Source organism: Glaciecola sp. MF2-115 (assembly GCF_047250385.1).
Classification (GTDB): Bacteria; Pseudomonadota; Gammaproteobacteria; order Enterobacterales; family Alteromonadaceae; genus Glaciecola.
Genome location: NZ_JBLBVM010000039.1, coordinates 1 through 85001, shown reverse-complemented (window position 1 = coordinate 85001; position 85001 = coordinate 1). Strand labels below are relative to the sequence as shown.

Annotated in this window: 76 protein-coding genes and 1 pseudogene; 49 read left to right on the top strand and 28 right to left on the bottom strand. The window is 40.8% G+C overall.

All coding sequences use genetic code 11. The annotated features are described in order from the left end of the window. Nucleotides 1-263 precede the first annotated feature (263 nt). The 3 genes from tyrA to ACKLNX_RS03690 form a co-directional block, all read right to left on the bottom strand. A complete protein-coding gene (gene tyrA / locus ACKLNX_RS03700; RefSeq protein ID WP_412971262.1) occupies nucleotides 264-1403 on the bottom strand; it encodes a bifunctional chorismate mutase/prephenate dehydrogenase in 1140 nt (379 codons plus the stop codon). Continuing rightward, entirely contained in the window at nucleotides 1404-2492 is a 1089-nt protein-coding gene (locus tag ACKLNX_RS03695; protein WP_411695398.1) for a 3-deoxy-7-phosphoheptulonate synthase, read from the bottom strand. It lies immediately after the preceding gene. Between the two features lie 294 nt (nucleotides 2493-2786). Further along, nucleotides 2787-4325 (bottom strand): AbgT family transporter, encoded by a 1539-nt coding sequence (locus ACKLNX_RS03690; protein ID WP_412971261.1) that lies wholly within the window; start codon nucleotides 4323-4325, stop codon nucleotides 2787-2789. Nucleotides 4326-4570: 245 nt separating this feature from the next. On the opposite strand from ACKLNX_RS03690, the gene ACKLNX_RS03685 reads away from it, so the two are divergent. Further along, on the top strand, nucleotides 4571-5077 hold the full coding sequence (locus tag ACKLNX_RS03685; RefSeq protein WP_412971260.1) for a hypothetical protein: 507 nt from the start codon (nucleotides 4571-4573) through the stop codon (nucleotides 5075-5077). Between the two features lie 432 nt (nucleotides 5078-5509). On the opposite strand, the gene rplS is transcribed toward ACKLNX_RS03685, so the two are convergent. From rplS to ffh, 5 genes are all read right to left on the bottom strand, one after another. Next, on the bottom strand, nucleotides 5510-5869 hold the full coding sequence (rplS, locus tag ACKLNX_RS03680) for a 50S ribosomal protein L19 (RefSeq protein WP_311359806.1): 360 nt from the start codon (nucleotides 5867-5869) through the stop codon (nucleotides 5510-5512). Nucleotides 5870-5911: 42 nt separating this feature from the next. Beyond that, the gene (trmD, locus tag ACKLNX_RS03675) at nucleotides 5912-6655 is read right to left on the bottom strand and encodes a tRNA (guanosine(37)-N1)-methyltransferase TrmD (protein ID WP_411695401.1); all 744 of its coding nucleotides are present in this window, start codon (nucleotides 6653-6655) and stop codon (nucleotides 5912-5914) included. After that, nucleotides 6655-7185, bottom strand: a complete 531-nt coding sequence (rimM, locus tag ACKLNX_RS03670) for a ribosome maturation factor RimM (protein WP_412971259.1) — start codon at nucleotides 7183-7185, stop codon at nucleotides 6655-6657. The genes trmD and rimM overlap by 1 nt, the downstream gene beginning before the upstream one ends. A 32-nt stretch (nucleotides 7186-7217) precedes the next feature. Continuing rightward, a complete protein-coding gene (rpsP, locus tag ACKLNX_RS03665; RefSeq protein WP_411695403.1) occupies nucleotides 7218-7466 on the bottom strand; it encodes a 30S ribosomal protein S16 in 249 nt (82 codons plus the stop codon). 312 nt (nucleotides 7467-7778) lie between these two features. Beyond that, nucleotides 7779-9173 carry a signal recognition particle protein gene (ffh, locus tag ACKLNX_RS03660; protein WP_412971258.1) on the bottom strand — a complete coding sequence of 465 codons (1395 nt, stop codon included), beginning with the start codon at nucleotides 9171-9173 and terminating at the stop codon, nucleotides 7779-7781. Between the two features lie 106 nt (nucleotides 9174-9279). Here ffh and ACKLNX_RS03655 point away from each other — a divergent pair, with 106 nt between their 5' ends. Together ACKLNX_RS03655 and ACKLNX_RS03650 are read left to right on the top strand one after the other, a co-directional pair. Further along, nucleotides 9280-10080 (top strand): inner membrane protein YpjD, encoded by an 801-nt coding sequence (locus tag ACKLNX_RS03655; RefSeq protein ID WP_411695405.1) that lies wholly within the window; start codon nucleotides 9280-9282, stop codon nucleotides 10078-10080. Nucleotides 10081-10206: 126 nt separating this feature from the next. Further along, entirely contained in the window at nucleotides 10207-11499 is a 1293-nt protein-coding gene (locus tag ACKLNX_RS03650; protein WP_411695406.1) for an HlyC/CorC family transporter, read from the top strand. Here the strand turns inward: ACKLNX_RS03650 and ACKLNX_RS03645 are convergent. Together ACKLNX_RS03645 and sixA are read right to left on the bottom strand one after the other, a co-directional pair. Continuing rightward, on the bottom strand, nucleotides 11488-11694 hold the full coding sequence (locus ACKLNX_RS03645; protein ID WP_411695407.1) for a hypothetical protein: 207 nt from the start codon (nucleotides 11692-11694) through the stop codon (nucleotides 11488-11490). The genes ACKLNX_RS03650 and ACKLNX_RS03645 overlap by 12 nt on opposite strands. 118 nt (nucleotides 11695-11812) lie before the next feature. Further along, on the bottom strand, nucleotides 11813-12301 hold the full coding sequence (gene sixA / locus ACKLNX_RS03640; protein ID WP_412971257.1) for a phosphohistidine phosphatase SixA: 489 nt from the start codon (nucleotides 12299-12301) through the stop codon (nucleotides 11813-11815). A gap of 164 nt (nucleotides 12302-12465) precedes the next feature. Between sixA and ACKLNX_RS03635 the strand changes: the two genes are divergently transcribed. After that, a complete protein-coding gene (locus ACKLNX_RS03635) occupies nucleotides 12466-15210 on the top strand; it encodes an insulinase family protein (protein WP_412971256.1) in 2745 nt (914 codons plus the stop codon). Nucleotides 15211-15457: 247 nt separating this feature from the next. Then, nucleotides 15458-19915 carry an EAL domain-containing protein gene (locus ACKLNX_RS03630; protein ID WP_412971255.1) on the top strand — a complete coding sequence of 1486 codons (4458 nt, stop codon included), beginning with the start codon at nucleotides 15458-15460 and terminating at the stop codon, nucleotides 19913-19915. 163 nt (nucleotides 19916-20078) lie between these two features. On the opposite strand, the gene ACKLNX_RS03625 is transcribed toward ACKLNX_RS03630, so the two are convergent. The 3 genes from ACKLNX_RS03625 to fadI all read right to left on the bottom strand — a co-directional run bounded on the left by ACKLNX_RS03625 (nucleotide 20079) and on the right by fadI (nucleotide 23890). Continuing rightward, the gene (locus ACKLNX_RS03625) at nucleotides 20079-20363 is read right to left on the bottom strand and encodes a hypothetical protein (protein WP_411695411.1); all 285 of its coding nucleotides are present in this window, start codon (nucleotides 20361-20363) and stop codon (nucleotides 20079-20081) included. A 108-nt stretch (nucleotides 20364-20471) separates the two neighbouring features. Then, on the bottom strand, nucleotides 20472-22580 hold the full coding sequence (gene fadJ, locus ACKLNX_RS03620) for a fatty acid oxidation complex subunit alpha FadJ (RefSeq protein WP_412971254.1): 2109 nt from the start codon (nucleotides 22578-22580) through the stop codon (nucleotides 20472-20474). Then, complete coding sequence (fadI, locus tag ACKLNX_RS03615; protein ID WP_412971253.1) at nucleotides 22580-23890, bottom strand: acetyl-CoA C-acyltransferase FadI; 1311 nt, start codon at nucleotides 23888-23890, stop codon at nucleotides 22580-22582. Before fadI ends, fadJ begins: the two co-directional genes overlap by 1 nt. A 383-nt stretch (nucleotides 23891-24273) precedes the next feature. On the opposite strand from fadI, the gene ACKLNX_RS03610 reads away from it, so the two are divergent. The 21 genes from ACKLNX_RS03610 to ACKLNX_RS03510 all read left to right on the top strand — a co-directional run bounded on the left by ACKLNX_RS03610 (nucleotide 24274) and on the right by ACKLNX_RS03510 (nucleotide 47686). After that, nucleotides 24274-25230, top strand: a complete 957-nt coding sequence (locus ACKLNX_RS03610; RefSeq protein WP_412971252.1) for an AAA family ATPase — start codon at nucleotides 24274-24276, stop codon at nucleotides 25228-25230. 6 nt (nucleotides 25231-25236) lie between these two features. Further along, nucleotides 25237-26223 carry a DUF58 domain-containing protein gene (locus tag ACKLNX_RS03605; protein WP_412971251.1) on the top strand — a complete coding sequence of 329 codons (987 nt, stop codon included), beginning with the start codon at nucleotides 25237-25239 and terminating at the stop codon, nucleotides 26221-26223. After that, the gene (locus ACKLNX_RS03600) at nucleotides 26220-26798 is read left to right on the top strand and encodes a DUF4381 domain-containing protein (protein WP_412971250.1); all 579 of its coding nucleotides are present in this window, start codon (nucleotides 26220-26222) and stop codon (nucleotides 26796-26798) included. The genes ACKLNX_RS03605 and ACKLNX_RS03600 overlap by 4 nt, the downstream gene beginning before the upstream one ends. Further along, on the top strand, nucleotides 26791-27840 hold the full coding sequence (locus ACKLNX_RS03595) for a vWA domain-containing protein (RefSeq protein WP_412971249.1): 1050 nt from the start codon (nucleotides 26791-26793) through the stop codon (nucleotides 27838-27840). The genes ACKLNX_RS03600 and ACKLNX_RS03595 overlap by 8 nt, the downstream gene beginning before the upstream one ends. Beyond that, complete coding sequence (locus tag ACKLNX_RS03590) at nucleotides 27837-29795, top strand: VWA domain-containing protein (protein WP_412971248.1); 1959 nt, start codon at nucleotides 27837-27839, stop codon at nucleotides 29793-29795. Before ACKLNX_RS03595 ends, ACKLNX_RS03590 begins: the two co-directional genes overlap by 4 nt. 2 nt (nucleotides 29796-29797) lie before the next feature. Next, entirely contained in the window at nucleotides 29798-31537 is a 1740-nt protein-coding gene (locus ACKLNX_RS03585) for a BatD family protein (RefSeq protein WP_412971247.1), read from the top strand. Between the two features lie 117 nt (nucleotides 31538-31654). Continuing rightward, nucleotides 31655-33523, top strand: a complete 1869-nt coding sequence (locus ACKLNX_RS03580; RefSeq protein ID WP_412971246.1) for a DUF885 domain-containing protein — start codon at nucleotides 31655-31657, stop codon at nucleotides 33521-33523. A gap of 205 nt (nucleotides 33524-33728) precedes the next feature. Then, nucleotides 33729-34286: a sigma-70 family RNA polymerase sigma factor gene (locus ACKLNX_RS03575; RefSeq protein WP_411695421.1), complete on the top strand. Its 558-nt coding sequence runs from the start codon at nucleotides 33729-33731 to the stop codon at nucleotides 34284-34286. Further along, entirely contained in the window at nucleotides 34279-34983 is a 705-nt protein-coding gene (locus tag ACKLNX_RS03570; protein WP_412971245.1) for a DUF3379 family protein, read from the top strand. Before ACKLNX_RS03575 ends, ACKLNX_RS03570 begins: the two co-directional genes overlap by 8 nt. A 211-nt stretch (nucleotides 34984-35194) precedes the next feature. Beyond that, a complete protein-coding gene (gene putP, locus ACKLNX_RS03565; RefSeq protein ID WP_412971244.1) occupies nucleotides 35195-36715 on the top strand; it encodes a sodium/proline symporter PutP in 1521 nt (506 codons plus the stop codon). Between the two features lie 23 nt (nucleotides 36716-36738). Continuing rightward, the gene (locus ACKLNX_RS03560; protein ID WP_412971243.1) at nucleotides 36739-37959 is read left to right on the top strand and encodes an EAL and HDOD domain-containing protein; all 1221 of its coding nucleotides are present in this window, start codon (nucleotides 36739-36741) and stop codon (nucleotides 37957-37959) included. Nucleotides 37960-38145: 186 nt separating this feature from the next. Beyond that, a complete protein-coding gene (gene cysD, locus ACKLNX_RS03555) occupies nucleotides 38146-39060 on the top strand; it encodes a sulfate adenylyltransferase subunit CysD (RefSeq protein WP_412971242.1) in 915 nt (304 codons plus the stop codon). After that, a complete protein-coding gene (cysC, locus tag ACKLNX_RS03550; RefSeq protein WP_412971241.1) occupies nucleotides 39060-39653 on the top strand; it encodes an adenylyl-sulfate kinase in 594 nt (197 codons plus the stop codon). The genes cysD and cysC overlap by 1 nt, the downstream gene beginning before the upstream one ends. Then, nucleotides 39654-40451 (top strand): 3'(2'),5'-bisphosphate nucleotidase CysQ, encoded by a 798-nt coding sequence (gene cysQ / locus ACKLNX_RS03545; RefSeq protein WP_412971240.1) that lies wholly within the window; start codon nucleotides 39654-39656, stop codon nucleotides 40449-40451. A gap of 1 nt (nucleotide 40452) precedes the next feature. Then, nucleotides 40453-41856 (top strand): sulfate adenylyltransferase subunit CysN, encoded by a 1404-nt coding sequence (cysN, locus tag ACKLNX_RS03540; RefSeq protein WP_411695428.1) that lies wholly within the window; start codon nucleotides 40453-40455, stop codon nucleotides 41854-41856. Between the two features lie 224 nt (nucleotides 41857-42080). Next, a complete protein-coding gene (locus ACKLNX_RS03535) occupies nucleotides 42081-43805 on the top strand; it encodes an SLC13 family permease (RefSeq protein WP_412971239.1) in 1725 nt (574 codons plus the stop codon). 66 nt (nucleotides 43806-43871) lie between these two features. Then, nucleotides 43872-44255 (top strand): VOC family protein, encoded by a 384-nt coding sequence (locus ACKLNX_RS03530; RefSeq protein WP_412971238.1) that lies wholly within the window; start codon nucleotides 43872-43874, stop codon nucleotides 44253-44255. 408 nt (nucleotides 44256-44663) lie between these two features. After that, nucleotides 44664-46097, top strand: coding sequence for an aminotransferase class V-fold PLP-dependent enzyme (locus ACKLNX_RS03525; RefSeq protein ID WP_412971237.1), 1434 nt, complete (start codon nucleotides 44664-44666; stop codon nucleotides 46095-46097). Between the two features lie 97 nt (nucleotides 46098-46194). After that, on the top strand, nucleotides 46195-46446 hold the full coding sequence (locus ACKLNX_RS03520) for a YdcH family protein (protein ID WP_412971236.1): 252 nt from the start codon (nucleotides 46195-46197) through the stop codon (nucleotides 46444-46446). Between the two features lie 36 nt (nucleotides 46447-46482). Continuing rightward, on the top strand, nucleotides 46483-46950 hold the full coding sequence (locus ACKLNX_RS03515; RefSeq protein WP_412971235.1) for a hypothetical protein: 468 nt from the start codon (nucleotides 46483-46485) through the stop codon (nucleotides 46948-46950). Nucleotides 46951-47185: 235 nt separating this feature from the next. Continuing rightward, entirely contained in the window at nucleotides 47186-47686 is a 501-nt protein-coding gene (locus ACKLNX_RS03510) for a GNAT family N-acetyltransferase (protein ID WP_412971234.1), read from the top strand. Nucleotides 47687-47691: 5 nt separating this feature from the next. On the opposite strand, the gene ACKLNX_RS03505 is transcribed toward ACKLNX_RS03510, so the two are convergent. Beyond that, a complete protein-coding gene (locus ACKLNX_RS03505) occupies nucleotides 47692-48204 on the bottom strand; it encodes a hypothetical protein (RefSeq protein ID WP_412971233.1) in 513 nt (170 codons plus the stop codon). Nucleotides 48205-48207: 3 nt separating this feature from the next. Beyond that, entirely contained in the window at nucleotides 48208-48435 is a 228-nt protein-coding gene (locus tag ACKLNX_RS03500; RefSeq protein ID WP_411695436.1) for a hypothetical protein, read from the bottom strand. Between the two features lie 131 nt (nucleotides 48436-48566). Here ACKLNX_RS03500 and ACKLNX_RS03495 point away from each other — a divergent pair, with 131 nt between their 5' ends. The 11 genes from ACKLNX_RS03495 to ACKLNX_RS03445 all read left to right on the top strand — a co-directional run bounded on the left by ACKLNX_RS03495 (nucleotide 48567) and on the right by ACKLNX_RS03445 (nucleotide 59255). Beyond that, nucleotides 48567-49394: a thioredoxin family protein gene (locus tag ACKLNX_RS03495; RefSeq protein ID WP_412971232.1), complete on the top strand. Its 828-nt coding sequence runs from the start codon at nucleotides 48567-48569 to the stop codon at nucleotides 49392-49394. A 493-nt stretch (nucleotides 49395-49887) separates the two neighbouring features. Then, entirely contained in the window at nucleotides 49888-50787 is a 900-nt protein-coding gene (gene hisG / locus ACKLNX_RS03490; protein ID WP_412971231.1) for an ATP phosphoribosyltransferase, read from the top strand. Nucleotides 50788-50792: 5 nt separating this feature from the next. Next, on the top strand, nucleotides 50793-52196 hold the full coding sequence (gene hisD, locus ACKLNX_RS03485; RefSeq protein WP_412971230.1) for a histidinol dehydrogenase: 1404 nt from the start codon (nucleotides 50793-50795) through the stop codon (nucleotides 52194-52196). 32 nt (nucleotides 52197-52228) lie between these two features. Continuing rightward, nucleotides 52229-53329, top strand: a complete 1101-nt coding sequence (gene hisC / locus ACKLNX_RS03480; RefSeq protein WP_411695471.1) for a histidinol-phosphate transaminase — start codon at nucleotides 52229-52231, stop codon at nucleotides 53327-53329. A 1-nt stretch (nucleotide 53330) separates the two neighbouring features. Continuing rightward, nucleotides 53331-54401, top strand: a complete 1071-nt coding sequence (gene hisB / locus ACKLNX_RS03475) for a bifunctional histidinol-phosphatase/imidazoleglycerol-phosphate dehydratase HisB (RefSeq protein WP_412971229.1) — start codon at nucleotides 53331-53333, stop codon at nucleotides 54399-54401. Continuing rightward, on the top strand, nucleotides 54402-55079 hold the full coding sequence (gene hisH, locus ACKLNX_RS03470; protein WP_412971228.1) for an imidazole glycerol phosphate synthase subunit HisH: 678 nt from the start codon (nucleotides 54402-54404) through the stop codon (nucleotides 55077-55079). A gap of 9 nt (nucleotides 55080-55088) precedes the next feature. After that, complete coding sequence (hisA, locus tag ACKLNX_RS03465; protein ID WP_411695442.1) at nucleotides 55089-55823, top strand: 1-(5-phosphoribosyl)-5-[(5-phosphoribosylamino)methylideneamino]imidazole-4-carboxamide isomerase; 735 nt, start codon at nucleotides 55089-55091, stop codon at nucleotides 55821-55823. Nucleotides 55824-56035: 212 nt separating this feature from the next. After that, a complete protein-coding gene (locus ACKLNX_RS03460; RefSeq protein WP_412971227.1) occupies nucleotides 56036-57034 on the top strand; it encodes a branched-chain amino acid aminotransferase in 999 nt (332 codons plus the stop codon). A gap of 65 nt (nucleotides 57035-57099) precedes the next feature. After that, on the top strand, nucleotides 57100-57873 hold the full coding sequence (gene hisF / locus ACKLNX_RS03455; RefSeq protein WP_412971226.1) for an imidazole glycerol phosphate synthase subunit HisF: 774 nt from the start codon (nucleotides 57100-57102) through the stop codon (nucleotides 57871-57873). Between the two features lie 26 nt (nucleotides 57874-57899). Then, complete coding sequence (gene hisIE, locus ACKLNX_RS03450) at nucleotides 57900-58520, top strand: bifunctional phosphoribosyl-AMP cyclohydrolase/phosphoribosyl-ATP diphosphatase HisIE (protein WP_411695445.1); 621 nt, start codon at nucleotides 57900-57902, stop codon at nucleotides 58518-58520. A gap of 294 nt (nucleotides 58521-58814) precedes the next feature. Further along, a complete protein-coding gene (locus tag ACKLNX_RS03445) occupies nucleotides 58815-59255 on the top strand; it encodes an Hsp20 family protein (protein ID WP_412971225.1) in 441 nt (146 codons plus the stop codon). 229 nt (nucleotides 59256-59484) lie between these two features. Here ACKLNX_RS03445 and ACKLNX_RS03440 read toward each other — a convergent pair whose 3' ends face one another. Next, nucleotides 59485-59883: an MAPEG family protein gene (locus ACKLNX_RS03440; RefSeq protein ID WP_412971224.1), complete on the bottom strand. Its 399-nt coding sequence runs from the start codon at nucleotides 59881-59883 to the stop codon at nucleotides 59485-59487. A 223-nt stretch (nucleotides 59884-60106) separates the two neighbouring features. On the opposite strand from ACKLNX_RS03440, the gene ACKLNX_RS03435 reads away from it, so the two are divergent. The 10 genes from ACKLNX_RS03435 to ACKLNX_RS03390 are packed head-to-tail and all read left to right on the top strand — an operon-like array spanning nucleotide 60107 to nucleotide 67695. Next, on the top strand, nucleotides 60107-60598 hold the full coding sequence (locus tag ACKLNX_RS03435; protein WP_411695448.1) for a Na+/H+ antiporter subunit E: 492 nt from the start codon (nucleotides 60107-60109) through the stop codon (nucleotides 60596-60598). Continuing rightward, complete coding sequence (locus ACKLNX_RS03430; RefSeq protein ID WP_411695449.1) at nucleotides 60595-60927, top strand: monovalent cation/H+ antiporter complex subunit F; 333 nt, start codon at nucleotides 60595-60597, stop codon at nucleotides 60925-60927. The genes ACKLNX_RS03435 and ACKLNX_RS03430 overlap by 4 nt, the downstream gene beginning before the upstream one ends. Then, a complete protein-coding gene (gene mnhG / locus ACKLNX_RS03425; RefSeq protein WP_411695450.1) occupies nucleotides 60920-61252 on the top strand; it encodes a monovalent cation/H(+) antiporter subunit G in 333 nt (110 codons plus the stop codon). The genes ACKLNX_RS03430 and mnhG overlap by 8 nt, the downstream gene beginning before the upstream one ends. Then, complete coding sequence (locus tag ACKLNX_RS03420) at nucleotides 61249-61809, top strand: DUF4040 domain-containing protein (RefSeq protein ID WP_412971223.1); 561 nt, start codon at nucleotides 61249-61251, stop codon at nucleotides 61807-61809. Before mnhG ends, ACKLNX_RS03420 begins: the two co-directional genes overlap by 4 nt. Then, nucleotides 61799-62221, top strand: coding sequence for a Na(+)/H(+) antiporter subunit B (locus ACKLNX_RS03415; RefSeq protein ID WP_411695452.1), 423 nt, complete (start codon nucleotides 61799-61801; stop codon nucleotides 62219-62221). Before ACKLNX_RS03420 ends, ACKLNX_RS03415 begins: the two co-directional genes overlap by 11 nt. Further along, a complete protein-coding gene (locus ACKLNX_RS03410; RefSeq protein WP_411695453.1) occupies nucleotides 62218-62577 on the top strand; it encodes a cation:proton antiporter subunit C in 360 nt (119 codons plus the stop codon). The genes ACKLNX_RS03415 and ACKLNX_RS03410 overlap by 4 nt, the downstream gene beginning before the upstream one ends. Continuing rightward, the gene (locus ACKLNX_RS03405; protein WP_412971222.1) at nucleotides 62577-64067 is read left to right on the top strand and encodes a monovalent cation/H+ antiporter subunit D family protein; all 1491 of its coding nucleotides are present in this window, start codon (nucleotides 62577-62579) and stop codon (nucleotides 64065-64067) included. The genes ACKLNX_RS03410 and ACKLNX_RS03405 overlap by 1 nt, the downstream gene beginning before the upstream one ends. Before the next feature lie 5 nt (nucleotides 64068-64072). Next, nucleotides 64073-65620, top strand: coding sequence for a monovalent cation/H+ antiporter subunit D family protein (locus tag ACKLNX_RS03400; RefSeq protein WP_412971221.1), 1548 nt, complete (start codon nucleotides 64073-64075; stop codon nucleotides 65618-65620). 9 nt (nucleotides 65621-65629) lie between these two features. After that, a complete protein-coding gene (locus tag ACKLNX_RS03395; protein WP_412971220.1) occupies nucleotides 65630-65995 on the top strand; it encodes a hypothetical protein in 366 nt (121 codons plus the stop codon). After that, entirely contained in the window at nucleotides 65995-67695 is a 1701-nt protein-coding gene (locus tag ACKLNX_RS03390; protein WP_412971219.1) for a Na(+)/H(+) antiporter subunit D, read from the top strand. The genes ACKLNX_RS03395 and ACKLNX_RS03390 overlap by 1 nt, the downstream gene beginning before the upstream one ends. A 175-nt stretch (nucleotides 67696-67870) precedes the next feature. Here the strand turns inward: ACKLNX_RS03390 and ACKLNX_RS03385 are convergent, their stop codons facing one another. Beyond that, nucleotides 67871-69193: an alpha-amylase family glycosyl hydrolase gene (locus ACKLNX_RS03385; RefSeq protein ID WP_412971263.1), complete on the bottom strand. Its 1323-nt coding sequence runs from the start codon at nucleotides 69191-69193 to the stop codon at nucleotides 67871-67873. 190 nt (nucleotides 69194-69383) lie between these two features. On the opposite strand from ACKLNX_RS03385, the gene ACKLNX_RS03380 reads away from it, so the two are divergent. After that, nucleotides 69384-69662, top strand: coding sequence for a hypothetical protein (locus ACKLNX_RS03380; protein WP_412971218.1), 279 nt, complete (start codon nucleotides 69384-69386; stop codon nucleotides 69660-69662). Here ACKLNX_RS03380 and ACKLNX_RS03375 read toward each other — a convergent pair. Then, on the bottom strand, nucleotides 69651-70493 hold the full coding sequence (locus tag ACKLNX_RS03375; protein ID WP_411695460.1) for a TSUP family transporter: 843 nt from the start codon (nucleotides 70491-70493) through the stop codon (nucleotides 69651-69653). The two genes, ACKLNX_RS03380 and ACKLNX_RS03375, sit on opposite strands and share 12 nt — an antisense overlap. 280 nt (nucleotides 70494-70773) lie before the next feature. Here ACKLNX_RS03375 and ACKLNX_RS03370 point away from each other — a divergent pair, with 280 nt between their 5' ends. Beyond that, nucleotides 70774-72378 (top strand): GMC family oxidoreductase, encoded by a 1605-nt coding sequence (locus ACKLNX_RS03370; protein ID WP_412971217.1) that lies wholly within the window; start codon nucleotides 70774-70776, stop codon nucleotides 72376-72378. A 32-nt stretch (nucleotides 72379-72410) separates the two neighbouring features. Here the strand turns inward: ACKLNX_RS03370 and adk are convergent, their stop codons facing one another. The 10 genes and pseudogenes from adk to ACKLNX_RS03320 all read right to left on the bottom strand — a co-directional run. Continuing rightward, nucleotides 72411-73055, bottom strand: coding sequence for an adenylate kinase (adk, locus tag ACKLNX_RS03365; RefSeq protein WP_411695462.1), 645 nt, complete (start codon nucleotides 73053-73055; stop codon nucleotides 72411-72413). A 283-nt stretch (nucleotides 73056-73338) separates the two neighbouring features. Continuing rightward, nucleotides 73339-75261 carry a molecular chaperone HtpG gene (gene htpG / locus ACKLNX_RS03360; RefSeq protein WP_411695463.1) on the bottom strand — a complete coding sequence of 641 codons (1923 nt, stop codon included), beginning with the start codon at nucleotides 75259-75261 and terminating at the stop codon, nucleotides 73339-73341. A 206-nt stretch (nucleotides 75262-75467) separates the two neighbouring features. After that, nucleotides 75468-76067 (bottom strand): recombination mediator RecR, encoded by a 600-nt coding sequence (gene recR, locus ACKLNX_RS03355; RefSeq protein ID WP_411695464.1) that lies wholly within the window; start codon nucleotides 76065-76067, stop codon nucleotides 75468-75470. 171 nt (nucleotides 76068-76238) lie between these two features. Continuing rightward, complete coding sequence (locus ACKLNX_RS03350; RefSeq protein ID WP_412971216.1) at nucleotides 76239-79214, bottom strand: TonB-dependent receptor; 2976 nt, start codon at nucleotides 79212-79214, stop codon at nucleotides 76239-76241. A gap of 648 nt (nucleotides 79215-79862) precedes the next feature. Further along, nucleotides 79863-80189 carry a YbaB/EbfC family nucleoid-associated protein gene (locus ACKLNX_RS03345; protein WP_411695466.1) on the bottom strand — a complete coding sequence of 109 codons (327 nt, stop codon included), beginning with the start codon at nucleotides 80187-80189 and terminating at the stop codon, nucleotides 79863-79865. A 69-nt stretch (nucleotides 80190-80258) separates the two neighbouring features. Further along, entirely contained in the window at nucleotides 80259-83000 is a 2742-nt protein-coding gene (gene dnaX, locus ACKLNX_RS03340) for a DNA polymerase III subunit gamma/tau (protein ID WP_412971215.1), read from the bottom strand. 9 nt (nucleotides 83001-83009) lie between these two features. Then, nucleotides 83010-83546, bottom strand: a complete 537-nt coding sequence (apt, locus tag ACKLNX_RS03335; protein ID WP_411695468.1) for an adenine phosphoribosyltransferase — start codon at nucleotides 83544-83546, stop codon at nucleotides 83010-83012. A gap of 18 nt (nucleotides 83547-83564) precedes the next feature. Next, nucleotides 83565-83693, bottom strand: a complete 129-nt coding sequence (locus ACKLNX_RS03330) for a hypothetical protein (RefSeq protein WP_411695469.1) — start codon at nucleotides 83691-83693, stop codon at nucleotides 83565-83567. Nucleotides 83694-83955: 262 nt separating this feature from the next. Beyond that, nucleotides 83956-84201, bottom strand: a complete 246-nt coding sequence (locus ACKLNX_RS03325; RefSeq protein ID WP_411695470.1) for a hypothetical protein — start codon at nucleotides 84199-84201, stop codon at nucleotides 83956-83958. A gap of 400 nt (nucleotides 84202-84601) precedes the next feature. Then, nucleotides 84602-85001 (bottom strand): annotated as a pseudogene (locus ACKLNX_RS03320) (IS4 family transposase); the annotation flags it as partial.

The window sequence follows — 85001 nt, the reverse complement described above, 5'->3', positions numbered from 1 at the left end:
AGTCTCGCCAAAAACATACTCATTCACTTCACCTTTAGGAGAGTGATTGCATTATTCAGTCAAGGGGTGCGAAATCTTAACAAAGACTATAAAAAACGAATATATAGCATGGCCTCGTAAAAAATGGGGATCCCTCAGTGCATTCGCAGGAATGACCTAGGATGCTTTACGTAATGACGAGAAGTAGCGCTTTTTTGTTATTAACTGCAGTTTGCGAAACTAATTAAACTTTCACAACTTTATAGTCGACCAAAAAACCGATGCTAGTTTTTCCGTAGCAATTGACTATCATCAGCTTTTAGCAACAACTGCTTACTATCCACTAAACATTGTTGAGCGTAGTCACCAAACCACTTTTTAGTATCATTGAATTGTTTTACAAAAGAAGCTTTATCGACATCTTCAACTAACTGTAATGCCTCGCCGAACCTTTCATGAAAACGTTTTAGCAATGCTAAACTTTCTTCATTATTAAAGATGATATCTGCGTAAAGAGACGGTTCCTGAGCAAACAACCTTCCAACCATGGCCAATTCCAAACGATAGATGGGTGAGCTAAACATCAACAAAGAACTTAGATTAGGATCTTCTTCTTTCAGGTGCTGGCCATACACAAAGGTACTGAAATGGCGCATTACTTGAATAAATGCCATCGCACTATCGTGTTCGCTGCTAGAAGATTCATGAAGCACCGCGCCCCACGTTCTCATTTGCTCCAGAAGCCACTCATACTTGTCTGGCTCACGACCGTGGCAGACCACAACAACTTGTTTAATCATGCCAGGACTGTCAGGGCCAAACATTGGGTGCAAGCCCACTACAGGACCACTGTGCACTTTTAGCATCGCTTCTAAAGGTTCATTTTTGACACTGGTGATATCGGTAAGGATGCAATGTTTGGGTAAATTGCTTAGCTTTTCAATAACTGAAATAGTTAGCTTTATAGGGACGGCAACAATCACCAAATCAGCATCTTTGAAAATTTCTTCAGCTTCAGCCCAGTCATCTTTTTCTAAACTTGTGACTGCATACTCACTTTGTTCAAACAATCGTACAAATAACTTACCAAGCGCACCGCCACCACCAATAATAACGACTTTGTTAATATCAGGGTTAATGCAGCGGTAATTTGAGTGCTGGGTGCGATAGGAATCGCGTATCACTCGACGTAAAACATCTTCAGCTAAATCTGGTGACAAGCCTATTGACTCTGCCTGCTCACGTCGTGCCGCAATCATTTCCGATTCGCGGCTAGGCACATAGATAGGCATGCCCGTTAAGGTTTTTACTTCACCCACCTTCCCTGTCAGCTCATTTCTGAGTTTTAACAGTTGGATTAATTGACTGTCGACATCGTCTATACGATGTCGCAGTTTACTGAGTGTTTCATCTGTCTCTGACATTTATGCACTTAAGCGCTTTGTTTGGCGCATTGGGAGAACAGTGATTAGTCTATCACGGGTTTTCAAAATTAGATCTTGAGTTTGTTGCCAGTCGATACAACCATCAGTGATAGACACTCCATATTCTAAGTCTGCTAGCGTTTTACCCGTCGAACTTTGATTCCCAGCGTTCAAGTGACTTTCTAGCATAATACCGATAATAGACTGATTGCCCTCTAAGATTTGGTTCACCACATTCTGAGCAACTAATGGCTGTCTGCGGTAATCTTTAGCACTATTTGCATGGCTACAATCAACCACCAAACTTGAGACAATGCCTGCGCCCCTCAACTCATCTTCACAATCGGCGACACATACAGAATCATAGTTAGGCTGCTTGCCGCCACGTAAAATCACGTGACCATCGGGATTGCCCTGTGTTTTGATCACACTTACTTGACCTTGCTTGTTGATGCCCATGAAACGATGGCCTGAGGCAGCCGATTGTAGGGCATTAATCGCGATACCCATTGAACCGTCAGTGCCATTTTTAAAGCCTACTGGCATCGATAGACCACTTGCCATTTCGCGGTGAGTCTGCGATTCAGATGTTCTCGCACCTATTGCCGCCCAACTGAACAGTTCAGCAAGATACTGAGGACTAATCGGATCTAAGGCTTCAGTTGCAACGGGAAGACCTAATTCAGCTAACCAAATCAACAATTCGCGCGCACGTCGCAAACCGGTTTCAATATCAAAAGTATCATTTAAGTGAGGATCGTTTATTAAGCCTTTCCAACCTGTTGTAGTGCGGGGCTTTTCAAAGTAAACGCGCATCACAATATATAAGGTGTCTTTGCACGACTCATGCAACTCTTTCAGCTTAAGCGCATACTCCTTTGCCGCTTCGATATCATGAATAGAACATGGTCCACAAACAACCAGTAAACGGTGGTCATCGCCGTGAATAATGTCTGAAATTACTTTTCGAGAATCAATTACGCCTTGCAAGGCACTCTCGCTTACCGGAAGTTCACTGCTAAGTTCATCTGGCGTAACAAGTACTTCTTCAGATGAAACATGAATATTATTAACTGTGTCTTTTTGCATTTTATTACTCTTTTATAAGAAAACGGATGAAATGTTAAACGTATGTCGTAAACAACAAGAAAAGGCATAAAATTAAGAAGAACTTCGCTACCCAACCAAGATGTAAGCTTTTATTTACACGCAATAAAGCCTAAGAGATATTACTGTTTGACTTTTTAACAAACTATTCGAAAGGCTTCAAGTTGAATATGAAGTTATTTGAAATAATAGTAGAAAAGGCGCTGTTTTGTTGAAAACTAGCGCCTTTTCTTTACTTTATGTTTTATTGACTACAATTATTTATAGCCGATTGTCCTAACCTACAGGATAAACATAACTTGCTTGTAGACCCAGAGGAATTCCAATTGCCCAATAGATAAGCAAGAAAATTGTCCAAGCAACAAGGATGGTAATACTAAATGGCAACATAAGTGACAACAAAGTACCAATGCCAGTTGATTTCACATAGCGTTGGCAATACACCACAACCAATGGGAAATAAGGCATCAAAGGTGTAATGATGTTGGAAGACGAATCTCCTAAGCGATACGCTGCCTGAGTCAAGTCAGGAGAAATTCCTAACTGCATTAACATTGGTACAAAAATTGGTCCTAGCAAAGCCCATTTAGCCGACGAAGAACCTACAAATAGATTCACAAAGGCTGTTAGGATTATAATGCCAACAATAGTTATCATTGGCGGGAGCGCCATTCCTTTCAGGAATTCAGCACCGTTTATCGCCATCAAGGCACCCAAATTTGACTTCCCGAAAGCATCAATGAATAAAGCACAAAAGAAAGCCATAACGATGTAGTAACTCATCCCCTGCATCGCTTTTGTCATGCTGTCTATCATGTCTTTAGTCGTGCTATAAGTGCCTGACATGAAGCCATAAACGACACCAGGCAATAGGAACAATAGAAAAATAAGTGGAACAATTGACTGCATAACGGGAGCAGAAAAACTCGTAAGCTCACCATTCGCGTCTCGCATCGGAGAAGTTTCTGGTATTAAAATAACGACCAAGGCGATGATACCAACAAGCATTGCAAGTCCAGAAAACCTGAGCGCTCTCGCTTGCTTTTTCGATAATTCATCAAACCTAGGAATATCGTTTGGATCACCATCAACTTCAACGTCTTTTAAGCGCGGTTCAATCACCTTGTCAGTGATATACCATGCGAGGCCTACGATGAGTAAGGTAGAAGCTGAGTTAAAAAACCAGTTGTTAAGCGGGTTTACTTGTATCTCAGGATCTATAATCTGCGCCGCCGCTTGCGTAAAAGATTGCAACAGAGGGTCAATAGCTGAAGGAATGAAGTTAGCACAGAACCCCCCGCTTACACCTGCGAATGCTGCCGCAATACCTGCCAAAGGATGTCGACCCATAGCATAAAAGATCACACCAGCAAGCGGTATTACTAACACGTAACCTGCATCTGTTGCGGTATGACTTACGATAGCCACTAACACAACCATTGGTGTTAATAAGGATCTCGGAGTCCAATCGAGCATGCGTTTCAAGCCAGCACTAATAAAGCCACTGTGCTCTGCTACGCCGACACCTAACATTGCTACTAAGACCACGCCAAGGGGCGCAAATCCAGTAAAAATCGTAACCATTCGGCTTAAAAAGTCAGCCATCGCATCGCCAGTAAGCAGGTTATTAACCTCAATTGCGTTTCCTGTTCTTGGATCCACAGCATCAAAGCTCATTTGAGAAAATATGGCAGAGCATACCCAAATGATTATTAAGCAAATAAAGAAAATAATGGCTGGGTCGGGTAATTTATTACCTACTCGTTCCACTTTATCAAGCGCGCGAGTAACCCAAGTTGAGGGAGCTTGTTGCATATGTATATCCTTTTTTATTCTTTTAATTTAGCAATACATGAGCCTAAAAATATCAGATGTAATTAAACATGCTAATCGATATTTTTTCCACCTATATTTAAGCTTTGACTTCACCCAATCTTTAGACGACTTCAAACATGCCTTGCAAACAAAAAAGCAACTATTTCTAAATAAATTATTGACTATTTTATATCCAGCAATATACTGTATGAATAAACATGTATAATCATATTGAGGTGATACAAATGAATGCATCTAACTTTTTGAGTGCTAATGTCTCTCTGAACAACTCGTATTCAATGCGCTCCAACACGAGAGCAGCTTGCGTAGCCAACGCAGCTTTTATAGGTAATGCACCTTTAGACAAATTAGAAACAGGAATTAAAAGTATTGATCACCTGGTTCAACGATACAGTATCAATTTCAATATTGATGAGGGGCAACTTGCCGACAATGCTTTTCAAAAGTCACTTGTGCTTTACGGACAAGACCAAAGACTAGACTACTTCAATTTACCACCGTGCATGTATATGCTCATTGCAGCAGCAAGTGCCGAAGAAAAATTCATCGTGCATCGCTTTTACTTACCTTACAAAAATGGAGTTCGCTTCGCGACTTACCTGCTAAATGAAGAAGGTGAAATAATTGAAAGTGTCAGCTACCAACGGAACGTAAAGTACCTACAAGCTTTCAAAATTATTAGAAAACAAATAGCCCTAGCTAATCAAATAAACGAATCTATAGCAGCATAACGAAAAGCGCGTTTGGTAGCAGAGACTAGGAGCAGAAAAGGAATCCCTTTCTTAGCAAACCTCCACTAGGCATGGATGCCTCATATGAAAAGTCAGGATAACCGAACCCGCGCTTGGTAGCAGAGAGTAGAAGCCCATGGTGAGTCTCTTTCTTAGCAAACCTTCACTAGGCATGGATGCCTCGTGTGAGCGGTCAGGATGACGAAAAGCGCGTTTGGTAGCAGAGGCGAGGAGCAGAGGAGGAATCCCTTTCTTAGCAAACCTTCATGAGGCAAGGATGCCTCGTGTGAGCGGTCAGGAGGACGAAAAGTGTGTTTGCGAAGAAAGGGATTCCTCTTCTTCTCCTAGCCTCTGCTTTCCTAAAAAAGCCGAAAAACAAAAAGCCCGCAATTAAGCGGGCTTTTGAATGTTAACGATGACACTAAATTAAAATTAGTTAAGTTTTTCTTTGATACGTGCAGATTTACCTGAACGTTCGCGCAAGTAGTACAATTTAGCGCGACGAACAGCACCACGACGTTTCACTTCAATAGAAGAAATTGCTGGGCTGTGAGTTTGGAACACACGCTCTACACCTTCACCACTAGAAATCTTACGTACAGTGAAAGCAGAGTGTAGACCACGGTTACGCTTAGCGATTACAACGCCTTCGTATGCCTGAAGACGCTCTTTCTCGCCTTCTTTTACTCTTACTTTAACAACTACAGTGTCACCCGGGCCAAAGGCCGGAACATCAGTTTTAAGCTGTGCTTGCTCAATTTTTTTGATGATATCTTGACTTACTTTACTCATCAGATCCTCTCATTCTAGTTAACTGTCATTGCGCCGCAACTTCTACTCGCCTTTAAGCTGAGTTAGAATTTTTTGTTGCTCCTCAGTCAGAGCTAGATCATTTAATAAATCAGGGCGTCGTTCCAAAGTTCTTTCTAAAGACTTGGTAAGGCGCCACCGCCTAATTTTTTCATGATTGCCACTTAACAACACACTCGGTACAGCTTCACCATCTAACACTTCGGGCCTCGTGTAATGCGGACAATCCAACAAACCATTAGTAAAAGAATCTTCTACTGCCGATTGTTTATGCCCCAATACATCTGGCAACAATCTCGATACCGAATCCATCAACACCATTGCTGGTAGCTCGCCGCCACTTAAGACGTAATCCCCAATTGACCATTCCTGATCAACCAAAGCATTAATAACGCGCTCATCGATGCCTTCGTATCGCCCGGCCACTAATATAATATTAGGAAGCTGGGTTAAAGACTGAACCTCAGTCTGGTTTAGCGTTTTACCTTGTGGTGATAAATACACAACCACGCTATTTTCACCTAATGCAGACTTTGCATCGGATATTGCGTCTGTTAATGGCTGAACCATCATCAGCATTCCAGGGCCACCGCCGTATGGGCGATCATCAACAGTTCGATGTTTATCAGTGGTGTAATCGCGAGGATTAAACATATCCACCTGTATAATACCGCTCTTAACTGCTCTGCCGAACACTCCTTGATTCAAGAAAGGTTCAAACATTTCAGGAAATAGCGTTACTACACCGAAACGTTGTGTAGGTTGCATTAAAAACCTGGGTCCCAGTCCACCGTAATAGACTTAGCCTGCTTATCGACACTCAACACAACTTGGTCGTGTAGGAATGGCAATAAACGTTCTTTTTGACCAAATGCATCGTTTGTTTTTGCTTTAACAAGCATCACATCGTTTGCACCTGTTTCGAACATATCTTTAATTACACCCAAATCGTAACCTTTATCAGTCACAACTTGCATACCAATTAAATCCTTCCAGTAAAAGTCATCTTCTAATTCAGGAAGAACTGATGTAGGAACCGATATCTCAGCATTTTTAACATGCTCAGCATCGTCTCTTGAATCAACCCCAACCAATTTAGCAACCAAACCTTTACCTTGCGTTCGCCACTGATCAATTTGTATCTCTTGGTTATTCATACCATTGCCATTTAACTGCCAAGGTGCATAACCGAATATATCTGCTGCAATTTGTGTAAAGCTGTTTATTTTGACCCAACCTTTAACCCCGTAAGGAGCACCGATTTTGCCAACAATAATTGTGTCAGACGCTGAACTCATCTTTACCTCAAATCACTGATACGAAAGCGCTACTAAGCAGCAACTTTTGCATCTTTTACCAAGCGAGCTACGCGGTCAGAAACACCTGCCCCTACGCTTACCCAATACTCAACACGCTCTAGGTCTAAACGTAAACGCTCAGCTTGACCTTGTGCAGTTGGATTGAAGAAACCCAAGTTTTCGATGAACTTACCGTTGCGTGCACGACGACTGTCTGCAACAACTACTTGATAAAATGGACGCTTTTTAGCGCCACCACGTTGTAAACGTATAGTAACCATATATGCCTCAAACTCTTTGTAGTGTTACCGTTAACATACCTTGCTCCGACTTAGCCGGAAAAAAGGTGCGCGAATTATACGCTTAGTAGCTTATTTTGCAAGGTAATTGTCATTAAAAAGAGAAATAGAGCTGAGGGGGAGTTTTCATCCCAACAAACCTTCACTAGGCATGGATGCCTCGTGTGAGCGGTCAGGATGACGAAAAGCGCGTTTGCTGGGATGAAAACTCCCCCTCAGCTCTATTTCTCTTTTTATTCCACATAAAAAAAACGAACTATACAAGCTCGTTTTTCTTTAGATTATCAATATTGACTAACGCGGACCAAACCCACCGCCCATGCCGCCCATTCCACCGGGTCCGCCAGGAGGCATCATTCCGCCCATTCCGCGCATCATTTTCTTCATGCCGCCACCAGACATTTTCTTCATCATCTTCTGCATTTGCGTAAATTGCTTCAGCAGTTTGTTGACGTCTTGAATTTGTGTGCCTGAACCAGCAGCAATACGGCGTTTTCTTGAGCCTTTAATAACATCAGGACGTTCACGCTCACCTGGAGTCATCGAATTAATGATCGCTTCCATTTGGGTAAATTGCTTATCGTTCGCCTGATCTTTTATTTTCTCAGTCATTTTGCCCATGCCTGGCATTTTATCCATTAAGGACATCATGCCACCCATGTTGCGCATTTGCTCCAACTGTTCTTTAAAGTCTTGCAGATCAAAGCCTTTGCCCTTTTTGACTTTTTGAGCGAGCTTCTGCGCTTTGTCTTTATCAACTTTACGCTCAACTTCTTCAATTAAGCTAAGAACATCACCCATTCCTAAAATACGGCTTGCGATACGCTGAGGATGGAAAGGTTCTAAGGCATCGAGTTTTTCACCCATACCTAAGAATTTGATTGGTTTACCAGTAATGTGCTTAACGGATAATGCAGCACCGCCTCGTGCGTCACCGTCAGCTTTCGTTAAGATAACACCCGTTAATGGTAATGCTTCATTAAACGCTTTTGCTGTATTAGCAGCATCTTGCCCCGTCATTGCATCAACAACGAATAAGGTCTCAACCGGTTTTACAGCGCTATGAAGCTCTTGAATTTCCTTCATCATTTCTGTATCGACAGCAAGACGACCTGCCGTATCTACTATCAATACGTCGATGAAATTGAGTTTCGCTTGTGCAATTGCACCCTCGACGATATCAACAGGCTTTTGCAAAGCAGAAGAAGGGAAAAACTCAACATCGACTTCTTCAGCCAATGTCTGAAGTTGCTTGATCGCAGCGGGTCGATAAACATCGGCGCTCACAACCATGACTTTTTTCTTTTCGCGTTCTTTTAGATATTTTGAAAGCTTACCAACACTGGTCGTTTTACCAGCACCTTGTAAGCCAGCCATCATAATTACGGCAGGCGGAGTCGCAGCGAGGTTTAAACCTTCATTCTCCGAACCCATAATTGCTTCAAGTTCACCTTGAACAATTTTGATCAACATTTGACCTGGGTTTAAGCTTTTAGATACTTCAATACCTACAGAACGCTCTTTGACACGCTCAACAAAGGCCTTAATGACGGGCAATGCCACATCAGCCTCAAGCAAGGCCATGCGTACTTCACGCAAGGTTTCTTTAATGTTGTCTTCGGTTATTCTGCCTTTACCGCTAATGTTTTTAAGGGTTTGGCCTAATCTGTCTGATAAATTCTGAAACATATTAATAATTTGATTTCGCTATAATTACCCTAGAGTATACAATACTTATGTTGCGCATATCGACACTGTTTTGCTATAAACTCGTCAGGAATTTGATAAAGGTTAAATGATGGATCTTACTTTCACTTTGTATTTGCTTACGCTATGCCTATATTTATGGGCAGGTATAGCGTTAACCAAGGCCTTTTTTTCACCTCATAATCAAGCGAGTAAATTACCACATTACCTGCTTTATGCTGCGGCTATTGGCCATTTAGCGTTAATCGTTGCGTCTAACGCCGACAACCAATCCGAACAACTAAGTATTACCCAAGTTGCAGTTTTGCTCGCATGGTTAGTAACTGTAACGATGCTGGTAGCGAATACATACATAAAGAATTTAGTATTCTTACCCGTTGTTAGTTTTTTCTCCGCACTATTCATCACTTTGCAAATGTTTGTTCCACAAAGCACGGGCATTCATATCAATATGAGTTTTGGCATGATGAGTCATATCATTTTGAGTTTGTTTGCTTTTGGCGTGCTGAGCATTAGCTTTTTATATGCATTGCAGCTGGCGTACATTAATTATCTGCTGAAGCACAAACAATTTTCGCTCGCGAACAACCAACTACCTCCTCTACTCTCTGTAGAGAATATTCTGACTAAACTGATGGTTATTGGAACCAGTCTGCTGGCCATAGCATTAGCCTCTGGTTTTGTATTTATTCCAAATATGTTTGCCGAGGGTTATGCGCATAAGACTATTTTATCGAGTAGCGCCTTTATCGTATATTTAGTCGCTTTATTACTTCACCATTTTTTGGGTTTAAAAGCCCGCATACTAGTCACCTTCAATTTGGTCGGCATCAGCTTATTAACTTTGGCATATTTTGGCAGTCGATTTGTGCGCGAAATTATTCTTTGAAGAAAGATCCGATTAAGTAGACACCATCGTTTGCTTTTTAATACTAGATACTCGCTTTTGAATAGTGGATACTAGTAGGATAAAAATCATCTGTTTAAATACTAATTAAAACGAGGAAACTCATAGTTGGACGTTGCCAATGAAACGCTCTTTATAATTCTTGCTATTCTTATTGTTGTTTCAGCCTATTTCTCAAGTTCAGAAACAGGCATGATGACAATTAATAGATATAAATTAAAACACTTAGCCAATGAAGGCGACCCGAGAGCACTGCGTGTTCAAAAGCTGATCGACCGCCCAGACAAATTAATTGGTCTTATCTTAATTGGTAACAACCTTGCCAATATTGCCGCATCATTGGTTGCTGGTGAGATTGCAACGCGATACTTTGGTGAGTTTTACGGCATGATCGTGACCACTTTCGGTCTTACGTTGGTAATGCTTGTGTTTGCAGAAGTCACACCAAAAACGCTTGCCGCAATGTACCCTGAGAAAATTGCCTTCCCGAGTTCTTTGATACTCCTTCCTTTGTTGTTTTTATTCACACCCTTTGTGAAACTCGTTAATGGCTTCACCAACATTATTCTTGCTGTCTTACGCATAAATCCTAACGGTGACAACGGAGACTCCTTAAGCCGAGAGGAACTAAGAACGGTCGTATACGAGGCGGGAAATCTTATCCCCAAAAAGCACCAAGATATGCTGGTCAGTATTCTTGATTTAGAAAATGTGACCGCCGAAGACATTATGGTGCCGCGCTCGGACATTTATGCCATTGACATCAATGACGATTGGAAAGATATTCAGAAACGCTTAACTAACTCACAACATACTCGAGTTCTATTGTACCGGGACAGTATTGATGACGCTGTTGGCTTTATTCACGTTCGTGATGCTCTGCGTTTATTATCAAAAGATCAATTCACTAAGGCCACTATTCTTAGAGCAGTAAAAGAGATTTATTACACGCCTGAGTCAACTTCACTACACACTCTTATGTATAAGTTTCAGGCCGTGAGAGAGCGTATTGGTCTTGTGGTTGATGAATATGGAGACATTCAAGGGCTTGTTACCCTAGAAGATATCTTAGAAGAAATCATTGGAGACTTCACAACCTCAATGCTTCCTGACTACAGTAAAGAAGCCATAGAGCAACAAGACGGCAGCTATTTAGTGGATGGCAGTGCCAACGTGAGAGAATTAAATAAAGAGATGGATTGGTTCTTTCCTACAGAAGGGCCAAAAACACTCAACGGTTTGATCTTAGAGTATTTGGAAGAAATACCTGAAAGTAACATCAGCGTTCGACTTGCTGGTTACCCTATCGAGATTGTCGACATTAGCGGCAACATGATAAAAACAGTCAGAGTTTTGCCTTTACACTACGTTGCGCCAGTTGACACTCCGCTACCGGCGTGACTTCAAATCAATTACGTTTGAGGCTTTTTGTACTTTTTTTTCGCGAGCGCGTTGTTTAAAGGCCTCAACTTTTTCATTTAAGTTATTTAGCTTCTCTAGAATGTCTTGTAACTCTTCATCATCATTAATATCAGCGTCTTGAGCATGCTTCTCAAGCGTATGATACAAGGTTAATGGTAATGACTTTTTTGACATAGGAAGCGTTCATAATCTTTAATCTGCGAATATTAATTATGTATCGGTTGGATCACAGATTACTGAATGCAAGAACACCAAGAATTTTGTAATTTATTAAATGATTTTACGATTGGGATTAAGTCAAACTTTGATAAAAAGCTAACTGACTGCCTTTAGAGCGTGTTGCGTCATAGTCAATCATCAAAACATCTGCAGTATCAAAAATTCGCGCATTAAAACCACTGCAAACAACATCACTTAGTAAACTAACCAAAGGCATGTGGCTGATCACGAGTAAACATTGAATAGTGCTATCATTGAGTAACTCACCATCTATGAGATCTTGAACCATATTTGCATTACCAATAGGCGTCACTTCCGATGTTTTAATATGTTTTTGGATTGACAAGAAGGGCTCAACCGCGCCCAGTGTTTCGAGAGTTCTAACATAAGGACTTACAAAGGTAAGATCGACCTGACGCAAAGCAGTTTGATTCTTTAACTGTTTTGCCATCCATTTCGCTGCATGCTCAGATTGCGTAATGCCAAACTTGGTAAGATGTCGTGATTGATCATCTTGCTTATAAGGTTCAGCCTCACCATGTCGCATTACAAATATAATCATGAATATTTATCTTTTTAATAAGGTTTTCTCGCTAGCGGACGCTAACACTTAAATAGGTGTGTTCACAATAGTGTTTTAGTATATTTTTAACGACAAAAGTCGAAATTTCTTTACAACTATTACATTTATAGGTTTTATTAGTGTAATAGCTAAGAGGAAAAGCATTGCTCCTATCACGACTAACAAATCGAGAGTATTCAGTAAGTTTACTTGAGAATGGACTCGAGTATGCTTTGATCAAATGCCCCGAGGCACAGAAAGCGTCGGTTTCTGTATCAATAGAAATGGGGCATTTTAGCGATCCCGAGGATTGCCAAGGCCTATCTCATTTAATGGAGCATATGTTGTTTGCCGGCAGCAAACGCTATCCCGATGGTAACTATTTAAATACATTGCTGAATTCCCACGGTGGATTTGTTAATGCATGGACTGCTGCCGAGACATGTAACGTTCATTTTAGTTGCCCTGCTAACCTTTTTGAAGAATCCCTCGATGTACTGATTGATATGCTCACGCAACCGATGCTAAGCATTGATGGAATTGAGCAAGAAGTTGAAGCTATTGATGCTGAGTTTTCGATGCGCAAGCAAGATGACGTTCGTCGTTTGTATGACGTTCACAAACAAACATGCAACCCAAAACATCCATTCAGCCGATTCAATGTTGGCAATAAAAATATATTCAATCAATTCTCTAGAACCAACTTACAGAGCAGGTTACGTGAGCATCATCAACATTATTTCGACGCCAAGCGCATAAAAGCATGTGTCGTTCTTCCTCAAAAAATGGCAAACAATGAACTCAGTGCTGTGATTGAAAAAAAACTAAATGAGTTTTCTCACAGCAATATTACGCATTTTCCCCTTAGCCCACCTGAATTGTATTTAGATAAGCAAAAGGCTTGTTTAATAGAGGTAAAGCCGTACAAGTTTGCTCAAAACCTAATGCTCACTTTTTGCTTGCCTAACATTTCAGCTTGGTACCGCAGCAAACCCATTTTACTTTTGACGCATTTAATTGATGATGCTTCTGAAAACACATTGCAATATTATTTAAAACGACAAGGCTTAATTCTCGACTTAAGTGCCAGTGGCGGAATTGAAGGTGAGAATTTTCAAGATATTAATATCAACGTACGTTTAACTGAATTGGGATTGGAAAAGACTCATGAAATAATACAGACCATCCTTCAATGGTTTGATTTCTTGAGAGACAATGGAATTGAAAAGTGGCGATTTGAAGAAAAGTCCCAACAATTAGCCTTGCAAGTAAAGCATTCAGCGCTGCCATCAGGAATCGATGAAGCCGTTATGCTCGCGACTAAATTACATAAATCTAGTTTACAACAAGCACTTGAAAGCGATGTCGCCATGGATTGCTATGACGAAAATGTGTTCACTCAATTCCTTGAATATTTCAATCATGAAAATTTACGTGTGTTTTGCATACATCCTAAAGCTAAGTGCGATTTAATAACTGCTCAATATGAAGTCCCTTACAGTTTGCGGAAAGTTGATTTTAGTCCAAAAACCAAGTCAATTTTGGCTTTGGAGTTACCCCCTAAAAACCCTTATATGAGTGACAATTTTGCACTCGCCTCTAGGGAGTTAGAAACAGATGAAGTTAGGATAATTAAAAGCTCTGACTTCCTGCTTAAGTTCACACAAAATCATCACTTTAAAACCCCAAAAGGAGATTGTTATCTTTCTTTAGAAAACCCAAATATGATCGGCAGTGCACGAAATTTAGCGATTAAGAAACTTTGGATTGCTTGTTTAAGTGAGGAGCTCAGTGAAATTTATAGTGGGGCTGAAATGGCCGGCATTAACTTTAGACTATATGGTCATCAAGGCGGCATGACACTCCACACAAGTGGCTTTTCTGACCGTCAGCTAATGTTATGCGAGGAGGTATTAAGTTTTATTCAAACCGTTCGTATAAAACCTGCGACATTTGCTGGAGTGAAGGAAAAGCTCACGACAAGTTTAAAGAATACCTTGTTGAATAAACCAATAAACCAATTGTTTTCCGACCTTAATATATTGATGCAAGAAAACACCTTTGGCCAAGATGCTATTTTGACAGAAGTCGAAAGTCTCGACTTGCCGGAACTGAACCAGCAAGCAATATCGTATTTTGAAAAGATACATATTGAAGGTTTGGTCGTAGGCAACTGGTCTGTTGCCCAGATAAACGCTTTCCATACAAAGGTTGTCGATTGTTTTAAGGATATGGACAAAGTATTAAAATCTAGCAGAAACATCGCACAGCTCGGTAATCAGCAATTGTGCATTCAACATAGTCAATCACATCAAGAACACGCTATTGTTTTATACTTCCAATGCCCTTCAAATAGTAATTTGGATCGAGCTCTTTACATTGCGATTGAGAAGCTGCTCTCGCCTATCTTTTTTGATGAGTTAAGAAATAAAAGAAATCTTGGTTATTTAGTCGGTTGTGGCTATTTCCCTGTCAATAAACGTCCAGGGTTAGCGGTTTATGTTCAATCACCGACTCACTCGAGTGATGTTTTATACGGCGCAATGATTGAAGTGATTCAAGAATTTGTCGATGACATTTCTAATTTTGAGCCTATCTTCGATAATTTTAAACAATCACTTAAGAAACAATTCCGAGTCTTTGATGCAAACACAAATCAGCTTGCTCAGAGACTCTGGATGGATTTTGATGAGTTACAATCATCGACCGAAACAAATCAAATGGAAGATGCTATTGATGAGTTAAGCTTTGAATTTTTCCAACAAGGTTGTGAGCAGTTTTGTAAGCAAAATTCACTTGGAAAAGCAGCATTTATAACAGAGCCCAAAATTGACAACGCAAACAGCTTTGCAGGCTTTGAGTTTATTGATGATCCAAGTAAGTTCAAACAACTGTTGAAATACCTTTAAATAAGGTCGAAAAACGACCATTCACTGCCGAAACTGGCAAAGCTTGAATTCACTTTCTGTTGGTTTTTTGAACAACCACTGTGTTTATTGTTTGATTTTTAAACAAACAGTTGTAAACATGCAATTATACCTTGAGAGAGCAAGGTTTTTTGGGCACTCTTGTACCCTACAAAAAAAATAATAATAATAATAAAATTTAGGCGGTAACCTTGTGATTCGTGCCTTTCCTAAGAAATGGCTCATCTTAATGATGCTTTTTAGCGCGCAGTGCTTTTATACAGCAACTGCTAGCGTCTTAACTAGCCTCAACTTTGAGCACCTTTCTGCTCAAAATGGGTTCTCCCAGAGCCAGGTTGTTCAAACTATTGAAGACAAATATGGTTTTGTCTGGATAGTTAGCAGCGATGGTTTAAGCAAATTTGATGGTTTTCAAAACAAACTGTACAGCGCAGACAATTCCGTCCCAGGTTCTATTCCAAGTAATTCAGTTAGCGGTATCATCATAGACAACCAACACAACCTTTGGATAGCGACTGACCAAGGACTTGGTAAGTATCATTACGAAACAGACCATTTTACAACGATTAACAGCGAAAATAGCATAATCAAAGCCAATGAAATTTCTACCATTGCTAGCGCATCAGGTAAGGAAATTTATTTCACCGTTCAAAACTCGCTTTATCGACTCAATGCTGAAAGCCAAAAAGTCACGCAAGTTATAAGCCAATCTCCTTTCCCGAATAATATTACCTATATCAAAGACGAAAACTCCAGAATTTGGATGAGCTCGGCTTATTCAGGCATCTTTATATTCGATAAAATTTCAGGCCAGCTGTTCGATCTAACGAAACAAAACCCATGGAACTTCACCTTACCTGAGGTCAAAATAAACAAAATTGAAGTTGTTGGTAATAAATATTGGATTGCTACCAACAAGGGCTTAATTACTCTTGATTCGAGCTCGAATAAACAACAAAACTTATCGCAAGAAAACAATTCTGAACTCCCTTCAAATGTAATAAACGATCTCAATTTTGATGGTGAGAATTTATGGATAGGAACTAATCGTGGATTGGTGATTGCTGATAGAGAAACAAGTATTGAAACGGTTATTAATCACAACAATTCGTTTTCAAGCGGACTCCAAGATAGCAATATTACTAGCATTTTTATTTCTCGCATGGGCACAGCCTGGGTAGGCACCGCAAGCGCTGGTTTGCACAACTACCACCCCGCCGCTAGCCCATTAAAATTATACAAACCTGTTGATGGTGACAGTAAGAGCTTATCAGGACGCCAAGTTGTAGGCTTTGCTAAAGATATTGAGTCTGATATTTGGGTGGCGACAAGACTTGATGGTTTGAACAAATACAACCAAAAACAAGGATTCTTTACACAGTATCCCTTGAAAATTTCGGCGATGATCAATGATATAAAAATCGATTCAAATAACAAAGCTTGGTTGGCAACAAGTGAAGGCATATACAGCTACCGTATAAATGGTGAGAGCTTAACCTTCGAAAACCAAGTTCACGCTAACAAGTCTTTTGATACGATTGAATTTTTCAATAATGAGCTATGGGTATGGCATCAAGACAAGGGCTTGTCGACAATCGACGTTAAAACTTACGAAGAGACATTTGTTAGTCTCCCAAGTGATATATCAGTTGCAAAACCGGTTTTTACTGATGACAGAAACAAAATATGGTTACAAACAAATGTAGGCGTTCTCATAAGCGATACAGGAAGTAGTCAATTCATGCGCCCTTCCGGCTTAGATGAATTTGGTAAATTGAACATTGTTCAAGTTTATAGTCATCAAGATGCTTACTGGGTCGTGACCGAAAATCAAGGCATTTTCAAATTAGACAAAGTGAGCTTAACGCTACTTCATCAACTAAATGGTCTGAATGATAATGCAACATCCGATATTCGTTCAGCGATTGGTGTTGAGAATAGTATCTGGTACGGCAGCAGACAAGGCATATACACTTTAGATCTGAATACTTCCACGCTAGTTAAAAGACGGTCGAAAAGCGCATTAAACTTTAACGAGTTAGGCCGCGGTGCCATTATTGCTACCACACAAGGTAACTTGCTGATTGGTGGTTCGATTGGTATTCATTACTTACAAACAAAACAGCAAAATATTAATAAATACGACACACCTGTAAAGCCTCAATTTTTAAGCTTCTCGGCGCCAGATAAGAATATTGATGAAATAGAGTCAAGACTGCCTGCATTCATGATGAATTCTTTCAGCATGGCGCACTCCGAGAGTCGAATTAACATAGAGTTTGGTGTTATCAATAGCATTAATTCAAATGCAACTGAGTATCGCTACATCCTAGATGGCTTAGACAAAGATTGGACTTATACAACTACTAATAGACTAGTGTCCTATAGCTACCTGTCTTTTGGTGACTACGTTTTCAAAGTACAGGCCCGCATCAACGGTGGCGAATGGTCACAGCAGAATGAACTTAAGATTTCTGTTGAGAAGCCATTCTGGTTAAATACTCGTGCCTTAATTTTCTATGCATTTTTCATCATATTTTTAATTCTTTATCAAATTAGTAAAATGAAGAGCCGCAAAACGCGCGACCAAACTCTGACTGAAGATGTTGAGCGCTTAACTTTAACACTTTCTTCCAGTGGCGATGAGCTTTGGGATTGGGATATATCTAGCGGGCAGATATATCGAGGAAATACTTGGAATACCATTGATTTCCCACAAGACAGCATGCGCAGTCATACGACTTACGAAAACAATGTACATGAGAATGATGTTGAACGCTTGAAACAGGCTCTTGATGATCATTTAGATGGTAAAACAGAATTCTTCGAACTAGCCTACCGTGTTAAAACTTTCTCTGGCGATTGGGTGTGGGTTTTAGACCGCGGTAAAGTGGTCAAACGTGACTCTCATCATCAAGCACAACGTATGACGGGTACACTAAAAAACATTAATCATTTGAAGCAAGCTGAAGAGCAACTTAATTTATTTAAGAGTAGTTTTGAGAACATTACCGAAGGTGTGTTTATTGCTGATCAAGAGTTCAAGTTTATGTCGGTAAATAGTGCATACTGCAATTACACTGGCGATACCATTGAGCAAGCGCTAGCAAGTAAACTCTCATTCAGCCAATACCCAGATGCGTTTACTGAAGAAATTAAAAAGACCTTGAAGCATAAAGGCAACTGGTCTGGTGAAGTTGATGCGGTAAGAGCTAATGGCGAGAAGTATCAATTAGAAATGACGATTGATGCTATCCGCAATGAAGATAACTATATAAGCCATTATGTTGGCGTATTTTCTGATATCAGCTCACGTAAGAAAACTGAAAAAGAATTGCTGAAATTAGCGAACACTGATCCATTAACCAATTTACCTAACCGCTCATTTTTCCAAGCAAGTCATGAAAACCTAGTACGCCGCGAAACGCCTCATGCTCTTATATGCTTAGACATGGATAACTTCAAACGTATCAATGACTCACTCGGGCACCAAACCGGTGACTTGTTGATTAAGCAAATTGCGCGTCGCTTGCAAAAAATCACGACATCGAGCTCAACCACTTACAGACTCGGCGGCGATGAGTTTAGTATGTTGATTGAAGCAACGGCGACCGTTCACCGAATTTCTCATATTGCTCAAGACATTCTTGATACTCTTTCTCGTCCTTTCTATATTAATAAACAAGAATTTGTTCTCGGTGTAAGCATTGGTATTGCAACCTACCCTGAAGACGGCACCTCGCATCAAGAGCTCCTGAAGAACGCCGACACAGCAATGTACTTTGCTAAGAATAATGGTGGCAGCAACTACCAGTTCTTCAGCGGCGAGATGAATCAAAATGCCGTGCGTCAATTACAAATTGAAAACTTAATTCGTTTTGGAATTAAAGAAGATTTATTCAGTGTATTTTATCAACCCAAAGTTGATATCCCTACTGGACGATTAGTCAGTATGGAAGCTTTAGTTCGCTTCGAGCATCCACAAAAAGGTATTGTAAGCCCAGGCCAATTTATCCCACTGGCAGAACAAACCGGTCAAATACTGGAAATTGGCGAGCAAGTTCTGCGTAAAGCATGTATTGATACAAAACGCTGGGTTGATGCAGGCTTGTTTACAGGTCGCGTTGCCGTGAATATTTCCGCGAAACAGTTTGAGCTTCCTGACCTTGACGATCGCATTGAGCGCATCTTGAAACAAGTTGGCCTCAGTCCCTTACACTTAGAGTGTGAGATTACTGAAGGCACCTTGATGGAAAACCCAGAACAAGCGCTTAAAATGATGCAGAGGCTGCGTGAGCGTGGGATCCACTTGGCGCTTGATGATTTTGGTACAGGCTACTCTTCTTTGGCTTATCTGAAGAAGTTTCCAATACACACTTTGAAAATTGATAAAGCTTTTATCGATGATATTGCGACTAGCTCTGTTGATAAGCATATGGCTGAGTCGATTATTAATATCGCTCATAATCTTGGCTTAAAAGTGGTTGCTGAAGGTGTTGAGCATGAGAAGCAACTAGATATATTGAAACGTTACGAATGTGAAATGTTGCAAGGATATCTATACAGCAAACCTGTGAGTGCCGGTAAGTTTGAACAATTGCTTGTTGAAGGAAAGAACATGAAGCATTTACTGGATGCGAGAAAACCAAGCCCAATACGCCCAGCAATGAAGATTGCTAAACGCTAATACCAGGCCTTTATTTTGCGAAACGTTAGTTTTACTAATAGTTTATGCTTCAAAGGCCTAGCATTTCCAACTCTTTTCATTGTTAAGCATTAGCATTGCAGAGCGGTAACTTCGCTTTGCGAAAACAAGGATAGTTTGATGCTAAAATATTGTCGAATACAAGCTATGGACGTAAATAACAGCTGTCAAAACCTGTAGCTTTGCGACGTTGCACTGTTTTAGAAATGTTGAACATGGGCAACAACATAGGTCCCATAATCATGCCACCTACTAACCAACGCTTTTTACCCATCGCATTCTTAACAGCTTCGACATAGTAGTAAAGACTACTAACAAGGAAGCTTATTACTATCAAAAAACCCATCAACATGATATTGCCTCCTAAATAAATGATATCTGATTTGAATACAGTGATAATACCAATTGGTTTTATTTTAACCACTGTCAAAACGATACCGAAGTATACCAAAGTGCGTTATAAATAGGCTAAATAGTCGCTATTAAACATAAAAAAACCGAGCCTTAGCTCGGTTTTTTACATTTCAATAACAAAGACTTAGTAGAAAGTTTTACCTTCTTTACGCATTGTTAACAAAATGTCAGCGGGCTTGTACTTGTCTGAATACGTTTCAGCATAATTTTCCAAGCGACTAACCACATGATCGATCCCCAAACTATCCATGTAACGGAAAGGACCACCTCTAAATGGAGGGAAACCAATACCGAAGATAGCACCGATATCACCATCACGAGGGTTTCTAATAACGTCTTCTTGTAAACACAACGCAGCTTCGTTGAGCATCATTAAAACACAACGCTCTATAACACTATCATCCGAGCATTTCTTCTCTGGGGTAATCCCAAGCAATTTATACACGGAATCGTCCACGTTCTTGCCTGGTTTTGTATCGTTGTAATCGTAGAAACCGGATTTGTTTTTCTTACCCTTGCGATTGTTTTCCAATAACTTATCAAACGCTTCTGGCGCATTAAAACGCTCGCCAAATTGTCCTTTCAAAATAGGAATTATCTTGGTGCCGACATCAATACCAACTTCATCCAGCAACTTAAATGGACCCACTGGAAAACCGAATTTAGTCAATGCCTTATCAATGGCATCAAGCGGTTGCCCTTCAATAGCCATAAATCCTGCTTCACTCACATATGGTGCAAGAATACGGTTAACGTAAAAGCCAGCACCGTCTTTGACAACGATAGGTGTTTTACCTTGGCGTTTTGCAAATTCAACTGTCGTAGAAATAGTCTGGTCTGATGTTTTTTCATGAGGTATAACTTCAGCCAATGGCATTTTGTCTACCGGTGAAAAGTAATGTAAACCGACCACGTTCTCTGGACGTTTTGCTTGCGCTGCTATTTGGGCAATTGGAATAGATGAAGTATTGGAGGCGAACACAGTATTTTCATTACAATGTTCTTCAATATCAGCAACCATTTTTTGCTTTAGATTGACGTCTTCAAACACAGCTTCAATAACCATATCGTTATGCTTGTAACCGCTGTAATCTAAACAGCCCGTCAATAATGAGAGCTCTTTTTGCATAACACTCTTTAACATGAAACGCTTTTTAACTTTCTTGTTTAAAATGTCATAGCTATATCGAATTGCACCAGCAATACCGTCGGTGTTGATATCTTTAATACGCGCTGGCACTTTCGCTTTCGTTGCCGTTACAAACGCAATACCGCCGCCCATCAAGCCACCGCCCAATACACCCACTTTATTTACTTTAGCAGCAGAAACACCTTCTATACCCGCTTCTTTCTTCATGTCAGTTGTTGCGAAGAAAATTTGACGTAATTGTTTCGACTCTGATGTCATCACTAACTGACCAAACAAGCGAGCTTCAGTTTCATAGCCCTTTCGAGTATTAGTGATACCCGCTTCAATACAATCGATGATGTACATCGGTGCAGGGTAATTGCCCATAGTCTTTGAAAGGGTCTGCTCACGCGCTTTCTTAAATAAAATATTACGACCAAAAGCGGTGTTTTCTAATACCTTCGCCATGACATCTTTTTTGACTTCACGCTTTGAAATCGCTTTGTTAGCCATTTCAATAGCAACGTCAAGTAAGATAGATTGCGGTACCATATCGTCCACTATACCCGCTTTCTTGGCCTGTTTAGCTCGCATGGGTGAACCAGTAAGCATCATTTTCATAGCTGTTTGAATACCAATGAGAGCTGGTAATCGTTGCGTTCCACCACTGCCAGGCAACAAACCTAGTTGAACTTCTGGTAGACCAAGTTGTGTTTTAGGACTGTCAGAACAAACGCGGTAATGACAAGCAAGTGCGAGTTCCAAACCGCCACCTAAAGCTGGTCCATGAATCGCCGCAACAAAGGTTTTTCTCATACCTTCCATGCGGTCAAATAATTTCTGACCAGAGGTAGACAATGCTTCTGCTTCGTCAGCATCATTACATGCAGCTAACATACTGACATCCGCGCCAGCTACAAATGAGTCTTTTTTACCACTAGCAACAACGACGCCTCGTATCGCATCATCGTTTTCAATTTCGTCTAAAATTGCAGTGACTTCTTCGCCAAAATCAGCTTTTAGCGTGTTCATACTGTCGCCAGGCACGTCCATTGTTAAAATGGCAATACCGTCTTCTCTTTTCGTTAAGGTAAATGCACCCATTATTCTGTCTCCACTATCATTGCTGCGCCTAAGCCACCTGCTGCACATGCAGTGAGTAGACCCGTTCCACCGCCACGACGGTTAAGTTCATTTAACATTTGCGTAATCATTCTAGTGCCTGTTGCGGCAAATGGATGTCCGTAAGCCAAAGAGCTTCCCATGACATTAAATTTGTCCATATCGATTTCACCAATCGCTTTGTCTCTGCCTAGTTTTTCTTGAGCAAACTTATCACTGCCAAACATTTTTATATTAGATAGTGTTTGCGCAGCAAAAGCTTCATGCATTTCGATTAAGGTGAGGTCATTCAAAGTCATGCCTGCACGATCCAAAGCTATTGGTGTAGCATAAGAAGGCCCCATTAGCATATCTTCCCATACATCAATTGCTGAGAATGCGTAGCTTTTTAAATAACCAATAGGTTTATAACCAAAGGCCTTAGCTTTGCTTTCCGTCATCATGATAATTGCTGATGCACCATCAGTGAGTGGTGTTGCATTTGCCGCTGTAACAGTACCGTGCTTTTTATCAAACACAGGACGAAGTTTCGCGTACCCTTCGAGTTTGGAGTCAAAGCGAACATTGTTGTCGCGCGAAAAGCCCTTTTTAAATGGTTCTGGATAAGCAGTCATTACTTCGCCATCCAAATTACCAGCTTCCCAATTTTGAGCTGCTAAGCTATGCGAACGGTGCGCCAATTCATCTTGAGCTGCACGAGAAATGCCGTGAGTCTTAGCCATTTGCTCGGCAGTTTGCCCCATTGATAAGCCTGTAGAATATTCAGCGACAGCTGGCGGTACAGGTAGTAAATCTTTCAGACCTAACTTCTTGAGCACATTAAATTTTTGCCCAAGAGTCTTAGTTTTCTGCAAATCAGTTAACGCGCGAGCCAAGGCTTTAGACACACCGATTGGCGATACAGAAGTTGAGTCGGCTCCACCAGCAATACCTACATCGATATTGCCAACAATCATCGACTCAGCGATATTAACTGTCGATTGAAAGCTGGTAGCACACGCTCGAGACACACTATAGGCATCGGTCTGAACGTTCATGCCTGTGCCTAAAACAATTTCACGAGCAATGTTAGGCGCCTCTGGCATTTGCACAACTTGACCGTATACGACTTGCTGGATAATCGCAGGATCAATTTCATGCTTTAGGATAAGCTCATTAACTACCATCTTTCCTAAATCTACAGCGGGCACGCCATGAAAATCACTTGCCATTTTGGCGAATGGCGTGCGCAATCCAGCAACAATAGCGATACGGTCGCCCTGCTGATTTTTTAAAACTTGTTTATGTGACATAGATTATCCTGTGGCTAATAAATGGGTCAGTGAACAATAATAGAACAACAACCTCTGGTCAGACCTCTAACCAGTATTGTGACAAAATATAAAGCAAAGTTCAAATTTTACAGGCACGAACGATAAAAACGGTTGTGCGAAGCACTGCCTTGCTAGTTACTGTTAGGCTAGTTGAAAACAGAACAGCACAAGTATTTCTTACTAGCCGTCATAAAATACAGAACCAATTATAAATTTACGAGTCGTAAAGTTGAAATTTTGAGATACATCCGCATATAAGACTAGCAGAGTTTTGAGACTAAGCTCTAGGTGTTACTAAAATTCACCAGATAACCCTTTACCACAATATAATAAAAGCATCGTAACAAAGGCTAAAAATTACCATGGCAGTAGAAGAGTTTAAGCAATTACAAGCCCACTTAAATACGCAAGTAATTGGGCAACCGTCCCTTACTTTGAGCATTCTTATCGCCCTACTGGCTGATGGACACTTACTTGTTGAAGGCCCTCCGGGCTTAGCGAAAACCAGAGCCGTCAATTCACTCTCCGATGGTATCGAAGCCGACTTCCATCGAGTACAGTTTACTCCCGATCTTCTGCCCGCAGATTTAACAGGTACGGATATCTATCGACCTGAAACTGGGGAATTTATATTTCAGAAAGGACCTCTCTTTCACAACCTCGTGCTTGCAGATGAAATAAACCGTGCTCCGGCCAAGGTGCAATCAGCTTTACTTGAAGCTATGGCAGAACGCCAAATAACCGTGGGTAACAGTACCTATAAACTATCTGAGCTATTCTTAGTCATGGCCACGCAAAACCCTCTAGAGCAAGAGGGTACTTATCCTCTACCAGAAGCGCAGCTTGACCGTTTCTTAATGCATGTAGAGATTGACTACCCTGGCGCTGAGACTGAACTTGAGATTTTGCGATTGACGCGCGGTGAAGCCATTAAAGTTGCGAAGCCTATAGTTAAGAAGCTAACGCAAGATGACATAGCTAAAGCGCGAGCAGAAATAATGACACTGCATCTAGCGCCTGCGTTAGAGACTTATATTGTCCAGTTAATTATGGCAACTAGACGCCCTGAGAATTATGACCCTGAGTTAGCTCAATGGATAGAGTTTGGTGCAAGCCCGAGAGCTACAATGGCACTAGAACGCTGTGCGCGCTCGCATGCTTGGCTGAATGGCCGAGATTTTGTGGGGCCAGATGATGTGCAGGCGGTATTGCATAACGTACTTCGTCACCGCATTATCTTAAGCTACCAAGCACAAGCGGAAGGCGTTAACGCAAATACAGTCTTGGATAAAATCCTTAAGTTAGTGCCTGTTGGATAAAACCTCGTGATTGAGCCTCAAAAAATGGTAAGTCCTGAGAACATAAAGCTGTGGTTAGCCAAATATAAAACGAATGGCGTCGACATCGCTTTACCTGAACTCCTGTCCTATCGTTCGCTAGCACACTTATTGAATTTAAGTCCTTCTCGAGACATAGCTGGCGCTTTGTCAGGTGGTGACCGTTCAAAAATCAAAGGCCGAGGCATGGAATTTGATGAAGCTAGACACTACCAGCCGGGTGATGACATTCGCAGCATCGACTGGCGAGTAACGGCACGCACTGGAAAAACGCACACAAAAGTTTTTCGTGAAGAGCGAGACCGCCCTGTTTTCGTGTTTACTGACTTTACGCAATCAATGTATTTTGGAACGGCGTATTTATGTAAGTCAGTGCAAGCAGCTCACCTTTCAGCTTTAATCACTTGGAATGCGATTCAACGTGGTGACAAAGTAGGTGGACTGATTTTTAATAATCAAAAAGATGTTGAACTCAAACCTAAGGCTCAAGCAAAAAGCGCCCTAGCGTTGATGCAAGCAATGGTAGATATGCATCAGCCACAGTTTGAAGCACTGGAAATTGATGCGCAGGCGATTTTTCTTAAAGCCGTTCAACAATTGCAACATATTGCCAAACCGGGCGCTTTAGTTTATTTGCTCAGTGACTTTAACGGATTAAACGATGCGTCACTGGCAGTGATCAGTAATATCGCTCGACATTGTGAAGTAAAAGCTATTTTAGTAAATGATCCTATGGAGATTGCTCTTCCCAGTTCTTCAGTTCAACAAACGCTAACCATCACCAATGGTTTCGAGCGTCAGCAGGTCAATTTAGGCGAATCGGCAAGCAATAAAGAATATCAATCACAGCAGGCCTCGCATTTTAGAACGATTAAACAAGCATTTGCTAAATACGCTATTGGTCTCAGAACAGTCTCTTCAGCTTTGCCGATTGAGCAGCAATTGAATCAAAGAGATATGGGAGAACTATTATGAGTTCGCTGTTCACATATTTAAGCAATAAGATCACTTCGTCCAATGGACAATTAGACGCTGCGTTAGAAAACCTTGCCGATATTAGTGTGGGTCAAACGCCTTCCATGTGGCCATTGGCTTGGGGATGGTGGGTGTTAATAGCTTTAATAACAGTGCTACTTGCGATGATTATATGGCAGGCGATAGAGTTCGCACGCAAACGCAAAGTAAAACGACGCGCTTTAAAAGCGATAGCCAATATTGAAGAGCACGATGTTAAAAGCTTACAAAAACTGCATGCTATTCTACGTAGTGCGATTATTCATTATTTTCCAAACGAGAATATTAGCGGTATACAAGGCCATGCATGGCAAACGTTTCTGCACGAAAGAATGAGTCCTTCTCTAAAAGCTAATAGCGATGTAATTGCTCAACTTAAGGCACTTGAATCAAGTTTATATACAAAGTCCCCTAGCATTAGTGCTAATGAGGCGAAAGAAGCAGTTTCATTATGGATCAAGCATAGCTTACCACCTGCAAAAAACGCATCAGCTCCGAGTCAGAATGGAACAGAACAAGGAGTGCAGCATGTTTGAGTTTGCTTGGATCTGGGTGCTTGCCATTCTTCCGTTGCCATTGCTTGTATATTTCACATTGCCGCGCAAGGCAACAAGCGAGAGTGCGGCATTGCTAGTACCAAACTATTTGAAGGTACGAAGCGATGGTAAACAAAGTCAAAAGAAATCGAGTTCTCGTTTGTTTTTGGCGAGTTTAATTTGGTGTTGTTTGGTCGTAGCGGCGGCTAGACCTCAGTGGTTAGGTGAGCCTGTATCGATTCCAAATGAAGGTCGAGACTTGATGATTGCCGTTGATTTATCCGGCTCAATGAAGCAAGGAGATATGCGCATCAACGGACGTGAAGTTAACCGTCTAGTCATGACCAAGTATGTGTTAAGAGACTTTATTGAACGTCGAGTTGGCGATCGCTTAGGCTTAATTTTGTTTGCCGATACCGCCTATCTTCAAGCGCCGCTCACCTTCGACCGTGAAACCGTAAAAACCTTGCTAGATGAGTCCGTATTGGGCTTGGTTGGCGAGCGCACAGCTATCGGTGATGCAATTGGCCTTGCAGTGAAACGTTTCGATGATAAAGAAGAATCAAACAGAGTCCTTATTTTATTGACTGATGGTAGAAATACAGCTGGCAATATCACGCCAGAACAAGCCAACGAATTAGCGATTGATAAAGGCATCACTATTTACACCATCGGTTTAGGTGCAGAGGAGCAAGAAGTGGCAAGTGTGTTTGGTCGCCGAACCATTAACCCTTCCCAAGATCTCGATGAAGGTCTTTTACAAGACATTGCGAAATCGACTGGTGGACAATATTTTAGAGCGCGTGATACTCAAGAATTGGAGTCAATATACGAAACACTTGATAGGCTCGAACCCATCGAGGGAGAGGGCCAAAAGCTTCGCCCTCTTACGGCATTGTTTTATCTTCCACTAGGGGTAGCATTGCTAATTAGTGCTCTTTATTCTCTATTTTTCTTGTGCAAACACGTACTTATTAAGTGGCAAACACGTAATTCATCCAATGGAAGCAATACAGCTATGCAAACTGGGGGACAAAAATGATTGATTGGCAAGCATTTCACTTTGTTCGTCCTGAGTGGTTGATAGCAATCGTTCCTTTGGTAATTATTGCCCTTTTGCTAACTAGATTTTCCAGTAAGCAAAGCGGTTGGCAAGGCATCGTGTCAAATCACTTATATCAGCACCTTGTGGTAGCAAAAGATAAAAAATCGTACAAGCCTCCTTTCTATTTGCTTGGATTAGCATGGGTAGTAGCATCCATTGCGATGGCTGGACCCACTTGGCAGAAACTCCCACAACCGGTTTATCAGGTGTCTACTGGAAAAGTACTTATGCTAGACATGTCAATGTCGATGCGTGCAACTGATACTCAACCAGACAGATTAACGCGTGCAAAGTTTAAGGCGATTGATTTGCTCAATAGTTTACAAGATGGCGAAGTCGGTTTAGTTGTCTATGCGGGTGATGCATTTACAGTAAGCCCCCTCACCTCTGATGTAACGAATATTACGGCGTTAATTCCTAGTTTACGTCCTGAAATTATGCCAATCCCAGGTAGTAATCCATTAACAGCTATGGAAGAGGCTGAAAGGCTTTTGACATCCGCAGGATACACCAAAGGGGAGATATATTGGATTAGCGACGGCATTGAGTTAGATGACGTGCCAGACCTCCAATCACATATTGCGAAATCACCCTATCGCTATTCAATTCTTGGTGTTGGAACACAAAAAGGCGCACCAATTAAAATGCTTGATGGCGGCTTTATGAAAGATGCGAGAGGCAATATTGTTTTGCCAACTCTGAATAGCCGCTACTTTTCACAAGTATTAGGAAATTCAAACGGCCGATATACACCCATTCAAAGTGATAGCAGCGACATTGAAAACATGCAATTCACAGCGATCAATTTTGAGCAGGAAAAAGTCAACGACGACATCATGGGTCAAGGCGATCAATGGCAGGATATGGGAGCTTATTTAGTCTTACTAATACTTCCGTTTGCAGCCTATGCCTTCCGACGTGGAATACTTGTTGTAGTTTTAAGTACGATGATGTTCCTGCCATCAGAACCGGTCTACGCTGAAGTCGAACCGCCTTCGGATACTAATGCAAATGCCTCAGAAAAAGAAGTCAGCAAAGCTTCTGATTTACTGGCCGGTGCTTTTAAAAATGCAGACCAACTTGGGCTGGAGGCATATCAAAAGCAAAATTACGATAAAGCGAGTTCGATATTCGATGATGCCATGTGGAAAGGCGCTGCTTTGTATAAAAATAAAGACTATGAAGCCGCTTTGGAAACTTTCCAAAAAGTGCCCGGAGCCGAATCTGCATACAACCAAGGTAATGCCTTAGCACGACTAGGCCAGCTAGAAAAGGCAATTGAAAAGTATGAAGAGGCACTTCAAGAGCGACCTGGCCACAGCAATGCAATGGCAAATAAAAAGCTTGTTGAAGAATTACTGAATCAGCAACAAGAGCAGAATCAAGACGGTGAAAACCAAAATGGTGAGGATCAACAATCCGGCGACTCTGATAAAAACGACCAAGAATCTGGCGAACAGAGCAATGGTGAACAAGAACAAGGCGAGCAAGAAAACGGGAAGCAAAACTCATCTGAACAACAAGACCAACAATCGAAGCAACAAGAAAACTCTGAGCAAGATGGCCAACAAAACCAAAATGAAGAAAGCAAAGACAGCGAAGAGGAACGTAACAAATCTGAACAGCAAGAAGAAGCTAAGAATGAATCGGATGAAGCAAAGGAAAATGAAGGTGGAAGTGAAGGTGAAAGTGCAGAGCAAAAAAATAATTTAAAACAGCAAAAAGCTGTCGAAGACATGACCCCAGAAGAAAAAGAACAAATGCAACGTATGCAAATGCTAATGAATAAAGTGCCTGATGACCCGGCCTTTTTGTTGCAACGCAAAATGCTCTTAGAATCACAAAAAAGGCGAAGTGAGAGATTCTCTAAGCCTAATAAGAAGGATTGGTAGTAATGAAACACAATTCCGTTTGGTATTTATGTTTGGTGGTAATGCTTTTCTCTCTTGCATTAATGACACCCTATGAAGCAGCGGCTAAAATCACTGACTTACGTGTATCTGTTGATAAAAACCCAATCATGATAGATGAAGCAGTACAGCTTATTATTAGTGCTGAAGGTGAAATAACGTCAAAGCAAATTGACTTGTCAGCTTTGGAAAAAGACTTCAGAATGTCGAGCACTTCCATCAGTCAGTCGACACGTTCAATCAATTTCAACACAACAAAAACCACTACATGGGTAACACAACTATTTCCTAAAAAAGTAGGTAAATTTACTATCCCCTCTTTTGAAATGGACGGTCAAAAAAGCCAAGCATTCAATATTATTGTGACACCAGTTGGAAATGGTCAAGGTGCTACACCTAGAGACTTTTATGTCACTGCAAACGTGGATATGAAGGAAGTTTACCTACAACAACAAATCAAATACACCACAAAACTTCACCTTGCGAAAGATATCCAACGCGGTTCACTGCAAGCGCCAGAACTAGAAAACGCGATTGTTAAACAAGTGGGTGAAGATAAAGAATATGAAGACTTTCAAAATGGCGTTAGATACCGCGTTATTGAACGCACTTATGCGATTATTCCGCAAGCAAGTGGCGAATATGAAATATCAGGCACAGTGTTTAGTGGCGAAGCTGTAACTGATTCTCGCCAATCTTTTGGCTTCATTAGTCGAACCAAGCCTATTAACCGTGTCGCACCGAACATTAAAATAAACGTTTTACCGATACCTAATAATTATCAGGATCATTGGTTGCCCAGCGAGTTTGTTCAGTTAAACGAAGAATGGCAACAAGATCCGAGCAGCATCGTACTTGGGCAGCCTATCACTCGCACCATCACTCTGACAGCAGCAGGTTTGGTTGAGGAACAATTGCCAGAAATTGCTGGTTTATACCCACCCGATTTTAAAACCTATCCTGATCAAGCAACAACAAGCACCGTTGATAAAGGCGCTGTATTATTTGCTCAAAAAATTCAAAGCGAAGCGATCATTCCAAATAAGGTTGGTACTTTCGTTGTTGGCGAAGTTGTTGTGCCATGGTTCAACGTAGTCACTAAGCAAACTGAATATGCAAAATTGCCTGCTCGTTCGGTAGAAGTTTTACCACCAAGTGAAGATGCTGCATCAAATATAGAAGTAATTTCGCCGGTCAATCAAAAGCCGAGTACACAAATTGAAGAAAACTCACAAGGTAACAATAATCTAAATTTAGTGAACACCAATAGTGACAAATTTCAAATCGACTGGCTTCACATAAGTTTATTTGTACTCTGGCTTTTAAGTTTGCTTATTTTTGGGTTTATGATTGTTACAAATAAACGTAGCAATAATGATCAGCCAAATAACGCGAATGTTCACGATTCTGATGAAGCGGAATTGTGGAATACGCTGCGTAAAACTATCCAAATGAAGAATATTGAACAGACAAATCAGACATTACATGAGTGGTTAACAGTGCTAATTGGGCAAGATGTTAATTCCGTCAATCAATGTTTTACGCAATTAAATGCCGAAGTTTGTGTCCTTGAGTACAACAAAATGATGAAGTCTGCTTACGGTAATCAAGCGGGTACGTGGGAGAGCACTGCTTTACTAACCGCATTATCAAATTTAAGAGAGCAAACTATTCAGCAAAGACATGAGAATCAGGACAAATTTAGACTTTATCCTAAAACCTAAAACGTCTAAAGGTGAATACTTGACTCATTTGAGATCGATAGATGAACTTAGCGTTATTTCGCTATACTATTAGATAAATAGAAAACTAATTATAAAAACAGAAAACGGGAAAGGGACATGATAAAACGAAGCGTAAAAATAAGTATTCCTGCAAAACTATTCGCCGTATCGACAATAGTCATGGCAATGGCAGCCTGCAGCCCGCCATCAAACACTGACAGCCAGCAAACTCAGCCAGTGCAAACTCAGGAAGTAAAAAAACCGGCAACAGAGTCAGAACGACTAGCAGCTTTTTTTGCTCAGAGCAGAGAAACCGATTTGAAACGCTCTCCAATGGCCCAAAGTTACATGGGTATAAAGTGGGACTATGATAAATGGGGTGACTTTTCTGAAGCACAGGCAGATGAGACTCGTGCGCTGATGGAAGCCCGTTTAAAGCAAGCAAATGAATTTGACGAAAGCACCTTAAGCGATGCTGAAAAACTTAGTTTATCTATTTACAAAATCGACTTAGAACGCAAACTAGCCAACGATGAATTCAGGCACCATACTTATACAATGCACCAATTCAGTGCTTGGCATACAAGGATCCCCAGTTTCCTCATTAATATTCACCGAATTGAAAATGAAGATGATGCGAAAGCCTACATTAGTAGATTGAACAAAGTGGATGCGCTCTTCGATCAAGTTATTGAACAATTAAGAATTCGAGAAAAATTAGGCGTGATGCCACCAGCTTGGGCTTACGACCAAATGATGCAAGCCGCGGCAAATGTGATTAAAGGTAATCCTTTTGCTGAAAGCCCTGCTGACTCCACGATTTTGGCCGACTTTAAGAAAAAGCTAAGCGCATCAGGTTTAAGTAATGCCGAACAATATGGTTTAATTGCAGACGCAAAGGCAGCCTTACAAAACTCAGTCCAACCCGCTTATGAAAAGCTTCTTGCTGAACTGGGCAAACAACGCATGCTTACGCCTGAAGGTGATGGTGTGTGGCGCTTACCAAATGGCAGTGAGTGGTACCAAAACAGATTAAATTGGTTTACGACAACAGATTTAAGCGCTCAAGAAGTTCATCAAATAGGTTTGGATAACGTTGAGCGCATTCACAATCAAATGCGTGAAATCATGAAGCAAGTTAATTTCAAAGGCACATTGCAAGAATTTTTCTTATTCATGCGCAACGATGACCAATTTTACTATGAAGATTCAGACGAAGGTCGTCAGCGTTATATGACTGAAGCCAAGGATTACATCGATACGATGGAGGCTAAACTTCCAGAGTATTTTGGCTTAACTCCGAAAGCGCGAATGGTGGTTAAACGCGTAGAAGCATTCCGTGAAGAATCCGCGGGGAAAGCGTTTTATCAGAGTCCGTCGAAAGATGGCAGTCGTCCTGGTACTTACTACGCCAACCTTTTCGATATGCGCAGCATGCCAACATACCAAATGGAAGCTTTGGCTTATCATGAGGGAATTCCTGGTCATCACATGCAACGGGCTATTGCTCAAGAACTTGAAGGCATTCCTGAGTTTCAGAAATATGTTAGTTTCACGGCCTACACAGAGGGATGGGGTTTGTACACCGAAGAGTTAGGGAAAGACATGGGTTTTTACGAAAACCCCTACTCTGACTTTGGTCGCTTAGCCATGGAGTTATGGAGAGCTTGCCGACTCGTTGTAGACACGGGCATTCACGAAATGCGTTGGAGCCGCGAAAAAGCCATTCAATACTTAGTTGAGAATACGCCAAACCCTGAAGCTGACTCGGTTAAAGCAATTGAACGTTATATCGCAATGCCAGGTCAAGCAACTGCGTATATGATTGGTAAACTTAAGATAATGGAATTGCGTGATAAAGCTCAAGCTGAGCTAGGCGACAAATTTGATTACCGAGGCTTTCATGATGCAGTGTTAAAAGACGGTCCGGTTCCTTTAACAATTTTAGAAGACAACGTGAATAAGTGGGTTTTAGCCACGAAGTAACATACGCTACTTGATTTGTACTCATTTATTGAGTCATAGCAAATACCCATCTAAGCTTAAAATCGCATAACACCGAGTTGTGCGATTTTTTTTATTCTAAGTAGTAACAGCCTTCACAACCCTATCGAACCCGCAAAAATCAATGTTCGAACAATGCATTCAAATAAAGTACTCTCTGCGCAGTATATAAAAAAGAAGAATATTCATGTTTACCCGAAATAAAGTACAAGAGTCCTCGGTCTCTACTGACATGATGAAAAAACAAAAACGATATGAAGCGCTCGTTAAGGCATTACATGCGGATATTTTTCGATATGCAATGTGGTTAATCAGAGACAAAGCGATTGCAGAAGATGTTGTGCAAGAAACATTTTTAAGAGCGTGGAAATCTCTCGATTCGCTAAAAGACGAAGGCGCAGCCAAATCATGGCTAATCACCATTTTACGTCGCGAAAATGCACGTAGGTTTGAACGCAAGCAATTCGACCTAGTTGATATTGAGGATGTAGCAGTCGCCGACCCAAATGAATTAGGGGATGTCGCACTTGAACATCGAGAGTTAAGACGAATCATGGCGAATTTAAGTGAAGAATATAGAGAGCCATTAATGATGCAAGTATTGATGGGTTTTAGCGGTGAAGAAATTGCAGAGCAGTTGAATTTAAATAAGAACACCGTTATGACCCGATTGTTTAGAGCAAGAAATCAAATTAAAGAAGCCTTATTAGGCGATCAACCAAAAGGAGAACAGGTAAATGGATGAATTGACATTTCGTCGCACCATTTATGCTGAGCCAAATACAACCGATCCCGAAATTATTCAGGCGGCTAAAGATGACCCAGCAAAACAAGCGTTTTGGGATGAAGTAAAAACAATGGATGCGCAAATTGTGCAAGCAATGAACATTCCGGTACCGGAAAATTTCGCTGACAAACTCATTTTGCGTCAGGGACTGGACGAATTCTCTCAAAAACGACAAAAACGACCATGGTATTTCGCAATGGCCGCGTCACTGGCGATGGTTGCAGGCATTTCCTACATGACTTTGTTTGCAGGAAATAATGGCTTGGTTAATGATGTGTACGCTCACGTTAGCAGTGACTACATCATGAAAGAACTGTCGATGAGTCAAAGCAATGTGACTCAAGATTCTATCAACCAAAAAATGGCGAGTTTTAACGGCGTCATGTCGAAAGACATTGGTGAAGTTGTATCGGCAAACTACTGTTACTTAGACACGATCAAGAGCTTACACATGATCATTAAAGGTGAAAAGGGCCTCATTTCCCTCTTTGTAGTACCCGACAGTGAAAGTAAAGGCTTGCAAGAAACGTTTAGTAATAGTGAATTTGTTGGAACTTCATTCCTCTTAGAATCGGCAAAAATTATCATTGTTGGCAACAACACAGATGATGTATCTCAGTTACAAAAAGTAGCGAAAACATCGTTTAGATTTTAAAATCGAATACTTCCCCCTGAGCAACTCTGACCGCAATGACTTATGCATTGCGGTTTTTTTTGACTGAATTTAATGCTCGCTTAGGCATATATCATATCGAGCCTATTAAATTTATTAAAATCAGAATCTTACATTCACTACTAACGTAAGTTGAGCTTAAAGTCGCTTATCTGTTACCATCAACACAATAATAAAAATAACAGAGGTTTTTATGGAAACAGGTACTTTAATATCTTTAGCTCTCTACTTTATTGCTATGATTGGAATAGGCGTTTACGCATATCGAAAAAATGAAGATACTTCCTCTGGCTATTTATTAGGTGGCAGAAAGTTAAGTGCCCCTGTTGTCGCACTATCAGCAGGTGCTTCAGATATGAGTGGCTGGATGTTATTGGGAATTCCTGGAGCAATGTATTTGTCAGGGGCATCTTCATTATGGATTGCTTTTGGTCTATGTTTTGGTGCATGGTTGAATTATATTTTTGTAGCACCCAGATTGCGTGTTTTCACCGAAGTCGCGAAAGATGCGATAACCTTACCAGACTATTTTGAGAACCGTTTTTACGATAAAAGCCGCTCTTTAAGAATTATTGCCTCCATCGTTATTATCATATTCTTCACACTTTATACTTCATCTGGCATTGCCGCCGGCGGAAAGTTATTCGAATCTTCGTTCGGCTACAACTATGAAGTAGGTTTATACATCACAGCCGGCGTAGTGGTCTGTTACACGCTATTCGGTGGCTTTATGGCCGTTAGTTTGACTGATTTTGTGCAAGGCGTAATCATGTTCATCGCGTTAGTGATGGTGCCGACCGTTGTTATATTTGAACTCGGTGGCATCAACAGTACACTCGACCTTTTATCGGCAACTGACAGCAATCTTCTTTCCTTGTTTGTGGATGCTAGTACGGGTGCAACCATAAGCTTCATCGGTATTGTTTCATTGATGTCGTGGGGTTTAGGTTACTTTGGTCAACCTCACATAATTGTACGCTTTATGGCTATATCGAGCATAAAGGAAATGCCAACGGCACGCAGAATTGGCATGTCGTGGATGATTGTTTCTATCTTCGGAGCTGCAGCGACAGGTTTATTTGGCCTCGCTTATATGAATTCAATTGGTCAAACTTTAGATGATCCAGAAACTGTTTTCATCACCTTGTCACAATTACTATTTCACCCTTTAATTGGTGGTTTTCTTCTGGCCGCAATCTTAGCTGCGATTATGAGTACAATCTCTTCACAGCTACTAGTGACATCAAGCTCACTAACAAGAGATGTATATGTGACCTTTCTTGATCAAGAGTGCAGTGAGCACAAACAAGTAATAATCGGTCGAATCAGCGTTGCCTTAGTTGCAGTAGTGGCGATTGCACTTGCCTATGACAAGAATAGCAGTATATTAACCTTGGTGAGTAATGCTTGGGCTGGCTTTGGTGCTGCATTTGGCCCATTAGTATTGTTCTCATTGCTGTGGAAAGATATGAGTCGAATAGCAGCACTTGGTGGAATTGTGAGTGGCGCAGCTACTGTATTAGTATGGATTTATGCACCATTGGGTGAAAATGGCGGTTCTATTTACCCAGAACTTTATGCGATCATTCCGGGCTTTATTGTATCTAGTATTGTAATTGTCATTCTGTCCTTACTGAAGCCAGAAAAAGACGAAAATATACGCTCACTTTTCTCTTCTTTTGCCGATATGTATGCTAAAGAAAGTAAAAAATAAATGACAGGACAACAAATCTAAATATGGGCTTTTTTGCTGCTCGCCAACCTATCCTTGATAAAAACAAGGAGCTCTTTGGGTACGAATTACTTTTTCGTACTAGCTTGGACAACGTTTTTCCTGATGTTGACCAAGAAAAGGCGACGTCTAAGATGATAGAAGGCTTGCAGTTAGATCTTGGCTTAGACCGACTTGCCGATGGCAAAATGGCCTTTATTAACTTTACTCAGCAAACCTTACTTGGGGGCTACCCCGAATTGCTGCCGAAAGAAAAAGTTGTCGTTGAAATACTTGAAACCGCACGTCCAACCAAAGGACTTTACAAAGTATTTCAACGGCTTCATCAAAAAGGCTACGTTTTAGCCTTAGACGATTTTATTCACGACGATAAATGGACGCCTTTTTACGAGTATGTAGAAATCGTTAAAATTGATTACCTCGAAAGCTCGGCTGAAGAAGTGCACAGAACCATTGCTGCGGTTAAAAAGTTTCCTAAAATTAAATTGCTTGCTGAAAAGGTAGAAACCAATCAGCAGTTTGAGGAAACTTTAGAATTAGGATTTGATTACTTTCAAGGCTACTTTTTTAGTCGCCCTGAAGTCATGAAAAGCTTGTCATTAACTCCGGGGCAAGCCTCTATTGCAAGTTTAATGAACAAGTTGTCTGTTGAAGATCCAGACTTTAGTCAAATTGCTCAGCTATTTGAATTGGATGTTACCCTTTCATTTAAGCTTCTGAGATACACGCAATCAGCCATTTTTAAACGTCGCAATCCAATAAAAACCATTAAGCAAGCTGTGCTGGTGTTAGGTAAGTATGAATTACAGCGCTTTGTGGGATTACTATTTGCTGCACAATTTATTGGCGATAAACCGCAAGAGCTAATTCGTTTATCCATGCAACGAGCTAAATTCTGTGAGTTACTCGCTCCGCATTGCATGCAAAGAAACAGCAGCTCATCTGCATTTCTAACAGGTATGTTATCGCTAGTAGACGCGATGCTCGATGCAAATTTAGTAACGGTAATTAATGACTTGCCATTGTCTTCAGAAATAAAGTTAGCCTTAACTGAAAATAAAGGTTGGCTGGCTGATTGCATTACCTTGTGTCAACATTTCGAAAAAGGCAACTGGCAGGAAATGGAAGATAACTGCAAACGATTGAATATTTCTTACACTCAAATTCTTGATGAATACGAAATTGCAGGTATTTGGGCTGAAGAAAAGATGTTAGAGCTCTTGTAGACCCTAAACTCAGTCAATTCAATTACAGACCGCTTATAACAATCCTATAACATATCCAATGTTTTAGTTATCAATACGCTATTAGACATTCCAAATTATCATAATCGAACGAACTTTAAATATGTTATTGTTCTATGCATATATATTTTTAGCATATTAACTACTTAAAGGGAGATTGTCGCTGAAATGACCACCTCAACACCTACTATTACTCACTTAAAACAGCTTGAAGCTGAGAGTATTCATATTTTTCGGGAAGTTGCTGCTGAATTTGACAACCCCGTTATGTTGTATAGCGTTGGTAAAGACTCATCAGTGCTTTTACACCTAGCAAGAAAAGCATTTGCGCCAGGCGTCATTCCTTTCCCATTGTTACACGTTGATACTACGTGGAAGTTCAAGGAGATGATTTCTTTCAGAGACGAAATGGCGAAAAAGCACAATCTAAATTTACTTGTTCATACGAATCAAGAAGGTATTGACCAAGGGGTTGGGCCTTTTTCACACGGCAGTGCAAAACATACAGACATCATGAAAACAGCAGCATTGAAGCAAGCTTTGAATGAATATAAATTTGATGCTGCTTTTGGTGGGGCCCGAAGAGACGAAGAGAAGTCGCGAGCAAAAGAGCGCGTGTACTCGTTCAGGGACGAAAACCACCGCTGGGATCCGAAAAACCAACGCCCCGAATTGTGGAATATTTATAATAGCCAAATCAACAAAGGTGAAAGTATTCGTGTATTCCCAATGTCCAACTGGACGGAACTTGATATCTGGCAATACATCTACCTTGAGAATATAGAAATTCCATCATTATATTTAGCTAAGCCTCGACCAGTGGTTAAACGTGATGGCACTTACTTTATGGTTGATGATGATCGCATGCCATTAGAGCCAGGTGAAACGCCTGAGATGCGTTCTGTACGATTTAGAACACTAGGTTGCTATCCTTTAACAGGTGCTGTTGAATCGACCGCGGATACATTACCTGAAGTTATACAAGAGATGCTACTGACCAAAACATCAGAACGTCAAGGTCGTGTTATCGATCATGACTCTTCCGGTTCTATGGAAAAGAAAAAAATGGAGGGTTACTTCTAATGGCTACTAATATCGTATGGCATCAACACGATGTTGATAAAGCAGCTCGCTCAAAAGCATTGAATCAAAAACCTGCAGTCATATGGCTTACCGGACTTTCTGGTTCAGGTAAATCAACTATTGCAAATTTACTAGAGAAGAAACTTTATTCTGAGAATAAAAAGACCTATTTGCTTGACGGTGACAATGTGCGTCATGGTTTATGCGGCGATCTTGGCTTCGATGATAAAGATCGAGTTGAGAATATTCGTCGAATTAGCGAAGTAGCCAAGCTGTTCGTTGATTCTGGCACAATTGTTATCACCGCATTCATCTCCCCCTTCAAAGCAGATCGTGCATATTGTCGTTCATTGCTAGAACTTGGTGAATTTGTAGAAGTATTTATAGACACTCCTCTTGAAGTCTGTGAGCAGCGCGACCCCAAAGGCTTATACAAAAAAGCTCGCAGTGGCGATATCAAACATTTTACTGGGATTGACTCCGCCTACGAAATTCCTGAATCGCCAGAAGTACATTTAACGTATGTTGAGGAAAGCTCAGAACAAACTGCTGAGCGCCTGTTCAACTTGTTATCTGAGAAAGGATATATATAAATGACAACATTTACATTTAGCCTTGAACTAGCAGATAAAGTGAAACAGATAGCGATTGAAGCGGGTGAAAAGATCATGAAAATTTATGATCAAGACTTCACTATCTATGATAAATCAGATTCAAGCCCCTTGACTGAGGCTGATTTAGCGGCTCACCATCATATAGTTGACGGCTTAAAAGCGATTAGCTCTCTGCCTATTTTATCAGAAGAGTCGGCTGATATTCCGTGGTCTGAACGTAAGACATGGGTACGCTACTGGCTTGTTGATCCGTTAGATGGCACGAAAGAGTTTATCAAGAAGAATGGCGAATTTACTGTAAATATTGCTTTGATTGAATACGGTGAACCTACCTTTGGTGTTGTGCATGCACCAGCCATTAACAAAACTTTTGTTGGCCAAAAAGGTGTTGGCGCTTATAGCGAAGTGAACGGTCTAAAAACTAACATCAAGGCAAAGCCACACACTGGTAACGAGAAATGGAAAATTGTTGGTAGCCGTTCTCATCAAAGCCCTGAAATAAACAAGATACTTGATTCACTTGGTGGTGAACATGAGTTAGTCGCGATGGGTAGTTCTTTAAAGCTTTGCTTAGTTGCGAGCGGCGAAGCGCATATGTACCCGAGAGTAGGTCCAACTAGCGAGTGGGATACTGGTGCCGCACATGCTGTCGCGTTAGGAGCTGGAGCAAAGGTAACCGTCTTAGATGTTAACAAGCCCTTGGACGCAGATGCATCACCACTTCGCTACAATCAAAAAGATTCAGTCTTAAACCCTTATTTCTTAGTAAGTTGCTAATATGAATAACGAAAACGAATTATTACAAACCGACATTTTGTCGTACTTGGAACAACACGAAAACAAAGATCTATTGCGCTTCTTAACTTGTGGAAGCGTCGACGACGGTAAGAGCACATTGATTGGCCGCTTGCTGCATGACTCAAAAATGATTTATGAAGATCAACTTGCCGCAATCACGAAAGACAGCATTAAATCAGGTACAACTGGTGAAAAAGTAGATTTAGCCTTGTTGGTTGATGGACTGCAATCCGAGAGAGAGCAAGGGATAACGATTGATGTTGCCTATCGCTACTTTAGTACCGATAAGCGTAAGTTTATTATTGCGGACACACCAGGACATGAGCAGTACACTCGTAACATGGTTACTGGCGCATCTACATGTGACCTCGCAATTATCCTTGTTGATGCTAGAGAAGGCGTAAAAACGCAAACTAGACGTCATTCTTTCTTAGTCTCATTGCTTGGCATAAAGCACGTTATTGTTGCTGTTAATAAAATGGACTTGATGGAATATAGACAAGATGTTTACGAGCAAATCCAAAAAGACTACATGGAGTTTTCAAAACAGTTAACCATCCCAGATATTCGTTTTGTGCCTTTATCCGCGCTTGAAGGCGATAATGTTGTTAACCGCAGTGAAAATACACCTTGGTTCAAAGGTGAATTGCTGATGGAATTGCTTGAGAGCATGGAAATTACTCAACAACAGCATCAAGACTTTCGCTTCCCAGTGCAATATGTAAACCGACCTAATCTGGATTTTAGAGGGTTTGCTGGCACGATCGTTTCAGGTTCGATTAAACCAGGCGATCAAATAACAGCACTTCCATCCGGAAAAACGTCTACTGTGAAAACAATTTCGACCTTTGATGGCGATTTAGAAGTTGGTTATGCACCAAACGCTGTGACCTTAACCTTAAACGACGAAATTGATATTTCGCGCGGTGATATGATTGTTAAGTCTGATGCAATGCCTTTGCGTTCCAACGCTTTCAAAACCAACATGGTTTGGATGTCTGAAGAAGCACTGATTCCAAATAAGCAATACAGCTTTAAGTTTGCAACCAAAAAAGTGTCGGGCAGTATTTCTGGTATTGATTACCAAATCGACGTGAACACATTAGAGAAGAAAAGTGCGTTGCATTTGAACTTGAATGAAATTGGTGTCGCAAACATCAAATTAACTCAAGAAATTGCTTGTGACCCCTATGTTGATAATCGCAAAACCGGCGCATTCATCATAATTGACCGTCTTACTAATGGCACTGTCGGCGCAGGCATGATAATCAGTGCAAATGAAGCTCAAAAAGGCTCTCATGAATATTCTGAGTTCGAACTAGAGTTTAACGCTTTGGTAAGAAAGCATTTTCCTCATTGGAATGCGATAGACCTTACCCAGTAAGTTTTTACTAGTGTAGAGCATGTCAGAAAGGGAGTGCAGTTGCTTAAATGCTGCATTCCCTAATCTCGCTCAAATCCCGAAATTCCGAAGTAACACGTTTCCAATAAATAGGTTATGCTTGTTATTATAAATCTAGGTGTATCAAAAGTAGCATCTACGGTTCAAATAATATTGCAGGAAAAACGAGTGCAAAACAAGAAGTTGAATAACAAGGTAGTTACACAATGACATGGGAACAGACCCTCGTTTTAGTTGTTTTTATCGGCACGATTTTCGGACTCGCGTTTACCAATAAACGCCCTTCCAGTATTTTCGCCGGAAGTATGCTTTTATTATTATTGGCGCAACAAATTTCCTTCGAAGCAATACTAAAAAATGTTACAAATACGGGCTTGGTCACTCTTGTTTTATTATTGCTGGTCAGCCACTCCATTGATAAAACAGCATTCATAAAGCGTCTTGGTCGAGCCATCGTCAGAAAATCATTTACGCAGAGCTTCTGGCGCATGTTTGCGGTTACATTTAGTTCTTCAGCGCTTCTTAACAACACTGCCATTGTGGCAAGTCTAATAGGCCCAATAAAACAAAATCAACTGCACGCCCCTTCGCGCTTATTAATTCCTTTATCATATGCTGCGATACTCGGCGGAACCGTGACATTAATTGGTACATCAACCAATCTAATCGTAGATAGCTTTCTGATTGAGCATGGTCACCCTGGTTTTAACTTTTTTGATTTTACCTTGTTTGGACTGAGCGCTGGCTTTGCCTGCGCAATACTTTTATATTTTCTCACCCCCCTACTACCTAACATCGCGAGTAATCAAAGTAATTATCAGAGTTACTTACTTGAGGCGGATGTAGAGGCGAACTCCGAACTCATTGGTAAAACAGTAGAAGATAACCATTTACGTAACTTACCGGAGTTATTCTTAATTGAGATTGTGCGTCGAAATGTTGTGCTGTCGCCAGTAACGCCTGACATGGTTATTGAAGAAAATGATAAGTTAATCTTCTCCGGTAATATTAAAAAGCTTGATAATATTTCACACATCAAAGGCTTAACGATGTTTGCCGAAGCGGATGGATTATTGCGTGATAATTTAACTGAAGTGATCATTTCTAATCGAGCTCAAATAATTAATAAAACATTAAAGGATGTCGGATTTAGAGCACTTTTCGATGCAGCGGTTGTTGCCATTCGCAGAGACGGTGAGCAGATATCTGGAAAGCTGGGTGAATTGAAACTTCAGGCTGGTGATTTTCTGTTACTCGCAACTGGTTCAGACTTTCAGCGAAGAGACAACATCACAAAAAACTTTTTTATTGTGTCAGAACAAAAAGTGACTAGAAAGCTTCAACCTTGGCAGGAGGCGTTTACTCTACTAGGTTTCATTAGTACTGTTATTTTAGCCGCAACTTCCATCGTTCCTTTAGCAACAGGATTGCTCGTATTCACTGCTAGTCTGTCTCTAATTAATGTATCGTCATTGAGTGAAATTAAACGCAACTTACCCGTAAACTTAATCCTAGTGATAGTTGGCGCACTAAGCTTAGCTACAGCTCTTGAAACAAGTGGCATCATTGCATTAGCGACTGCAAGTCTGACGCCTATCATCGGTGACATGCCCGCTATATATGCCTTAGTCTTCGTCTATGTCATGACCTTGCTTCTCACAGAATTTGTGACTAACAATGCCGCGGCTGCACTTATGTTTCCTTTTGCTTACGGTATTGTGAATGCAATGGGGCTACCATTAATGCCTTTCGCGCTCGCTGTTGCCTTTGCTGCAAGCGCTAGCTTTATTTCGCCTTATGGCTATCAAACGAATTTATTAGTTTTCAGCGCAACCAATTACAAATTTAAAGATTTCATCAAGATTGGAACTCCAGTCTCAATTCTTTACTCCAGTATTGTCATAGCGCTACTTAGTTGGGTTTATCTTTAAGTCACTAAGTTGGGCTGGAGAGTTGGAATTTTCATGCCTGAAGATGACATTGACTAAGGACAAAGCATGTTAAAAAGCATTCATCATGTTGCGATTATATGTTCTGACTATGAACGATCTAAACATTTCTACACACAAGTTCTAGGTCTAAAAACCATTGCTGAAAACTATCGCAAAGAAAGGCAGTCATACAAATTAGATTTAGCGCTTCCACAAGGAGGTCAGATTGAGTTATTTTCATTTCCTAAGCCGCCAACTAGACCTAGTCGCCCAGAAGCTTGTGGCTTGCGTCATTTAGCCTTTGTCGTCGACTCTGTTGAGCAGGTTAAGCATATATTAGAGGAAAAAGGATGTGAGGTAGAGCCCATTCGTATAGATGAGTTTACCGGGAAGGCGTTTACATTTTTCAGTGATCCGGATGGATTACCCATTGAACTTTATCAGCAATGAAGCAAGAAATGCTTAGTTAAAAATGGATACCGCACAATATCTAAAGTGCTATATCCAATTATTCATTGTAAATCTTGAACGTGAATAAGTTATAAAGTGAATGCTTTGGTGAAGCCTATAAACTTAGTGTCTTTTTGTATGCTGGCAGTTTGTTGGTGGTCTATCGTTGCAAATCCAGTATTTTTCACGTTTGGGTTAAGCTGACTAACGCCAATACTGTCAACTAAATAGTAATTAAAGAAGAACCCAATATCAATTTAAACTGCAATTAAGGTTTAATTATCTAAGAATAAACAATTATATGGAATTATTATCTCCAAAACACAGCAAGTAAGCTAAACAAAAGAACCTTATTCTATGTGTTTCGCTATATTATTTACGCATGCATAAAAACTGGTTTTTTACAAAATGAATAATGCGGAACAAACGTTAGGGTCATACAATCACAATTCCCCAAACAATGAATTTTGGGAACAGATAGCAAGCCAAGTCGTTGTTGACCCAGAATACAAAAATCGCATTTATGCTGACTGGACCGCGAGTGGTCGTTTATTTAAACCCATTGAAGATCGTCTATCCAAAATGGTTGGTGGCTTAATGGCTAACACCCATACAGAAGACAGCTACACTGGCAGAGTCATGACAACTTGGTTGCATGAGGCTGAGCAGGTCATAAAAAAACACGTTAATGCATCCAGCGAAGATATACTTTTGAACGTTGGTAGCGGAATGACTGGTGCTTTAGCTAAGTTAATTCGCATGATGGGTTGGTGGTGTCATGAACAACATAGAGCACTTGTTATCAAAAACATGAGCCAAAAACCTTTAGTTTACATAACGCATCGTGAACACCACAGCAATCATACAATGTGGATTGAAAGCCTAGTTGAACTTAGAATTATTCCTGCGCTAAAAGGCGATGAAATTGACCTTGAATGGTTAGCGAAAGATTTAATTAAAGAAAAAGATCGAAAAGTGAAAATGGCCTCCATTACAGCGGCTTCAAATGTCACTGGTATCGAAACGCCATATCGTAAAATAGCTAAAATGATGCATGATGAAGGCGCATTTTGCTTTGTCGATTTTGCTGCATCAGCTCCTTATGTCGACATCGATATGCACCCAAATGACGAAGAGTGGCTTGATGCTATTTTCTTCTCACCCCATAAATTCCTCGGTGGTCCTGGCTCATCGGGAGTGCTCGTTTTCAATAAATCCTTGTATCAAAACAAAATTCCTGAGCAACCTGGCGGAGGCACTGTACTGTGGACCAATCCATGGGGAGAGCATCGTTTTATTGCTAATATTGAACAAAGAGAAAGTGGCGGTACACCTGGTATTCTCCAAACATTAAAAACAGCAATGGCTGTGCAACTCAAAGAAGAAATGGGTACGAAAAATATCTTTGAGCGTGAGCAGTATCTGAACACTATTATGTTTAATCGATTAGATAAAATAGATGGCGTCCGCATTCTATCAGCCAATCACAAACATCGGCTTAGTATTTTCTCTATCGTTTTTGAAAATGTTGACTATAAAACAGCTGTTCAACGCCTGAGTAATGATTTTCACGTTGAAACTCGTGGTGGTTGTGCTTGTGCAGGAACTTATGGTCATCACCTCTTGGATATAGATTACTGTATGTCAAAAAGCATTACAGATCAGTTGGATGATGAGTTTCAAAATCTAAAACCAGGCTGGGTAAGAGTGAGCTTGCATCCATGTATGAGTGAACTTGAAATTAACGCCATTGCCGATGCAATTGAGAAAGTAGCTAATGGCGCGGTTGCTGAGCATGCTGAGCCAGTGAAAACACAGTCTATTTGGCAACCTTTACTGTAAAGCAACTACTCGTCAGTGGAATAGATGATTCAGATCAATAAATAAAAGTGCTGATTGCCTAGAATGTTCTTAGAAAAAGTCAACTAAGGTAATTATTATGCAAACAGAAAAGCACACATTATTAAACGAATTTCCTGACCATCATCATACTATTCGTCACCTAAAGATGCACGATGCGCATTTTGTAAAGATGTTTAACGCATATCATGATGTTGAGGATGAAGTGCATCAACTGGAAAAGAAGAACTCACCAGTTGATGATGAATATATAGAAACACTTAAAAAGCGCCGACTACAACTTAAAGATGAATTATACATCATGATTCAAAAAACAGAGCAGGCCCTGTAAATTCAATTTCAGTTTTCTCAAATGGAGTTTCATCCAATGTATAAATTAAGAATGTCGTTCAATAAAATAATATTAATTACAGTAACTTGTGCGACAGTCTTGGTTGGTTGCAGTAGTCAATTTGCAGCTTCTGTGCGCAAAGTCACTTACGCGCCGGACTTTAAGTACACGGAGCAATCGGTTCTGCGCTCCGATATGGATAAATTGGCGCTGCAGATGAGCTTGTTAGAGCTTGCGCTGATTAAACCCTTTGGTGAAACTCCAGAGGAGCTTGAAGTGCAAAGAGAAGAGGTTCTCTTGGCCCTGAAAAACATGGGCGCAATTGCATCTAAACTGAAAAGTGGAAATGCCGGTGCAAACCACCCCTTTATGGAAACTTATATGCAAGATTTAATAGCGCGAATTGACAAAGCTCGCACAGCTGCATCATTACAGCAACCTCGCTACTTTTTTGCCGGGAAAGTATCTGGCAGTTGTACCAGTTGTCACAAAGTTAATAGATAATAATATCTGCACTTTGCAGCACGCAGCAGCATATAAGGTACTTAAACTGATTTTAGAAGATGTACGAATTTAAGCTAATACGCGGGAGCATGTATGTTCCAAATTTATGCAACATGAGTTTTCTTCCTTAGTTTTTTCTTTTTTTGTACCTTCGTTTTCTGCCATTATTGAACAGTAGAATTAGTTCTGCACTTCAGCTAGAGTAAGCTTAAGTTTTTAGTTTAGGTTTAAGAGTTTGAATCCATCCAAGAATAGTGTGAACCCTGTATTTCATCATTATCGATTTTGTGAGCTATCAAATGTATTACTTTATAATGCATTGAAGCTAAGATCAGACGTTTTTGTTGTTGAGCAAAATTGTGTTTACCCTGATTTGGATGACAAAGATACAGACTCAAGTACCTTGCATATAATATCTGAAAGCAACACGCTTTTAGCGCAAGATGCTGCAAACAATCAAGTTATTGCCTACGCTAGATGTCTTGCACCCGGTGTATCATATACTGGTTCGAGTATTGGAAGAGTTGCTGTCACTAAAGACGCTCGTAGTCAAGGTTTGGCAACTTTATTAATGATTGAGGCTATTGTCCTTTGCAAACAATATTGGCCCGCTTATCCCATTCAAATAGGTGCACAAGAATATTTGCAGGATTTTTATAATAAGCTTGGTTTTAGTGCCTATAGCGAACCATATGACGAAGATGGGATCATGCATATCGATATGCAGTACGATTAAAAAATTTAAGTAGGTTTATCTGGCTTTTTTTCAATTACCACATCAGCATAACTGCGCAGTTTCTCTTTTTTCCGAATGGCAGCGAAAGGATCACTCTCACTAACATTAGACTTTTCAGCTCTATCATGCTCTGCACCACTAGCTTTACGCTGAGTTTTCGATGAATCATTTGAGCTTGTAGTATCTGATGAACTTATTCGAGACTTCCATTTTAGCAACTTACTTAAAGCGCTATTTGATTGTTCTGATGCTAACTCTTTCTGTTTTCGTTTGTGCTGGTTGAAGTAATGGTTGGCGACCAAAAACAGAATGATACTTCCCGCCCATATTAGCCATTTTACAGCAAAGGAAAGGCCGATATTAGTTGGAGTATCCTGTAGTTCGTTGTATCGAAGGTAATCTTGATGAACTTGACCCACGACGAAGATGAAGGCAATGAGTACAATCAGACTTAAGATAAAGAACTTGTATTTGCGCCATAACAGGCCAGAAAGAATAATATTAATGAGTTTATTCATAAGCTATCCGAAAATCCCAATACCAAGAACAGCAAGTACCGCCAACACACCCTTCTCTTTGATGGTTGAGTAAATTTTAGCTTCTTCTTCCTGTACGATGACTTCGAGTTCATCGCCAGTAAAGTCTTCTGGTTTCTTCTTCGCTAAGATAATGCGAGTTTCGGCGCGTTGTATCGCTTTATCTCTAATCGCTTGTTTAAATTTCGAATTTACTTTTGAAAATGGATTCACTCAAATACCTCATGTTGAAAGGCCATTATAAACTGAATTTCATTTTTTTACTCAAAACTCTCGTATCAGAATGTTTCAAATCATAAAAAGTGATATCGTAACCACATAATAATTATCATAATAGTAAAGAAATGAACTCTTATACTCAAACACGCAACAATACATTGATCAATGCGATAATCCTTACCTTTTGTATCATCATGCTGCCCGCAGCAACCGCATATTCGGGTGATGCAAAGTCAGTGTTACCTGAATACGTTTACACTCCATCTAAAGCACCAAAGTTACAAGTTGAAGCCGCGTTAGAGAGAGCAAAGGCCGAAGATAAATATGCTTTGATCGTACTTGGAGCACAGTGGTGTCATGATAGTGTTGGTTTGTCTGAACGTTTCTCTACTGATGAGATGCAATCTATCTTAGAAGAACGCTATGTGACTCAATTTATAGATGTGGGCTATTTAGAAGACCGACGCGAGATAACAAATTTAGTAGGTTACCCAACTTACTTCGCAACCCCCACTGTAATGATTGTAGACCCGACTACGAACACTCTAGTGAATATTGGCACAATGACCATTTGGCAAAGTGCGGATAGCGTAGAAATGGACACCTATATTGCGGAGTTTTCCAAATGGAATAAAAAGGAAAGTAATCAAACAACTACAACCACACCTAAGACAGAATTCCTAGCTCAATTTGAAAAGCAACAAAGCGAAAGGTTACAACAAGGTTATAAGGCATTAGGGCCCATGCTTGCGGCAAGTGAAGTAAAAAATGGGCAATCAGACCAAGAAAAAGAAACTTTCTATCAGCTATGGAACGAAACAAAAGTGTTTAGAAAAAATGTACAGGCCAGTATCCATCGTTTTAGAGGGGCTAACATCGAACCAAGCTTACTTGAGAAAGAACTGTTAGAGGCGACGCCAGAATTACAGTCTTGGGAAATAAGCAAAGAGTAGAATTTGTTTCTGCGCTATTTGTTTCTGCGCTAAGTATTGAATATAAAGTATTAAATCTCGAACAAAACGACCACATATAAAGAAATAACATAGGTTATATTAAACAAAGTGTATTTCTGGTGGCTTAGCTGTTGATTATAGACTTTAATTTGGATAACATTCCCCCACTTAGACAATTCGACATAAAATTCGGACGAAAATGACTATTACAAATTTCAGCCATCATCACCATATGAACGCATAACCTTTCAGGTTCGTGCTGGAAGGGTATTGTTTCCTTTCCATGGCGTATAAGAAATTTGAAGCCCTCGAGAGGAAACTTTCGGGGGTTTTTTGTTTGATTTTTACTTCATAAAAATTAAATCGATCTCTCTGAGCTGAAACGGGTATTAGATTAAGCTAATTGGTAATGACGCTGGTGCATTTTTGCAAGCCCTTATTATCAATAAATCAACAAGTAAAAATTAAGCGTAAGCAAATAAAGGAACTAGAAATGAGCGATTCAAAAAGATTAAAAATTGCAGTACAAAAGAAAGGCCGATTGAGTGACGACAGCATCGCGTTGTTGAAAGCAATTGGTATAAAACTTCAAATTAGAGATCGCTTGCTTATCGCCCATTCCACCAACCAGCCAATTGATTTACTTTTGGTTCGTGATGACGATATCCCTGGGCTAGTGATGGACGGCGTTGTCGATTTAGGTTTTATTGGCGAAAACGAATTAGAAGAGAAAATGCTTGAACGCGAAGCATCATCCCGCCCTGCAGATTTTAAAACATTACGCCGCTTAGATTATGGGGGATGCAGGCTGTCCATCGCCATTCCGAATGAAATGAAATATGAAGACGTAAACTCATTGAATGGAACAAAAGTAGCTACAACTTACCCTTACCTATTGGAGCGTTACTTCAAAGAAAAAAACATTGATGCAAAAGCGGTAATGCTAACAGGTTCAGTTGAAGTTGCTCCACGCGCAGGCGTTGCAGATGCTATATGTGACCTTGTATCAACAGGTGCAACCCTTGAAGCCAATGGCTTACGCGAGCAGGAAGTTATATTCAAATCTAAAGCGGTATTAATTCAGAAAGCACAGGCCCTCAGCGACGAAAAACAAGCATTGGTCAATCGTTTGTTACCTCGTGTCGATGGCGTGATACAGGCAAAAGAAAGCAAGTACATTATGTTACACGCACCAAAAGCCTATTTAGAACAAGTTAAAAGCTTGCTTCCTGGTGCTGAAAATCCGACCGTTCTGCCGCTTGCAGGAAATGAGGAGTCAGTTGCAATTCACGTGGTCAGCACCGAAACCTTGTTCTGGGAAACCATGGAAAAGTTAAAGTCGTTGGGCTGTAGCTCAATTCTCGTTATGCCAATTGAAAAAATGATGGGGTAATTACGATGTCGTCGCAATCAATAATTGAGTGGGGCAAATTAAGTGAGCAGCAGCAAGCAGATGCTTTGTTGCGCCCAGCGATGAAAGACAGCAGTATGCTGCGTGATACAGTAACGAAGATCATAAGTAGAGTGCGTGAAAATAAAGATTCAGCCATACTTGACTATACAAAGCAATTTGATGGTGCTGAACTAGCAAATTTACGTTTAGACACAGAGTATATTGATACTGCCGAAAGTAAGTTAAAGCCTAAAGTGAAAAGTGCAATTGATCTTGCATATAGCAATATCAAGACATTCCACGAAGCTCAAATGCCCAGTGATATTCGTATTGAAACAGCGCCTGGCGTAATATGCGAACAGAAACACGCAGCATTAGAAAAAGTAGGTTTATACATACCGGGCGGCAGCGCCCCACTTCCTTCAACAGTGTTAATGTTAGGCGTTTCAGCACAAGTAGCAGGTTGCGACTTAGCCATTTTATGTACTCCGCCATCACCACAAGGAACGATTGCGCCGGAAATAGCTTACGCCGCTAAAATTTGTGGGATTAAACAGATATATCTTTGCGGCGGCGCGCAAGCCATTGCCGCAATGGCTTTTGGAACAGAAACGATCCCAAAAGTGGATAAGATTTTTGGCCCTGGCAATAGTTTTGTTACCGAAGCGAAGCAACAGGTAAGCCAAGCAATTGGTGGCGCAGCCATCGATATGCCCGCAGGTCCATCTGAAGTTTTGGTCATCGCTGATAGCAATGCAGATGCTGGTTTTGTGGCAGCAGATTTACTCTCACAAGCAGAACACGGTGCCGATTCACAAGCAGTTTTAGTGAGTAACGATCGAAGCTTGATAGCGAAAGTGCAACAACAACTTGTGTTACAACTAGCCCAGCTCTCGCGCCGAGATATTGCCAGTAAAGCCGTCGATAATAGTCGTTACATTCTCACTGACAGTATTGAGCAGTCGGTATTAGTAAGCAATGCCTATGCACCTGAGCATTTGATTATTCAAACTGACGATGCTCGTGATTTATTGCCTAGTATTAAGCATGCTGGTTCAATTTTTGTTGGCGCCTACTCACCTGAATCTGCAGGCGATTATGCGAGTGGTACAAACCACGTTTTACCGACTTATGGTTATGCTCGAAATTACTCCAGCCTCGGACTTCTCGACTTCATGCGCCGTTATACTGTGCAAGAACTGTCACGTGAAGGCTTAGAGAATATCGGTGATGCCATCATGGACTTAGCTGAGGCTGAAGGTCTTGACGCGCACAGCAGTGCAGTAAAAGTGAGATTAACAGGCTTAGATTTGCCTACCATGTCATCTGACGACACTGATTCTGAAAAAGCGGATACTCGTGTTTATGTCGATAGATCATCGACTGATTCAGATGGAGAGCCATCATGAGCTCATCAGAATCCAAAATTTCTACAGAAGTCATGAATGGACACGATTGGTTGTCCGAGTTGACCGTTGGCCACGTTAATGCGTTAACTCCCTATGAGTCTGCTCGACGCCTATTTGCAGGCTCAGGCGCAGATTCAAAGCAAGTTTGGTTAAATGCTAACGAGTCACCGTTCGCAGGAGAGTACGAAGTTGACTCTTCAGTTTTCAATCGATACCCCGATTGTCAGCCCGATACAGTCATAAAATCCTATGCGAAATATTCAGGCCTTGAGTCGTCTCAAACTTTGGTCACAAGAGGTGCAGATGAAGGCATTGAATTAATTATCCGCGCATTCTGTGAAGCTGGAAGAGACAGTATCTTAATCTGCCCACCAACTTATGGTATGTACGCGATAAGTGCTCAAACCTTCAATGTAGGCGTTGAGCGCTCATTGTTAAACGACGATTTCACACTCAATGTGAGAGACATAATCCAATATGTTGGGAAAGTAAAAGCCGTGTTTATTTGCTCTCCAAATAACCCCACCGGCACAAGCGTCTCAAAAGAGGATATCGTAAGTGTTTTAGAAGCTTTCAAAGACCAAGCCCTTGTGGTGGTAGACGAAGCCTACATCGAATTTGATATTGAACAGACACGAAGCGATTTGCTAGCACAATACGATAATTTAGTTATTCTTCGTACTTTATCGAAAGCATTTGGTCTTGCAGGATTGCGATGCGGCTTTACCTTAGCGTCTCCTGACATCATTCAAACACTGTTGAAAGTGATTGCGCCCTACCCTATACCGGCGCCCGTCGCTCAAATTGCGAGTAAAGCGTTGGCAAGCGACGGTATTACGAAAATGCAGAAGGACGTGCTCATTCTGAAAAACGAATTAGTCACCTTACGAGCAGAATTAAGCGAGCTAGGCGATATTCAAGTTGTCGGCGATATCAACGCGAACTTCGTTTTATTTAAAACACCAAGGAAGTCTGAGCTAATGGCCTTCCTTGTTGAGAATAAAATGTTAATCCGTGATCAATCTAAACAGATTAAACTAGACAATTGCCTGAGAATTAGTATCGGCAGCCCAGAACAAAACAAACAATTACTAGCATTAATTAAGGCATTTTATGCCCTTGGAAGTAAATAATATGAGTCAACTACCTATACTTTTCATTGATCGTGACGGAACCTTAGTAGAAGAGCCGCCTGTAGATAAACAGCTAGATAGTTTAGAAAAATTAGTCTTCGAACCCAATGTCATCCCAGAACTGCTAAAACTTCAAGCCGCCGGTTTCCGGTTGGTGATGGTATCGAATCAGGATGGCTTAGGAACTGACAGTTTCCCAACAGCAGATTTCGACTTAGCTCACAACGCTATGATGAATATTTTTTCGAGCCAAGGCGTCGTTTTTGACGACGTGCTTATCTGCCCTCACTTTGACGCTGATAATTGCACTTGCAGAAAGCCTAAATTAGGTTTGGTGAAAGATTACTTACAAGCTGGCAAAGTCGACTTTACCCGTTCTTTCGTTATTGGAGACCGTGATACCGATATTCAACTTGCAGAAAACATGGGTATTAAGGGGATAAAGTACGACCCAGTCAATAATAATTGGCCAATGATTACAAGACAACTAACCATAAGCGAGCGCACGGCAGAAGTTGTCAGAACAACATCCGAAACTGATATCAAAGTAAAAGTAAATTTAGATAGTTCGCAGAAACCAGAGATTCACACTGGTTTGGGCTTCTTCGATCACATGCTCGATCAGATAGCGACCCACGGTGGTTTTTACCTTAACGTTAGCGTCGATGGGGATCTTCATATTGATGACCATCACAGTGTTGAAGATACAGCCCTTGCTTTAGGCGAATGCTTGAAAAAAGCGTTGGGCGACAAGCGCGGTATTGCTCGCTTTGGATTTGCTTTGCCGATGGATGAATGTCGAGCTGAATGCATCATGGATATCTCAAATCGACCACACCTGAAATTTGATGCGGAATTTAGCCGAGACTCTGTAGGTGATATGGCAACTGAAATGGTTCCTCACTTTTTCTATTCGATTGCGCAAACCATGGGCTTATCGCTCCACTTGTCTACAACAGAAGGTAACGCTCACCATCAAGTAGAGAGTTTATTTAAAGTGTTTGGCCGAGCATTACGCCAAGCAATTGCGAAACAAGGTGATGCGCTACCGAGTACTAAAGGGGCCCTTTAAATGTCGAGTTCCTTGGTAATTGTAAACACAGGCTGCGCAAATATATCTTCGGTAAAGTTTGCGTTTGAGCGCCTTGGCGTGCAAGTTGATGTATCCGATGATGTGCAAGTAATAGCTAAAGCAAATCGTGTCCTACTCCCAGGTGTAGGCAGCGCTCCAGCCGCTATGAGCAGCATAAATAGAAAGGCACTATCTGATTGCCTACGTTCATTGACACAACCGACTCTGGGTGTGTGTTTGGGAATGCAACTCATGGTGACGGACTCAGAGGAAGGTGAATTCGGTAAAACTGACTTAACCAACACCTTAGGTCTCATTCCAGGGCGAGTTAAACGCATGCAAGTGGGCAATTTACGTTTACCACACATGGGCTGGAACAGAGTCACTAGTAAATATGAAAACCCCTTATTTGCAGGAATTCCTGATGGAGAACATTTTTACTTCGTGCACAGTTTTGCTATTGAAGAATATGAACATACTTTAGCAACCTGCCATTACGCTTCAGGAAAAGCTGCACCAAATGGCGCTAATCAACTAGATGCAGAACAGATCAAAGCCGATATCGGAATGACTTTTTCAGCCGCCATTCATAAAGACAACTTTTTTGGTGTGCAATTTCACCCTGAGCGCTCCAGTGATGCTGGCGCTCAATTACTCAAAAACTTTATTCAGTTGTAAGGAAACAAAATGATCATCCCCGCTATCGACTTAATCGAAGGTAAAGTAGTTCGTTTGTATCAAGGCGATTATGAACAAACAACTGAATACAAACTTGACCCAATTGACGTGGTTCATCAGTACGCTGACGATGGTGCTCAGTGGCTACATATCGTTGATCTAACCGGTGCAAAAGACACAGATAAGCGTCAACTTTCACTCATCTCCAGTATGGTTGCCACTCAACGTATGAAGTTTCAATGTGGCGGCGGCGTGCGTTCTAAATCTGATGTTGAAGGTTTATTGCAAGCGGGTGTTGAGAGAGTTGTGATTGGCTCATTGGCGGTGACTCAGCCAGAAGTTGTAGAACAATGGATGAGTGAATTTGGTCCCGAGCATATTGTTCTTGCTCTCGACATCAATATTGATGAACAAGGTAATAAGTTCGTTGCAACTCACGGTTGGCAACAGGACTCTGGAGTATCAATTGAAGAACTAATAGAGCGGTACTCTAAAGTTGGTTTGAAGCACGTATTATGCACCGACATCAGCCGCGACGGCACATTGCAGGGAGCGAACGACAGCTTGTATCAAGAAGTCGCAGCTCTCTTCCCGAATATACAATGGCAAGCATCAGGCGGCATTGGTAGCTTGGATGATATCGAAGTACTCAAACCAACAAAAGTGGCTGGCGTAATTCTTGGTAGAGCCCTGCTTGAAGGTAAGTTCACCGTCAAGCAAGCAATAGAATGCTGGGCGAAATAAGCAAAGGGCGAAATAAGCAAACAATAAGTTGATATTGATCGCCCATTATTTGATGTAAGGCTAATAAATACCTCACAATCAGCTTATCGCTATTGTTCAAAGCTAAATATTACGTAAAATGATGGCATTGCGAAGCGCTGGTGCAAATTCCCATCGCTTAAGGTCAAAATAATTTGGCAATGTATGCCAACAACAAATATTAGGAACTCTTCATGGCTGTGTTCGGAACCGTTTTTATGCCACAAATGGCATTGGCTAAATATGAAAATAACGAGTGGAGCGACACCCAAAACGTTTCGGCTGGTAGCATTCAAATGCACCCTGGTGCTCATGTATTGCATTACTCGAGTACTTGTTTCGAAGGCTTAAAAGCTTTTCGTCATGCTGATGGTGGTATTTATATTTTTAGAATGGATCAAAATATCAATCGCTTTGAACAAAGTTCAAAACTTTTGAACCTTCCTAAAATTGATACCAAGCAAGTTGAAAACATGATCCTCGATATCGTTGCTCAATATGCTGATGACGTGCCTGAGCCTCCTGGTTCAATGTATATTCGCCCTACACACATCGGAACTGAAGCTTCAATTGGCAAAGCGGCTGCGCCCTCACTTACTTCCATGTTGTACGTACTCTTATCTCCAGTGGGTGATTATTTCTCTGGTGGTGCCAAACCATTACGTCTATTGCTGGATGAAAGGGGTATGCGTTGTGCTCCGCACATGGGTATGATCAAAAGTGGTGGTAACTACGCAAGTGCTTTAGGTCCTATACTTGCAGCTCGAGCTGATGTACAGGCAGACCAAATACTGTTTTGTCCTAATGGGGACGTACAAGAAACAGGTGCCGCTAACTTCATATTAATTGATGGAAACGAAGTCATTACAAAAGCACTCGATACGAGCTTTCTACATGGCGTGACTCGAAATTCAGTTTTAACCATCGCTGCAGATCTGGGCATGACCGTCAGCGAGCGCAATATCACGGTTGAAGAATTACTTGAAAGAGCATCTAAACCTGGTGTTGAAGCCGCCCTATCCGGCACAGCAGCAGTGTTAACTCCAGTAGGCACCTTTATTCACAATGGTAAAGAACATCGCGTAGGCTCAGGAGAAGCCGGCCCTACGACAATGAAGTTACGCCAAGCATTGAATGATATTCAATGGGGCAAAGCAGAAGACAAACACAATTGGTTAGTGAAAGTTAATTAGTACTTTTTTCATTTATTTTCGAATGACTATATTTTCATAACGTAAAGAATTATAAAGGCAGTTCAATGCTAGCAAGAAGAATCATCCCCTGCCTCGACGTAAAAGATGGCGTTGTTGTTAAAGGGGTTAAGTTTCGTAATCACGAAATTATTGGCGACATAGTTCCACTTGCAAAGCGTTACGCTGAAGCGGGTGCCGATGAACTCGTGTTTTATGATATTACAGCCTCCAGTGATCAACGCGTGGTTGATAAAAGTTGGGTGACTAAAATTGCACAAGTGATTGATATTCCTTTTTGCGTCGCTGGCGGCATAAAATCAGTTGAAGATGCCGGGAAGATTCTTGAAATGGGCGCCGATAAAATTTCGATAAACAGTCCGGCATTAACTAATCCTGAATTAATAAAAGAGTTACATGATACTTTTGGTCAGCAATGCGTCGTTATCGGAGTCGACAGTTTCTTCAACGAGGAAACAGGTCAATACGAAGTTTATCAATTCACTGGTGATGAAACTCGCACGCAAAAGACAGCGTGGCAAACAATTGATTGGGTAAAAGAAGTACAAGCACGCGGTGCCGGCGAAATTGTCTTGAACTGTATGAATCAAGATGGTGTGCGCAAAGGGTATGACATAGCACAACTTGCCGCAGTGAGAGATGTTTGCAACGTGCCTCTCATTGCCTCAGGTGGTGCCGGTGAAATGCAGCACTTTGCCGATGTGTATAAGCAAGCTGATGTCGATGGTGCCCTAGCCGCTTCAGTATTTCACAAAGCAATTATCGACATTCCCGAATTAAAAGCTTGGCTATCGACCCAAGGAATAGAGATGCGCAGCTAAAGCGCATTGACTCAATAGGAAATAAAATGAAAATCACTAAAGAAACTGCTGGGCAATTAGCTTGGGAAAAGATGCAGGATTTAATTCCAGCCGTTGTACAAGATGCACATTCTGGCCGCGTATTGATGCAAGGCTATATGAACCAAGAGTCACTAGCTAAAACGCTAGAGACTAAAAAAGTCACTTTTTACAGTCGATCAAAGCAGCGCTTGTGGATGAAAGGCGAAACCTCAGGTAACACACTTGATTTAGTTGATATATCAGCAGATTGTGATCAAGACTCCTTGCTAATTCTAGTTAAACCAAACGGTCCAACCTGCCACACAGGAGCAAGCACTTGCTGGTTTAACAGTGAAGTACCCACCATGACTTTCATCGCGGAGTTAGAGCAAACCTTAGCTCTGCGTAAAGATGCAGACCCATCCACCAGCTACACCGCTGAATTATACAGCAAAGGCATCAAACGAATCGCTCAAAAAGTAGGTGAGGAAGGTGTAGAAACAGCACTTGCGGCTGTTGTCCATGATAAAGAAGAACTTAAAAATGAATCAGCGGACTTGCTTTATCATCTGATTGTATTGTTGCAGGCCAGTAATATGTCATTAAACGACGCGATAGACATTCTAAAGGCTAGACACAACAAATAAGACAAAAGACCGGATGCAACCATCTTACTTTTTGATGGTTGCTGCCTGCTTAAAGACTTTCCGATTACACCTACCAAACTCTATCTGAAAAATATAAATCATAAGCACATGATTTAAATATATTTATTTTTTATTATTTAAAATAATTGAAAATAAATTAAATTTTATTCTTGAAAAAATAAAGACTGGGCTTATATAGATACTGTAGTCGCCGTAAGGGGCTACAAAAACCGCCGCCGAATAATCGGGGCACTTAAATTAAACATATTGCTTAAATATATAAAGGATATGACTATGCGTACTATCGATCTATCTCCACTTTACCGTTCATTCATTGGTTCAGACCACTTAGCATCTATGATTGATGCTGCAGCGAGGAATGAAAAACAAAATACTTATCCTCCCTACAATATCGAGTTACTCGAGGATGACAAATATCGAATTACTATGGCTGTTGCTGGATTCTCGAAAGAGAACGTTGTTATAGAAGTTGTGGAAAACACACTTGTTATTAGCGGCAGCAAAGATCAAGCACCAGACGAAAGTAGAAAATTCCTTCACAAAGGAATTTCTGAAAGAAACTTTGAACGTAAGTTTCAATTAGGTGACAACGTTAAAGTATTGTCTGCCGATTTGGAAAATGGTTTGTTGCATGTCGACCTAGAAAGGGTTGTACCTGAAGCGAAGAAGCCAAGACGAATTGAGATAGGCAACCAAGTAATTGAAAATCAATAAACGTTAAGAAGCTGTCTTAACGAATCGAATTAAAGAATTCCCTGGCTTTAATTCTCATTTCTAAGACAGTTCAAGCAGCAAAATTTAGCCATCGCAAATGCGGTGGCTTTTTTATATCTACTTAGATAAAAGCCGCCATCCTCTTGCACATCACTCTCCAAACGCCCCAGGAGCAAATGCATTTAGTGCCCTGCGACTAGCCCCCTTATTGACAAAAATCGAGAAAGCACTAAATAAACTTTGCCACAACTATATACAAATTCCACAAAGACAATGACAGGATCACTGCAAAAGTAGTTAACATGCCACTAATTCTTCCAAAACTCGCGCCAGTTTTAGTAATCAAACCATATGCATGAGCAACCCGACCATACACCAAAGCAATTCCACAAATATGTAAGAAAATATCAGCCTGTGAAGTAAGTTCTGCAATTAACAACAAGATGATACAAATAGGCACATATTCACTGAAGTTTGCATGCGCTCTAGTTGCCTTTTGTAAGTCTTCTTGATCTCCGTCGCCTAGACTTATTAAATCCCTTTTACGTATTTTTATCACAGCAAAAGATAAATAGAGAAAGACTAAACCTAGAAGCCCCGAGTAAAGCCCAGTAATTATTAAATTCATTTGGTATTTTCTGTAGTTAGTTTATAGTCGAGTATAACTAATACTCACAGGCTTGAAACCAAAATATAATGAAATAAAGTAAGAACTTAACTTCATTTATTGTGTTAGCGTTAATCACTTGTTAAATTAGCATCTTATATAAAAGCGAAGCTGAAATTCATGACCTTTGCGTCAACTTATATACCGAACATTGCCATTAATAGTATGGCTCTAGGAGAAAAATTTGAGTCATTTGTTTAGATTAGGCGTCATACTCGTTGTCGCTTGGTTACTGTTATCCGGGATGTACGAACCGCTCATGCTCACTTTTGGCGCTATCTCAGTGCTCATTTCCTTATGGTTAACCAAACGCATGCTGCGCATCGATCAAGAGCAATACACTTTCTTCGTCACTGCTAGCTTGCTTACTTTCCTCGCTAAATTGTCTTATAAAATTGTTTTGTCGAATATAGACGTGACCTTGAGGGTGCTGGGAATAAAACCCGTTGAATCAACTTTTATTACTATCAAAGTTCCATTCGAAGATGATGTTGCTAAAGTTCTATATGCCAATGCAATTACACTTACCCCCGGCTCTGCGAGTATCGCTCTAAGTGAAAACACCTTGTTAGTCCATACTATTAGTGAGCAAGGAGCAGAAGATCTAGCGAAGGGTGACATATTAGATATTATGCCAAAGCAATACGAAATTAAAAATGTAGAGAATACGCAATGATGACAGAATATTATTTAGTCGCTGGCTTAGCCATCCTTATAGCTATGGCGCTAGGTGTATGCAGGGCCCTGCTTGGTCCAACAGTTTTTGATCGTATACTTGCGGTGAATTTGTTTGGTACAAAAGCGGTACTACTCGTTGCTATTTATGCTTTCTTTTCTGGCAGACATGATTTGCTAGATATTTCCCTACTCTATTCACTCTTAAACTTTGTAGGCGTGATTGCTGCTTTAAGGTTAGTAGAACGAGGAAAGTTCTTTGCTAACAACGCGGTGAAACTAGAAAATAGTGAATTAATAGACAAAGCTAAAGGAGAGCAAGATGCTTGAATTACTCGGCTTTATCCTAATTGCTTTGGGATGCTTCCTCGGGCTCGTTGGTGCAATTGGCTTAATTAGGTTACCAGATATGTATGCTCGATTGCATGCTGTCGGAATTACAGACACCTTATGTTCGTTCTTGATTTTGTCAGGGCTTGCTTGCCACGCCGACTCTGTCAATGTTATTGCCAAGCTAATATTGATATTTTTATTCTTGTTATTCACCAGTCCAGTATCATCTTATGCACTCGCAAATAATGCATTTCGTTGGGGACTGGATCATGGTCAGAAAATACATATAAGTAGTGTTAAAGAAGAGAAGGAAGAAGAATGAGCCTAATTATTAACTTAGTTCTACTTGTTTTCCTTTTAGCAATGGCCTTAGCAGTTTTGAAGGCACGTCATTTATTCGCAATGGCAATGCTTTTTGGTTTATACAGTTTGTTGGTTGCCTGTTTATTTGTAACGCTTGATGCTCCCGATGTCGCTTTTACTGAAGCTGCGGTAGGCACTGGTATTTCAACTGTCCTAATGCTTGTTACTTTAGCTTCTATTAAAGATGGACATGAACTGGTTTCAAGCGAAAAGGTTCGGGCAGCACCATTAGTAATCTGTGTCATCATGGGTGGAATATTAATTTATGGTACACAAGACTTACCCGATTTAGGTGATCCTCTAAGCGCACCACAGAAGGAAGTTGCAGCTCGCTATATTGAGCAGGGACAAGCAGAAACCGGCGTACCTAATTTAGTGACTGCAGTTTTAGCAAGTTATCGGGGCTTTGATACCTTAGGTGAAGTTACCGTTGTGCTTACTGCAGGTATTGGTGTGCTACTGCTTTTAGGTTCTAGGAAAAAAATAAGAATAAAGGAGGTGCCTAATGGCAAATGATCTCATATTACGAGTTGTCACTAAGTGGCTCTCACCAATCATTATTCTATTTGCACTTTATGTGCAGTTTCATGGCGACTATAGTCCGGGTGGCGGTTTCCAAGCTGGCGTTATCTTCAGCTCTGCGATTTTACTTTACTCCCTAACATTCGGCTTAGAAGCCGGTTTACAGCTTATCCCCGAGTTTGTGCTACGCATTGGTGCAAGTTTAGGAGTGTTAATTTATGGCGGTGTTGGCGTTGTTTCAATGATTATGGGTGGCAATTTCTTGAACTATAGCGTCTTAGCTTCTACTTCCCTTGCGGGACAACACATTGGCATCATTATTATTGAGCTTGGTGTTGGTATTACGGTAGCTTCAGTGATGGTGCTGTTGTTCTTTACTTTCGCAAGACAGGTGGCGCCCGAATGAATGATTATATTCTTGGACACATTAACTATTGGTTAATTGTCGCCGTTATGATGGTTGGACTATATACCCTAATGAGCCGCTCGAATCTCATCAAAAAGATAGCAGGTTTGGCCATGTTTCAAACTGCAGTTATTTTGTTTTACGTCAGTCTAGGCAAGGTAACGGGAGGAACAGTCCCGATTATGGATGATAGATATACTTTATATTCTAACCCTTTACCACAAGTTCTCATGCTTACGGCTATTGTGGTTGGGGTAGCAACAACAGCCTTAGGTTTTGCACTCGTCATTCGAATAAAAGAAGCTTACAACTCTGTCGAAGAAAATGAAATTTCGGCTATGGATGAAAAAGAATAATGGAACAACTTACCATCTTGCTGATCGTCATACCTTTGATGGTGGCGCCAATAACAGCTTTAATACCTTCAGAAAAAATCACGTGGTTTTTGACACTTGTTGTTTGTCTGATTTCTTTGGCTTTATCAATTTACCTGCTCTATGCGGTTATTGATGGCAAGCACATCATATATGAATTGGGTGGATGGCGTCCGCCTTGGGGAATTGAATACAAAATCGATTCCTTAAATGCCTTCGTAGCTTTAATTGTTAGCGGCATTGGTAGCCTAGCGTGTTTATTTGCTTATCGCAGCGTGCCCGATGAAATTGAAAGCTCTAAAATACCTTTGTTTTATGCAGCGTTCCAGTTATGTCTTTTAGGCTTATTAGGTATAGCCTTAACTGGCGATATCTTTAACCTGTTTGTATTCTTAGAAATTTCATCACTCGCAACTTATGCGCTCATTAGCATGGGTAAACATAGAAAAGCCTTAACTGCTGCTTTCTCCTATCTTATCCTTGGTACAATTGGTGCCACTTTCTTTCTGATAGGTGTAGGCTTTCTATTTGCAGCCTCAGGTAGCTTGAATACTGCTGACATTGCCAGTCGCTTTAGTAGGTTTGAAGACATGTATGTAGTTGAAACTGCTCTCATCTTCATGGTCACGGGCATTGCTTTGAAAGCTGCTATTTTTCCATTACATAGCTGGCTGCCTAATGCTTACACCCAAGCGCCCTCAGCAGTCAGTGTTTTCTTGTCGGCTACCGCTACGAAAGTATCTTTGTATGTGCTTCTAAGAATTCTTTATGACTTATATCCAGTCGCTTATTGGGTAGATATGTTGCTTCCACAAATAATGCTTTCACTAGGTTGTGTGGCAGTAATATATGGTTCGTATCGAGCCTGTCAACAAACTGAAATGAAGCGTCTACTAGCTTTTTCTAGTGTTGCCCAAATTGGCTATATGGTAATTGGTTTATCTTTGGTGAATCAACTTGGCTTAACAGCATCCATAATTCATCTATTCAACCATGCAGTTATTAAATCAACTTTGTTCATAGGTGCTGGTATTTTGCTTTACAGAGCCAATACTACCGAGCTTGGTAGCCTGCGTGGTTTAGGTAAAGATATGCCTTGGACCTTCGCTGCAATTACCTTGGCCGGTTTGAGTTTAATAGGGGTTCCCGGAACGGTTGGCTTTGTATCTAAATGGTATTTGCTTGAAGCTGCCGTAGAAAAAGGCATGTGGATTGTTGTTATTACCATTGTCATTGGCTCAGTATTAGCGATTACCTATGTCTGGAAAATAGTTGAAAACCTATATTTCAGAAGCAAACGCAAAGTTCATATTCAGGATGTGAGTAGCGGTGATTCAGGGATAGCACGCGCCCCGAAAACTATGTCTGCAGCTCTTTGGATTGGAGCAATTTTGTGTATATTCTTTGGTTTAAATACTGAATTGTCGTTTGAAGCAGCTTCATCTGCTGCAGCCGCGCTGTTGAAACCATAGGAGCAATGATGACGGATTTAGCTTTGACGCATTTATTGATACTGTCTATGGTTGTGCCAATTATTGGCGCGATTGTCATATCAAGGTTACACAAACACATTAACCTTCGCGAAACAGCGACTATTGTGACAGCTGTTATATTGTTTATTATAAACATAGATATCTACCTTAGCCTTGACTTGTCTCATGCAAAAGATGTCGCAGCATCGAGGTTTACCTTTGCTGAACCAATCGAAGGTTTATCGATCACATTCTCTGCAACCGCATTCGGTAGCCTGTTTGCCCTAATCGCGAGTGGCTTATGGATAGCAACATCCATCTACGCAATTGGGTACATGCGTGGACACAATGAAAAACATCAAACTCGCTTCTATGTGTTGTTTGCAATTGCAATCGCAGGTGTAATGGCGGTTGCCTATTCAGACAATTTATTCACGTTATTTCTCTTTTACGAAATATTAACGGTATCAACTTACCCGCTAGTGACTCACGCTGGTACTAGAGATGCTCGAAAAGGCGGCAAAACCTACATCTTGATTTTGATGGGTTCTTCAATCTTATTCTTCTTGCCTGCCATGGTGATCGTGTGGTTCGTATCTGGCACACTCGAGTTCCAAGAAGGTGGTGTGTTGGCAGGAAACCTAGATTTGATATGGGCTGCCCCACTATTACTGATGTTCCTATTTGGCATTAGTAAAGCAGGACTAATGCCCTTACATAGATGGTTACCCTCAGCAATGGTTGCTCCGACACCTGTTAGTGCCCTATTGCACGCTGTAGCAGTCGTAAAAGCTGGAGTTTTCTCAGTTATGAAGGTAGTGGTATTTATCTTCGGAACAGACTTTATAACCGAGTCTGGAGCAAATCATTGGTTAATTTGGATACCTCTTATCACCATCGTACTAGCATCCTTTATCGCCTTAACCAAAGATAATTTAAAGGAACGCCTCGCCTACTCAACAGTTAGTCAGTTAAGTTATATTATCTTGGGTGCATTGCTGGCAAATGAAGCTGGTATTCTTGGTGGGACCATGCACATAGCGATGCATGCCTTTGCAAAAATCTCCTTATTCTTTGCCGCGGGTGCGATTTTGGTTGCGAGTCATAAAAAATATGTCAGCCAGTTAGCCGGTATGGGACGTGTCATGCCGTTCACATTTACTGTCTTCACAATCGGTACTTTAAGTATTATTGGTTTACCGTTCTTTGGTGGCATGTGGAGTAAATGGTATTTAGTATCTGGCGGATTAAGCTTCAACGGCCCAGAGGCTACTTATTGGGCTGTATTGATTGGCTTAACGATCAGCTCGATGCTGAATATTTATTACTTACTTAGCATTCCAATGACTGCCTTTTTTAGCAAAGCTCCTCAAATCGACTCTGACGATCACGAGCACGACGAACATCACGGTGAGAGTGCGAATAGCGTAGAGATTAAAGAAGCACCATTAGCCTGCTTGATTGGCATGGCTATCCCAACGCTTGTAACCATCTATTTATTCTTTGACCCACAAGTGTTTTATCGACTCTCATCAACACTGGCTAATTTTTAAGGAATCGAAATGAAAAGTGAAATAAAAAGCACTGAGCAAAAAGTCGCATTTTTCGACAAACCTGAAAATGTCACATGGATGATGCGTATCTTCTATGCAATTTGCGTCTTGCTGGTTGTAGCAGATTTTATTGTTCACCGTCATATTTATGTGTCGTTTGAAGAAATCCCAACATTCTATGCACTGTATGGTTTTGTAGCTTGTGTTGTTCTGGTCGTGATAGCGAAAGAAATGAGAAAATTAGTGATGCGTGATGAGAACTACTATGACGAACGTGACGATGAATTAGAATTAGATGTGCCTCGCGTTGATGTTGAGCATCATGAACTTGCTCCTCAACCTGGTGACGATGCAACAACTAAGGAGTCGCATTAATGAGTTATGCTATTCCTGCTTTTCTACCATTTTTCTTAGCCGCTTTATTTGCAGCAGTAACGCCATTAAAGTACCGCTACGCTTTGGTGCTAGTCCCATTAATTAATGGTATTTTACTATTTTTAAACGCCGATCAACTCACACCAATTAGCATTCAACTGCACACATTCACTCTGCAAATTATGGATGTAGGTGCTCAGGTGAGTGAACAAGAAGCAAAACTGAGTTTATTGTTTGCCTACCTGTTTCACTTAGCTTGTTTTATTTGCCTTATCTATTCACTGCATGTGAAGGACAGAATACAAATCGTTGCTGGGTTACTTTATGCTGGAAGTGCAATCGGAGCCGTCTTCGCTGGTGACTTTATCACTCTCTTTATTTTCTGGGAGCTACTTGCTGTTACTTCTGCATTTTTAGTATTTGCGCGCAGAACGAAAGCAGCAAAAGCGGCAGGTATCCGTTATTTGATAATTCAGATCTTATCTGGCGTATTGTTACTGATCGGTGCGATCAGCTACTTCCAACAAACTGGCTCAACTGACATAGGCTATATTGGTCTAGGTTCAACCGCATCTTGGTTCTTCCTTGTCGCGTTTGGCATAAAAGCAGCTTTCCCTTTTATGCATTCCTGGTTATCCGACGCCTACCCAGAAGCTACCCCGACGGGTACTGTTTTCTTGTCAGCCTTCACCACGAAAGTGGCAATCTATATGCTTGCAAGAACCTTCCCAGGCGAGGATCTGCTCGTGTATATCGGAGCGGCAATGACATGTTTCCCAATATTTTATGCTGTTATCGAGAATGACTTACGTAAAGTATTGGCCTATAGCTTAATCAACCAACTCGGGTTTATGGTCTGTGGTATAGGTATTGGTACAGCCTTAGCGCTAAATGGCACAGTTGCGCATGCTTTCAACGACGTCATATTTAAAGGTCTTTTATTTATGACTATGGGCGCGGTATTGCACCGTGTCGGCCATGTAAATGGTTCTAATTTAGGTGGCTTATACAAAACAATGCCGAAAACGACCTTGTTCTGTATTGTCGGTGCTGCCTCAATTTCTGCATTCCCATTATTCAGTGGTTTTGTCAGTAAGAGTATGGTCATGGCGGCAATGATCGAAGCAGGTCATGAGTACTTATGGCTGATGTTGTTGTTTGCCTCAGCGGGTGTATTCCATCATGCTGGTATCAAAATCCCATTCTTTGCATTCTTTGCGCATGACTCAGGATTACGACCAAAAGAAGCCCCTACCAACATGCTAGTTGCTATGGGGATTGCATCTTTTATTTGTATACTTATTGGTACTTACCCAGAGGTGCTATATCAAATGTTGCCTTGGGAAAATGACTATGTCCCTTATGATTTAACGCACACATTAACCCAATTACAATTGTTATTCTTCTCTGCCTTAGCCTTTGTTTGGTTGAACAAAAAAGGGCTGTATCCACCAGAACTGAAATCTGTAAACTTAGATTTTGAGTACTTGTATAGAAAGGTCTTACCAAGCGCTGGCCTGGGCTTAGCTAACTTAGGCAATACATTGAAAGTATTAATCACTGGGCTAGCAGTAGATGCCATGAACGCATTGCCAGTGATGAAGCGAGGTAATGATGCAAACGCAGCTACGTTAACCTTAAGAATGGCTATCGGCTTTGTTGTGATAGCTGTACTCGCTTTTATAACTCAGTTTATGTAGTTTTTAGTATCTTAGTTGGTGTTAAACGATCGTCATCAACAGGGCTAAATTAATAGCTTTTTGATGGCGATTTAAACTACCAAATATTGACTGGCGTTATGAGATAATTATTCCCTAAAAAGCACTAAATTTACGAGTAATTCGTGTGCTTTTTAGATGTTTAAATAAAACGTTTTTAGTACTCACGCATAAAAATCCGATACTCCCAAGGTTCCAAATCCAACTCGTAGTCACTGAATAAGTCATGTAAACGATTACTTGTGTCAAACACGTCAATGTACTCATCTGTAAATAAGTCTTCGTAGAATCTCACTTGCTTGTGTTCATCGCTAAAGTTGAATACCATGAACCACTTACTTTCGTTGTCTTGTCGAACAAAGCTGAAAATAGACTGCTGTTGACTGTTGGGCACTTGATGCATCAATGCACCGTGCTCTGCATTCCACAAGGCTGTGTAACGCTTGCGCAAGGACAGGAGTTGAGTGTATAGATCCCCTATTGCATGTTCTTGCCACTCTATGGCGTCTTTTTCAAAAAAGGCTAAACGTTTCGTTTCTCCCGCCTCCTGCCCGTTGTGTATAAGCGGCATGCCTTGTCCAAGACAAGAAAGCACAATACAAGCTTGTTGAGCATCACCAAACTTTTCATCAGGTGTGCCTTCCCACGCATTCTCATCATGGTTGCTGACAAAGGTCATGCGCATAGCTTCTCTAGGCCACGATCTTTCATTCCACGAATAGTATTTACGTAAGGTATCCAGTGGGGCTATTTTACTCACAATAGCGTGCAAAGCTTCATTCCACGACCATGCATAGCTCATGTCAAAAGCGTACTCATGCAGATCTCTATCTTCCCACTCTGCTAGCATAAAGATGGGTTTAATCTCATCCAACTCTTCTCTCGCTTGCCGCCAAAAATCATTCGGCACGTAACCGGCGACGTCACAGCGAAAACCATCTATATCAAATTCTTTTACCCAATATGACATTGCTTCAATCATATAGGCCCTTAAGTCAGGTTGAGAATAATCAAATTCAATGATGTCATCCCAGTCCCACCAGGGCGAAGGCCTGAAGTCACCTTTATAATCTCGCACATACCAATGAGGATGTTGACTGACCAATACATTATCAGGGGCACTATGATTAGGCACCCAATCCAATATCACTTTCAATTCATGTTCATGTGCGCGCTTAATGAGGGCTTTTAGTTCTATCGCAGAACCGAATTCGGGGTTAATTGAATAATAATCCTTAACTGCATAGGGACTACCCAAACTCCCTTTCCTATTCAGCTTGCCAATTTCATGTATTGGCATTAACCATATAATACTCACACCTAATTTTTTAATTCTAGGCAACTCATTGGCTACGGCTCTAAACGTGCCAGCTTCGCTAAATTGTCTTACGTTAACTTGATATATGCTGGCATTGCTCGCCCACAATGGCGTGGTATGTTTAACATAGGGAATGATGGGATATGTCAAAATTGTGCTCATCATGAAATTGGCTATATAATGAGCATGTAATCACAAACTTGAATAGTTGGCAAATTAAGCTGAAGTACTAGTATTAATATTAGTGTTAATCATTCTGAGTCCGTGTTTTCATCATAAATGTTTGCTTTAGATTGCAGTTTTAGGCACTGTTGTAAAAACGCCTTTCGAATTCCAACTTGAGACCGAAGAAATGTATAGGAAAAAGCTACTTTTAAGCCTAATAACCCTAAGCGCTATTGCCGCGGCTGGATGTTCGAATCGAGCTGCATATGAAATTATGCAAACGAATAAGAGACAAGCATGTGAACGCATGGCCGAAGGGCAAGCCAGAGAAGATTGTTTACGAGGGTACCAAAAGACCTACGATGACTATGAACGAGAGCGCAACGCGCTTTTAGGAAATAAAAAACGGGCAACGCCTAAACCGAAGCTTGAGACTGAAAAGGATGAAAATGGTTCAGGTAATTAATCCTGCGACTCCCATTACGAAAATCCAAGTCGCAAAAAATATTTTGAGTTTGACTACCGAAAAATAAAGCACGACGCGCTTAGCAACTATACCGCCAATTATCGCGCCAGCTCCAGCAAAAATTAATACATTCCAATAAATCGCTTGTGTGATAAAAATATGATAAAAAACGGCAGACCAAACGGAAAACGCACTGAGAATTACTGCAAGTGCAATTGCTGAAGTCACGTTAAAACCGCGTAAAATAAGATAGACGGCAACCATTTCACCCACACCGACAGATAGCCACGCAGTTACAATACCACCAATAAAAGAGATGATTGAGAGAAAGACTGAATCTAGTGGAGTTATTTGTTGGCTTGCACGCTGTCGTTTTAACAATGGAATAGATGCGTAAATCGCAATAGCTAGCAAAATTGAAAAAATACCAAAGCCTACATGCAGGAAGCTTAGCATCTTTGCGGAATATTTAACTAATGCAAACTGCGCAAACATAATGCCAGCAATGGAAGATGGAATGGTCACAACTAAACCTTTATTTAAGTATAACCACTGAGAGCTTTGCAAGTCAGCTACCTGACTCTTGCCATTCCTTTCTTTTTGTAATTGACGTCGATAACGATGCCAAGTAATTGCTCCCGCAGTCATACCGCAACATTGGATCGCAAAGCTAGTGGCTACAATCGCAGTATTTTGCATTTCAATTTGATTAAAGAATGGAACGAAAACGACACCGCCCCCCGCGCCGGTAGCATTGGCAAAAATCGCTCCTATCATTCCAAGTAAAAGAAAGCCCATGTAATCTAAGATGAGCTGAGAGCGTTCGGGCATGCTCACGACAAGAACAAGCCAACAGAATATCAATGAGGCTCTATAAGGGTGCTTGCGAAAAGCGTTTGAAACTCTGGTCAATGAAACGATTCTCTCAGTATTAAGGTCGATTTATGACACCCATAATTAGCGATGTCATGGTATTTGGGCTGCATAGTCTACTCTTTTTACCTTTAATGGTTAATATGATTTTTACGAACAATTAGTTTATAAAAATGAACTGGTCAGACATGAAAATACTGGTACTATCTAAGTAATGATTATCAACAGTTGAAATGCAATGACCGAATTTGACATTATTATCGTAGGTGCTGGCTCTGCTGGCGCGGTACTAGCCAATCGCCTATCAGAGGATCCCAAGTTAAGCGTTTGCTTACTTGAAGCTGGCGGCAAGGACGTTAACCCAGCGATTCATGTTCCTTTTGGTCTTGCCTTTCTCTCTGACATGAAATCTCTCAACTGGCGTTTTGAAACTCATGCTGAAGAAAACTTAAATGGACGTGAAATGTTCTGGCCTAGAGGGAAGACTCTTGGTGGTTCAAGCTCTATCAATGCAATGTGCTACATTCGAGGCACAGCTAAAAACTATGATGATTGGGAAGAACAAGGCTTAGTTGGGTGGTCTTGGAATGATGTCCTACCTTATTTTAAGAAAAGTGAAGATAACACAAGAGGTGTTTCTGAGCTGCATGCTATCGGAGGCTGCTTAGCTGTTTCCGATTTAAAACATGTAAACCCACTAAGCCAAGATTTTGTATCCTCTTCAATTAGTTGCGGCTTAACTGAAACAGAGGACTTTAATGCTGAAGAACAAGAAGGTGTTGGCATATATCAAGTGACTCAACGCAATGGCTCACGTTGCAGCACGGCAAAAGGCTTTTTATCCGATGAGATACAAGCCCGTCCAAACTTGCACATCATGACCAATATTGAAGTTAAGAAAGTCCTGCTAGATAACAACAAGGCAACAGGTTTAGAAACCTTTTCCAATAATACTAAACAGTATCTATTTGCTAAAAAGCGCATCATATTGAGTGCAGGCGCGATTGGTTCGCCGCAAATATTAATGCAATCTGGTATCGGTGATGAAGCACACTTAAGTCGCCTAGGCCTTAAAGTAGAAGCACATCTGCCAGGCGTTGGGCAAAATTTACAAGACCATTTGGACGGTACAATTTTATTTCGAACTGAAGATAAGCGCTCTTATGGCCTATCTGGCTCTGCCTTAATTAAGAATGCGCTAGAACCTCTAAAGTACTGGCTTCACAAGGAAGGAATGTTAACGTCAAACATTGCTGAAGGTGGTGCATTCTTTAAATCTGATCCCAGCTTAGCATTACCCGACATCCAATTACATTTTCTCCCAGCCTTGCTAGTGGATCATGGTCGCTCCAAACCTTGGGGACACGGTTTTACTATTCATTTCTGCAATCTCTATCCAAAAAGCAGAGGTGAAATTTTACTTAAGAGAGTCGATGGCGAGTTGCATGCGGACATACGAGCGAATTACTTATCTCATGAAGATGATATTAAACCATTAGTTGCTGGTTTTAAGTGGTGCAGAAAAATCAGCAACACAGCTCCACTTGGCAATAACGCGACTGAGTGGATGCCAGGAACTGAAATACAAAGTGATGAGGAAATTGTTGAATATTTACGAAGTAATGTAGAATCCGTCTACCACCCTGTTGGTACTTGTAAGATGGGCATTGACAGTGATGAGTTGGCGGTTGTTGATGCTAGATTGAATGTAAGAGGAATTGCAAACCTCATGGTAGTTGATGCGTCTGTTATGCCCAATATCATTGGCGGCAATACCAACGCACCTACTATTATGATTGCTGAGAAAGCTGCTAATATGATTAAAGCGGAACTCTCAAAGTAATAGGGACTGAAATAACAACAGTCCCATGTTGTTTAACTCACTAATTTCTCTAACTCAGCACTAATTACGTCGACGGGTTTTGTACCATCGAGCTTATGATATGCACATAAACCTTCGTCAGCAGCTGCTTGGTAGTAGTTAACAAGTGGCTTAGTTTGATCATGATAAATTGCGAGGCGGTCACGAACGGTCGCTTCTTTATCGTCCTCACGTACAATCAGGTCTTCACCGGTATCATTATCCTTTCCTTCCACTTTAGGTGGATTATAATCGACATGATAAACACGACCAGAGCCTGGATGAACTCGACGTCCGCTCATACGACCGACGATAACATCGTCTGGTACATCAAACTCAATACAGTGATCAACTTTAACGCCAGCATCTTTCATTGCTTCTGCTTGCGGTATCGTGCGAGGAAAGCCATCTAACAGGAAGCCATTGGCACAATCTTCTTGAGCAATACGCTCTTTCACTAAGCCGATAATAATATCGTCAGAAACTAATTTTCCGGCATCCATTACTTTTTTTGCTGCCAAGCCCATCTCGGTGCCCGCTTTGATAGCCGCACGCAACATGTCACCAGTAGAAATTTGCGGTATTCCAAATTTCTTCATCAAAAATTGAGCTTGTGTTCCTTTTCCGGCACCTGGTGCGCCAAGTAAAATGATGCGCATTAAGCATCCTCCAACAGATTAATTTGATTGTTAACCATCAAACTTTACAACTTAGACACGTAGTTCACAAGTCAAATTGAAGTTTAAAACAGTAACTTAAGACTAATGGCGAATGATTCATGTTATCCAAGCAAAAAACAAGCCCTAAACACGGATTATTCGTTTATTTGAGCAACATCCGACCACTTCTTTTGTGCGTAAAATAAACAAAATTGACACGAGCATAAAAAAAGCGAGCATAAGCTCGCTTTTTACATGGTTTTTAAACCCAAACTATTTAGTGCTACTTCGCTAAACTTGCCAATAGACCATTCAAGTTTTGAACAAAACTAGCAGGGTCTTTCAAACTTCCCTGCTCCGACAAAGCAGCTTGATCAAACAACACTTCAGACCATTGTTTGAACTGAGCTTCGTCTTGAACATTAGCCATCAACTTAACGAGGTGATGTTCTGGGTTCAATTCAAAATGATACTTAGTTTCAGGCACAGGCTGACCAGCAGATGCCATCAATTTAGCCATTTGTGTCGTCATGCCATTTTCATCAGCAACAATACACGCTGGTGAGTCAGTCAAACGATGGGTAAATTTCACACTTTCGACCTTATCACCAAGAGCAGTTTTAGCTCGCTCAAGAATGCCCTCTACTTCCTTCTCTGCTGTTTCTTTCGCTTTCTTAGATTCTTCATCATCTAAGTCACTCAAGTCTAAGTCAGCTTTTGCAACAGATTGGAATTGCTTTTCATTAAATTCAGTTAAGTGAGACATTAACCATTCGTCAATGCGCTCGCCCATCAACAAGACTTCAATACCCTTCTTGCGGAAGATCTCTAAATGAGGACTTGTTTTAGCGGCTTTATAGCTATCAGCGGTTACATAGTAAATTTTGTCTTGGCCTTCTTTCATACGACCAATGTAGTCTTCAAGTGACACACTTTGTGCACCAGACTCATCATGTGTTGAAGAAAAGCGAAGTAATGCCGCGATCTTATCTTTGTTGGCGAAGTCCTCTGCTGGACCTTCTTTAATCACATTACCAAACTCTGCCCAGAACGCTTGATATTTCTCAGCGTCTTTCTTCGCCATTTTTTCAAGCATTTGAAGCACACGCTTTGTGCAACCTTGGCGAATGGATTGAGTAATTTTGTTATCTTGTAATATTTCGCGAGATACGTTTAACGGTAAGTCGTTAGAGTCAAGTAAGCCCTTAACAAAACGCAAGTAAGTTGGCATAAACTGCTCTGCGTCATCCATAATGAATACACGTTGAACATACAGCTTTAAGCCATGAGCTTGTTCTCTATTCCACATATCAAACGGCGCTTTCGAAGGGATATACAATAAGCTTGTATACTCAGTCTTACCTTCAACACGGTTGTGAGACCATGTCATTGGATCGGCGAAGTCATGAGATACATGCTTGTAAAACTCATTGTACTCGTCATCGCTTATGTCTGACTTTTCACGAGTCCACAATGCAGTTGCTTTGTTGATAGATTCCCAATGAGCGGGTACTGCTGGCGTTTTTTCGCCATCAGGGCCATCACTTTCTGGTACTTCTTCTTTGTACATTTGTACTGGAATACTGATGTGATCTGAGTACTTTGTGATAATTGAACGAACGCGCCAATCGTCAGCAAATTCTTTCTCTTCTTCCCGAAGGTGCAAGGTTATTTCTGTACCGCGGGTTTCTTTATCTATTGTTGAAACCGAGAACTCGCCTTCGCCAGCAGATTCCCAGCGAACGCCTTCCGACTTATCTGCACCCGCAGCACGACTTTTAACAACGACTTTATCAGCAACGATAAATGCGGAGTAGAAACCTACTCCGAACTGACCAATTAATTGTGAGTCTTTCGTTTGGTCGCCCGATAATTTACTGAAAAAATCAGCGGTGCCAGACTTAGCAATTGTACCTAAGTTAGCTATCGCATCTTCCTTATTCATTCCAATGCCGTTATCTGAAATGGTTAAGGTTCCAGCTTCTTTGTTAACACTGATTTTTACGTTTAAATCTGGATCGTTTTCGTACAGACTGCCGTCTGACAATCCTTTGAAACGAAGTTTATCTGCAGCATCGGCTGCGTTCGATACTAGCTCGCGTAAAAAAATCTCTTTATTTGAATAAAGTGAGTGGATCATCAGTTGAAGTAACTGTTTTACTTCCGTTTGAAATCCATGGGTTTCTTGTTGGACTGTCTCGGCCATTACCAAGTATCTCCTGCGTTTATTTTCTATGATGTGAAGCTAAGTGATGTTTTGCTCCATCCTAGATAGGAAAAGTGCAAATCATCACCATAAAAAGTCTTTATTGAAGTGAGATATAGGAACTAAGAGAGTTTTTTCAAGGGAGAAAATGAAATGAAATAGAAAATAATGCCCCTGCGAAGGGTTATCAGCCAATAATGTTTAATTTATACCTGCCTTCGCCCGGAAAAGGCATGGCTAATGGTATTACCATCGATATATTCCAATTCGCCACCAACAGGAACGCCATGAGCAATGCGCGTCGCTCTAATTTGCTTGTCCCTACATATTTGCCCAATATAATGCGCCGTTGCCTCACCCTCTACTGTTGGGTTAGTGGCTAGAATCACTTCTTGAATAGACTCTTTATCCAGAAGTTGCGCTAGCTCTGTTAAGCCAATCTCAGCTGGACCGATACCATCAATAGGAGACAAATGCCCCATTAAAACGAAGTATTTACCTTTGTATTCAGACATTTGTTCTACTGCCAAAACATCTTGAGGAGACTCTACAATACAAAGTTGACCGCTTTCGCTCCTTAAAGGACTTTCACATATTTTACACAGACGACTTTCAGTGAAGGTTCGGCATTGCTCGCAATGTGACACATGTTCCATAGCATCGTGAAGCACTCTACTTAAGTTTAGTGCCCCCTCTCGATTTCTTTCCAGCAAGGTAAATGCCATACGTTGAGCACTTTTAGCACCGACGCCAGGTAAACATTTCAATGCGGTAATTAATTCGTTGATAAGTGGGCTGAATGACATGTACAAAACTTCTTAATAAATAAAAGCAAATAATAACATGAAGCGATTTAATTATTTAGGCACATTTTGTGATTTTGGAAGTGGAAGTTTAAAAACAAAAACCCCAGCATCAAACTGGGGTTTTAAACTTAGTCTACTAACTAGGTATGATAAATAGCTCTATCTCACACCTTAAAAGCGGTAGCTTGCACCAAGAGTGATACGACGGTCAGTAAGACCTTGATAGCACAGTAAGGCACCTTCATTAACACAGTATTGGCTTATATCCGATTCTGTTAAATTAATTGCTTCCAAACCAATGTTTAGTTGCTCATTCACATCGTAGTTGATGCTTGCATTTAACTGACCTCTATCGTCTTGAACCACTGGGAAACCCCAAGGGAAACTGCTGGTACTACCAAAGTCAGTTGAACGATATGCTTCGCGCCATGTGTAGCGGGCTCTAGCTGAAATGCCATACTTTTCGTAGTAAACAGTAAAGTTATAAGCGTTTTCTGACAAGTCGATTAGTGACTGTCGAGCTGTGACCTCAATACCATCAACACCTGTAGTAGCGGCAAATACGTTAGCAGCTCGACTCGTTGCTGAATCGACTGAGTCACCACCAGAAAACTCTTGCTTAGTGTAGTTAGCAACGACACCAAAACCAGATGCCCAACCTAACTCATCTTCAAAGTCTGCCAGGTCATATTGAACAGCAATTTCAATACCTTTCTGAGTAGTTTCGCCAGTATCATTAATTGTCGTTGATGCTGGTACACAAACACCTGTTCCTGCTGGTCCAAACACATTGATGTCGGCAATGATATTGAATATACCGCCGCCTTCACAATCTGGACCTACAATGTCGCGGAAACCAGTCACTGGATCCTCGTAAGGATTTGACGTTTGACTTACGTGCAAGTCAGAACGTGTTTTATGAAAAATACCAACACTAAACACACTTGCAGGCGCAAAATACCATTCAGCAGAAATATCGAATGAAGTCACTTCTTCCGGCACCAAGTTTGGATTACCGATAGCAACAGAAGCGTTCGGACTTGTACCAAATGAAGCTGAAGTTGATAAGTCGTTAAAGTCAGGACGTCTAATATCTTTACCCCAGCCCGCACGAACCAATACATCATCACTAACATCTGCAACAACATTTATGCGTGGCAAGATAAAGTCATAATCGCCTTTTGTAGTGACTCTAGTGACAACTTCATTACCATTAGTATCTTCAGTAATTGCGTTACCTACAGAGCTCACTTCCGTTTTTAAATAACGTAAACCTGCGTTACCACGAAATATACCGTACTCGAAATTTGCTTGCGCATACAAAGCATTTGTTTCTTCTTCAATATCGAAGAATGAACTAGATACAGAGGTTGGCGAACTAATAGGACCTCGGTCTGAACCAGTAATCGCATTATTCGCTACAATGGCAGCGTTGATAGTATCTAAAACGCCTTGTGGATCAGAAGCAACTAACTCAGGGTTGATCAGAAGAAAATCACGAACGAATAGTTCTCTTCCATCAGCTGCATTGAAGTTAGTAGGACCGTTTACGAGTATAGATGAAAACAAATTACCTCTGGGGCTATCAGCCATACTTCGTAAGCCAACGTTAGAACTAATAACATCAGATAAACTTGATGATTTGTTATATCGATAGCCTAGATCAACTGAACTAATATAGTCAGTATCTAAGAAGTAAGTAAAGTCAGTTCTAAATGCGTTTTCAGAGTTCTCAGAAATATTCTGACCGATATTTACATCGCGAAGAACAACGTTAGCTGGGTCAAGTAATTGAGACGCAGTTGGCGCATAGTCTTCGCCAAATGCAATACCAAATGCCAAAGAGCCACCTGTTAAGTCGTAAATAAACGGAACGCTGTTATCGTTACCGCCGCCTGCATCTAAAGGTGCATTGGGATTGATAAAGTTAAGCGTTGTATTAAAACTCGGTGTGCTTGAATCTGAAGTAGAAGTAGAAACCTCAACTCTCGCCTTGTACTTTTCTCTTTCCCACTCACCACCAAGTCTAAATATTTCACTTTTAGTTACTCGTGAGTTTGTATCACTCGAGAAACGTAGATTTGGATCATCATCGTCATCGGCTAAATCAACTGGTATTACGCCTCTTACCGCAGCTTGAATACTGCCTAGTGAGACACCGTCCAATGAACCAAAGTTAACAGTCTCAAACTGTGAAGGAATTGAAATATTGTTCAGGCTACTAACTCCTGAAGCTTGAACTCTTGAGCTTTCCTGTCTGCGTTCTTGGTCGTTGATAACAGCATCAAAGTAGAACTTCAGTTCATCACTTGGTGCCCACTCAAAAGTACCTGCTATGTTAACTGTCTCAGATTCGTAGTTGTCATAATCCTGCACGAAAAATTGAATCGGCAAAAAGTCAAACGACTGAGCACTCGCAGCGCCACTGTCAGAAGCAATAAGGTTATCTCTATCAGCACGAGGACGGAATGCCGTCGCTTCTTGTTCAGCATAACTTGCACTAATAACAAAGCCTACTTCGCCATTATCAGTAGCCCAGTTATCACCATACGTACCAGATAACCTTGGAGTGAAGCCACTGTCTGTAGTCAGACTACTGTCTTCTCCTTGAACTCGGAACGCTGCTAAAGTTTGTGTTAATTCCAGTGGTCGAATAGTTCTTAAATTGATCGTACCACCAACAGAACCTTCTATTGTTTTCGCGTCAGGCGATTTTGTTACTTCAACTGCAGCAATGATGGATGCGGAGACATCTTCAAAATCGATACCACTACGTCCAGCACCAGAACCAACCGTTGATACACCATTAATTTCGGTGCGGTTAGCACTTGTTCCACGTATTTGAACGCCAGTACCGACACCCGCAGAACGCGTAATCTGAATACCGGTAATATTCTCTAGTACTTCTGCTAAATTTTGGTCAGGTAATTTACCAATATCATCAGCTTCAATCACTTCAATTAATTTGTCTGATGAACGCTTTTCTGCAAGCGCACTGGTTAGGGCACTTCTAATCCCTTTAATTTCGATTACTTCAAGATTCGTTTCTGCGTTCTCTTGCGTCTCTTGTGCATGAACTGACGTAGCCATATTCAATGCAGTGGCAGATAATACGGCCAATGTGATTTTAGATAGTTTGTGTCCCAATTTGTGTCTCCTTGTGCAGCATATGAAAGTACCGAAGACGGACCCTCTATTACCACATTGTTGATTTATAATTGTTGTATATTGCTACATCAAGATTACAAAAACTTTGCAAACTTCTTACAATGCACTTACAAAATATTTCACACTATGCATTTTTGGTCAACCCTAAAAGTTCATTAATAATTGTTTTTATATTTATTTTGGTAATACCAATAAACAAACAAAGAGCTTACCAAAACAATGGGCTATCGTCACAATTTGATTTTAAATATTAAAAATCAACCATTTAAAATACATAAAAAAAATATATATAGAAATTATTTATCGTAAATACACATGAAAATAGACTGATATTTATTTTGGTTATACAACTTTATTAATGGGGGAAACCACAATAAAACACTTAACAAAAAGCTAACAAAAAACATTGGTAAGCGCACATACGCATAAAGAGTAAGACTTTAGTCGCAGGCATGAAGGGAATATTGGTAATAATAATGACAGCAGTTTGTAATAATGAATTTGCATGTTGTGATGAAATTCAGGAAAAATAGATCGCAGTATCACTTTTAGAAAAAAAAGAGCCTATGTTTCCATAGGCTCTTTTTTTCTTTTAAAACGACTAATGTAATCGAGGTTATGTAATCTCTAAAAAGGCATTTTGAAGCCTGGTGGTAAATTCATACCGTTTGTTACAGAGCCCATTCTCTCTTGGCTCGTTTCTGCTACTCGACGAACAGCATCATTTGTAGCAGCAGCAACTAGATCTTCAATCATGTCTTTCTCTTCTTGCATAAGTGATTCGTCAATATCTACCCGTCTCACATTGTGATTACATGTCATTGTGACCTTTACTAAGCCTGCACCTGATTCTCCAGTCACTTCTAGACTTGCGAGTTCATCCTGAGCTTTCTTCATTTTCTCTTGCATTTGCTGGGCTTGCTTCATCATATTGCCCATTCCACCTTTAAACATTGTCTTCTCCTGCATATTAGGGACAGATTAATTTGAGTCCTGTCGAGTTTTATCAATGCAGACAAGTAATTATCGAGGTTTTATCGAACCTTCTATTACTCGCCCTTCGAATGCTTTGATCAATTCTTGAATTGATTCATTATTTTCTACAACATGATAAGCATGTTGCTTTCTTACTAGTGAAATCTGTTGCTGGATTTGAAAAGGTGTTTCCTCTACTTCTCCATATTGCACCTCAAAGTTTACTGGCTTGTGATAAAAAGCACTTAAGGCCTCTGTAATAGTAGCGCGATGCTGCGCTTCATCAAGGTGTTTATTTCGCTCATCAATACGAATGATAAAGTTGTCGCCATGCTGTACTAAATTTGATTGGAGTAAGAGCTGCTTATTTAAACCGCCAACCCCAAGCTCTTCAATAAAATCACTCCATTTATTTACTTGTTTAGCTCTAATCAGCTTTTCACCATTTTCTAAATAAGGAGCAACTTTTGGATGAGTTAATTTTACATTGCTTAGATCGTTGACGCCATGACCAAACATCGCTGCGATTTCATCTGCTGCATCTACAAACTGCTCTTCAGCTTCATGTTCACCTTCAAGAAGACTTTTTCCAAGTGAAGCATCATTTGCGACAATTGATGGAATTGATGCCTGCTCTATTGATGGAGGTGATACTTGCTCCTCTGATGGAGGTGATACTTGCTCTACTAATGGAGGTGAAACCTGCTCTATTGATGGAATTGATGCCTGCTCTATTGACGGAGGTGATACCTGTTCTTTTACATATGGAGCATCATCATCTTCATTAAAATCTAGCTCCTCTTCGACTATCTGGGGAGATTGTTTGCTTTCTAATGGTGACGCAGAGATCACACTTTTCTCAGCGCCAGAGTCCAGAATCGGCTCCTCGCTAGCTATACCACCATCAGATTCACTATCTTCCCAAGGAGGTGTTTCGTCTTCTAACAGAGGGTTTCTGATGATTTTAATTGCACTATCTGCGCCGACTTCTTCAAGTTTGCTTGGTAAGCCTTCATTACTTACGAATATAGAGTTATCTTGCTTCATTAAGCGGTCAAACAACGAAGAAGTACTTGATTCGTCGTCTTTTGTTTCGGACTCATCTTCAAGCACTTCATTTTCTAACAGCTCGTGAAGAGCCAATAAATCAGACGTTGTAGTTAGGTTATCTTGCTCCTTTTCACTAGTTTCGTTTCGACTCTCTTCGGTATTCATTGAGTGCAGGCTGGAATCCGTTACTTCCTCGGAAAGTAAACTAGCCGCGTGTTCGCGTTGAGTTTGCGCTTCATCATGCAATTCGTGAAACTCATCAAACATTGAGCCTTCTGAATCTTCATCGACAAAAGACATATTGAAAATGTCTTGTTCAACTTGTTCAACTTGTTCAACTTGTTCAACTTGTTCAACTTGTTCAACTTGTTCAACTTGTTCAACTTGTTCAACTTGTTCAACTTGTTCAACTTGTTCAACTTGTTCAACTTGTTCAACAATAGTGTCTTTATCCACGGGGGCTGTGTCAAGTTTTTCTGGTGCTTCTTGTTGATGCTCTGTCGTTAAATTTGTTTCTACAGTAGCTTCAGAATCATTAAGTGAGGGTAAAACTTGCGCTTCTTTTGCTACAGTTAATGGTTCTTTGACTAACTCAGCTGTTTTTTTTTCTGCGATTAGGTCACTGTGAGCTTTTTCTAGTTCCAACTCAACTTTTTCAGCTGGGCTAAAAGCCAACATACGCAGAATTGTCATCTGCAGACCAGTAAATGCATCAGGGGCAAATGACAAATCTTTTTTACCTTGCAATACTAATTGATAAAACAATTGAATATGCTCAGCGGAAACTGATTTAGATAACTGATAAACAGCTCGTGCACTCAGGGTTTCTATCTTACAAATATCTGGAACGATTTGAGTGAGAGAAATCTGATGAAGTAAGCTTAAAATTTCCGCTAGTACTTGAGAGTAATCAGGTGCATGAACGCAAATTTCGTCCAACTGCTTTAGTGCTTCTTGACTGTCTTTCTCGATAACGGCTTTAACAAGACGTAAAACTTGATTCTTATCTAACAGACCTAGCATGTCCGTAACGATTTGGGTCGATACTTGGTTATTACCTTGAGCGATTGCTTGGTCAGTAAGACTAAGCGCATCACGCATGCTACCTTGAGCTGCTCGTGCCAAATGCGATAGCGCGACAGGTTCTGATGGTATGTCTTCTTTGCTTAGAATAAATTCGAGCTGAGTCTGAATTTGCTCCCTAGATAGAGCCTTTAGACTGAACTGTAAACATCTTGATAAGATAGTCACTGGCAGCTTTTGCGGGTCGGTAGTTGCCAATAAAAACTTTACGTGTGGAGGCGGCTCTTCCAAGGTCTTCAGAAGTGCATTGAAGCTATGCTTAGAAAGCATGTGGACTTCATCTATTAGATAGACTTTAAAACGACCACGTGTAGGTTTGTACTGAACGTTATCAAGTAATTCACGCGTGTCTTCCACTTTCGTTCTTGAAGCTGCGTCAATTTCAAGCAAATCGACGAAACGGCCTTCATCGATGTCTCTACAAGCGTCACAAGTACCACAAGGTGTTGCACTTTGACCCGTCTCGCAATTCAAGCTTTTTGAGAAAATACGAGCAATTGTTGTTTTGCCAACACCTCTTGTTCCAGTGAACAAATAAGCATGGTGCAATTTGTCATTATCAAGTGCATTGGATATAGCACTAACAACATGCTCCTGCCCAACTAGCTCAGCGAATTTTTGTGGACGCCACTTTCTTGCTAATACTTGATAACTCATTGTAATTATTTACTCGCCGTCAAACTCGATTAAACTAAATGGTGTCACGCCGTGCGCAAGTAATTTTTCATGTCCACCAATTTCAGGTAAGGAAATGACAAAACCTGCATGTTCAGTTACGCCACCTAAGCGACGGATTAAATTAGCAGTTGCTACCATTGTGCCACCAGTGGCAAGCAGATCATCTATCATCAAGACTCTGTCACCCGGCGATATGGCATCTTTATGAATTTCTAATACATCTGTTCCATATTCAAGTTCATATGACTCTGAAATAACTTCACGTGGCAGTTTTCCTGGCTTTCTTACTGGTACAAACCCAATGCCCATTTCTAGCGCCAAAGGCGCGCCGAAAAGGAAACCTCTAGCTTCGGTCCCAACTACCTTGTCGAATGTCATTCCATTAAACTGAGCTTTTAACTGCTCAATACAAGCTGTAAAAGCTTCATGATCTTGAAGTACACTTGTTACGTCGCGAAACATAATCCCTTTCTTTGGATAATCGGGGATTGTGGTTATTGCTGATTTGATGAGTTCGATTGTCACTTAACTACCTAAAACTGATTAATTACTAAAAAAGAATACATACCAACCGGCTAGTATGTGCATGAGGGGAAACACAAGCAAGGTTGCTAATATGCCCAAAAAGTACCAACCGTTAAAAACTTCATTGAATTCAGTATTATCACTCATTGGCAACACCTTATATTTTGACAGATAAATATGAGCCGTGAATATTACTTGATCGAGGTCAAAAAAAACAGGACTTGATCGGATTCTTATTAGAATTATTAGAGAAAAGATGACTATGAATGAAGTATTAGTCTAGGGCAATTTAGAAAAGGATTATTAAACTATTGTAAAAATGAAATGCTGTATATTATAAAATTGTAGTTTGTCTCTTCCTTGAGACAAACTACAAACAATGCAAATGAGTTTTGCGTATTGATTCTGCTTATTTGTCTAGGTTAGCTAATGAAAACTCTTCAGGACTAATCAGCTCATCGCCGTCTACATCTAAAGAGTCAAATAGCTCTTTTAACACTTCATGCGCTTCAGCTTCTGTTTTTGAAATCATGCCATCAGAATTTGAGTCTAACTTGTTGAATAAACTTTCACCTGAAAATGCGTTAGTTGAAGTTAATGCTAGTGTGAAAGAAAAAGCTGCTATAGATAAGAAAATGTTCCGTTTAGTATTCATATAAAAATCTCCGTTAGTTAAAAAGTGATGAGAATAATCTTGCTCTCATCTACCCTTTATCACTTTCTGTGCCAATCCAGCCTATTCTAATAAAATCAATAACTTAAGAATTATACGCCTTAATTTGTTTTGGAATTAGTTACTAAACTGTTCCTAATTAGTAACGTGGTGATGATCGATTAAGAATTGTCAAAACTAAACCATTGAATTTACTCGTAAATGTCATTGTCTGCATTTACCAACAAGAATTAATAGCCATTTATTCGAGAAAAGGTCCTACTACACACCGTCATCCTCGCGAAGGCGGGGATCTCTTTGCACATTTAGTAAGCGCACAGGTGCTATTTTTATGTTTACTATGTAATGTGGGGGGTCCTCGCCTGCGCGTAATGCTGTTCGGTTAAGGTTTTTTCCTTAGATGTTCGGCTTTCTTTAATGGGAATCTTGTTGGCTTTATCTTTACAGCTCTAGGATAATCCGGCCGGTCAGGCTCAGGCAGAATGAAGTCTTTGAGCGTTTCAGTCAGATCTTTCACTCTAGCTGGTATCGTATGAAGGCTATTTGTCGAAGCCGTAATTGCGTAGTCATAAAGTACAATACGTAGGCACGATTTAAAGCTTATGCGAGTTGGCCGTAGCCCAACGTTATCAGCGGTTAGCGCTATTTCGTGTCGGACAAGATTATAGGCAATTAGCATGCCGTATAACTCTTGATAGACGAGGTCGATTTTTTTACTTCTTAGTGTAATGGCCTTATTGAGCATGGACGTTTTAACTTCTCTATACCCCAATTCTATTTCC

What these genes read in the sequence shown, in the direction of transcription:
- ACKLNX_RS03585 (WP_412971247.1), top strand. Translation starts at nt 29,798, where the DNA reads ATGAAACACAATTCCGTTTGGTATTTATGTTTGGTGGTAATGCTTTTC.
- tyrA (WP_412971262.1), bottom strand. Translation starts at nt 1,403, where the DNA reads ATGTCAGAGACAGATGAAACACTCAGTAAACTGCGACATCGTATAGAC.
- mnhG (WP_411695450.1), top strand. Translation starts at nt 60,920, where the DNA reads ATGCTTGAATTACTCGGCTTTATCCTAATTGCTTTGGGATGCTTCCTC.
- ACKLNX_RS03690 (WP_412971261.1), bottom strand. Translation starts at nt 4,325, where the DNA reads ATGCAACAAGCTCCCTCAACTTGGGTTACTCGCGCGCTTGATAAAGTG.
- ACKLNX_RS03600 (WP_412971250.1), top strand. Translation starts at nt 26,220, where the DNA reads ATGAGTTCGCTGTTCACATATTTAAGCAATAAGATCACTTCGTCCAAT.
- ACKLNX_RS03610 (WP_412971252.1), top strand. Translation starts at nt 24,274, where the DNA reads ATGGCAGTAGAAGAGTTTAAGCAATTACAAGCCCACTTAAATACGCAA.
- ACKLNX_RS03520 (WP_412971236.1), top strand. Translation starts at nt 46,195, where the DNA reads ATGCAAACAGAAAAGCACACATTATTAAACGAATTTCCTGACCATCAT.
- sixA (WP_412971257.1), bottom strand. Translation starts at nt 12,301, where the DNA reads ATGATTATATTTGTAATGCGACATGGTGAGGCTGAACCTTATAAGCAA.
- putP (WP_412971244.1), top strand. Translation starts at nt 35,195, where the DNA reads ATGGAAACAGGTACTTTAATATCTTTAGCTCTCTACTTTATTGCTATG.
- ACKLNX_RS03630 (WP_412971255.1), top strand. Translation starts at nt 15,458, where the DNA reads ATGATGCTTTTTAGCGCGCAGTGCTTTTATACAGCAACTGCTAGCGTC.
- ACKLNX_RS03385 (WP_412971263.1), bottom strand. Translation starts at nt 69,193, where the DNA reads ATGAGCACAATTTTGACATATCCCATCATTCCCTATGTTAAACATACC.
- cysD (WP_412971242.1), top strand. Translation starts at nt 38,146, where the DNA reads ATGACCACCTCAACACCTACTATTACTCACTTAAAACAGCTTGAAGCT.
- ACKLNX_RS03575 (WP_411695421.1), top strand. Translation starts at nt 33,729, where the DNA reads ATGTTTACCCGAAATAAAGTACAAGAGTCCTCGGTCTCTACTGACATG.
- ACKLNX_RS03495 (WP_412971232.1), top strand. Translation starts at nt 48,567, where the DNA reads ATGAACTCTTATACTCAAACACGCAACAATACATTGATCAATGCGATA.
- ACKLNX_RS03655 (WP_411695405.1), top strand. Translation starts at nt 9,280, where the DNA reads ATGATGGATCTTACTTTCACTTTGTATTTGCTTACGCTATGCCTATAT.
- hisIE (WP_411695445.1), top strand. Translation starts at nt 57,900, where the DNA reads ATGAAAATCACTAAAGAAACTGCTGGGCAATTAGCTTGGGAAAAGATG.
- ACKLNX_RS03590 (WP_412971248.1), top strand. Translation starts at nt 27,837, where the DNA reads ATGATTGATTGGCAAGCATTTCACTTTGTTCGTCCTGAGTGGTTGATA.
- ACKLNX_RS03370 (WP_412971217.1), top strand. Translation starts at nt 70,774, where the DNA reads ATGACCGAATTTGACATTATTATCGTAGGTGCTGGCTCTGCTGGCGCG.
- ACKLNX_RS03440 (WP_412971224.1), bottom strand. Translation starts at nt 59,883, where the DNA reads ATGAATTTAATAATTACTGGGCTTTACTCGGGGCTTCTAGGTTTAGTC.
- ACKLNX_RS03460 (WP_412971227.1), top strand. Translation starts at nt 56,036, where the DNA reads ATGGCTGTGTTCGGAACCGTTTTTATGCCACAAATGGCATTGGCTAAA.
- hisD (WP_412971230.1), top strand. Translation starts at nt 50,793, where the DNA reads ATGTCGTCGCAATCAATAATTGAGTGGGGCAAATTAAGTGAGCAGCAG.
- rplS (WP_311359806.1), bottom strand. Translation starts at nt 5,869, where the DNA reads ATGAGTAAAGTAAGTCAAGATATCATCAAAAAAATTGAGCAAGCACAG.
- ACKLNX_RS03560 (WP_412971243.1), top strand. Translation starts at nt 36,739, where the DNA reads ATGGGCTTTTTTGCTGCTCGCCAACCTATCCTTGATAAAAACAAGGAG.
- cysN (WP_411695428.1), top strand. Translation starts at nt 40,453, where the DNA reads ATGAATAACGAAAACGAATTATTACAAACCGACATTTTGTCGTACTTG.
- ACKLNX_RS03325 (WP_411695470.1), bottom strand. Translation starts at nt 84,201, where the DNA reads ATGAATACTAAACGGAACATTTTCTTATCTATAGCAGCTTTTTCTTTC.
- ACKLNX_RS03515 (WP_412971235.1), top strand. Translation starts at nt 46,483, where the DNA reads ATGTATAAATTAAGAATGTCGTTCAATAAAATAATATTAATTACAGTA.
- hisH (WP_412971228.1), top strand. Translation starts at nt 54,402, where the DNA reads ATGTCGAGTTCCTTGGTAATTGTAAACACAGGCTGCGCAAATATATCT.
- hisF (WP_412971226.1), top strand. Translation starts at nt 57,100, where the DNA reads ATGCTAGCAAGAAGAATCATCCCCTGCCTCGACGTAAAAGATGGCGTT.
- hisA (WP_411695442.1), top strand. Translation starts at nt 55,089, where the DNA reads ATGATCATCCCCGCTATCGACTTAATCGAAGGTAAAGTAGTTCGTTTG.
- ACKLNX_RS03330 (WP_411695469.1), bottom strand. Translation starts at nt 83,693, where the DNA reads ATGAGTGATAATACTGAATTCAATGAAGTTTTTAACGGTTGGTACTTT.
- ACKLNX_RS03405 (WP_412971222.1), top strand. Translation starts at nt 62,577, where the DNA reads ATGGAACAACTTACCATCTTGCTGATCGTCATACCTTTGATGGTGGCG.
- ACKLNX_RS03430 (WP_411695449.1), top strand. Translation starts at nt 60,595, where the DNA reads ATGATGACAGAATATTATTTAGTCGCTGGCTTAGCCATCCTTATAGCT.
- ACKLNX_RS03525 (WP_412971237.1), top strand. Translation starts at nt 44,664, where the DNA reads ATGAATAATGCGGAACAAACGTTAGGGTCATACAATCACAATTCCCCA.
- ACKLNX_RS03390 (WP_412971219.1), top strand. Translation starts at nt 65,995, where the DNA reads ATGAGTTATGCTATTCCTGCTTTTCTACCATTTTTCTTAGCCGCTTTA.
- ACKLNX_RS03530 (WP_412971238.1), top strand. Translation starts at nt 43,872, where the DNA reads ATGTTAAAAAGCATTCATCATGTTGCGATTATATGTTCTGACTATGAA.
- adk (WP_411695462.1), bottom strand. Translation starts at nt 73,055, where the DNA reads ATGCGCATCATTTTACTTGGCGCACCAGGTGCCGGAAAAGGAACACAA.
- cysC (WP_412971241.1), top strand. Translation starts at nt 39,060, where the DNA reads ATGGCTACTAATATCGTATGGCATCAACACGATGTTGATAAAGCAGCT.
- hisG (WP_412971231.1), top strand. Translation starts at nt 49,888, where the DNA reads ATGAGCGATTCAAAAAGATTAAAAATTGCAGTACAAAAGAAAGGCCGA.
- ACKLNX_RS03395 (WP_412971220.1), top strand. Translation starts at nt 65,630, where the DNA reads ATGAAAAGTGAAATAAAAAGCACTGAGCAAAAAGTCGCATTTTTCGAC.
- ACKLNX_RS03595 (WP_412971249.1), top strand. Translation starts at nt 26,791, where the DNA reads ATGTTTGAGTTTGCTTGGATCTGGGTGCTTGCCATTCTTCCGTTGCCA.
- htpG (WP_411695463.1), bottom strand. Translation starts at nt 75,261, where the DNA reads ATGGCCGAGACAGTCCAACAAGAAACCCATGGATTTCAAACGGAAGTA.
- ACKLNX_RS03570 (WP_412971245.1), top strand. Translation starts at nt 34,279, where the DNA reads ATGGATGAATTGACATTTCGTCGCACCATTTATGCTGAGCCAAATACA.
- ACKLNX_RS03535 (WP_412971239.1), top strand. Translation starts at nt 42,081, where the DNA reads ATGACATGGGAACAGACCCTCGTTTTAGTTGTTTTTATCGGCACGATT.
- ffh (WP_412971258.1), bottom strand. Translation starts at nt 9,173, where the DNA reads ATGTTTCAGAATTTATCAGACAGATTAGGCCAAACCCTTAAAAACATT.
- dnaX (WP_412971215.1), bottom strand. Translation starts at nt 83,000, where the DNA reads ATGAGTTATCAAGTATTAGCAAGAAAGTGGCGTCCACAAAAATTCGCT.
- ACKLNX_RS03580 (WP_412971246.1), top strand. Translation starts at nt 31,655, where the DNA reads ATGATAAAACGAAGCGTAAAAATAAGTATTCCTGCAAAACTATTCGCC.
- ACKLNX_RS03695 (WP_411695398.1), bottom strand. Translation starts at nt 2,492, where the DNA reads ATGCAAAAAGACACAGTTAATAATATTCATGTTTCATCTGAAGAAGTA.
- ACKLNX_RS03375 (WP_411695460.1), bottom strand. Translation starts at nt 70,493, where the DNA reads ATGCCCGAACGCTCTCAGCTCATCTTAGATTACATGGGCTTTCTTTTA.
- rimM (WP_412971259.1), bottom strand. Translation starts at nt 7,185, where the DNA reads ATGAGTTCAGCGTCTGACACAATTATTGTTGGCAAAATCGGTGCTCCT.
- hisB (WP_412971229.1), top strand. Translation starts at nt 53,331, where the DNA reads ATGAGTCAACTACCTATACTTTTCATTGATCGTGACGGAACCTTAGTA.
- ACKLNX_RS03345 (WP_411695466.1), bottom strand. Translation starts at nt 80,189, where the DNA reads ATGTTTAAAGGTGGAATGGGCAATATGATGAAGCAAGCCCAGCAAATG.
- recR (WP_411695464.1), bottom strand. Translation starts at nt 76,067, where the DNA reads ATGTCATTCAGCCCACTTATCAACGAATTAATTACCGCATTGAAATGT.
- hisC (WP_411695471.1), top strand. Translation starts at nt 52,229, where the DNA reads ATGAATGGACACGATTGGTTGTCCGAGTTGACCGTTGGCCACGTTAAT.
- ACKLNX_RS03410 (WP_411695453.1), top strand. Translation starts at nt 62,218, where the DNA reads ATGAATGATTATATTCTTGGACACATTAACTATTGGTTAATTGTCGCC.
- ACKLNX_RS03420 (WP_412971223.1), top strand. Translation starts at nt 61,249, where the DNA reads ATGAGCCTAATTATTAACTTAGTTCTACTTGTTTTCCTTTTAGCAATG.
- ACKLNX_RS03445 (WP_412971225.1), top strand. Translation starts at nt 58,815, where the DNA reads ATGCGTACTATCGATCTATCTCCACTTTACCGTTCATTCATTGGTTCA.
- ACKLNX_RS03505 (WP_412971233.1), bottom strand. Translation starts at nt 48,204, where the DNA reads ATGAATAAACTCATTAATATTATTCTTTCTGGCCTGTTATGGCGCAAA.
- rpsP (WP_411695403.1), bottom strand. Translation starts at nt 7,466, where the DNA reads ATGGTTACTATACGTTTACAACGTGGTGGCGCTAAAAAGCGTCCATTT.
- trmD (WP_411695401.1), bottom strand. Translation starts at nt 6,655, where the DNA reads ATGCAACCTACACAACGTTTCGGTGTAGTAACGCTATTTCCTGAAATG.
- ACKLNX_RS03645 (WP_411695407.1), bottom strand. Translation starts at nt 11,694, where the DNA reads ATGTCAAAAAAGTCATTACCATTAACCTTGTATCATACGCTTGAGAAG.
- cysQ (WP_412971240.1), top strand. Translation starts at nt 39,654, where the DNA reads ATGACAACATTTACATTTAGCCTTGAACTAGCAGATAAAGTGAAACAG.
- ACKLNX_RS03415 (WP_411695452.1), top strand. Translation starts at nt 61,799, where the DNA reads ATGGCAAATGATCTCATATTACGAGTTGTCACTAAGTGGCTCTCACCA.
- ACKLNX_RS03685 (WP_412971260.1), top strand. Translation starts at nt 4,571, where the DNA reads ATGAATGCATCTAACTTTTTGAGTGCTAATGTCTCTCTGAACAACTCG.
- fadJ (WP_412971254.1), bottom strand. Translation starts at nt 22,580, where the DNA reads ATGGGTGCATTTACCTTAACGAAAAGAGAAGACGGTATTGCCATTTTA.
- ACKLNX_RS03380 (WP_412971218.1), top strand. Translation starts at nt 69,384, where the DNA reads ATGTATAGGAAAAAGCTACTTTTAAGCCTAATAACCCTAAGCGCTATT.
- fadI (WP_412971253.1), bottom strand. Translation starts at nt 23,890, where the DNA reads ATGTCACATAAACAAGTTTTAAAAAATCAGCAGGGCGACCGTATCGCT.
- ACKLNX_RS03400 (WP_412971221.1), top strand. Translation starts at nt 64,073, where the DNA reads ATGATGACGGATTTAGCTTTGACGCATTTATTGATACTGTCTATGGTT.